Genomic DNA, 112,339 nt, shown 5'->3' on the forward strand with positions numbered 1-112,339 from the left:
CGCGACGCTGAACCACGCCGCGGACTCCGCCGAGGCCGAAAACGCCGTGGTGTCGCTCCGCCAGGACCTGAAGAAGATAGACAGCGGTGTGCTGGTCGGCGGTGTGACGGCCACGGCGCTGGATACCAACACCACTGCCCAGCGCGACCTCGTCACCATCATCCCGGTGGTCCTGGGCGTCATCCTGGTCATCCTCATGCTGCTGCTGCGCTCGGTGCTCGCGCCGGTCCTGCTGGTCGCCTCCGTGGTCCTGTCCTATGCCGCGGCGATGGGCGTCTCCGCCTTCGTGTTCAACAATGTCTTCGGCTTCCCGGGCGCGGACGCGACGGTGCCCCTGTTCGGCTTCGTCTTCCTCGTGGCACTGGGCGTCGACTACAACATCTTCCTGATGAGCCGGGTCCGGGAGGAATCCCTCAAGCACGGCACCCGGGCCGGCATCCTGCGCGGCCTCGTAGTGACAGGCGGGGTCATCACCTCTGCCGGGGTGGTCCTGGCGGCCACCTTCGCGGCCCTCGGCGTCATCCCGATCATGTTCCTGGTCCAGCTCGCCTTCATCGTCGCGTTCGGCGTCCTGCTGGACACGGTGCTGGTCCGCTCCCTGCTGGTGCCCGCGCTGGCCTACGACATCGGCCCGCGGCTTTGGTGGCCCGGCAAGCTCGGCCGGCCCGGGAACGGGGCCGTGGCCCGCGACGGCGCCCGGGCCACGCTGTCCGCCGAAAATCCGAAGGCAGATCCGGCTGAAAACGAGGAGGCCGGGGTCCGCTAGGCGGAACCGAAAACCGCAGCCGCCGTCACTGTCCCTGGTCCCCCCACCAGGCGACGGTGGCGGCGGCTGCCTCGTGCAGCGGGGTCGGTGTCAGCCCCAGCGCGGCCTGGCTCGCCGTGGAATCCATGACGAAGGGGTGCTCGAACTGGTACAGGGTCTCGGCCAGGTCCCGCATATCCGGAGAAAACACTCCCATTGCCCTCACCGCCCACCCGGGAACGCCGGTGACACGCGGTGCCCGGGCGCCGGCCGCCTTGGCGAATGCCCCCGCGATCTCGCGCTGGGTCAGTGCAGGTCCGGTGGGCGCATGCCATACCCGGTTCCACACCTGGGGCCTGCCAGCCGCCGCAATCATGGCGGCCGCGAGGTCCGGGACGTACGTGAAGGAATGCGGCCGGTCCGCCCGCCCGATCACCTGCATTGGCTTGCCGGCAGCGACGGGCCGGACCATGCGCTCGCCGGCGTGCGAGTTGCGGACCCGCGGCCCGAAGAAATCGCCGGCCACCATGCTCACGGTGGCGGTGGGGGAGGCCGCCCGGGCCGCGAGCAGTGCGGTCCGGACTCCGCGCTTGCCGCCCTGCGCCTGCCGGGGGCTGTCCTCGGTCATGATGTTTTCCGGGGTGCTGTAGGAGTACAGGCTTTCCGGGAAGACCACGACGGCGCCCGCCGCGCCCGCCGCGGCGAGCACATTCAGCTCGGCGGCCGGCAGTTCCCTGGCCCACACCTCGGCGTTGTAGCGCGAGCCGTGGATGCAGTGAAAAACGGCCGCGGCGCCCTGGACGGCCTCGCCGAGCCGGGCGGGCTCGGACACGTCGATCGACACTCGTTCCACCAGCGGGTGGGCGGGTCCGCTGCCGGACCTCGTCAGGAGGCGCACCCGGTGGCCCGCCGCTGCCAACTGTTCGGCGACGGTCCAGCCCACCGGGCCGGCCCCTGTGACGACATAGAGCCTGGACGGTTGGTGTCCGGAGGCTGCAGGTTGGGACATTCCGATCTCCTTTTGAAATATCGAGAGCAGTGCTCTCCCATTCAGGATGCGCCGCCGTGGCCGGCAAGTCAAGAGCGGTGCTCACATTTGTTGACAGTGCTCTTGAATGTGGAATGCTGGACTCATGCCAGAGGACAGGATTGCGGGCGCGATAGACGCCGGCGTTGCGGCAGGCCCGGCCGGAGCGGCCGGAGCGGCCCCGGCGGCGGCGCGGCTGCGCACCCCGCGCGAGCGTGCCCGGGCCCAGACGGTGGCCGATATCGTCCGGCTGGGCCGGGAGCATCTGGCGCTGCACGGTGCCGCCGCACTGTCCCTCCGCGCCGTGGCCCGTGATCTCGGGGTCGTCTCTTCGGCGGTCTACCGGTACGTGGAGAGCCGCGAGGAGCTGCTGACCCTTCTGCTGATTGATGCGTACAACGAACTTGGCGATGCGGTGGATGCCGCCGTCGGGGCAGTGCCGGAGGATGACTTCGGCGGGCGCTTCGCGGCGCTGGGCTGCGCGGTGCGGGACTGGGCGCTGCGCGAGCCGTCGCGCTACGCCCTGCTCTTCGGCAGTCCGGTGCCCGGTTACCAGGCCCCGGCGGGGCGGACCACCGGCCCCGGGACGAGGGTGATTACTGCCCTCATGGGAATCCTCGACGGCGCCTTCCGGGCCGGGCGGCTCGCCGCGACCGGCCGGCGGAGTCCTGCCGTGTCCGCCGGGCTGGCGGGGGACCTGGCGAAAATCCGCACCGAGTTCGGCCTGGCGGTGCCGGATGACCTCCTGGCCCGCGGCGCACTGGCCTGGACCTCGCTTTTCGGTGCCGTCAGTTTCGAGGTTTTCGGCCAGTATGGCCCAGACACGTTCACAGCCCGAGAGGAGCTCTTCGGCCACCACCTCGCGGTGCTGGCCGACGTCGCGGGCCTGCCGGCGGCCGGCGCTGCCCGGTAAACCAGGTTCCCCTGTTGCCTTGCCGTGGCGCTCGATAGACTGCCCCTGCGCCCGCACGGGCGCGCCAGATGCGTCCAGGAAGGATCCATCCATGTCTGAAGAGACCAGGCCTGAAGAGAACAGGCCTGCAGAGAACACGCCTGAAGAGAATGTCCCCGGAAAAGCGGCGCCGCGGAACGTCGATGCCGGTCCCGCGGAAGATGAGGCAGAGGCCGCGGCACCTGAGGGGCAATACGTTGAGGGCGACTACGGCTCCGCCGGCACGGCAGGCCAAGTCCCGCCCACCGCCGTCGAGGGGGAGTACGCCGCGGGGGACTACGGCGAGGCCGGCGTGGCCGGAGCCGCCGTCGTCGGCGACGTGGAAGGCGACCATCCCGAGGGCGACTACGGCGAGGGCGGGGTCTCCGGTGAGCCCGCCGGCGTCGCCGAGGAAGGTGAATACCCCGAAGGTGACTACGGGAGCGCCGGTACGTCCCGTCCCGAGCGATCCGCCCGGCCGGCAGCGGGAGAGCCTGCCGACGGCGACGCCGCTCGGGGCGACAACTAACGGGATCAAAGCTGGCGGGACCAGCCGGCGCGGGCGCCGGCTGGTCCCCTGCCCAGGTCTGCGCCCCTGCGCCCAGCGGGCAGGTTCGCGCAGGGCGAAACGCCGCCCGGGACGCGCCGGAAGGGCTGGATTGAGGGGAATTTAGGCGGCGAGGAGCTGCCGCGGGCGAGGCGGGAAAGCAGAGTTGAGTCGACTTCGCTCAACTTTAAATTGACTTATGTCCCCCTCTGGGTAAAGTTGAGTGTAGATCGCTCAATAACGGTCGGACCTATTGCGGTTAGAGCCACAGTCACTGTGGTTGGAGCCACTGCGGGTCCGCGGCCATCTCCGCAAGATTCCAAGGAAGTAAGGAAACAATCCATGTCACGTGCAGTAGGTATTGACCTCGGAACCACTAACTCCGTCGTCTCCGTTCTCGAAGGTGGCGAGCCCACCGTCATTGCCAACGCCGAGGGTGGCCGCACCACGCCGTCGGTTGTTGCCTTCTCCAAGTCCGGCGAGGTCCTGGTCGGCGAGATCGCCAAGCGCCAGGCCGTCAACAACATTGACCGCACCATCGCGTCCGTCAAGCGCCACATGGGCACTGACTGGACCGTCGCCATTGACGACAAGAAGTACACGGCGCAGGAAATTTCCGCCCGTATCCTCATGAAGCTTAAGAACGACGCCGAGTCCTACCTCGGTGAAAAGGTCACGGACGCCGTCGTCACCGTGCCGGCCTACTTCAACGACGCCCAGCGCCAGGCCACCAAGGAGGCCGGAGAAATCGCCGGCCTGAACGTCCTGCGCATCGTCAACGAGCCCACAGCGGCCGCCTTGGCCTACGGCCTGGACAAGGGCAAGGAAGACGAACTCATCCTGGTCTTCGACCTCGGCGGCGGAACCTTCGACGTCTCCCTCCTGGAGGTCGGCAAGGATGAGGACAACTTCTCCACCATCCAGGTCCGCGCCACCGCCGGTGACAACCACCTCGGCGGCGACGACTGGGACCAGCGCGTCGTGGAATACCTGCTGAACCAGCTCAAGGTCAAGGGCATCGACCTCACGAAGGACAAGATTGCCCTGCAGCGTCTCCGTGAAGCCGCGGAGCAGGCCAAGAAGGAACTCTCTTCCTCCTCCAGCACCAACGTTTCCCTCCAGTACCTGTCCGTCACCCCCGACGGCCCGGTCCACCTGGACGAGCAGCTGACCCGCGCCAAGTTCCAGGACCTCACCAAGGACCTGCTGGACCGCACCAAGAAGCCGTTCCAGGATGTCATCAAGGAAGCCGGCATCAAGCTCTCCGAGATCGACCACATCGTGCTCGTCGGCGGCTCCACCCGCATGCCGGCCGTCTACGACCTCGTCAAGGAACTGGCCGGCGGCAAGGAGCCCAACAAGGGCGTCAACCCCGATGAGGTCGTCGCCGTCGGCGCCGCCCTGCAGGCCGGTGTCCTCAAGGGCGAGCGCAAGGACGTGCTCCTGATCGACGTCACCCCGTTGTCCCTTGGCATTGAAACCAAGGGCGGCATCATGACGCACCTGATCGAGCGCAACACCGCCATCCCGACCAAGCGGAGCGAAACCTTCACCACCGCGGATGACAACCAGCCGTCCGTGGCCATCCAGGTCTTCCAGGGCGAGCGTGAGTTCACCCGCGACAACAAGCCGCTGGGCACGTTCGAGCTGACCGGCATCGCGCCGGCCCCCCGCGGCGTTCCGCAGGTCGAGGTCACCTTCGACATCGACGCCAACGGCATCGTGCACGTTTCGGCGAAGGACAAGGGCACCGGCAAGGAACAGTCCATGACCATCACCGGCGGCACCGCGCTGTCCAAGGAAGACATCGACCGCATGGTCCACGACGCCGAAGAGCACGCAGCCGAGGACAAGGCCCGCCGCGAGGCAACCGACACCCGCAACACGGCCGAGCAGCTCGCCTACTCCGTGGACAAGCTGATCGCCGACAACGCCGACAAGCTGCCCGAAGAGGTCAAGACCGAGGTCAAGGCCGACGTCGACGCCCTCAAGAAGGCCCTCGAAGGCACCGATGACGGCGCCGTGAAGACCGCGTTCGAGAAGCTGCAGGCTTCCCAGACCAAGCTCGGCGAAGCCATCTACGCCCAGGCCGGTTCCCCCGACGGCCACGCCGGTGCGCAGAGTGCCCCCGCAGGCGAGCCGGCAGCCGGCTCCGACGAGGACATCGTCGACGCCGAAATCGTTGACGAAGACGAGAAGAAGTAATCATGCCGCATCACGGTAACGAAGAAGAGCACGGTTCTTCCGAGAGCCGGCGCGACGCGGAACAGCAGGAGAACGAGCCGCAGAAGCCGGTGATCCACGACAACCGCAAGGTTGATCCGAAGACCGGCCAGGCCCGCCACCCCGGCCAGGAGCACGCAGCTGCCGCGGCAGACTCCGGGGACGCACTGTCCCAGGCGGAGGACATCCTCAACAGTGTTGAGGTGCCCGCCGCGGAATCTGTGGCCCAGGGCGCGCCCGCTGCCGAGGCGGAGGAGCTCAGGAATGACCTCCGCCGCCTGCAGGCCGAGTACGTCAACTACCGCAAGCGGGTCGAGCGCGACCGGGCCGTGGCGGGCGAGATGGCCGTCATCGGCGTCCTGAACGCGCTGCTGCCGGTACTGGACGACGTCGACGCCGCCCGCCAGCACGGCGACCTCGCGGACGGCCCTTTCGCCGCGATCGCCGCCAAACTGGAGGCTGCGCTGAAGACGTACGGACTGGTCCGCATCGACGAGACCGGCGTGGAGTTCGACCCGACCATCCACGAGGCCCTCATCCAGCAGCCCGGCACGGATATCGAAATCGACACCGTCAGCCAGGTGCTGCGCTCGGGCTACAAGTCCGGCGACCGTGTCCTCCGCGCTGCCCAGGTGATCGTGGCGGTACCGGCGTAGTCACCTATCGCGAAGCGAGACAAGGGGCCCCGCCCCTACGCGTGGCGGCTTAGGGTCCTGCGGACCCAAGCCGCCACGCTCCGATAGGCCCGATGCCACTCCCGGGCCCCTTGTCTCGCTCCGCTCAGCGGTTGTCTCGCCTAAGGTGAGATGAACGCAGCGCAGCTCGATAGGGGGCCGCGGCGTGGCGGGCACCGCGAAGCGGGCACGGCCCCCTATCCAGCGGAGCTCGAACGCAATACAGACTTTGAAAGGAAACGCCATTGGCTAGCCAGGACTGGGTGGACAAGGACTTCTACAAGATCCTTGGTGTCGCCAAGGACGCTTCCGACGCCGACATCAAGAAGGCTTACCGCAAACTTGCCCGGCAGCACCACCCGGACACCAACGCGGGGAACGTCGCGTCGGAGAAGAAGTTCAAGGACATCTCCGAGGCCTATTCCGTGCTCTCGGATCCCGATGAGCGCCAGCAGTACGACGCCATCCGGGCCATGGGCGGCGGCGCACGCTTTGCCCCTGGCGGAAGCGGCGGGGCCGGCGGCGGAGCTGGCTTCGAGGACCTCTTCGGCGGGCTCTTTACCGGCGGCGGAGGCCGCCACTCCGGCGGCTACAGCACGGCCGGCGGCATGCCGCCCGAGTTTGCAGATCTCTTCGGCGGCGGCGGATTCGGCGGCGGGGGCCAGTCCTTCCAGCGGGCTCCGCAGAAGGGCTCGGACCGCACCGCGTCGACCTCGATCTCGTTCGGCGGGTCCATCCGCGGCACCACGATCGGCCTGCGTGAACCGGACGGTGAGGTCATCGACGTCCGCATCCCGGCCGGCATCAAGGACGGACAAAAGGTCCGCGTCCGCGGCAAGGGGCAGTACGCCCCCGCCGGCAACGGCGACCTCATGGTCACCGTCTCGGTAAAGCCGCACGAATTCTACGTCCGCGACGGCGACAACCTCCGGATCCACGTCCCGGTCTCCTTCCCGGAGGCGGCCCTGGGCGCAGACATCGAGGTTCCGACGGTCGACGGCGACACGGTCAAGGTCAGGGTTCCGGCAGGGACGCCCTCGGGCAGGACCCTGCGCGTCAAGGGCCGCGGCGTCAAGCACGCCAAAGCCACCGGCGATCTGCTGGTGACGATCGACGTCGCTGTTCCGCGGAAGCTGAACAAGGAAGCGGAGGAGGCCGTGAAGGCCTTCGCCGCGGCCACCGCCAATGAGGACGTCCGCGCGGGCCTGGCAGCCAAGGCCCGGCTCTAGGAACGGGATCCAGCCATGGCCATCGACTTCGACCAGCCGATCTTCGTCATCTCCGTTGCCGCGGAACTGGCGGACATGCACCCGCAGACGCTGCGCCAGTACGACCGGCTGGGCATCGTCTCGCCCAGCCGTGCCCCGGGCAAGTCGCGGCGTTACTCGCAGCGGGATGTGAATATGCTTCGCGAGGTCCAGCGGCTCTCCCAGGAGGGGGTCTCGCTGGAGGGCATCAAGCGGATCCTCCAGCTGGAGAACCAGGTGGCCGCCCTGCAGCGCCGGGTCGGAGAACTGACTGAGGAACTGGGCCGGCGCCGCCAAGGGGCCGATTCGCGGATCTTCGCCGCAGGAACTGCCGGCGACGTCGTCAGCCTGGCCCGCGGCAAGCGTCCGCAGGCGCGGTCGCAGGCGCTGGTGGTGTGGCGGCCGAGGGGCATGGGCTAGGACTCATCTCGCGGTTTCCCCAGGTTTCCCTGGTGAGCAGGGCGGCGATGACACGGCCACGGGGAATGTGTCAACCATCACGTTTTTCAGTTACGTCGCAATGCCGGGGCAAGTAGCGGCAGGAGTAAACCGAGTACACCGGAACGCAATCAGGTACCCGACCATCCGATAGTCGGGTACCTGATTTGCGTGACTTCATGCCCATTCCGCGCGTTGAATTGGAGTGTCAGAAAAGGCTGGCATGACACGCCTACAGCTCCTACGGGAAGCCCGGGCGCGGAGCCAGCGCAGGAGCAGCGTAGACGCCGGGGGGCATCGCATGCATGATTCAACCGAGTTTGATCCGTCCAGGTGTGATTCGCCCAGGTTTGATTCGCCCCTTCGGGGCGGGTCCCGGCTGCGGCCAGTTGCGTTGACGGGCACGCCGTGAGCCCGGGGCTCCAGGCGGCCGTCCTGTTTGCCGGTTCCCTGCCGGGGCACATCCTGATGTCCCTGGGGCAGGCCCTGGTGGTCGTCTGCCTGTGCTTCGACTTCGTCCGCGCGGTCTCCGTGCCGCGATCCCGCAGCCGGTTCGTCGCCAACACGTGGTTCCGGACACTTGCACTGCCTTCCATCGTGGTCATGGCGTTCAGCGTGCTCCTCGATGCCGCCTCCGGCTCTTGGCCCGAGGTCGCCGCTGGAGTGTTCGTCATGGTCGCCGTGATCTTCAGGTGGCACCATGGCAGCGACGAGGACAGCTGGTGGACGGGCAAAGGCAAGGCCCTGGGCCGTTGGCTCCGGAACCGGGCAGCCTCCGGGTCCCTGGTTGCTCCGGCCACGGCCTGAAAAACTACGGCCTGAAAAAGACCTTGCTGTCCGGGCGTCCCAGGGTGTCCAATCCTTAACACAAGGCCCTGCAGGGCACGAGTGGATGCGACGCCGGGAGGTTCTCATGCCGTCGAAAGGCGCCAAGACGCCGTCAAGAGGACCGGTCCGGGGTACGTCTGACCTCCGGCGGGCAGACGCCAACGGCGTCGCGCCGCCGGAACAGCCGGACAAGGTCCGCAATGTGGCACTCGTGGGGCATTCCGGTTCCGGAAAAACGATGCTCACCGAGGCACTGCTTGCCGCCACCGGAGCCATCACCCGCAAGGGCTCGATCGCCGAGGGCACTACGGTGAGCGACTCGGATCCTTCCGCCATCGCGCAGCAGCGCTCCGTGGCGCTCGCGGTGGTGCCGGTGATGGTGGGGGACATCAAGGTCAACCTGCTGGACACTCCGGGCTATACGGATTTCATCGGCGAGCTGAGGGCAGGGCTCCGGGCGGCGGATGCGGTGCTGTTCGTCGTCTCGGCCACCGACGATGTCGACGCAGCGACCACGGCGCTTTGGAGCGAGTGCCAGCGGCTCGGGATGCCGCGGGCCGTGGTCATCAGCCGCCTGGACCATCCGCGTGCGGACTTCGACGCCGCCATCGCCCGCTGCCGCCTGGCATTCGGCGACTCCATCCTCCCGCTCTACCTGCCGGTCCCCGCGGACGGTCCCGTCACGGGGCTGCTGGGACTGCTGACCGGCACGGTCTCCGACTACAGTGATGCGGAACCGGCGCCGGCCACCCGGGCCGCGACCGGCGTCGAACTCGCCGCCGCGGAGTCCGCACGGGGCGCGCTGATCGAAGGGATCATTGCCGAGAGCGAAGACGAGACGCTCATGGACCGCTATCTCGGAGGCGAGGAAATCGCCCCCGACGTCCTGATCACCGATCTGGAGACGGCCGTGGCCCGCGGGTCCTTCCACCCGGTGCTGCCGGCGTCGGCGGAGTCCGGGCTCGGCCTGGCGGAACTGCTCGAGGTCCTGGTGCGTGCGTTTCCGACGCCGGCGGAGCGCGGCGTCCCCGCAGCGACCGACCTCGACGGGGTGCCCGCCGGCGCGCTCGGCTGCGACCCCGACGGTCCGCTGCTCGGGGAAGTGGTCCGTACGACGATCGACCCGTTCCTTGGCCGCGTCTGCCTGGTGCGCGTTTTCTCCGGCGTGGTGCGGGAAGACGCCGCCATCCATGTGGGCGGCCGCGGAATGGCCGACCGCGGCCACGAGGACCACGACAGCGACGAGCGGGTCACCCACCTGTACTCGCCACTGGGATCAGGACTGCGGCCAGTGCCGTTCTGCGTCGCGGGGGATATCTGCGCGCTGACCAAGCTGGGCACCGCCGAGACCGGCGACACGATTTCGGCCAAGGAACTGCCGCTGCTGGTGGCCGCCTGGGACATGCCGGACCCGCTCATGCCGGTCGCCATCGAAGCCGCCACGCACGGCGACGAGGACGCCCTGGCCAGGAACCTGGGGAAGGTCACTGCCGGGGACCCGACGCTGCGGGTGGAACGCAACTCCGAAACCCACCAGCTGATCCTGTGGTGCATGGGCGAGGCGCACGCCGACGTCGTCCTGGGCAGGCTGCGGGACCAAGGGGTGAACCTGCAGAGCGTCCAGGTCATCACGCCGCTGCGGGAGACGTTTGCCGCGCCGGCCGCCGGACACGGGCGCTATGTCAAACAATCCGGCGGCCACGGCCAGTACGCGGTGTGCGACATCGAGGTGGAACCGCTTGACCGCGGCGGCGGGTTCGAGTTTGTCGACAAGACCGTTGGCGGCGTGATTCCCGGGCCGTTCATTACCTCGGTGGAAAAGGGCGTCCGGGCCCAGATGCAGAAAGGCGTCTCGGCCGGGTTCCCGGTAGTGGATATCAAGGTAACGCTGATCGGCGGCAAGACGCACAGCGTGGATTCCTCCGATGCTGCCTTCCAGGCGGCCGGGGCGCTGGCCCTCCGGGAGGCGGCCGGGGCAACCCGCATCCAGTTCCTGGAGCCGGTCTCGTCCGTGACCATCAGCGTTTCGGAGGACCACGTGGGCGCCGTGATGAGCGACTTGTCCTCCCGGCGGGCACGCCTGACCGGAACCACCTCCGCCGGCGCCGACGGCACCGAGATCAGCGCCGAGGTGCCGGACCAGGAACTGTTGCGGTACGCGGTGGAGTTGCGGGCCCTGACCGCCGGCAGCGGCCGGTTCCGGCGCAGCTACCTGCGGCACGAACCCGTGCCGCAGGCGCTGCGCTGATGGCCCCTGCAAAGCGCAGCGTCAGCCGTTGATGACCTGCGGAACGCCGAGGGCCTTGAGGCCTTCGACACCGAATTCGAGTCCGTAGCCGGATTGCTTCGCGCCACCGAACGGGATGCGGGGGTCCACGGCCCCGTGCTTGTTGATCCAGACGGTGCCAGCCTCGAGCCGGGCCGCCACCTTGCGGGCTTCGGCGGGGTCGGAGGACCAGACCGAGGCGCCGAGTCCGACGTCGACGGCGTTGGCCATGGCGATGGCCTCGTCCACGGTGCCGTAGCGGATGATCGGCAGGGCGGGGCCGAACTGCTCCTCGGCGACCAGCGGGTTGCTGTTGGCGATGTCCGCGACGAGGGTGGTGGGGTAGAAGTTCCCGGGCTGGTCGTTCTCCGGGTTGCCGCCGAGCAGGATCCTGGCGCCGGAGTCGCGGGCTGCCTCGACGAGCCTGGCGACGATATCGAACTGCTGGCGGTTCTGCAGCGGGCCCAGGACGTTGGCCTCGTCGAGTCCGTTGCCCATGGGCATGGCACGGGCCACGCTGGCGAGTTCCTCGCAGACGGCGTCGTAAATGGCGTCGTGGACGTAGAGGCGCTTGAGCGCCGCGCAGGTCTGGCCGGTGTTGATGAAGGCGCCCCAGAACAGGCCCTCGGCTATCCCCTTGGGGTCGGCGTCGGGCAGGACGATGCCGGCGTCGTTGCCGCCGAGCTCCAGGGTGAGGCGCTTGACGGTGTCGGCGGAGGATTTGATGATGGCCTTGCCGGTGGCGGTGGAGCCGGTGAACATGATCTTGCCGACCGCGGGGTGTCCGGCCAGGGCCTCGCCGACGTCGCGGCCGCCGGAGACCGCCGTGAGGAGGCCTTCGGGGAGTTCCTGGTTGAGGATTTCGACGAGGGCAAGAACGGACAGCGGGGTGTATTCGGACGGCTTGACGACGACGGCGTTGCCCATGCGCAGGGCTGGGGCGAGCTGCCAGACGGTGATCATCATGGGCCAGTTCCAGGGGCCGATCGCGCCGACGACGCCGATGGGCCGGTAGTGCAGTTCGGCGCGGGTTTCGCCGTCGTCCACCACGGTTTCGGGGTCCAGGGGCGTGCCGGCGGCGACGCGGAGCCAGGCGGCGCAGGCGCCGACCTCAAAGCGGGCGTTCGGGCCGTTCAGCGGTTTGCCCTGCTCGCGGGAGAGCAGGCGGGCGAGTTCCTCGGCGGAGCGTTCGACGGCGTCGGCGGCCCTGAGCAGCGCGGCGGACCGGGCGTCGTGGCCCCGTGCGGCCCAGGCCGGCTGCGCGGCGGCTGCGGCGGCGATGGCGGCTTCGAGGTCCTGAACGGTGTGGACCGGTGCTTCGCCGACCGGCTGTCCGGTGGCCGGGTCAAAGATCGTGCGGGTTTCCCCGGCCACCGGGGTGATCGAGGCGAGTAGGGCGTCGTAGGTTTCCATGGGGGTACTCCACATCGAGTAGGTCAGAGAACGCGGCCGGTGCGGCCTAAGAGTGCTGTTTCAAGCGTGCTCCGGCGAGGGGCCGAGGGGCTTGTCTATCCGCGAAGAGCTGTTGTGCGGGAGCGAACGGAACACCGAAAGCTATTCCTGAGGCTGCGGACCCGAGGGCGTCCGGCCCGCCGTGCGGCCGGCACAGGGCCTGGTGCTGACTACGCTCAGGAACAACAACCGGTCGCTAATCGACAAAAGCGTGACGGGCGCCACCTGCCATGCTGGATTTCACGGTGCAACGCACCCCATCTCCCAGACTCATGACCGTTAAGAAGGATCCGATGAGTATTTCAAATTCAGATTCCCGGACCGCAGAATCCAGCCCCCGCACGGAGCACTCCACCGCGCTGCGTGCCGGCAGCGTCGGCGTCATGGGCATTCTCTTCTTTGTTTTGTCAGCCCAGGCGCCGTTGACCGGAATCGTCGGGGCATCACCCCTGGCCGCGGCGCTCGGCAACGGCGCCGGCGCCCCCGGCGCGTATCTGGTGGTGGGCATCGTCATCGTGATCTTCGCGGTCGGCTTCGTGGCCATGAGCCGGAAGATCCAGGCCAACGGCGCCTTCTACGCCTATGTCACCGCCGCCTTCGGACGGAAGGTCGGCGCGGGAGCGGCGTGGCTCGCGCTCCTCGCGTACAGCACGGTCCAGGCCGCGATGTATGGGCTGTACGGCGCGGCGTTCTCGGGCCTCCTCGGATCTGCCGGGATCGTGGTCCCTTGGTGGCTTCTGGCCGCCATCACCATGGCGGGCGTGCAGGTGCTGGGCTCCCTCAACATCGAACTCGGGGCGCGGGTCCTGGCGGTGCTCGTGGGCCTGGAGGTCGCCATCCTGCTCATGTTCGGCTTCACCGTGCTGTTGCGGGGCGGCGGGCCGGAGGGGATCAGCCTGGCGGCGTCCTTCTCTCCCGCGGCGATCGGCGCAGGCGCCCCGGGCGTTGCCATCATGTTCGCCGTCGCCTCCATGTTCGGCTTCGAATCAACGGCCATCTACTCGGCCGAGGCCAAGGACGCCCACCGCACCGTCGCCCGGGCCACGTACCTTTCGGTAGTCGTCATCGCGGTCTTCTTCTCCTTCATTTCCTGGATGCTGGTCAGCTACTACGGACCCTCGCATGTCATCGACGCCGCGGGCGCGGCCCTCGAATCGGGCGATTCCACCGCGTTCGTGCTGACGCCGATGGTGGAGCTGTTCGGGCCGTGGGCCGGAACGGTCACCGGCATGCTGCTCGTGACCTCCCTGCTGGCCGGCATCATCGCCTTCCACAACGGCATCAACCGCTACCTCCATTCGCTGGCCCTGCGCGGGTCGATGCCCCGCGGAGTGGCCCGGACCAACCGGCACAAGGCGCCCGCTGTCGCTGCGCGGATCCAGACCGCGGTCGCCTTCCTGCTCGTGGTGCCGTTCGCGGTGCTGTCCCTGGATCCTGTCCTCACCCTCTTTTCCTGGTTCAGCGGGTTGGCCGTGGCCGCGCTCCTGGTGCTGTACATGCTCTGCTCGCTGGCCGTCGTCGCCTACTTCCGGCGGGAAAGGGTGTCCGGCCAGCTCTGGCAGACCGCGGTGGCACCGGTGCTCGCCACCCTGCTGCTTGGCTGGGTCCTGTCCCTCGTCATCATCAACTTCACCGCTCTGATCGGCGGCAGTGCCGAAACGGCCGTGGGACTGCTGCTGACCGTACCCCTTGTGTTTACCGCCGGTGTGCTGGTGGAAATTGCCGTGGAGCGCAGGGCCGCGCGCGCAGGGGTCACTGCCTGACGGCGGGCCCTGCCCAGGGCGCCGTCCTGCTCCGGATGTCTTATTTCGACACGTTTATCCTCATCGCTGTCGCTCCGTCCGTAACATTGAAACTAATAGAGGCTTCGGCTTGCCAAGTTCGCTGTAAAGGACTAGTCCGCATTGTCACTCGAATCATTGCCCGTCCTGGACTTCTCCCGATTGAATGCAGGGCCTGAGGAGGCCTCCCAGTTTCGGGACGAGCTGCGTAACGCCATGCATGAAGTCGGGTTCCTTTATCTGGCGGGCCATGGCATCCCGCAGAAGCTCGTTGACGACATGCTCGACGTCGCACGCCGCTTCTTCGAACTGCCCGAGGAACAGAAGCTCTCCGTCGAGAACGTCCACAGCCCGCAGTTCCGCGGCTACACCCGCGTCGGCGGCGAACTCACGGACGGGGCGGTGGACTGGCGCGAGCAGATCGATATCGGCGTCGAGCGTGACGCTGTGGAGCCGGATGCCGGCGTCGCTGACTACTGGCGCCTGGAGGGGGCCAACCTATGGCCGGACGCACTGCCCGAAATGCGGGCGATTGTCTCTGAGTGGACCGAACGGCTGAGCGCCATTTCCCTCGCTCTCCTGCGGGCGCTTGCCGTGTCCCTGGGAGCGCCCGAGGACACCTTCGACGCGGCTTTTGCCGCACGGGCTTTTCCCCTGCTTAAGGTTGTACGTTATCCGGGGGAGTCCAATCCGGAGCCCAAGCAGGGGGTCGGGTCCCACCGCGACGGCGGCGTCCTGACGCTCCTTCTGGTCGAACCCGGAAAGGGCGGACTCCAGGTCGAGTATCAGGGGAAGTGGATCGACGCACCTCAGGTGCCCGGAACATTCGTGGTCAACATCGGCGAGATGCTCGAACTGGCCACAAATGGCTATCTAAAGGCGACTCTGCACCGCGTGATCTCGCCCCTGCGCGGCACTGACAGGCTCTCTGCCGTTCTTCTACAACCCTGCGCTGGACGCGACCATGCCGAAGCTTGCGGTGAGCCCGGAGTTTCAGTCCAAGGCCCGCGGACTGTCCGTTGACCCGACCAACAGCCCGATCCTGGAAACCTACGGAGACAACGCTCTTCGCTACCGGCTCCGGGCCCACCCGAACGTCGCCGCAGTTCACCACGCGGATCTGATCACGAACTGACGTTGGCGCCGGTGCTGACGACGGCAGGTGCTCTCGGCAGGGGGTGAAGGCCAGGCTCAGGCGCCGCGCCGCCAGTCGCTGGGGGACTCACCGAAGGCATCACGGAAGGAGCGGCTGAAATGGGCCGCATCCAGGAAGCCCCAGCGCGCGGCCACGGCTCCGACCGGCATTCCGGCCAGGAGCGGATCGCGCAGTTCGCGGCGCGCCCCCTCCAGCCGCTGGGTCCGGATCCAGCTCGCCACGGTGGTCCCGGATTCATGGAAGACGTTGTGCAGGTGCCGGGTGGAGATGAAATGGGCCGCCGCGATGGACGCCGGTGACAGCATTGGATCGGCCAGGTGGGCATCGATATACTCGCGGACGGATGCCGCCAACAGGGCCTGGGGCCTCATACGGTCGGGGGACATGTCCAGTTCCGAATGCAGCATCGTGGAGACGAGATCAAGGGCGTTGGTGGCCAGCCGCGATCCGCTGGGGCCGCTCAGCGCCTCCAGGTTCTCCGCGAGATGGGCGATGAAGGGGCCGACGATCGCGGCGAGGCCCCCGTCGGCGGCCATCCGCAGCGCCGAAAGCTGCGCGATGCAGTCCGGCGGCAGGGACAGCGCGTCCCAGGGAAACATCAACACCATGAGCCGGGCGTCGCCCTCGAAGGCAAGCGTGTACGGGCGGCTGGTGTCATAGATGGAGAGATCCCCCGGATGCAGGACTGCCTCGCGGTTGTCCTGGATCAGGAGTCCGGTACCCTGCAGCTGGAGATTGAGCTTGAAATAGCGCTGGTTGGACTGCGCAATCAGCGCCGGCGTGCGGTGGACCTCATGGCTCGAGGAGGAGACCTCGACGAGTGCCACACGGTCCAGCCTGCGGGCCCGCATGCGGCCGCGGAAGTTGTCCGCATCGGCGCTCGAGGCGGCCAGGGGAACGAAGGACTCCGCGACCAGGTGCCTCCAGTGGTCGAAAGATTCTGCTGTGCTGGTGAGGACATGCTGTCCGGCGGGGCTGGCCACTGGGCGGGTTGCAACTGCAGTCATCGAAGATCCTGACGCCGTCATAATTCTTGGAATGTGTCATGGGACACAGTCCTTTCAGGGTAGCGGCGCGGCCCGCCGATGTCATCTTTTTTCGACGCTCGGCGAATAAAGATTGCCTGGGGCCTAGCAGGCCAGCAGGGTCAGGAAGCCCTCCAGCTGCTCGTTCAGCCCGAGTTCCACCTGGCCTTCCGGGGTGAGTGCCGCCGTAATCTGCGCGCCGAGAAGGAGGTTGAGCAGCTGCCCGGCCAGGGCGGCGTCGTCGACGGCGGTGGTGACGGCGCCGGCCTGCCGCGCCTCGGCAAGGTACCGCCGCATCGCCGCAAGCCACTGCTCCATCGAATCCCGGTGGATCCGGGCCTTGCCGGGGTCATTGATGGCCTTCTGCCAGAACGGGATGACAATCCGGGCCTCGTTGATCCGCTCCTCATCCAGCGGCAGCACCTCGACGCAAAACGACCGCAGGGCCGCCAGCCCGGCCTGCCCGGCGGTGACTCCAGCGATGCGCTCGTTGGTGCGGCTGAAGACGTGCCCGAACGCGAAGGTCAGCAGGTCATCCTTGGTAGGGAAGTAGGGCTTGAGGGCGCCGTTCGCGAAACCTGCCTCGAGGGCAATTTCCCGCATGGTGGCACTTTCGATCCCGAGCCGGGCGATGATCCGCCACGTGGCGTCGACGAGTTCAAGCCGCCGCTGGTCGTGGTCGACAATCTTTGGCACCGGACAGCTCCCCAAATATTTTGCGTCGGACTCTTGTGGCACAGCTTACATTTCCGTATTCTCTACAACTATAGAAAATAAAGTTCTGACCCGCCAGGGTCACCGAACGAAGGCCGTCATGATGACCGCACAAACTGACACCCGCACCCCTTACAGCCCCTACAGCCTGGCCACGGGCGCCGAAATCACCGCGGTCCAGGGCATCCTGCGTGCCGCGGGACTGCTGGGCGGGACCCGGCGCATCGCGTACCTCGGTCTGCTGGACCCCGCCCGGAACGCCCCGGCCGAAAGTGAGGACCGCCGGTTCCGGGTCTTCCTGCACGATGCCGCAGGGGGAAGGCCGGCCGATGTGACCGTTTCGGTCTCCAGCGGCACGGTGGTTACCGCCGTCGAGCTGGACACGGCGGCGACCGGCGAGCTCCCGGTGCTCGAGGAGGAATTCGAAGTCGTCGAACAGCTCCTGGCCACGGACGAGCGCTGGCTCAAGGCCCTCGCCAGCCGCGGTCTGGACGTCAGCAAGGTCCGCGTTGCCCCGCTGTCCGCCGGCGTCTTCGAGTACCCGGAGGAAAGGGGCCGCCGGATCCTGCGTGGCCTGGCCTTCGTGCAGGACTTCCCCGAGGACAGCGCCTGGGCGCACCCGGTGGACGGGCTCGTGGCCTATGTCGACGTCGTGAGCCAGGAAGTGACGCAGGTGCTGGACACCGGCGCCGTCCCGATTCCCACGGAGCACGGCAACTACACCGATCCGGAGCTCACCGGCCCGCTGCGCACCACGCAGAAGCCCATCAACATCACGCAGCCGGACGGGCCCAGCTTCACGGTCACCGGCGGCAACCACGTCGAATGGGAAAAATGGAGCCTCGACGTCGGGTTCGACGTCCGCGAGGGGGTGGTGCTGCACAACCTTGCCTTCCAGGACGGCGACCGCCTGCGGCCCATCATCAACCGCGCATCGATCGCCGAAATGGTGGTCCCGTACGGGGACCCGTCGCCGATCCGGTCGTGGCAGAACTACTTCGACACCGGCGAATACCTCGTGGGCCAGTACGCCAACTCCCTGGAACTGGGCTGCGACTGCCTCGGCGAGATCACCTACCTCAGCCCCGTCATCAGCGACGCCTTCGGCAACCCCCGCGAGATCCGCAACGGCATCTGCATGCACGAGGAAGACTGGGGGATCCTGGCCAAGCACAGCGACCTCTGGACGGGCATCAACTACACCCGCCGCAACCGCCGCCTGGTGATCTCGTTCTTCACCACCATCGGCAACTACGACTATGGCTTCTACTGGTACCTCTACCTCGACGGCACCATCGAGTTCGAGGCCAAGGCCACCGGCGTGGTTTTCACCTCCGCCTACCCCGAAGGCGGCTCGGCCAATATCTCCCAACTGGCTCCGGGCCTGGGCGCCCCGTACCACCAGCACCTGTTCAGCGCGCGGCTGGACATGGCGGTCGACGGCCTCACCAACCGGGTCGAGGAAGAGGATGTGGTCCGCCAGGGAATGGGCGAGGGCAACGAACGCGGCAACGCGTTCTCCCGGAAGCGGACTGTCCTGGCGCGCGAGTCGGAAGCCGTCCGGGAAGCCGACGCGCGCAGCGGCCGGACCTGGATCATTTCCAACCCGGAATCACGCAACCGCTTGGGCGATCCCGTGGGCTACAAGCTGCATGCCCAGGGCCAGCCCACTCTCCTGGCGGACCCGGAGTCCTCCATCGCCCGGCGCGCGGCCTTTGCCACGAAGGACCTGTGGGTCACGCGGTTCGCGGAGGAGGAGCGGTACCCCACGGGCGACTTCGTCAACCAGCACGCCGGGGGAGCAGGCCTGCCGGCCTACATTGCCCAGGACCGCGACATCGACGGCCAGGACATCGTGGTGTGGCACACCTTCGGCCTGACCCACTTCCCGCGTCCGGAGGACTGGCCCATCATGCCGGTGGACACGGTCGGCTTCAAGCTCCGGCCCGAGGGCTTCTTCGACCGCAGCCCCGTGCTGGACGTGCCGGCCAACGCTCAACAGTCCTCTGGCTGCCATGGCGATGGCGACGCCGGCGCACACTGCCACAGCTAGGCCGACGCCGTGAGTGTCGCAGCCAGCTTGGGCCGCCGGGCCGGCCCCGCCGGCGTCGTCTTCCATTCCCGGATCTGCGCCGCCGTGACCGCGGCGTCGTGCCTCGCGCATCTGTGGCTGGCCGCCGGGAACCAGCACGGGACCTGGCTGAACGTGCTCATGCTCGCCATGGTGGCAGTGTGCCTGCCGTGCGCCGTGCACATCTGGCGCCACGGCAGGCTCAGGGCCCTTCGCCAGGTGATGGCCGCGGCGCTGGCCATGACTGCGGTGCACGCGGTCCTGCTCCTCGGCACGGGAGCCGGCGGCACGGGCCACAGTCACCATGGAACCGCCGCAGCGGCCGCAGGGGCCGGCGGCGCCGGTGCGGCGCCGTCGGGCTCCGGGGCGCTGCTGGCAGTCATCGCGCTGGAAATGACGACGGCGCTAATCGCCGCGACGCTGCTGGCCCGGCTGCGGGCGGACCCCGGTCGGCCGTATCTTGGTTGAAGCGCAGCTGAAGCGCTGCTTCCGGGTTGGTCAGCGTCAGTCGTTGAACAGGCCCGCCAGGTCCTCCGCCGTCAGGGCGCCGCCGGTGAGTGCGTCGCCTTCCATGACGTCGGCGAAGAGCTGGGATTTTTTCGCCTTGAGCGCCATGACCTTCTCCTCGATCGTGTCCTTGGCGACCAGCCGGTAGACCATGACGTTCCGGGCCTGGCCGATCCGGTGGGTCCGGTCCACGGCCTGGGCCTCCGATGCCGGGTTCCACCACGGGTCCAGCAGGAACACGTAATCGGCCTCGGTGAGGTTCAGGCCGAAGCCGCCGGCCTTGAGGCTGATGAGGAATACCGGTGCGGCGCCGTTCTTGAACTCGTTCACGACGTCGGTGCGGTTGCGTGTGCCGCCGTCGAGGTAGCAGAACTCGATGTTCTCCTCGACCAGGCGCTCCCGGACCTTGCCCAGGAAACCGGTGAACTGGCTGAAGATCAGGGCCCGGTGCCCTTCGGCCACCAGGTCCGCGAGCTGCTCGAACAGGACATCGAGCTTGCTGGAACGCACCCCGGACAGGGAGGGATCGATCAGCGAGGGATCCAGGCTCAGCTGCCGGAGCAGGGTCAGCGACTGGAAGATGGTGAACCTGTTCTTGTTGACGTCCTCAATCAGGCCCAGGATCTTCTGGCGCTCCCGCTGCAGGTGGGTCTGGTAGACCTTCTGGTGCCGCGGGTTCAGCACGACTTCCAGGATCTGTTCCTGCTTGGGCGGCAGGTCACTGATGACCTGTTCCTTGGTGCGCCGCATCATGAGCGGCCGGACACGCCGCCGGAGCTTGTCCAGCTGCCCCTTGTCACCGTTCTTCTCCACCGGCTTCTGGTAATACTCGGCGAACCGTTTGGGGCTGGAAAAGAGCCCGGGAGCCACGATCGAGGTCAGTGCCCAGAACTCCATCAGGTTGTTCTCCAGCGGCGTGCCGGTGATGGCGAGTTTGAAGGCGGCGGGCAGTTTGCGGGCGCACTGGTAGGCCTTGGACTGGTGGTTCTTGACGAACTGCGCCTCGTCCAGGACCAGCCCGGCCCAGGTCTGGGAGGCGTAGGCCTCGTAGTCGATCCGGAACAGGGCGTAGGAGGTGATGATGATGTCCGCTCCGGCCATCGCCTCGGCCGGGTGCGAGCCGCTCTTGGCGAAGGTTTCGCCGATGGCGCGCACGCTGAGCCCGGGCGCGAACCGTGCCGTTTCCGCCTCCCAGTTGCCCACCACGGAAGTGGGGGCGACGACGAGGAACGGGGCGGCCCCGGACCCGGCTTCATCGCCTGCGGCGGCGTCTTTTGCGGCGCAGATCAGTGCGAGGGCCTGGACGGTCTTGCCCAGGCCCATGTCGTCGGCCAGCACGCCGCCGAGGCCGTGGCGGTACAGGAAGCTCAGCCAGTTGAAGCCCTCCAGCTGGTACGGGCGCAGCTCGGCGTTCAGCGACCCGGGCAGCGGAAGGCCCTTGATGCCGCCTTCAAGCAGACCGCCCACGGACTCGCGCCACGCCGCGGCCTGTTCATCCACGATGCCCAAGTGTGCGAGCTCGTCCCACAGCCCGGCCTGGAAGCGGCTGATCTGCAACGGGGCGTCCTTGTCGCCGGGGTTGTCCTGCAGGGAGCGGGCCTCGTCTATCAGGGCCCGCAGCTGGTGCAGCTCCGGCAGGTCCAGCGCGAAGTACGCCCCGCTGGGGAGCAGCATGCGGGTCTGGCCGGCGGCGAGGGCGGAAAACAGTGCTGCGAAGGAAACCGGCTGGCCCTCCAGGGTGATGACGATGCCCAGATCGAACCAGTCGCGGCTGTCCGTCGCCTTTGTGGAGATCGCCACCACCGGGGCCTCGTCGGCTTCGCGGTAGTCCGCAATCTCGCCGGAGGTATCCACGGAGACGTCGGGGAGGTCGCGGAGCCGGGGGAGCACGTCCTCGGTGAAGGCGAGGGTGTCCAGTCCGGCCAGCTCTGCCGTGGCCGCCAGGCGCGGCGTGCCCCAGCCGCCGGTCGCGGATTCGCCCAGGGCAGGCACGACGTCCCAGGGCTGCCCGACCGCCTCGAGGATGCGAGCCTCGGCCGGGTCGTCCCGGTAGCCGTGATCGCCCGGGTGCCGCCACAGCGGCTGCGCCGTGACGAGGTTTCCGGACGTGTAGTGCCATTCCCAATGCAGCCGGACCCGGTGGTCGGCCCCGTAATTGGCCAGCAGGGACAGGGTGGGGACGGCGAGCGTGGGCAGTTCCACCGACTCGTCGGAGGCGGTAACCCGGGCGGTTTGCTTGAGCTTGGGGTAAAACCCGGTCAGGAAGCGGCTTTCGTCCCGTGCGGGGATGTGCAGGGTGGTCCCGCCCGTGACGAAGGTCAGCAGTTCCTCGCTGAGACCGCTTTCCAGCGGGGCAAGGGTGATGACGGGGTCCGCGGGGGCGGTACCGGGCAGGGCGCCGCCGCCGGACGCCAGGAAGATTCCGTGCGCCGGGCGGCCGATGGTCCCGACCGACGCCGGATCCACCACCTCACCTTCGACCGTGATGGTCGGCGCGAGCTCGAGACCGCCGTCGTCCCCGCCTGTGCCGATGCGTGCCAGGTTCAGCCCGACGGCGGCAGGCTGCTCGGCCAGCCGCACCGGCTCCGTGCCGCGGCTGTGCACCAGGGCGACGCCGATTTTCTGGGCCTGGGACAGCAGGCTCCACAGGTTCTTGCCGGCGTAGGTGTTCAGTCCCAGCCACAGTCCGGTGCCGGAGTGCTGGCGGTTTGCCACAGCGGTGTGCGAGGCGAGGAATTCCTGCATCCACTCGACGTGCGCCTCGTTGCATTCGCGCCGGTAGTTCAGGTAGCTCAGCGTGCTCCAGGAGACGTCGCCGCGGATCCACTTGCCCTTGGCGCCCATGATGACGGGGCGTGCCTTGAGCTGGCGGACGCTGCGGAGCGGGTCGCGGCGGCCCGTGTAGGAAAAGTGCGGGGCGGGTTCCTCGACGTCGAACTGGAGCGCCAGCGGGGTGCCGTTGGCGGACGGCGTGATCCCCGGGTGGGCGATCAGGGGGCTAAGGGCCTGCTCCCAGTCGGCCATTTCCGGTGGCGCGCTTTGGCGGGACAGCCGCGTGCCCTCGGCGGGGGCCAGCAGCTGCATCCTGGTGGCGGGGTTGTCTTCGGCCGCGAAGAGCAGGGCCGCCACGTGCTTGCAGTCCTTGCGGACCGGGCAGCTGCAGACGCCCACCGTGCAGCTCCAGCCGCCTGCCTTCCGGACCAGCTTCGCCGTCGTGGAATAGGGCACGTCGGAACCGCCCCGCACCTTGCCCAGCAGCAGGCCTGTGGCGGCGTCGAAGGAGATCCCGGAAACGCGGCTCCCCATGGCGTAGGCGAGCCCGGCCGCGAGGGAGCGGTCGTTGATCGCGGGAGTCTGTATTGCCAGTGCCGCACTCTCGTCCGGATGGGATGGCATGTGCGCGCTACTTTCGGCAGGTGGTCATCTGATCCATCTTACCGAGCCGGCCGGGACCCCGGAACTTCGCCGCCGCCCGCACAAGCGCCGCTCAAACTTCGCCTGACGTTCAACCGGGGCTCGGCCGCCCGCCGTGACGACGGCCCTACCGTGGAGAGGTCCGGAGTATCAGCAGCGCCAGCAGTAAGGATTCCGCATGACCCACAATGAGCCCACCATCCAGTCCGCCCACAGCTACCCCACCGTGCTGACCACCGAAAGCCTCAAAGGCGGAAACGAGGACGTTGTCGACGCGAACGTCAACGTGGTCAACGCCATGTTCGAGGAGTTGCTGGACACGGAAGAGATCTCCCCGGCCGCGCTGCGCAGTTACTACGTGGACTTCTACCTCACGCAGGCGCTGGCCGGCGGCTTCGCGCAGTACGTGTTCACCGCGCCCGAACGCGAGGAAGTCGACCCCTACGTCCGGGAAGGCCTGGAGGCCATGGGTGCCGCCGCGCACCTGGACCTCTTCAACCGCACGGTGGCCGCCTTCGGCGCACTGAGCGACACCGACGTCGACAGCTACCTCGACGGCGGCAGCGGCTGGGCCGCCGGAAGCACAGAGGAAGACGAACCGGGCGACGGGGTCTCCGACGCCGTTCGGCGCATCGAAGAACTGGACGGGGAATTCGAGTCGATCCTCGCAACAGAGGACATCGCTGCGCTGAATGCCGCGTGGCTGCGCGGCCAGGAGGACTTGCTGGTCCTTTCCGACGACGACCTCGACGCCCACATTGCCGGGCGGGTGGCCCGGCTTTCCGACCTCGCGGAGCGCCAGGCGGCAGCCGCCGAGGAGGCGCTCCTGGACGCGCCGGAGTTCGAGCAGATCATCCGCGAGCTGTGCGCCCTCGCGGGCCACAGCCTGGTGCGGATCACCATGGGCGATCCGAATTATGAGCACAACGGGGAAACCACCCTGGCCTGGCACTTCACCACGGAACAGGGCGAATTCCTCATGCTGGAGGACGACGACGAGGCCTTCATGCTCAATCCGCGGACCCAGGAAATCCTCGCGGCTGTGGAGTTCGAAGAGGCTGTTGACTTCGAAGGGGCTGTTGAGTTCGCAGGGTCAGCGGAGTTCGAAAAGGCCCGCCCGTAGGCGGCCTCCGCGACAGTTTTCCGGTACGGCCGGCGTCTGCCCCCAAATGCAGGCGCCGGCCGTGCCGTGTTGAGCAACCCGTGCCGACTAACTCTGGCCCGGCCGTGCCGGGTTTAGTTTTCCTGCCCGGCGGACCGGGCCCGGCGGATCCGCGGCCGGTGAGCCTACCCGGCCGGCGGTGCCGTGATCATTTCCCCGGAGGGTGACACGAGGAACCAGACCCCGCCGACGCCCTGGCCGTTGATGTCCCCCGCGGCCTGGTCCTTGGAGTAGTAGTAGATCGGCATCCCGTTGATGGTCACCTGCATCTTTCCGTCAGCCGTGGGAATGGTTCCGACCTTGCCGGTGACGCCGTTAACTGTGGGAGTCGCCGTCGTCGACGTGACAGCGGGCCACGACGTCAGGCACGCGCCGGTGCAGACGCTGTTCCCGGAATCCTTCGTGTTCTTGGTGAAGAAATAGACGCTCAGTCCCTGGTCGGCCACCACGATCTGGCCCGCCTTGGACTCGCCCACCGAGAGCTCCGCCGCGGTCATGGACGACGGCGCGGAACTCGCCGGCGCGCTGGACCCTGCGGGAGCCGACGTGGCCGGTGCCGCCGACGTCGGCGTCGTGGTCGTTCCGCCGCCGCAGCCGGACAGGAGGGCGGCCAGAGCGAACGCGGACAAGCCAATGCTGAGATGCTTCTTCATTTGCTGCTCCTAGACTCGAGCCAGCCCAACTCGGAGGCCGGCGCTACGAGATACGACGCCATGGAGAGCGGAATGGTTCATGGCGGAACCGACATGTTCGTGTCGGGCTGTCCTGGGGCACACTGAACTATTGGGCCTGCCCGTACGTCGTAGAGGGGCAGAGCACGAATTTCCGGGAGGTGGGCAATGCCGCTGGACGAAGACGTCGTGGCTGCGATTTACCGCGACCACGGAACGGCCCTGAAACGCTTTGTCCTCAGCGTCTCCCGGGATCCTCAGCTCGCCGACGACGTCGTCCAGGAGACGGTGCTGCGGGTCTGGCAGCAGGCGCCGCAGATCACTGGCAGCCTGCGCAGCTACCTGTTCCGGACGGCCCGCAACATCATGATCGACAATTACCGCAAGGCCCAAAGGCGGCCGCAGGAAGCCGGCGACCGCGATGTCCAGGCCCTCCCGGAAGGCGGCGTCGGCGCCGGGCGCATTGACGAGCTGCTCAACAAGGTGCTGATGGAGGAGGCGTTGCTGCGGCTCAGCGCGGAACACCGCGAAGTCCTTGTTGCGCTCCACTACCGCCGCTACACAGTCCAGGAGGCATCCGCCCAATTGAAGATCCCCAGCGGCACGGTGAAGTCCCGGGCGTTCTACGCCGTCCGGGCCCTACGGACGATCCTCGACGAAATGGGGGTGCAGCAGTGAACGGGACCGAGTTGCATCACTTCCTCGGCGCGTACCTGCTCGGCGGGCTGGAGCCGGCCGAAGCTGCGGCCTTCGAGCAGCATCTTGCGGTGTGCGCCCACTGCCGCCAGGAGCTGGACGAACTTGCCAGCCTCCCCGCGCTGCTGGACGCGATCCCGGTGTCCGACGCCGTCGCGCTCACCGCCGCGGCGGCGGCCGCCCGGGACCGCGCGCTGATCCCGCCGGAACCCGAACCTGTCCCAAGCCGGCTCCTGGACGAGCTCGCCGCCCGACGCCGGAAGGTGCGGCGCCGGTGGACGTCGGCGGTGGCCGCGGCGGCCGCCGCATGCCTGGGGCTGGGGATCCTGGCTGGTCCGCTGCTGAACCAACCCGCCAAACCGGACGCGAGCTATTCCGTTGCGGCCAGCAGTGGGTTGGAGGTCACGGTGGGGCTCGTCAAGAAAACCTGGGGCACCGAACTGGCGGTGGACGGCCGCAGCCTGCCCGTCGCCGGGACCCTCTCACTCTGGGTAAAGGACCGTGACGGCGGCGTGGACCGCGCCTGCGCGTGGACGGCGACGCCCACCGGCAGAGTCCGGATCACCGGGGCGACGCCGGTGCAGCTGGCCAGGATCGCCAGTGTCGAGATGCGCGATGAGCAGCAGCAGACCGTAGCTGTCATCGCCGTGCCCCAGGGGTAGCCCACTCGTGGGGCGCGGCGGTCCGTCCGGTCCGGGACATGCTTCCGGTCCGGGACATGGAAACCGACGCGGGCCTACATCTTCGCGAGCTTGGCCCGCATCGCCATGTAGATGCCGTAGCAGATCAGGCCTACGCCCACTGCGGCCAGCAGGTACACGCCGAACGGCTGCTCCCGCAGGGCCTTCAGGCTGCCGTCGAGCCCGGTTGACTCTTCGGGGTGTGCCTTCACCGTGGCGATGATGATGAGCAGGCCCACCAGCAGCAGGGCAAAGCCTTTGGCAACGTAGCCCACCATGCCGATCACCGTCACTGCGGTGCGCGCCTGCGGCTGGGACGGCATCCGCAGGTACTTGATGAAGGACTTCTTGAAGCCGCGGATCGCGTAGACGACCCCGGTGACGGCTACCGCGGCGCCGATAATCACTAGGAGTGCGACGCCGCCCGGTGCCTTCATGAGGTTTACGGTCATATCGGACGTCGACTCGCGGTTGTCGGAGCCGGCCCCGGTAGCGACCGACGCGAGCGTCAGGGCGAACGCGGTGTACACCACGGCCTGCAGGGCAGCCTTGAGTTTCTTGCCGACCTTTTTCTTGGTCGGCAGGTGCCCGAAATCAAAAATGGCGTCGGACGCCTGCCAGATGGCCAGCGCCACGCAGGCGGCAAACGACGTCCAGAGCAGCAACGGCCCCGCTGGCTGCCCGGCGAGCTCTTCCACCGCGCCGCTGACATCGGCCTGGCCCTGGCCGCCCATGGCAAGCCGGATCGCGACCAGCCCGATGAGGAAGTGCAGCAACCCCGACACGGCGAACCCGGCCCGCGCTGCGATTTCGAGGGGCTTCGAATTGGTGACGTCCTCGGCGACGTCAGCAGCGTCGTTCAATTCTCGTTTGATGATCGTTTCCTTAGTACTACCCAGCGTGGTTCGTTCCGTAATCGTGCCACGCGAAGCCGCTCAACAAAAGGTACCCGCGCGCCGTGGTGCCTAAATCCGGCGGTAGCTGAGGTCGAAGATCAGGCGGCCGGCTTCGTGCGCCTTGTTTTCGAAACTGGTCAGAATACGGCCCTCAAACCGCGGCGCCCACCCGCCGGTCCCGTCGACGCCCTCGTTGGGTCCGGTGTGCTCGGTGCTGACCGGCGCCCGGCCTTCCTTGACCGGTGCTCCGCCCACGCGGGACTCGACGCCGGATTCCCACACCTGGGTCAGGGGGCTGTCCGCGCCGGCGCGCTCGCCCTCGTGCAGGTTCTCGAACTCCGCCGAGCCCGCCATGACCTCGCGGACGTGAACGGCGTAGTTGGACCAGTCGGTCGCGATCCGGAAGATGCCGCCGGGCCTGATGGCCCGGGCGGCGAGATCAGCGAACGCCGGTTGAATGAGGCGGCGCTTGTGATGCCGGGACTTGTGCCATGGATCCGGGAAGAACACCCATAGTTCCGTGACGGAGCCAGCCGGGAGCATGGTTGCGAGCACCTCAGGGGCGTTCGCCTCGACCACCCGCACGTTGCTCAGTCCGCGGCTGTTGATTTTGATCAAGGTGTTGGCCAAGCCGGGGGTGTAAACCTCCACGGCCAGGAAGTCCTTGTCCGGGTTTTGCTCCGCGGCGTGGCAAACGGCGTCGCCCAGCCCGGAGCCGATCTCGACAACCAGCGGAGCCGTGCGGCCGAATTCGGCCTCTGCGTCGAACACATAGTCCGGGTGGACGGAGGTGTTGGCGACATGGCGGGGGACCTCAACCGCCCAACGGTCTGCGTGTTCCTCCCAGGCCGCCTGGCGTCGGCCCTGAAGGCGCGTGCCGCGGCGTACAAAGCTCACCGGGCGGCCCCCATAGGTGCCGAACGAGGCCTGGCTGCCGGGGGTCACGGGGCGCGGCAGCTGGCTCTGGTCCGGGACGCCGGACTCCGGGTTTGCCTGCAGGCCGGGGGATTCTGGGGATTCGCTCATCCCTTCCAGAATAGTTGAGTTCGCAGGGCCGGGCCGCCCGGGGATCCCGCGGCCGCCCCGGCGGGCCGGCCGCGGAGGAAGGATTGAAGGGAAGGGGTGAAGACGCGGGCCTGCAAGAATGGGGCGGGTGACCTCAGCTGGGAAAACTGACGAGTTGGACCATTCGGCCGGCGCCGTTCTCCGGGACGGCCCCGTCGGGCCGCCGCGCGCTGCCGGCCGCCGGCAGCTCGCGTATTTGGGGATCTGCCTGGTCCTGATCGGGCTGAACCTCCGCACAGTCTTTTCGAGCTTCGCTGCGGTACTGCCGGAGGTGACGGCCGACGCCGGGCTTCCGGCCTGGGCGGTCATGGTGCTCACCACCGTCCCGGTGACGCTGCTCGGGGTGTTCGCTCCGCTCGCCCCTGGGCTGGCACGCCGGTTCGGGGCCGAACGGGTGCTGCTCAGTGCCATGGCGGTGCTCACCGCCGGGCTGCTGCTGCGGCCCCTGGAGCTGCCGGCGGCCGGCCACCTTCCGGCTCTGCTCGCCGGGACCGCCGCGTGCGGGGCCGCGATTTCACTGTGCAACGTGCTGCTGCCGGGCGTGGTCAAGCGTGACTTCCCGCATCGCCTGGGCCTCATGGGCGGCCTCTACACCACGGCGATCTGTGCCTCGGCCGCGCTCGGTGCCGGCTTCACGTTCCCGGTCTTCCGCGCGAGCGGGGAATGGACGGCGGCGCTCTGGTTCTGGGCGTTGCCGGCCGGCGTCGTCCTTCTGCTGTTCCTGCCGCCGGCGCTCCGGGCCCGTCCCGGCGGGGCGGCGCGGCCGGCCGGCGGCGTCAACGTCTGGCGTTCCGCCGTGGCCTGGCAGGTGACCGGGTTCATGGTCCTGCAGGCCATGATGTCCTTCAGCGTCTTCGCCTGGTTGGCGCCGATCCTGCGCGAACGGGGGGTGGACGGCGGCACGGCCGGCCTGATCGTCTCGGCCTCGATTGCGCTGCAGATGCTGGGCTCGCTGTTCGCGCCGGCGCTGGCCACCAGGTTCCGGGACCAGCGTGCCCTCAACACGGCGGTGGCGCTCATGACCGGCGGTGGCTTCGCGCTGAGCATCTTCGGGCCTGTGGAACTCCTGTGGCTGTGGACCGGGCTGCTCGGCCTGGGGCAGGGAAGCCTGACCGCCGCCGCGCTGACGCTGATCATGGTCCGCACCCGGGACGGGCACACCGCGGCCCACCTTTCCGGGATGATGCAGGGCGTGGGCTACGGGATTGGCTCCAGCGGCACGCTCCTGGTCGGCCAGCTGCACCAGTCCACCGGATCCTTTGCCGCGGCGGGTGTGCTGTTCATGCTGGTGGGCTCTCTCGCAGCGGTGTTCGGGTACCGGGCCGGGCGCGACCGCTACATCGGCGACTGAGGTTTTAAATGCGATGGGCTATCAGTTGTGGCTGTCCGAACCCTCCAGAACAGCCACAACTGATAGCTCAACCGGGCGGGACCGGATCAGAGCGTGAGGTCCTTGCCCTTCGTTTCCGGGATGGTGAAGACGCAGGCCGCGGAGATGGCGAGCAGCAGCACGGCGTACACATTGAACAGCTGCGGCATCTGCACGGTGGTGCCGAGCCACTGCTGCAGATAGGGCGCGGTTCCGCCGAACACGGCCACACAGATCGAGTAGGGCACTCCGACGCCCACGGTGCGGATGCTGGTGGGGAACAGCTCGGCGTAGACGGCCGGGACGATCGCCGCGCTGGCGGCGATGAAGATCAGCATGACGGACATGCTGACGGCCAGCTGCCAGGCGGAATCCTTGAGCAGGGCGGTCATCGGGAAGTGCATGATGCCCGCGCCGATCGCACCGGCCCACAAGACTTTCTTGCGTCCGATCCGGTCCGCCAGCTTGCCCCAGAAGGGCAGCGCCGCGATGAACACGATGTTGCCGATCACGCCGGCCCACAGGGCCTCGCCCCGGTCGATCTTCAGGGCGGTGGTGGCGTAGCTGGGGGCGACGACACCCCAGATGTAGTAGATCACGGTCAGGCCGACCGTCAGGCCGATCACCTGGAGGGCCTGCTTGCGGTGGCGGACAATCTGCGGCCAGATCGGAGCGCGCTTCTCCGTCGCGGCCTCACCCTCGAAGACGTCCGTTTCGTGCAGCCGGGACCGCATGATCAGCGCGTAGAGACCCATGGCCGCGCCGATCAGGAACGGGATGCGCCAGCCCCACGCGTTCATGAGTTCGGTGCTCAGCGTCATGTTCAGTACGGCACCGAGCAGGGTTCCGAACAGGATGCCCACGGTGCCGGAGGTGTAGATCAGGGTGGCCCAGAAGCCGCGGTGTTCCTTCGGCGCCATTTCGGACAGGTACGTCTGCGACGACGGCAGCTCGCCGCCGTGGGCCAGGCCCTGGATCAGGCGCGCCACCAGGAGCGTGAGCGATGCCCAGACGCCGACGGCCGCGAACGTCGGCGCGATGCCGATCATCAGGCTGCCCACCGACGCCAGCCCCACGGCCAGGGTCATGGAAGCCTTCCGGCCGATCCGGTCGCCGATCCAACCGAACAGGAAGCCGCCGAAAGGGCGGGCAACGAAGCCGACGGCGAAAATCGCCAGCGTGGACAGCACCGCGGACGCAGGATCCGACTTGCTGAAAAGCTGGCTGGCGATGAACGGCGTGAACGTGGCGTAGATGGCCCAGTCATACCATTCGACGGCATTGCCGATGCCGGTGCCGACGAGCGTCTTGCGGGTGGATGTTCGGGTTGCCGCCGGCGTGATCGTGGCTGCAGTCATGGTCTTCTCCCTCGGGGGTGCGGGCTAGGAAAGGGCGGAGGCGGCGGCAACCGTGTTGGCCGCGGCAGGAGCGTCGTCGGCCGCGAGTGCGGCCAGCCTTGAGATGGCGAGCTCGGCGTAGAGTGCGGCGCCGTCAGCCAGCACGCCGTCGTCGAACGTGGCGTACGGGGAGTGGTTGAACGCGGAGGTGGCATGGTCGGTGTCCCGGGGGACGGCGCTCAGCCCGATGAACGTGCCGGGGACCTCGGCCAGAACCCTCGAGAAGTCTTCGGAGCCGCTCAGCGGGGTGGCCCAGCGGGAGAGCCGGGAGTCGCCGAACAGGCCCGCAATGACGTTCTCGGCGGTGTGCGTTTCGTCCTCGTCCGTGATGGTCAGCGGATACTCCTGCTGGTAGTCGACGTCGACGTCCAGGCCGTGTGCCGCCGCGATTCCCTTCAGCAGCCGCGGCACGGCGTCCATCATTTTCTGCCGGGCTTCCTCGGAGAAGGTCCTGATGGTGGCCTCGATGCGCGCGGTTTCCGGGATGATGTTGCGCTTGGTGCCGGCCTGGAGGACCCCCACGGAGAGGACCACGGGGTCGAACATGTTGAACTGGCGGGTGATCATGACCTGGAGGGCAGTGACCATCTCGGCGGCCGCCGTGACGGGGTCCTTGGCCGAGTGCGGGGCCGACCCGTGACCGCCGGCGCCGAGCACGGTGACCACCAGGCCGTCGGAGGAACTCAGCATGACGCCGGACTTGGTGCAGAACGTGCCGTGCGGTTCGAGGGCGGAAAACACGTGCATGCCGTAGGCGGCGTCCACACGCCGGCCGGCGGCATCCAGCACGCCTTCGCGGATCATGTGGCTCGCGCCGTCGAAGCCTTCCTCGCCGGGCTGGAACATCAGGACGACGTCGCCGGCCAGCTGGTGCCGGCGTTCGGCCAGGAGGGTGGCGGCCCCTGCCAGCATGGAGGTGTGCAGGTCGTGGCCGCAGGCGTGCATGGCGCCGTCGATCCTGGACGTATAGTCCACGCCCGTCTTCTCCTGCACCGGCAGGCCGTCCATGTCAGCGCGCAGCAGCACCGCCGGGCGGTAGCCCCCTTCGGTCCCGGGCCCCTGGCCCCGCAGTACTGCGGTGACCGACGTCGTCTCCTGGCCCAGGGTGATCTCGTAGGGAAGCCCGTCCAGGGCCTTGAGCACCTTCTCCTGGGTGCGGGGCAGCGCCAGGCCGATCTCGGGTTCCCGGTGCAGTTCGTGGCGGAGCCGGGCAAGGTCCGTCTGCATTTCCCGGGCATCTGCGGTGATCGGCACGTGTTCTCCTTGTTTGTCGTTTGTCGTTTGTCGTTTGTCGAAAATCGCCTGGTTGGCGACTGGCTTGTTTTTCGAAGTTCCTTGGTTCACGTCCGGCGGGGACGTCCCGCGTCTATTCTCAAGTGACACAGTTCACACCCGCCCGAAGGGCAGAAAAAATGCACGAATAGACTGTTGTCGCAGGTTTCGTGCATGGATAAAGGGATAAATGATGGAACTCAGCGAGGACGATCTCGCCCTGATCAACGTCCTGCAGATTGCCCCGCGGCTGAGCTGGGCGGATGCGGCCCAGGTGCTGGGCGTGCACGCCACCACCCTGGCCGCCCGGTGGGAGCGGCTGCTGGACTCTGGCGTGTCCTGGATCACCGCCCACCTGATCGGGGACCCCCAGCAAATGTGCCTGGCATTCGTCGCCGTGGATTGCGAAATGCACCGGCGCGAGGAAGTCACCGCCAGGCTCGCCGAGATGCCGGAAATCGTCACGGTGGAGGAGGCAGCCAGCCACCGGGACCTCATGCTGACCGTCATTACGCCCTCCCTGGACGATTTCAGCCTGAAAGTCATCTCCCGGCTGAAGGAGATTGACGGCCTCCTCAAATATCAGACCGCCCTGTGCACCAGGCTGCACGCGAGCGGCGGCTCCTGGCGGCTGAACGTGTTGAGCCGCGCGCAGCAGGCCGCCGTGCGGGCGTTGGCCGGCCCCGAGGCCACCGGGGTTGCCCAGGTTGCCGCCCGGGAGGCGCTGCCGGACAGCCACCTGGCGCTCCTGCCGTTCCTGGCCAGGGACGGGCGAGCCACGGCGGCGGACATTGCCCGCGGCCTCGGCAGGCACCCGGCCACCGTCCAGCGCCAGCTCAACCGTGTGCTCGCCAGCGGCATCCTGTCATTCCGGTGCGAGGTGGCCCAGAAACTCTCCGCTTTCCCCGTGACCTGCCAATGGTTCGTCAACGTCCCCGCCGGGCGGCACGAGGCAGCCGCCGCCGAGCTGAGGACCATGCGGAACGTCCGGCTCAGCGCCTCCACCACGGGGCCCACGAATTTCGTGATCATAATGTGGCTGCAGTCCCTGGCGGACGTCATGAACATCGAGGTGGCGCTGCAGCAAAAAGTGCCCGGGATCGAGCTCGTGGAAAGCGTCGTCATGCTGAGCACCGTCAAGCGTGTGGGCTGGATGCTGAACCCGGACTCCAGGGCCAGTGGCGCCGTCGTGGTTCCTGCCCAGGGGTTCGACGAGGCGGGCTGACGGCGGCGGACCGGCAGCTGATGGGCCCACCGGCCAGCTGATAGGCCCACAGGCGGGCGGGCTGTGGGGGTCCGGTTGTAAGCTGTGGCACGTGCCCCAGACCGACCCGCCCCATCACCAGGAATCCCGTCCGAAAGCCGTCCCGGAATCGGCCGGCATCTTCCACCGCAGCTACCTGCTGGTGACCCTCGGCGCCTGCGCGCTCGTGTTCCTGGCGGCCTTCGAGTCCCTGGCGGTGACCACCATCATGCCGCTCGTCAGCCGGGAACTGGACGGTGCGGGACTCTACGCCTTGGCCTTCGCCGGGCCGCTTGCCACCGGGGTGATCGGCATGGTGGCCGCGGGCAGCTGGTCGGACCGCAAGGGGCCGGTGGCGCCGCTCCTGGCCGCAGTGGGCATGTTCGTGCTCCGCCTGCTCATCGCCGGTACCGCCGGAACCATGCCGGTCCTCGTGTCCGGACGGCTGGTGCAGGGACTCGGCGGCGGCGGGCTTACCGTGGCCCTATACGTGGTGATTGCCCGGGTCTACCCGCCGGTCCTGCATCCGAAAATTTTCGCCGCCTTCTCCGCGGCCTGGGTCATCCCGTCCCTAGTGGGACCGTTCGCGGCCGGCGCCGTGGCCCAGTTGGCCGGCTGGCAGTGGGTCTTTCTCGGTGTGGTCGGACTGGTGGTGCCGGCCCTGCTCCTGACGGCCCCGGCCCTGCGCGGCCTGAACGGCAGCACGGGCGCCGACGGAGATTCCCCGGCCGCTGAGCCAGGGCCCCGCGGCCGGCCGGGAGGCCTTGCCAAGTTGGCGCTGGCGGCGCTGGCAGCGCTCGCCGTGCTGGGCCTGAACCTGTCCGCCGCGGTACCGGTCGCCGGCGGGGTGCTGGCGGCGGCCGCCGTCGCCGTCGCGCTCCTGGCCGTCCGTCCCCTCATGCCGCGGGGAACGCTGACCGCCCGGCGCGGCCTGCCGAGCGTGATCCTTACCCGCGGCCTGGCATCCGCGGCGTTTTTCGGCGCCGAGGTCTACCTGCCGTACCTGCTCGTGGAACGCTACGCCTTCGCCCCGACGTTTGCTGGCCTCACGCTCACCGGCGGCGCCATCGCCTGGGCTGCTGCGTCGGCCATCCAAGGCCGGCTGGGGACCCGGCTGGAGCACCGGAGGGCGGTGCGGATCGGATCGGCCCTGGTCCTTGGCGCCGTCGTCCTGGCCCTCGTGACCACGGTGCTGGCCTGGCCGGCCGGGGTCGCGATCGCGGGATGGATCTTCGCCGGGGGCGGCATGGGCCTGATGTATCCGCGGCTGAGCGTCATGACCCTGGCACTCTCCACCAAAGACACCGAGGGTTTCAACAGTTCGGCGATGTCCATTTCGGATTCCCTCGGCGGCGCCCTGGCCCTCGCTGGCACCGGGATCGTGTTTGCAGCGTTCGCGACGGCGGCGCCGTCGGCGTCGTTTGCCGGAGTGTTCGCGCTGACGGCGGTGATCGGGACCGCCGCCGTGGCCGTCGCGCCGCGCGTCGCCGTCGCCCCGGCCGCCGTCACCAAACGCGCGTAGCGGCACTGCACCTTAGCGGCGCTGCACCATGACGCGCACTGCACCATAACAAGCACTGCACAGGAGCCCCGGCCGGATGATCCGGCCGGGGCTCCTGTGCGTCAGCGCTCCTTTGTTTCAGCGCTCCTTTGTTTCAGCGCTCCCTTGTTTCAGCGCTCCCTTGTTTCAGCGCGGGGATCAGGCAGACGCGCGGGCTTCCTCCTGCGAGCGGACGGCCTTCCATTCCACAATCCGGGCCTGCTGCAGCGGGGACTTGCGGTTGAAGTGCCAGGCCGCGCCAAGCAGCAGGAACCACACGGGCGCCACGAAGAGTGCCAGCCGGGTGTCGTCGGCCTGCCCCAGGGCCACCAGCATGAACACGAAGAACGCGAGCACGACGTACGGCATGAAGGCGGAGCCGGGCATCTTGAAGGACGAAGCCTCGTGCAGGGCCGGCCGGCGGCGGCGGAAGACGATGTAGCTGACCAGGATCATGGACCACACAAACATGGTCAGCACGGACGCCACGGAAGTGACCACCGTGAACGCGCCGATCACGGAGTCGCCGGAATAGAGCAGGACCAGGCCGGCCAGCAGGAAGATGCAGGAGAACAGCAGCGCGTTCTGCGGTACTTTGCGGACGCTGAGCTTTCCGAACGCTTTGGGCGCGTTCCCGTCCTGGGCGAGGCCGTAGACCATCCGGGAGGTTGAGTAGATTCCGGAGTTGGCGCTGGAGGCGGCGGAGGTCAGGACCACAAGGTTGATGACCACCGCGGCGATCCCCAGCCCGGCGAGGGTGAACATGCCGATGAACGGGCTGCTGGCGGGGTCGATGGTGCGCCACGGATTGACGGCCATGATGACCACCAGGGCGCCCACGTAGAAGAGGAGGACGCGGACCGGGATGGAGTTGATGGCGCGCGGCAGGTTCTTCTCCGGGTCCTTGGTTTCGGCGGCGGCGGTGCCCACCAGTTCGATTCCGGCGAAAGCGAAGATGGCGATCTGGAAGCCGAGGACGAAGCCGAACATGCCGTGCGGGAACATGCCGCCGTCGTTCCACATGTTGGCGAGGTTGGCTTCTGCGCCGTTCGGGGACGTGAAGTGGGTGGCGATCATGACCGCGCCGGTGACGATCAGGGCCACGATGGCGACAACCTTGATGATGGCAAACCAGAACTCCGCTTCACCGAACGCCTTCACGGTGGGGAGGTTCAGGAGGATCAAGACCACGGGCGTGAGCAGCGCGGGGATCCACAGGGGCGTGCCGGGAGCGAGCTTGTCCACGTAGCCGGAAATGGCGACGATGTCCGCCACCCCGGTGACCACCCAGAAGAACCAGTAGGACCATCCGGTGAAGAAGCCGGCCCACGGCCCCAGGAGGTCACCGGCGAAGTCGCTGAAGGACTTGTAGTTCAGGTTGGAGAGCAGGATCTCGCCCATGGCACGCATCACGAAGAACAGCATGAAGCCGATGATCATGTAGACGAAGATGACGGAGGGGCCGGCGAGCGAGATGGTCTTCCCGGACCCCATGAACAGGCCGGTGCCAATCGCGCCGCCGATGGCGAGCAGCTGGATGTGGCGGTTGCCGAGGGCCCGGGCGAGGTGCGGTTCGCGGTTCCCGGAGTCACCATTGGCGGAGGCGGCAGTTCCAGTTTGGGCAATGTCAGATTCTGCAGTGGCCGGAGCGGCCGTGGTGGTGCGTTCAGACATGAGGCTTCTTCCTTGTCACAGGCGGTCGCCGGCGGGGGTTCCACAGTGCGGGCCGCACGGATCCGTCAGAGTGTGACGGAGGTAACAGTTTTGGCGGGTAGATCAAGGTTAGGGCCGGTATTTCGTGGTCCCTGTTGTCACGTCGGTCCGCGTAGGTGGACCGTCTGGTCGGTGGAGAGCCGCCGCTCTCCCGGCGGGACGAAGCTCCCGGAAGGCGCGGGAGCCGGTCCGGGACCCTCATCTTTCGCCGGGCCCTAGGGAAAATTGCGACGCGGGCACACCCGCCCGCTGCGGGGCTCCGAATCGCATTGGCGCAGATCACCCGCCCGTGGGCGGGTTCGACAGCTGTCGATCATCTTAGCTTCAGTTGTCGTCCGCTGTCTTTTGTCATATTTTGCGCGGCGGGGCTTCTGAAACCTGGTCGATGCCGATCTGGACGATGCCAACGTGGACATTCACAGGGTGCGGGCTGAAGTGCCGCCGCACCGCCGCGGCCACGGCCCGGGCCACCTCCGGGGCCGGGTACGCCCCGCTCACGCCGATGCGCGTCCTCACGGTCGAAGGTGTCGCGCCGGCACCGGAATCGATGACGTCAACGGCCGGCGGCGCTTCTCCGGTCACGGCCGACCGGGCCGCGCCCGCGATCGTTTGCCAGAGCGGTCGTGCCGGATACATCGCCGTCACGCCGTGAACGGCCTCGATGACCGCCCGCAGCTCGGCCGGCAGCGCGGCGTCGGGCAGTTCGGCCGGCAGCGCGGCGTCGGGCTGTTCGGCCGGCAGCGCAGCGTCGGGCAGCTCGGCCGGCAGCGCGCCGTCGGGCAGTGCCGCAGGCGTGCCGTGCCCGGGAGGCAAGGGCTGGGTCATGGCGTCTCCTCTGGGTCTGGATTGCCGGGCTCCAAAACGTCGGTGATCGTGACATCGATCGCCGTGATGTTCAGTTCTGTCTGCAGGGCCAGGGTCGTGGCCAACTCCCAGCGAAGCGCGGTGGCGCGCTGTTCCAAGGGATGCCCGTAGACGACGGCGAGGTCGACGCCGATGGTGATGGGGGCCCCCGGCTCGGTGACGTCCCCGTACAGGCGGCATTTTCCGGCAGCGGTGCCGGGCAGGGAATCCGCAACAGAGCGGATCAGCGCCGATATGGCGCCCTCTGTCTCGGTGAGGAGGTCGCCGGGTGTGTCGGCGCGCAGGGGAATGTTCCTGCCCGGCCGCAGTTCCAGGTGCAGGTTGTCCAGAATGGTCTTCATCCAGTCGTCGCTGCCGCTGCCGGCCGCAGCGGTGTCGGCGTCGAGCAGTTCATTGCCGAGGGCCGCGAGCCTGCGCAGCGAGGCCAGCCCGGACTGGCATTCGGGACAGTCCTCAAGGTGGCCGGGATCGCCGATCCGTCCGGTGTCCAGGTATTCGCTCAGGTCTGCCAGGTTGTGCCCGCAGCCGAGAGTCTCGCCAGGGGTGCTCATCGCCAGTCCTCCATTTCGCGGGCCAGAGTGATGCGTGCCCGGGAAAGGCGGCCGCGGACGCTGGCAGTGCTGATGTTCAAGGTTTGCGCAATTTCCTCATAGCTCTGGTCATTGAACGCCTTCAGCACCCAGCAGCGGCGTTGTTCCTCGGGCAGGGCGGCCAGCGCGGTCTTGAGCGCGTCCATCCGGGAACCGCTCAGGGCGGCGTGTTCGGGGTGGTCCCTGTGAGCGGTGCCCGCACCAGCCTCCAGCCCGTGGTGGAGATCGCCGAGGTCCGAATGGTTTCTTCGCCGGCGCAGGTGGTCGATGCTGCGGCTGCCGGTAATACGCAGCAGCCAGCCCTTCACGGCGTCCCCATCGCGCAGGGTGTCGAGCTGCTTCCAGGCCTGCATCAGCGATTCCTGCACTACGTCGTCGGCATCGGCGAGGGAGCCGGTCAGGCGGCGGGCGCAGGCCCGCATAACGGGGCCATGCCGTCGGGCCAGCGCCTCGAAAGCGGCGGTGTCGCCGTCGGTGGCCCGACCCACCAGCAGGGCGTCCGGTACGAGGTCCAGTTGATGCGGCGCCGAAGGTGAACCAGTCACGCGCTTATCTCTGCTTTCATCGCGGGCATATCGGGGTGCGGGCTACTCCTTGCTGAAGCCTTCCTTGAGCTTCCGCGCGGCGTCCTTGATGTTCTCTCCGATATCGGCCGCGGCGTCCTTGACCCGGTCGCCGGCCTCCTGCAGTTTTGCCTGGGCCTGCTCGTGCTGGCCTTCCCGCTTGAGGCCCTGGTCGCCTGTCATGCTGCCGGCGCCTTCTTTGGCCGCACCGATGTGGTGGATGACTGTGTAGTTGACTTTGTCGTCGATTCCCATGATGTTTCCTCTGCTGTCATTACGGCGTGTTGCGGTACGTATCTTCCGGCCGGCTAGCGGGCGCGATCCGGTGCGGCCGCCCACGTTCTGGTGCCGCTGGTGATTCGGACCAGAACCGGGAGCGGATGGCCGAGCAATGTGTCGATCCCCTGGACCAGGACGTCGGCGGTGTCCGCGATCTCCCTTGGAGATGCGCCCTGCCGCGTCTGGAGCCGCAGCCGGAGTCCCGTTGTGCCTCTGTTGTCCCATGCCGATACCGAGGTGCCGAGTACCAGGCGGTTGCCGGCGAGGGCCTGTTTGACGGCCGCCGAGACAAACCCGGTTTCGACGACGGTGGTGCCGCGGCCGCCGTCAGATTCCCGGCCCACGCGAGGTGTCCGGCCGCCACCCTGCGATGCGATCCAGGCGATACTGAGCCCGGCGGCCGTGGCCAGCGCGGCGAGCCCGGCCACGGCCCACCAGCTGCGGGCGGGGCCCGGGAGCGGTGCCGAGGCGAGGAGTGTTCCGGCCTGGTCCAGGAGGGAGGATCCTGTGGCCGCCCATGCGGCCGCAACGTCCGGCAGGATCCCGGCGGCAGCCGTTGCAGCGCCGGCCGCGAGCAGCACGAGCCCGGACAGGGCCAGCAGGATCCGATTCAATGCCCTGTTGGTCCGACTCATTGCCCCAGCGCCCCTTCCCTCATGATGTGGATTGTCGGTGCGATCCGGCGGCCAAGGGAGTACCCGGCCAGCTCGTCGTCGACCGCGGCGCTGATCGCGTCCCGGTCCACGGAAACGCCCGACGTCGGACGGATCTGGACGCGTACAGCCCGCTTGCCCACCGTGGTGATGACCTGCCCGGGTGCCAGCCCCGCGGTGAGGCGCGCCCGCCGGGATACTGCCGAGGCGATCACCTCGCCATCGACCACCACGGCGCTCCGGCCGCTGTGCACGGCGTGCCGGGACCGGCGGCCGGGCATGGTTGCGGCTGCGAGCAGCGCCAGACCGAGAACCGCCAGGCCGGCGCCGGCGGCCACCAACCCGGCCGGGAGCGTGGTGGCCGGCACGCCGGTGAGCCATCGGCCCAGCCGGTCGGGGCTGCCAAGGAGCGGGCTCTCCTGGAGGAGGGCCAGGACGGTCTCGAGGGCAAGCCAGAGGAAGACGGCGGCAAGGACGCTAGCGGTCAGGATGGACGCCGTGGCCCGGGAAGAGTGGGTCTCCCTGCGAACGAGGCGCCGAATGGCTCGATCCTGGCTCATGCGATTTTCCTTTCCTTGTGGTTCCGGTCCTTGTGGTTCCGGCGTGGCGCTCCGGATGGCGCGTCGACCCTGGCAGTGCCGGAGTGCTGTGCGGCCCCGCTGAGCCGGATATCTACGCTGCTTAGCGTCCGGCCGGTGAGGTCCAGGCCGCGGGCAATGATGGCTGTCCGGGTCGCCCGGGAGCGGTCGAAGACGGTGCCGCCGTCGGGCCCCCGGCGCGGGCCGAGGAGCGGCGGGAGCGCCAGCTTCACGGAGACTCTCGCGGCGAGCCGGCCCGAATCGTCATCCAGCACCGCGGCGACGTCGGATCTCGGAACGCTGAAGGCGTGGGCCGCGATCGTCTCGATGGTGTGCCTGAGGGCTGCCGGGGTGATCCGGGTGTGCCCCGCCCGCATCACGAGGAGGAGCGCTTGCCGCGCAGGGCGTCCAGCACTCCGCCAAGATCCAGCCGCCCCTCGGCCGCGCGGCCCAGCACGGCCCCTGCCCCCATGAAGAGCGCGGTGAGCAGGAAACCCCAGAATCCAAACGCCAGGGACGCTGCGGCCAGGACGGCTCCGATGGCCAGGCCGGCCAGCGTGGGGCTCAAGCCACCCTCGGCTCGGTCCGTGCGTCCTCGGTGTCCTCGTCATCGGAGGGCACATGGATGTCCGTGATGGTGATGTTCACTTCCGTCACCTCCATGCCGACGAGGTCCTCGATGGCCGTATAGACAGCGTCGCGGGCCTTGTCCGCGACAAGCTGGAGCGGGTGCGGGTACTCGACCACCAGGGTGATGTCGACGGCTACCTGCGTTTGTCCGACTTCCACGCTGACGCCCTGGGTGAGGTCCTTTTGGCCGACCTTTTCACGCAGGGTTCCCAGCGCACGGGCTGCTCCGCCGCCGAGGGCGTGCACTCCTTCGATTTCCTGGATCGCGATGCCGGCGATCTTTGCCACAACGCCGTCTGCGACAGTGGTCGCACCGCGGCCGTCGATGCCTGCGGCCGGTGCGGGCGCGCCCAGCGTGGGGGACTTCGCGGCGGGCGCCTTCGCTGCGGTTGCCGGGCCGGCCTGTCCCTGGACGTCTGCCGGGGTGTGCGTCTGGGTGGTCTGCGTTTGGGTGGTCAAGGCAATCACTCCTGATCGGTTGAGGAAGACGCTCTGTGGCGCCGTCATAGATAAGACGGGCCGTGAACGGAAATCCTCACGGTCGAATCGGAGTGAGCTGCATCACATGCGGTCCTGGACATCCCGGGGCCGCCTGAGGCAGCGGCCCCGCAGGCCATCCAGACAACGGCCCGACAGGCCGTTGGGCTGTCTACTGGGCGGCCAGGCGCGTGGCCCGCAGCACGGCATCCGTAAGGGACACTGCCTCGCCGTCGGGCCCGACGGCGCTGCGACGCCGGCTGTCCAGGACCTCGGCACGCCACATCGGCTCCTCGATCCGGAGTTCCCGGGCAAGGTCCTCGGCCGTGAAGAACTTCTCCGGAGTATGGTGCGCGCCCCACGGAGGCAGCCCGTCGGGGTGATGGCCGACGATCAGCAGCGTTCCGCCGGTCCGCACCGCGGCCGCGGCGAGCTGCAACGCCTGCTGCCACGGCATCTGGGTGGAATGCAGGAACTGGGCCGTGACGAGGTCGAACAACCGGTCCGGGACCCATGTGGCAAGATCCTGCTGCACCCACTCGATGGTGGCGTTCTGGCCCCGTTCCCGGGCGTGGGCGGCCGCACGCTCCAGGGCGACGGCGGAAACGTCCAGGCCCGTCACGCTCCAACCGCGGGCAGCGAGCCATATCGCGTCCGCGCCCTCGCCGCACCCCAGGTCCAGGGCCTCGCCGGCAGGAAGGTCCGCCACCTCGGCGACGAGTTGCGGATTCGGCTCCCCGCTCCACATCCTGGACCGGCTGCTGTACTTTTCATCCCACAGCCGGGCTGCGGAACCGGGCGCCGCATCCTCGACCGCCGCGTGTTCGGCGGCGACATGCCCGTGGCTGTGGCTGCGTTTTGTCATGGTTTCCCCTCATCATGGCGGTTCGCCGGGTTTCGCTGTTTGTTTTCAGGCACGACGGCGGTGACGAACCCTCCCGGCGCGGACCGCCGTCGGGTCTCCCTGCCGAAATTCCTGTGCTCCTCAAGGACCAGTCCGAAGCACCCAACAAAGTCCGCGGCGCTCTTCCTGGCCGGGGGAGTGTTGTCGATCCCAAAGGTCAGGGGCTCGCCGACGAATCTCGCGGCAGCCCGCGCATACCGCATGTAGGGCGATCCCGAGGTGATCGTTTCCCTGGAAAAGTAGTCGAAGGCCACGATGCTGCCCGGGGCGGTGCCGGCGATCCTGCGCAGCGTCGCCTCGACGGAGGCGCGGTCCAGGTACATGGTCACCGCTTCCCAGAGGAACAGTGCGGGCCGGTTCGGGTCGAAACCGGCTGCGAGCAGCTTCTCCATCCAGTCCTCGGTCTCGAAATCGGCGGGTACGTACGTGGCCAGGCGCGTGGAGAGGCCCGCTTTTTCGAGCATCGCGAGTTTGAAAGCCTGGGTCCGGGGCAGGTCGAGTTCAAAGCAACGCACGCGGTCCCCGGGCGCCAGCCGGAACGCCCGGGTGTCGAATCCCGCCCCGAGGATCACGAGCTGGTCGATGCCCCCGCGATGCCGTTGAACGGCCGCGTCATAGAGGCTGGTCCGTGCTGTCGGCTGGTGGCGCATCGGTGCCGGCCCCGGGTACGGATAGCGGTAGAGCCTGGGCACGTAGCCCGTGATCAGGTGGGCGGCGAGCGTGGGGGCGGTCTCCATCTGGATGCCAGTCGCGGACACGTTCGGCAGAGCGGCCATGAGCCGGGCCGCGGGGACATCCGGCCGTGTCCCCAGGCGGTGCTGCATCCAGCGCGTGTAGAGGGATGCGAGCAGCGTGGCCGACGTGCCGGTGCGCCGGCTGTAGGCGAGCATCCCGGGGACGGACGTGATGTAGCCGGCCGCACTCAAGGGAAACAACGCCAGCTGGATGACCCGAAACAGGCCAGCGGAGACTATTCCCGGCATTGCGTCCGACTCCCCTCACGGGCCGCCCCTCGTGCGGCCCTTCCCGCCCACCATGGTCCTCCCGGACGTAAGGGCGGTCAATACGCCGTCCGGGCTTCCGTCCGGGCGCCGCGCAGGCGGACGGACACGTGGAAATCACGCTCCGGAAACCAACCTGAAACCTGCGTCATGAATGCTGGGCACAAGACATTGAACGCTGGGGAAGGGCAATGACCATGGACGTTGACGAAGCACGGCAGATCCGCAGCTCGGCCGAGTTGAACGTGGGGGACGAGATCGAGGCGTGGCACAACGGGAAGCTCTTCCACCGGGGCCCGGTGACCCAGACCGTCACAGGCGTGGACCTGTTCTGGATCCTCGATGCCCGGACGGGGACCCGCCGCCTCATCGACGCCGAGGCGCTCGTGATCCTGCGGCCAGCCGACCGGGGACCGGCCAAAACGCCGTCACGGGCGGCCGTCAACACATCCGCTCATGCATCCGCCCAGTTGTCCCACATGCCGCTGTTCCAAGCCCCCAGCATGGCGGGCTAGGGGCCGGGCCGGCCGTCACGGATACGGGACCCGGGCCTGCCGGGTGGTAGGCTAGTGGAACTTGATGTGCAGTGATGCCCACTTTTGATTTGGTTGACCGGCTTCGGTCCATCAGCCGGATCCCTGCCGGATTCCTTCGGGAATCCGCACGCAGGCAGTGGGATTTTTTCATGTGAGAGGCACATCCTGCGTCGATGAACGCGTTCCATTTGGTCCCGGCGGCCGCTTGCTGAAGTTTGGCAACAGCCCGGTTGATCACCTGACTTTTCTTCGGCGAACCCTTGAGCCAACCGGCATCGGGGGCCGATATCCGCACGGGTACCGCCTGAAAGACTTTGAAACACATGACTACATTTGCTGCCCTCGGCACGCCCAAAGCACTTGCCGACACCCTGACCGCACAGGGGATCGTGGAGCCCTTCCCGATCCAGGTCAAGACCCTTCCCGACACCCTGTCCGGACGCGACGTCCTGGGCCGCGGCCGCACCGGCTCCGGCAAGACCATCGCATTCGCCATCCCGCTGGTGGCACGACTCGCAGAGCGCGAAGCCAAGCACTTCCGCAAGCCCGGCCGCCCGATGGGCCTGGTCCTGGCTCCCACCCGCGAGCTGGCCACGCAGATCAACGCGACCATCGAGCCGATGGCCAAGGCCATGGGCCTGACCACCACCGTGATCTACGGCGGCATCTCCCAGGCCCGCCAGGAAAAGGCCCTGCGCGCCGGCGTCGACATCGTCATCGCCTGCCCGGGCCGCCTGGAGGACCTGATCCGCCAGCGCATCCTGACCCTCGAAGCAGTCGAGATCACCGTCCTGGACGAGGCCGACCACATGGCCGACCTTGGCTTCCTCCCGGTGGTCAAGAAGCTCATGGACATGACCCCCACCCAGGGCCAGCGCCTGCTGTTCTCCGCCACCTTGGACAACGGCGTGGACAAGATCGTCCAGCGCTACCTGTCCAACCCGCTGACCCACTCCGTGGACGACCCGCAGGCCGCGGTGACCACCATGGAACACCACGTGCTGGTGGTCAACGACCAGACCGTCAAGAAGCAGCTGATCGTCGAGCTCGCCTCCGGCGCCGGCCGCCGCGTGCTCTTCATGCGCACTAAGCACCACGCCCGCAAGCTGGCCAAGACCCTGACCGACGCCGGCATCCCCGCCGTCGATCTGCACGGCAACCTCTCGCAGAACGCCCGTGACCGCAACCTGGCCGAGTTCTCCTCCGGCGATGTCCGCGTCCTGGTGGCCACCGACGTCGCGGCCCGCGGCGTCCACGTCGACGACGTTGAACTGGTCATCCACGTGGATCCGCCCACGGAGCACAAGGCGTACCTGCACCGCTCAGGCCGTACGGCCCGAGCCGGTTCCGACGGCACCGTGGTCACGCTGACCCTGCCCGAGCAGCAGTCCGACGTCAAGAAGCTGATGAAGGCCGCCGGCGTCGAGGTCAACTTCGAGCGCGTCACCGCCAACTCCCCGCTGGTTGCTGAACTGGTCGGCGAAATGGCCGACAAGATCGATCCCCGCACCCGTGCCGCCCTGCTGGCCGCCAAAGCCGCCCAGCACGGCGGCGGCACCTCCACCGGTGCCAACGCCGAGCGCAAGCGCGCCCGCCGCACCACCCAGGCTGCACCCACCGCGGGTGGCCGTGGTGGCCGTGGCGGACGCGGACGGGTGTCCGCCGAGGCGCCGCGGACCGACCTGCCGCGCGCCGAGCGCCGCGCCGTCGCCTACGAAGGCAAGGCTGCTGCCCGCAACGCCGCCGACCGTGTCGCCGAGCAGAACCAGGACCGCGCAGATGCCGAGCGGGCCGAACGCCGGAATGCGCGTGGCCGCGGCCGCACCACCGCCTATGCGCACCACAACGATGTTCCGGCCGCCGGCGGCCGTGCCGCAGCCGGCCGCGGTTCGGACGGACGCGCCGCAGACGGACGCAGCGACGCCCGGGGCGCTTCGGCTCCCCGCAGCGGAGCACCCCGCACAGGTGGCGCTCCCCGCACCGGCGCTTCGACCGGCGGCCAGCGCAGCGGACGCCCGGCAACCGGCCAGCGTGCAGCTGCCGGCGCCAAGTCCGCCGGCAGCAAATCCGGAGGCAGCGCGGCTGTCTGGTCCTCCAACACCGGTGGCACCTCGGGCGGATCCTACGCCGGCGGCGGCAACGGCCGTTCCGGTGAAGGACGTCCGGCCCGCGGCTCCGGCCCCCGCCGCGCGTCGGCTCCGGCCTCGAACGAACGCCGCAGCCGCTAAGGTTCCGGTTCTCAGCTACGCAAACTAGCTGGCGCTGCACAAACGGACGGCCGCTACGGGAATCCCCGTAGCGGCCGTCCGAAAGCGCAGCGGTTGTCCAAGAACGCCGCGAAAAGCTGAAGCTACCAGCCGCGGGCGCGCCACTCTTCCAGGTGCGGCCGTTCCGCGCCGAGGGTGGTGGGCTGGCCGTGTCCCGGGTGCACCACGGTGTCATCCGGATACACATCGAACAGCCGCTCGCTCACATCGGTGATCAGCTGGGCAAAGCGCGCCGGATCCTTCTGTGTGTTGCCTACCCCGCCGGGGAACAGCGAGTCGCCGGAAAAGATGTGGGCCGGGCCTTCGGGGTCCTGGTACACAAGGGCGATCGAACCCGGCGTGTGGCCGCGCAGATGTACAGCCGTCACATCGAAGCCGTCGAAGTTGCCGACGTCCCCGTGATCCAGCAGTACATCCACCGGCACCGGCAGCTCCGGGGCATCCTCTGTCCCGGCCGCCGTTTTTACGCCGGTGGCTTCCACCAGGCCCGGCAGCGCCCGGACATGGTCCCAGTGCTGGTGGGTGGTGGCAACCAGCGCCAGCTTCGGCGTCGCGGAAGTATCCGCGGCGGCGTCCGCGAGCAGCCCCTGGATGGCGGCCAGATCATCGGCCGCATCGATCAGGAGCTGCGCGCCGGAGGCCTTGGCCGTGAGCAGGTAAACATTGTTGTCCATCTCGCCGACCGAAATCCGGCGGATGGAGATGTCACGTAAAGAGCGAATGAGCGAGTCCATGGGCATCAGTCTACGGAGCCGCTATTCACGGCCCTGGGACACCCAGTTGGGGTCCGCGGCGCGGGAACCGACGACGGCGTCCGCGGCGGACTCGAGCGTCCTCAGTTGCGCTGCGGTGAAGTCGAGGGCCAGGGCGCCCAGGTTTTCGTCGATCCGGTCCGCCTTGCGGGTGCCGGGAATGGGGACCACGGGCAGTCCCAGCTGGCGGCCCCGCGCAAGCAGCCAGGCCAGCGCCACCTGGGCAGGAGTTGCAGCCTGCCCGGCAACGCTCAGTTCCGCAGCGACCGCCTGCACGGCCGCCACCACGCCCTGGTTGGCGCTGGCAGCGTCCGCCGCGAAACGCGGGATGTTGCGGCGGAAGTCGTTGCTGCCCAGCGTCGAGGCGTCCACGGTGCCGGTGAGGAATCCCCGGCCCAGCGGCGAATACGGCACAAATCCCACCCCGAGTTCGGCGGCGGCAGGCACCACGTTGCGTTCCACGTCGCGGCTCCAGATGGACCATTCGCTCTGGACCGCGGCGATCGGGTGGATGCGGCTGGCCTCGCGCAGCTCCTCGGCCGTCACCTCTGACAGGCCCAGATGCCGCACCTTGCCGGCCTGTACCAGCCCCGCCATGGCCTCCACGGTTTCCACTATCGGAACGCGGAGGTCACGGCGGTGCAGGTAGTACAGGTCAATGGTGTCGGTGCCCAGCCGTTGCAGGCTGCGGTCCACGGCCTGCCGCACGTAGGCGGCGTCGCCGCGGATGTCCGTGTAGCCGGCCGACGGTGTGCCCACGAGGCCGAATTTGGTGGCCAGCTGGACTTCGCCGCGGCGTTCCTTGAGCAGCCGCGCGATCAGCTCCTCGTTGCTGCCGCCGCCGTAAATGTCCGCCGTGTCGATGAAGCTGACGCCGGCGTCCACCGCGTGATGCAGGGTCCGCAGGGCCTCGGCCGGGTCCACCTCGCCGTAGACAGGGGTCAGGGCCATGCCGCCGAACCCCAGGGGGCTGACCATCAGGCCGTCGCCGAGCCGGACTGTTGCTGCCGTCATCTTGGTCTCCATTCGCGCACTGAATAGTTCCGTAGGACTTCCGTCCCTGCCAAGAACCCCGGGATGCGCGCGGCTATTCCGGCAGCTATTCCGGCCCTGCTATCGGCCGGCAGACGATTCTCCCCACCTTTGACCGTTGCGCGGACGGCACGACGGCGCGCCGCAGGGGACACGCCGTCGTACTGCCCTAAACGTGGGGAATTTCCGCAGGGGAGGCCGGCCGGACAGCGCCTTGTGCCGGTTCCTCTGAGTCCGCCGTTGGCGGGAGGAGCTTCAGGCCCGCCGCGCAGCCGACGATTCCGGCGATGAACAGCAGCTTGAGCGGACTGGCCGGTTCGACGCCGGTGGCCATCGCCCAGCCGACCGTCAGTGCAGCGCCGATCCCCACCCAGATGGCGTAGGCGGTGCCGAGCGGAATGCGCTTCACGGCCAAGCCGAGCCCCACCATGCTGAGGGTGGCCGTCACGGCGAACACGAGGGTCGGCAACGGGCGGGAGAACCCGTCGGACAGGCCCAGTGCCGTGGCCCAGACCGCCTCCAGCACAGCGGAAGCGAGCAGAATCACCCATGACATTGCAGCTGGTTTCATCATGGTCACGCCACCAGCTTCAGGCCGGCGACGCTCGCGGCAATCCCGCCAAGAAGCAGGATCCGTGCCGCCGTCGGGCGCTCAACCTTGGCGGCTATCGCGTAGCCGGACGTCAGGACGACGCCGACCCCCACCCACACGGCGTAGGCCGTTCCGGTAGGGATGGACTGCATGGCGACGGCGAGCCCGCCGGTGCTGGCGAGGACGGAAACGAGGAAAACGAGGGCCGGGACCAGCCGGCGGCGGCCCCTGGCCTGGGCGGTCCGGTGCAGGGCGGCGGCCCAAACGGCCTCCAGCGCCCCGGAAAGAATGAGTATTAGCCACGACATGACAGCTCCTCTGGCCAGTCTTGTCGCGTGCCGGGTACTGAACCGTCGTCCGGAGGCCTGGAAGAGGGGCCTTGGCCTCCAAGTCTAGCAAATCGGCATCAGAGCCCGACGGCGTCGCTGCAAAGAGTGAACGTGCGCCCCACGGGGTACTGCGCGCACGGCTCGTTCGGCGCGGTAAGGTCGCCGGCGTCGATATCGTATGCCGCCGACACGATGGCCCGGCCGTCGGCATTGGCCAGGGTGGCCCGGCCGCCGATCCGCCGCAGCGCCGCCATGGCTCCGCGTTCCAGGCGCTGAACTGTCACGTCGATGCCCACGATTCCCGCGACCGGGCCGTCCGGGCGGGTAAACACCGGGTGCGTGAAGGTCAGGACGTACTCGTCGGTGCAGAGGAAATCCACGTAGGGCCCGGTGACGTGGGCCCGTCCTGTTTCCACGGGGATCCGGAACCACTCGGCCTTGACGTAGCGGCTGATGGAGTTGGGACTGAAGTTGGCCAGCGCGTCGACGTGCTCCAGATCCGGGCCCTGCCACCAGGCGATGTAGCTGCGCCCGGGCCCGAGCAACCCGGCGTTGGCGATGAACCCCGCTCCGGCCGCGTAGCCGCCGGGCAGCTGCACCAGTTCCTCGACCACCGGACGGATGAGCTTGTCCACGGCCGTGCCGGTGACTTTGCCGGACATGGCGGCCAGGGCGGCCCCGGTGTCAGCGGCCCACTCCGTCAGGCAGTGCTCGATGCCGGCGATGGTGGCGTCGAGTTCGGCTGCGGCCAGCTGGGCCGCCTTCTCAACAGCGCCGGGTTCGGCCGGCGCTGCCATGGACGCTGCGGTGGGGCCTGCGGTGGAGGTGGTTTCGGACATCGGTGCTGCCTTAGCTCGAAGGTGCCGGACATTTGCGGTCAAAGATGGCCACGATCGTGGCTCCGGGATGCGGGTGCGGTCAATAGCTCTTGGCCTGCTCGGTCAGCAGCCAGTCGGTGGTGGCGGAGATGAGGGCCTTGACCCCCGTTTCGGCGGCCCCGGGGTCGTGGGTCTCGATGGCGGCCGCCACGTCCCCGAGGATCACGGCGGTGCGTCCGCGGTAGCCGGTGTCGGCGCAGGGCAGCAGCGTGAGGGTGCCGAGATCTGCCTGCAGCCGGATGAGCTCCCGGGCAAGCCGGGCCGAGCGGGCAATGGCCGCGACTTCCAGCAGGAACTCCGAGAGGGCCAGACGCCAGCTCAGGGAGTCATCGTCCGCTGCGGGGATGAATGAGCGCAGCGTGGCGATGTCGGCGGCGTCGGAGCGGCGGGCCGCCACGCCCGCGCAGGCCGCGGCGATCGCCTGGTAATGCAGCGCGAGGTCCCTGATCTGCAGCCGGCTCAGCTCATGCAGTTGCGCCAGGGCCCGTTCCCGGGAGGGCAGCACGTCGTCGGCGATGAAGCTTCCGCCGCTGCGGCCGCGCGCGGTCCGGATGATTCCCGAGGCGCGCAGCTGGGAGAGAGCCTCCCGTGCCGTTACCGCGGACACTCCGAGGGCCGCGGCCAGCTCGGTTTCGTTCGGCAGCCGCTGGCCGCTGGTGAGCAGCCCGGTCTCCACGGCCTGTTCGATCCGGCCGCACACTTCATCCACAAGCCCGCGTGATTTGATCGGCGTGAACACCGCCGCCAGGCTCCGGGAGGCGCCCGTGGGCGACAACACCATTCGGGCCTCCCTTCCCTCCGGCGGTATCCGCCGCGCCCCGGCCGTGCATCCCTGCGGCTTCTGCGGTGCCGCCGCGCGCCGCCCGGGCTGATGACATCCTAATCCGGGCTTTGCCGGAGGGTCTATACACAAAACCTATGGAGTAATAGCATTTGGCCCAGCAGCCCAGTGTGGACTGGATCACATTCGGTTGCGTGGTTCCTGTGGACGATCCGGCAACGGAGTAAGGCGCACCCCATGACCGAAACACTGGCCGCCGGCACCTCGACCGGAAAGGAAGAGGTTCCGGCGATCCGTCTGCGTAAGCTCACCAAGGTCTTCGGGGACACCGTCGCGGTAAATGGCGTGGACCTGGACATCCGCCACGGGGAATTCTTCTCTATGCTTGGCCCGTCCGGCTCCGGCAAGACGACGGTCCTGCGCCTGATCGCCGGCTTCGAGCTGCCGACGTCCGGGAGTATCGAACTTGAGGGCAAGGACGTCACGGCCATGGCGCCCTTCCAGCGGGACGTCAACACCGTATTTCAGGACTACGCGCTGTTCCCGCACATGTCCCTGGTGGACAACGTCGCCTATGGGCTGCGGGTGCGCGGCATGCCCGGGAAGCAGCGGCGGGAGCGGGCCAGGGAAGCCTTGGACCGCGTCCAGCTCGGGAAGTTCCTCGGCCGCAAACCCGCCCAGCTCTCCGGCGGCCAGCGGCAGCGCGTTGCCCTGGCCCGCGCGCTGGTGGTCGAGCCCAAGGTCCTCCTCCTGGACGAGCCGCTCGGTGCCCTGGACCTCAAGCTCCGGCAGCAGATGCAGGTCGAACTCAAGGAACTGCAGCGCTCGCTGGGTATCACCTTCATCTTCGTCACCCACGACCAGGAGGAGGCCCTGACCATGAGCGACAGGATCGGCGTGTTCAACAACGGAGGCATCGAACAGATCGGCACCGCGCACGAAATCTACGAGCGCCCGGGCGGCATCTTCGTGGCCAACTTCGTCGGCACCTCCAACATTTTCGACGCCGGCCAGGCCCAGGCGATCTATGGCCGGCCGGAGCCGCTGTGCATCCGTCCCGAGCGGCTGCGCGTCGCCTGGGCCGGCGAACCGGAGCGCCGTTCCGGCACCACCTCCCGGCCCGGGACAGTGACGTCGTTCGTTTACGTCGGGCACGCTACCCAGGTGCGGGTGCAGCTCGACGGCGGACCCGCCGTCGTCGCGCTCGTTCCGGAAAAGCTGCCCGGCAGCGACACCGATCTGGTAAACGGGCCCGTCACAGTCAGCTGGGACGACGACGCCGTCGTTTGGCTTCCGGTCCCCGGCACTACCTGACGCCGGGCCATGCCGGGCGGGGTTGCCGTCCGTGCCGCGGCGCAGCGTTCCAGTCCAGAGTTTTTCTCCACAGCGAAAGGTACGGATCATGGCACCAAGAACTAAGGCCTCCCTCGTAGTCGGGGTGGTTGCGGCCGCAGCCTTCGCGCTGTCGGCCTGCGGAACCAGCGGCGGATCGGGTTCTGCACAGTCGGCGCAGCCGGTCAAAACCGAGATCGGCACCGGTGAAGGCCAGGTGTCCATCCTCGGATGGCCCGGCTACGTCGAGGATGGCAGCAACGACCCGGCCGTCGACTGGGTGCATCCGTTCGAACAGGAAACCCAGTGCAAGGTCAGCTTCAAGCCGTTCGGCACCTCGGACGAGGCCGTGACGCTCATGCGCACGGGACAGTACGACGTTATCTCGGCCTCCGGGGATGCGTCGCTGCGCCTGATCGCCGGCCAGGACGTGCAACCGGTCAACATGAGCCTGCTGAAGAACTACCCGGACATCTACCCGTTCCTGAAGGACAAAGCCTGGAACACCGTCAACGGCGTCAACTACGGAATGCCCCACGGCTGGGGCGCCAACCTGCTGATGTACTCCACGGACAAGGTCGCCCCGGCGCCCGCCTCCTGGAGCGCTGTGTTTGACGACGCCGCCAAGAACACCGGCAAGGTCACGGCCTACGACTCGCCCATCTACATCGCCGATGCCGCCATGTACCTCATGGCCCATAAGCCGGACCTCGGCATCAAGAACCCCTATGCCCTCGACAAGGACCAGCTGGCCGCGGCCGTCGACCTGCTCAAGCAGCAGCGCACGCACATCGGCGAGTACTGGAGCGACGTCGTCAAGGAGGTCCAGGCGTTTACGTCCGGGAGCACCGTGGTTGGCACCACCTGGCAGGTGGGGGCCAACATCGCGACGGCAGACGGCGCCAAGGTCGCAACCCTGGTCCCGGACGAGGGCGCCACCGGCTGGTCGGACACCTGGATGATCGGCTCCAAGACCAAGAACCCGAACTGCGCCTACAAGTGGCTCGACTACATCGCCAGCCCCAAGCCGAACGCCCAGGTGGCGGAGTACTTTGGCGAATCGCCGGCCAACGCGAAAGCCTGCGAGCTGACCAAGGATCCCAACCACTGCCAGACGTACCATTCAGGTGATGCGGCCTACGCCGACAGGATCTGGTTCTGGACCACACCGGTGGCCGAGTGCATCGATGGCCGCAAGGACGTCAAGTGCACCGACTATTCGGAATGGACCAAGGCCTGGACGGAAATCAAGGGCTGATTCCGGCTCCGCCGCACCAAACCCTTACGAACGAGCCGGCCCCGGGGGCCGGCAGAGATTAAGGCGAGATGGCACTTCATACGCAACAGCTGCCGCCCGGGGCGCCCGGTGATGCCGGGGCCGTGCCACGGGCGAAAACCAACGCCTTTTCGGCGTTGCTGCACCGCTCGCCCCGGCTGAGGCTGGCGGCCCTGCTCACCGCCCCGGCGGGCTGGCTGGTGCTGGTGTACATCGCCGCTTTGGCGGCACTGCTCATCACCGCGTTCTGGACCGTGGATACCTTCACCGGGGAGGTGTCCACGGTCTGGACCACGGAAAACATCGTCACGGTCCTGACCGATCCGGTGTATCAGCGGATCACCCTGCGGACATTGTGGATCGCCGTGGCGGTCACCGTGATTGACATGATCCTGGCACTGCCCATCGCGTTCTTCATCGCCAAGGTCGCTCCCGCCCGCTGGGAGAAACTGCTCGTTGTGGCCGTGCTGATGCCGCTGTGGGCAAGTTACCTGGTCAAGGCCTACGCCTGGCGGAATGTCCTGTCCGAGGGTGGGCTGCTGGAGTGGCTGGGGACCCCGATCGGCCTGTCCTCGCCGGGCTACGGCGAAACCGCCGTCATCCTGACCCTGTCCTACATCTGGCTGCCGTACATGATCCTGCCGATCTACGCGGGCTTTGACCGGGTGCCCGACTCCCTGCTGGAGGCCTCCGGGGACCTGGGCGCGAAGCCGCTCACCACCATGCGCCTGGTCATGCTTCCGCTGCTGGTCCCCTCCATCATCGCGGGCACGATCTTCACGTTCTCCCTGTCGCTGGGCGACTACATCACTGCGCAGATCGTCGGCGGGACCACCCAGATGCTGGGCACCGTGATTTACGCCAACGTCGGAGCGGCCAACAATCTGCCGTTCGCCGCCGCGGTATCGCTGGTGCCGATCGCCATCATCATGTTCTACCTTTTCGTCGTCCGCCGCACCGGCGCCCTGAACAGCCTGTAGTGCGAGGAGCATCATGAGACTTTCCCGTAGCGCCAAGGTGGTCCTGGGCATTGTCACGGCGCTGGTGTTTTTGTTCATCTACACACCGCTGCTGCTGGTGGTGGTGAACTCGTTCAACGCAGACCGGACTTTCGGCTGGCCGCCCAAGGGCTTCACGCTGGAATGGTGGGGCAAGGCCTTTGACTCGCCCGGCGTCAGGGAGGCCGTCGTGTCCTCCCTGTGGGTGGCAGTCGTATCGACCATCATTTCGCTGGTGCTGGGGACGCTGCTGGCGATCTCATTGCAGCGCTATGAGTTCTTCGGCCGTGACGTCATCAACCTCCTGGTCATCCTGCCCATCGCGTTGCCCGGGGTTGTCACGGGCATCGCGCTGAACAACATGTTCACCACGATCCTGGGCGTCCCGCTGAGCCTGTGGACGGTGGTGATCGCCCACGCCACGTTCTGCATGGTGACGGTGTTCAATAACGCCATTGCTCGGCTCCGCCGCACCAGCGCCGGCCTCGAGGAAGCCTCCGCCGACCTCGGCGCCGGTGTTTTCACCACATTTGGCTTGGTGACCTTCCCGCAGCTCCGCTCCGCCCTGCTGGCCGGCGGCCTGCTGGCCTTCGCGCTGAGCTTCGACGAGATCATCGTTACCACGTTCACGATCGGGGCCGGCGAGACCACGCTGCCGATCTGGATCCTGCAGAACCTCTTCCGTCCGAACCAGGCGCCAGTGGTCAATGTCGTGGCGGTCGTGCTGATCGTGGTCTCGATCGTCCCGATCTGGCTCGCGCAGCGGCTGTCGGGGGACTCGGTGCGTGTCGGCGGCGCCCGGGTGTAGGCGGACAGCGCTATACGGTGCCGGGTTCCGCAGGATCGATCGAGATGACAGCCAGGAATCCGCGGCCCACGATTTCCGGTGTCGCGGTATCGGCGCCGAGGACGGCGTCGTAACGGTTCAGTTCGAGTCGCTCCGGCTCGGGGGCGACGGCGGCCGGCCCGGTGGGAGTGCCGCCTGCAGTCCCGGGGCTGACGGTCCCCTGCCCCTGCAGGAGGATGCCGAGTTGGCCTGCGAACACCGGATGGGCACGCTTCTTGGACAGCTCGACGATCGAGGTGTAGCCCTTGAAGGCGCCGTTGCGGGTGATGACGTTCAGATCCCGGATGTCGCCGGTGGGCAGTGCCCCCGCCGAGTCCGCGTCGCCGGAGAACCGGAACGGCCGGTACTTCTCCAGCGGATGTTCGGCCCCGTCCACGCTCAGCAGCAGCAAGTCGCCGTCAATCACTGTCAGTACACGGTCCATCCCGGCGTACGCGGAGAAGGGGCCCGCCTTGGAGACTTCGGCAATGCTGACGCGCCAGTCCCAGGCGTTGTCCTGCCCTGTATCTTGCGGGGCGGTCCGCAGGGACGGGGTCCTTGGATGGCGCGCCACTTCGCGCGTCACCCCGCCGCCGTTGCGCCAGGGGTGGGCTTTGAGCTCGGCATAGCGGATGATCTCCATGGCCTCAGCCTATCGGCCCGTTTCCGGGGACGGCGCTCGCGCCGACGCGCCGGGACGCCGGCGGGGACTGCGCACGCCCGTGCCGACGCAAAGTCGGCGGCCGGGGCCCGGCCTTGCTAACGTCGGAGGCAGGAAGCGCCCAGAAGGAGCCCGAATGTTTGTCAAAGTGTGCGGCCTGAGCACCCCGGATGCGGTCCGCGTCGCGGCAGGCGCCGGCGCGGACGCCGTCGGCTTCGTCCTGACCCGCAGCCCCCGGGAGGTCACGCCGGAACAGGTCAGGAACCTCCTCGCCCACGTCCCGGACGGGGTGCCCGCGGTGGGGGTGTTCCGGCACGAACCGGCCGCCGACGCCGTCGCCCTCGCCCGTGAGGCTGGCCTGGTCTGGGTCCAGCTCCACGGGGACCGCTCACCCGCTGACGTCCGGACAGTGCACGACGCCGGGATGAAACTGATCAGGGCCGTCACCATGGCCGCCGCCGCGGAGGCGCTCGATGACTGGGGCGAGGATTTGCTCCTGATCGACGCCGCCGTGCCAGGCTCAGGCGAGGCCTGGGACTACGGTTCGGTCCGGGCCAAGGCCCTGACCGGACGCAAGTGGCTGCTCGCCGGCGGTCTCGATCCCGCCAACGTGGCCCGGGCAGCGGCGGAGGCCGGGGCGTGGGGTGTCGATGTGTCCTCCGGCGTCGAGTCGGCGCGCGGCATCAAGGACTTGGCCAAGATCGGGGATTTCGTGCGGGCGGCCAAGGCGCCTGAATGAGGCTGGACCGCCCGCGGACCATCTGAGGGGGCTAGGAGCGTTTGATGATCACGTCATCGATGTATTCGTCGCCCTTTTGCCGGTTGTGCTCCGCCCCGAGCTGAACCTTGCTCAAGGTGCTGCCGAGCATGCTGACGCTCGAGCTGCTGTACTTCTGCACGCCGTCGAACCACACCTGGATTGTTGACTTGCTGCCGTTGGCGGTCACCCGCATGGACACATGGTGCCAGGCGCTCAGGGAGATGCTGCTGGAGATCAGCTTCGTGTAGACAAAGCTGCCACTCGGTGACGTGACCCGGAGCCACAACTGCCCGTTGCTGTTGTAGCGGTAGATGTCCGCGACACGGGTGGATCCGGAGAAGAAACGGAAGTATGGGACGTCATTGCCGGAAACGCCGGCAACAGTGATATTGAACCAGCCGTCTGCGTACGAGGTCTTGGTCCCCGAGGAAAACGTCGGGGAGGAGAGGTTTGCGAGCGAGCCGGAATCGGTGGTCACGTGCAGCTTGGCCGCCTGCGTCCCGGTATGCGGCCGTGAGCTGGATATCGTTGCGGTGCCGGTGCCGGACACCTTGGGGACGAGGGTGCAAAACCCGCCCTTCTCGAAACTGGTGGCGACTACAGCGGTGCCCGGATAGGAATTTGTCGGGATGGTACCGCAGACTGGGTCCGTTGCGGCCGTAGCCGCCGGGGCGGAACCGAAGACGAGGGAACCGGCTACGAGCATTCCGAGCGTCCCAACCATGCTGAGTGTTCTAAGTTTTCTCATTGAAATTACTTTCCGTGATTGGTTCGACTTGTTGGTGTCCGCCCGGTGCCGCGGCACCGGGCGGACGGTTTCTGTCATGCCAGCTGCGCCAGATGCACCAATTGCATGACCACCGCGACGCCGACTATGGCCAGCAGGGCTGCCGTGGTGATCACCACGGCGCGCGGGAGTGCCTTGTCCGGCTGCAACACGCGAAGCACATCGCAGCTCACGAGGGCCGTCATGGTGGCCAGTCCCGTCAGGAAGATGATCATTTCGCACGCACCAGGGCACGCTTTGGCCGATTGAGCTCAATGCCCAGGAATACGAGGGTCAGGGCCGACAGTAGGCAGACAGCCGCCGGCGGTGACCAGAGACGTGCGTAGATCATCGCCGTCGCCACGAGGGTGGACATCGCGAGGCTGAAGGCGATTGCGATGGCGATGCTCAGGGGAAGCGCGCCAGTGGCCTGGGCCGAGCGCGGGGGGTCGAAGCGGAGGAGCAGCACCAGCGCCGTTCCAGGCCCGGCCAGCATCAGCAGGCCTATCACCGCCAGGCGCAGGCCCTCGGGGCCGACAAACGAGAGCGGTATGGCTGCTACGGCGACGGCTGCCGTCGCATAGCTCACGTAGCTGCGTTCAGTTGCCATTGCTAACTCCTTCGATGTGAAAAATCACGCCGCCTGCGTTTTCAAAAACCTTTGTCCAGCCCGGACTCGTGGCGCATGTGGCGGTAAAACGTTGAAGGTCGCCGGTGGGAGTCGAACCGCGAAGTTCGGCTGCCTCCTGCTGGCTTTCGGTAACGATGAGGTACGCGCCCGCTTTGTGGGCGATCTGGTTGGCCGCGTCACAGCTGAGCGGCGCGGCGTTGGGAATGGGCTCGGCAGCAACGAGCGCCCGGTAGTCGTAGTCCGCGTAGTGCTGGTATCTCCACGGGGTGTTGCGAACTGCCTCAATGAGGACGGAACCGGTGGGCGCTGTCGCATAGAGGTGGTTCACTAAGGCGATTTCGTCGTCGTTGAAGCTTTCCATGCCGTCATTTCCGTAACGGGAGACGACAGTGGCTGTAGCGAGCACCGCGCCCATCAGCAGTAGCGCAAGGGCCCGGCGCAGGCTCAGCCCTGCGGCACTGTCTGACATCAGTGGCAGCACCGCCAGGCAGACGGCGAACGGAAGACTGAAGAGATACAGGCGCAGAAGCAGTTCACCGCCATAGGGCTGGAGGGGAATCAGGACCAGCGGCGCCAGCGCCGCGGTCGCGGCCGCCAGCCACGGTGCCTTCCGCCGGTAGCCCACTATGGCGCCGGCAACGGCGAGCACCCAGACCAGCGCAACCTCGGCCATGCGCGTGTAGACCACGAACATGTGGGCGTCGCTGCCTGAGACCCTGCTGCTCAGCGCGCCGAGGCTGTTCGCACCGATGTCACCGAGCGAGCCGAGCAGCTGGCCGAAATGCCCCTCCACGAATGTGGAAGCCGCAAAGAGCAGCCAGCCGACGGGCAGGACCACGGCCAGGACCGGCAAGAAGCGCAGCCGGAGACGTCCGGTCAGCAGGAGCGCGGCCAGGATGGGGATCGCGGCGAAGGGGCTGAGCTGGTGTGAAGCCGTCATGGCAAGCAGGATCAGCGCGCAGACCACCACGAGAATCGCCGTGTCCGCCCGGTGCGGTTCCGCGGCGCCATACCGCGGGACCGAGCTGTCCAGTTTGCTGACACTGCGGGCAAGCCACCGGGAGAAGCGGGTGCGCTCCGTGGGCCAGGCCCAACCGCCGAAGACGCTGAGCAGGCAGGCAATCAGTGTGAGCAGGAGGAGGAACGAATAGGCCTGTGGTGACAGGTAGTCCTGTCCAATCCAGCTGGCCACGTAAAAGATCCAGACAGCCGCCCAGGCCTGGCGCGGATTTGCCGTCAACCGCCGGGCCAGGGCCAGCAGTGGTGCGAGCAGGAGGATGTTGATGCCCACCGGCGCCCACGTTGCGATCCCGAAAAGATCCTTGGCGCCCGTCGCCCCGGAGAGCATTCCCAGCACGTTGAAGAATCCTGGCCAGTTGAAGTAGGCGTCCAGGGTCGGATCCAGCTGGCCCGATTGGCTAATGGTGTCCGCAATGCCCAGATGCCGGAAGCTGGCCTCGAGCCGGGGCAGGCCATGAATGATCGGGTCAGCACCGTCGAGGAGAACCACTGTGACCAGGAGCTGCCAGGTCAGAAGCGCCGGAACCAGACGGCGGAGGCTCAGCGAGGCGACAAATCCGGCGAGGCTGAGCGCGAGCGCAACGAAATAGGCCGGCGGAAGGGCATCAATCAGCCCGGCCCCGCCGATCTGAAAAGGATTGACCTGGTTCATGCTCCACACGCCGAGGGCGAGCGCGGCCGCGGCTGCCGCGGCCAGGGCACCGATGTGCCACGACGGGGTGAGTCCGAGGTTGCGGTGGGTGGGCGGCTTAGCACCGCCGACGTGCGCATGCGCCTCATGCCGGTGGGCGGTGCCCACAGGGAGGCTTGTTGCCGTTTCGTGTGTCATCATTTCTCGATTCAGGTCGGCTGGTGGCGCGCCGCTGAAGGAATCTCGCCTGCGGTGGAGGCGGGCTTCATCCGGGTCAGGGTGATCAGGCGCCAGGTGGCCATCAGGCAAGCAGCCGCTTGGGCAACGGCCCATAGGACTGAGACCCCGGTGAGGCCATATTGCTGCGCCACTGCCGCGGCGGGTGCCACGACCAGGATGGCGGCCAGAGTGGCGACTATCGTGGATTCGAAAAGCCGCCCTTGGGCCCGGCACAGCCCGTAGTAGACCTGGGTCACGCAACTCAGGAGGAGTGCCGGGACGAGTACAGGAATGAGGACCCACGCGGACGCGTAATCCGGTCCGAGGAAGCCCAGAAGCAGGGGGCCGGCCAGCAGCAGTATCAGCCCGGCCACGAGAGTCAGCATAAAGCTGGCCCGTAACGCTGAGGCGAGGAGGCCCGGCCGCGCCCGTGAACCCGCGAGGGCCGTTTGCAGGGTAAACCCGGCGGACTGCGGCACGAAGAACACTGCCGAGGCCATCATCCAGACCACATACCAGGCGGCAGTCGACGCCGGGCCCAGGGTAGCTGCAACGATGAGCGGGAGCAGGTAGCCGGGCGCGCGGTCGGCGAGCGTGAGGGCGTGGTTGGGAAGCCCCGGCTTCAGGAGATTGAGGGCCGGCCGAGGCCGGAAGCCGTGCTTCCAGTCCGGGGACACGTGGGCACGGGCGAGCTGGCGCAGCCCTACGAGGACACTGGCCAGGGCGCCGGCGGCGACGGCGCCCACAATCACCGCCAGGTCACGGAGCCCGGCGGCCAGCGCGGCGGCCAGGAAGAGGAGCTGGACGAGGGACTGTGCGAGGCTTCTGACCAGCGTGCGGTCGGCCCGTTCCTGGGCTACGCCCACGTGGTCCAGCTGGTAGGCGGTGGCGGCGAGCAGTGCCGTGGCCAGGAAAAGAATGGTGACCAGGGGGTCGGCCCAGGCCTCGCCCACGCCTGTGCCGAGCCACGAGGTGACGGCAACCAGCAGGCCAGCGCCCAGCAGGGAGCAGGTTGCCACGGTAAGCAGGCCGGTGGCGATGAGCCGCCGGCCGCCGTCAGTTTCCGCGGGCAGCAGCGTCAGCGTGGCAGGCCCGACGCCGAGCATCCCCAGCTGCACGGTCAGGAGCGCGGCTGCGACCACCGCGGACCCCAGGCCTATTTGCTCCGGCGGGAGCACGAGGGCCGCGAGTGCCCAGAACAGGAAGCCCGTCACCATGGGGGCAATCCTCGCGGCGGCCAGCCAGGCCGCGTTCCCGCCGACCGAGATCGGTTTGTGGGCCGGCCGCAGGAGCTCGCCGGCCATGGCGCGGTAGTTGTAGAGCAGGAAGCCCATCCAGTACGGCAGGAAGCGGGGTGCCCGGACCAGGGACATGCCGACCCCCCGCACGGTGGCCAGCAGTGGCAGCATCACGAGCCAGCCGGCGCGGCCCGTGTGCTTGCGGACGGTCCGGGCCATCCCGGCCCCGTCCTGGAGCCATTGGTCGCGGGCGTAGTCGAACGTGTCGTCAAACCGGTGCCTGACCACCACGGAGTCGGAGACGCCGAGCTTGAACCCGGCCTGCTCCAGCCGGATTCTCAGCTCCACATCCTCCCCGGAGCGGAAGTCGTCGTCGAACCCGACGTCGAGCAGCACGTCGCGGCGCATCAGCGTGGCGCTGACGCCAAACCACTTGCGCACCCGGCTGTGGTTGTGGTGCCAGGCCAGCGCAGCCCCCCAATAGCCGGGGCCGTCGGCTTCGCTGGCCAGCCCGAATTGCAGGCCGTCGTAGCCGCCGGCCTCGAATTCGCTCAGCAGCCGGGACAGGCTCTTCGGCGGAAGGACGACGTCGGCGTCGATCAGGGCGACAACGTCGCCGGTGGCACTGCGGGCGCCGAGCATCCGTGCGGCAGGCAGGCCGCGTCCTTCATCGGAGATGACAGTCGCCCCGCAGTCGCGGGCGATTTCGACAGTGTCATCCGTCGAGCAGCCATCGACCACGATCATTTCGTACGGGTGTTGGCTGCGGATCGACTCCAGGCACTCGCCCAGCCAGGCTGCGGCATTGCGCGCCGGAACAACAACCGACACCTTCAGATCGCTCACGTGGCCTCGCCTCACTCATCCAGTTTTGAACGAACCAGATTCGCGATGAAGTCAGAGGCCTGGTCCGCTGACCAAGCGGCGGGAAGCCGGAGCAGCCAGCAGGGAACGTCCTCCAGGGCCCGGCGCACCACGGCCGCCTTCTGGCCAAAATGCTCCTCCAGCGGGACCAGGCTGGTGGCGCCGAGGGCCTCGACAAGGCGCCGCGAGACCATGGGCAGTTCCGAATGGAAGTTGCCGACGACCCGGGAGGTCATCCACTCGGCGCTGCGTGCTTCCAGCCGCGCGTCCGCGCCGTCGAAGCGCTCGAGGAAGATGGCCAGCTGTGCCGGCGCCGCGGACGAGATCCGTTGCGCCCCGAAAACATGCTCCGGCTGCACCATGCGGTGTTCGGGGGACCAGCGCCGGGTGAATGCGGCTGTTTTCGGATAGCGGACAATGACCGGATGGACCGCCGTGGCCAGATGGGCGACAGGAGTCGTCAGCCATCCGGGGGCCAGGGGCTTGCGGGTTCCCCGGAACATGTCCGGGTAGATGGCGCGGTGGTGGGGTTTGATGAACATCGGTTTGGCGTAGCCCATGAGCATTCCGCCGGCGCCCATGAAGGCCCAGTCGTCGGCCATGAACCGCACGTCGGGCATGGCCACCAGCTTCGCCACCGTACTGGTCTTTCCAACACCTCCCCAGGCCGGCAGGAGAACCCCGGAGCCGCGGAAGTCCACCACGGCAGCATGGATCATGGCCGTCTCCTCCTGGACACACAGCCGGTCCAGCAGCGGAATCACAGAGGTCAGGAGCTCACCGGCGCCTTCGATCCGGTACCCGTCCTTTGTTTCGATGATCTGGACGCGGTCCGCCGGAATATAGAGGGACTCCCCGGTGAACCGGTAGGCATCCTCCGCGTGCGACTGGCTGGAAACCGGCGATATCTTGGCGCCGATGGTGATCCGCCGCGGCGCGGTGGAATTCCCCAGGAACGGGGCGAGCATATCCCGCAGTTGCGGTTCCCCTGGTGTGCCCGCCTCCACGTCGATGCCCACGATCCCGTGGACATCGAAGGAGGCTCCGGCAGAGGCGCCAATGGGCTGTTTCACGTCGCGCTCAGGTTGGCTCATGATCCAAGCTTTCTGGGGTCGGGTTCCTGCGGTCAGGTGGTTCCGGGTGCAGGGCCTGCACCCGGCGCTCTACGGGGAAGGGCGCAGCGCGGTTCATTTGACTTCCCGCCACGGCTCTTCCGGCGTCACAACAGCCGCTTTGACCGGCGACGGCGCCGCAGGCAGCCGGCGGCCGCGCACATAGCCGGTCGCGGTGGCCGCGAGCACGGCGATGATGGCCGCTGCCCGGCCGAGCCCGGCACGGTCCCCGCCGCCGAGCCCGCCGCGGATTCCGGCGAATACTGCACGAGGCAGGACCTGCCGGACATAGCGCCGTTCGGGACCAAGTGCCCGTTTGTGGCCGACCACCCTGCTGACCTGCGCCTTGGAAATCCCTTCGCCCCAGGAACGGGCCAGCATGTAGCGCAAGGTGCCGCGCTCGGCCGGAACGTGGTGGTGCACCAGGGCCGCGGGCTCATAGACCACCCGGGATCCGGGAGCTCCGATCACCGCGCGGATGCACAGTTCGGTCTCTTCGCAGCCCAGCGGGACGGCGTCCTGACGGCCCAGGGTTGTGTTGAAACCGCCGACCCGTTCCAGGACGCTGGCGCGGAAGGACATGTTCGCGCCAATGACGTTGCGGACTTCGGCGGCGACTTTGGGCATTCCCCGGTACGTGCAGCCGACAATCCAGTCGAGCTCGTTGGCGAAGTAGCCCGGCCGTCCGGCTTCCCAGAGCGGTTCCACCCGGCCGCCGACCGCCAGAACGTCGGGATCGTCGTACATCGCCGCGAGCCGTTCGAGCCAGTCCGGCTCGGCTTCGGCGTCGTCATCGAGGAAGGCCACGATCTCGGCCTTAGCGATGCCTGCTCCGGTGTTGCGGGCGCCCGAGAGACCCTTGGGTCCGGCGTTCTCGATAATTACGGCATCCGGGACGGTAAAGATCAGGCGCTTGTACAAGTCCACGTTGTAGTCCACGACGACGATCGTCTGCTTGGGTGGGAAGGTCTGGGTGCGGACGGAGTCCAGGGCGCCGATCAGCTGGTCCCACCGGTCCTCCGAATAGGAGCAAATGACCACGGATACTTCCGGAAGGCTGGAGTTCTCGGACATCCTATTCGCCTGCCCGTACGCCCAGGACGCTGCTGGGATCGGTGGGAACGTGCGGGAAGACCTCGTTGGGGTACTTGTACTTGACCCGACGCAGGGCCTCGGGGCGGGCGCCGGCGGTCGGGGCTTCCCAGCTCACGCGCTCGCGGGCCAGGGTGCGGAGGACCCGCCAGCCGTCCCGGAAGGTATGCAGGTTTGACTGCCCGGAGATGCGGGACAGTTCGTGGCTGGGCACCTCGGCAATGCGCAGGCCGGCCCTCGAGGCCCGCACAATCAGTTCAGTTTCGATCTCGAACCCGTCCGACTCCAGCTCCAGAATGTCAACGCATTCCCTGCGCAGGGCGATGTAGCCGTAGCAAAGGTCCGAGTAGTCGCTGTGGAGGACCGTGTTGGCGAGCCGGGTGAGCATCTTGTTTCCGCCGCTGCGCAGCCATGTGAGATCGTCTGAGCCGCCGCCCGTCACATAGCGGGAGCCTTTGACGAAGTCGTATTCGTGCTGGAGCGGAGTCACCAGCCAGCCGATCTCCTGGGGGTCCATACTGCCGTCGCCGTCGAGCATGACGATGATGTCGCCGGAGGCTGCGGCGAATCCGGCCCGCACGGCGTTTCCTTTGCCGGGGCGGGGCTCTGCCACCACCACGACGTCCAGGCGCAAGGCCCGGGCCACCTCCACTGTGCCGTCCAGGGAACGGCCGTCAACAATTACCACCTCATCCACATAGGACGGCATTCGCCGCAGCACCCACGGCAGGTTCATTGCCTCGTTCAAAGTGGGGATCACCACGCTGACCGAGGGGTTTGCCGGCGGGGGCGTCGTTTGGGGGCGCACGTTCGGCTTGAGATTCGGGATGGACACTGGCCTCACCACTCAATGACGTATTCTGCTCGTCGCAACTACAGCGCTTTCCGACTCCTCCGACCGGAAAATAGACCCAATGCTTACGCTGTTCGGTTGTCGACAACTTAGTGATATACCCCAGGGTTAAAGTTTGGTTTCGCCACCTTGCATTAACCTTGGATTAACTAGAACCTTCAACCAAATTTGAGGCAAAACTGTTGATGGGCGGTTGCCTCCATGCGACACTGGCCGGATGCGGACACCCGTTTATTGGGGGCGCGTGCCGGCAGGACGCCGGCGTCTCCTGACCTGCAGGACCATGGCGGTTCCCGCCATGGTCCTGGTCATGGCCCTGGCGGCGTGCGGCACGGATGCCGCTCCACAGGGCGAGCGGCCGCTGTTCACGTCCATTTCGGCGTCGCCGGCGGCTCCGCCGACCGACGCCGGAACAGGAGGGGCACAGCCCGGGCTCCAGTCGGTGGCGCCGACCGAGCCGCCGGCAGGTGGCACCGCGACTGCCGCCCCTGCGACTGGGGGCGCGCCGGCGTCCCGGCCTGCCCGGACATCGGCACCGCCTCCGGACCGGACCACTGACACGGCTATGTCGGGGGATCTGCCCGGATGGAGGAACGTCTTTGTGGAGGACTTCTCCGGCGGTGACGTCCCCCTGGGCTCCTTTCCCGGGCCGCTTTACCGGGACCGGTGGAGTGCCGGATACAAAGACGGAACACCGGATACGGACGGGCAGGTCAGCGGCGGAAAATCGGGCTACTATCCCTCGAAAGTCCTGAGCGTCAAAAACGGCGTTCTGGACTGGTTCATGCATTCGGAAAACGGTGTCTTCATGGGTGCCGCGCCCACGCCCAAATTTCCGAATGCCAGCAAGAATCCCCCGAGGGCCAACAGCATGCTGTACGGCCGCTACTCAGTCCGGTACAGGGGGGATGCCATGCCTGGCTTCAAGACGGCGTGGCTCCTGTGGCCGGATAGTGGCATCTGGCCGCGGGACGGGGAGATAGATTTCCCCGAAGGCGACCTCGGAGCAATCCTGACGGCAGCTGCCCATTTCATGTCCTTGGATCCAAAGCGCTTTGAACAGTTCTTTTCCAATAAAGTTTCCACAGACTGGCATGTTGCCACGACAGAGTGGACCCCCGGTCGCGTTGAGTTCTTCATTGACGGACGATCCATCGGCGCGAGCACAACGGACGTGCCCTCGACGCCCATGCATTTCATCCTGCAGACCGAATCCTGCCTGCCTCTGTGTCCGGCTCCGGAAACCCAGGGCCACGTCTACCTGGACTGGGTCAGCATCTGGGTGCCGGCCTGAGCCCTCTCGGGGCGCGTCCGACGGCTTACCGGCGGCCTACCCGCCGCCGCACACCTGAGCCCTAATGCCGCAGCAGATTACCGGCGGAGGGTGAAGGAGTCCGAGAAGCTGTAGCCGTCGGCGGGAATGAACCGGGCGGCAAGTTCATCCGCCGTCGCCATGACGTCCAGGGTCCCAAAGGCCGGGTCCTGGTTCTTTCCGGATGTGCTGGCGAAGTAGCGCATCTCCGGGTCCTCGGATCGGACGTTGTAGAGTCCGACGCCGCCAACGCCGACGGTGGCGAACACGGTCCCCGAGCCCTGGGCCATGGCGTCATCGGTATCGGCCAGGCATGCGGAGGCGAAGGTCGCGGGAACGAGTTCCGCGCAGCCTCCGCCCGTGGCCAGTTGATGCGTCCGCTGATAGACGTGGTCGTGGCCGGACAGGACCAGGTCCACCTGCTTTTCGATCAGCATGTTCGTAAAGTCCTGCCCCGCCTGGCAGTCGTAGTTGCCGACGCTCAGGCACGGGGTATGCATGCCCACCACCGTCCAGGGGATGTTCTGCGATTTGGCCTCGTCGATGGCGTCCGCGGTCCAGCGCCAGCGTTCGCTGTCCCTTGAGTAGTCCAGCGGCTCCCCGCCCCGGAAATCGATGCCGGGGGAAACCATGATGAAGCGGACAACCGGATTCTGCTCGGGGACATCGAGGCGCCATTGGACGCCGTATTCGCCCTGGAGGCCGGGCATCCTGTTGGGCAGGCACTGGACATACTTCTCGATGTCGCCATCCCGGCCGTCACTCTCGTGGTTTCCGGTCACCAACTGGTACGGGAAGTTCTCGCCGAGACGGGCGGTGACCATGTCGCAGAACTCCTGTTCGAGCCCGGCCTTGTATGCGAAGTCGCCCAGAGCCAGGTTCAGGTGGGGCTTGAGGCCGGCAACGGCGTCGAGCACTTTCTTGGCGCCCGAGCCTACGCCGATGTCACCCTGGGCGGTGAAATGCACGGGCTCGCCGGCCGACGGCGCGGCAGACGACGACGGCGGTGCGGTGGACGGCGATGGGGGCGACGGCGCGGGGGACGACGGCGTGCCGGGGCTCGGGCGCGGTGCGGGTTCCGGCGGCCCGGGCTGGCAGGCGGAAAGCAACAGACCCAGGCTCAGCAAGCAAGCGCCGATACCCGCCTTGCCATGTTTCCCCAGGGACCTGGCCACGATTCCTCACATCATTTGGTTGATCAGGACTGTGTAAATAGTTCTGCGAAATTCGGTGATTGGCCGGCATTTATAGGCCAGAGTAACCCGGCCGTGGAGCGAAGGCCAGAGAACGCGTCCGGCCCCGGATCGCTGGACCCGCCGTCGGAAATCCCGCCGCCGCCGCGCGACGCCGCCGCCGGGGTGGCCGCTGGCGTGTCGCGTGCCGCGTGTCCCGCGTCAGGGCCGGTGGGACCTAGCCCGGGACGGGCTTCCTCGTTAGCATGCAGAGTGGGGAATACCCCGACCGCCCCGGCGGGACAGGCCCGCCACCGCTCGAAGGAGACCGTTGTGACTCTGCCCGAAGGTTTGACCCCCGGAGTGTGGACATTGGACATGTCCCACAGCGAAATCGGTTTCAGCGTCCGCCACGCGGGCATCAGCAAGGTCCGCGGCCGGTTCAACGAGGCCTCCGCCGAGGCAAGGGTGCGCGAGTCGCTGGCGGACGCAAGCCTGCACGCCACGGTCAAGACCGCCAGCTTCGATTCGGGCGACGCCAACCGCGACGGCCACGTCCGCGGCCCGGACTTCTTCGACGTTGAGCAGTTCCCCGACATGACTTTTCGGGCCACCGGGATCCGGGGCGAGGGGGAAGACTATGTGCTGACCGGCGAGCTCACAATCCGTGGAGTCACCAAGCCGGTGGAGCTCGAAGTCGAGTACACCGGTGTGGCGGTGGACCCCTTCGGCGCCACCCGGGCCGGATTCAGTGCCGAGGCGGACATCAGCCGGAAGGAATTCGGCCTGACGTGGAACGCCGCCCTTGAAGCGGGCGGCCTGCTGGTCAGCGACAAGGTTAAGATCAACGTTGAGGCCGCCATGGTCAAACAGGCCGATACCTAAGCACCGACGAGGCGGGCCCAACCCGGACGGGCACCCGTGGACCGGGCTCGTGGAAACCTGTCCGGGGTTGGGCGCGAAAGTCAGGGATCTTTCCGGGTAAACCACTGATCCGAATGTCACTCCTACGGGCGAGAATTAATCCATGAAGACACTCCTTAACATCATCTGGCTGCTCTTCGGCGGCCTGTGGCTTGCCCTGGGATATTTCCTGGCCGGCGTCGTCTGCTGCCTGCTGATCGTCACCATTCCGTGGGGCCTGGCCTCGTTCCGCATCGCGTCCTATGCCTTGTGGCCGTTCGGCCGCATGGTGGTGGACAAGCCCGGCGGCAACGGCATATTCACCCTGGTGGGAAATGTCATCTGGCTGCTTGTGGCCGGGATCTGGATCGCGATCGCGCACGTCGTTACGGCCTTCGCCATGGCCATCACGATTATCGGCATTCCGCTGGCGATCGCCAATCTCAAGCTCATACCCATCTCGCTGATGCCGCTCGGCAAACAAATCATCCCGAGCAACACCCCGTATGTGACCGCCTACAGCCCCGGCCGGCGCTAGGCGGCGGCAGCGCAGCCAGCAGGCCGGGGGCACTTCGCCTGTCAGTTCAAGCAATCCGAGGGAGAGGACCATGAGCCAAACGGCAAATGGCGACACGGACCTCATGCTGGTCATTGTCCGCGAGTTCAGGGCGCCGATCCAGGGTGTGTGGTCGGCTTTGACGGACCCGGACCAGGCTCCGCAGTGGTGGGGTCCGCGCGGCTTCCACGTCCCGCGTGAGAGCGTCGACGCGGACCTCGAAGTCGGCGGCCTGTACCGCGCCTGCATGATCCAGGACAGTACCGGGCAGCAATTCTGGTGGAGCGGGGTGCATACCGATGTCGAGCCGCCGCACCTGTTCGTGTTCACCCATGCCTGGGACAAGCCGGACGGAACCCGCGGCTTCGAGACCGAGGTGACGATCCGGTTGGAGGAGATCGACGGCGGCACGCAGATGACCTTCGCCCAGGGGCCGTTCGACTCCGCGGAAAGCCGCGACCGCCATGGCGAAGGGTGGCGCGAGTCGTTCGACCGGCTGGCGAATCACCTCAGCGTGGCTGCCTGAGCCGCCGGCCGCCGGTGGGAGGCCGGCACACGGCTCACGCGAGTTCGCCCTTCAGGTTCCGGCGGGCCGCGTCCAGCCACAGTGTCCGGCCGCGGTCGGTATGGAAGAGCGGATCGAGCTGCAGCAGCTGGCGGACGACGGCGGCGCGGCCGGCGGCGAAGTCGGCGTCGCCGATGTGGGCGAAATCTTCCCTGACGGCGGCGAGGTAGCGGGCGTAGGCCTCCGGTTCCCCGCCGAGGACGGAGAGGTCGGCGTCGCTGAGCAGGGCGCCGTCGTCGTCTCCGGGCTCCGGACAGTGGTCGGCCGTCAGCAGCACCAGGCGCACCACTTCGTCCACCTCGGCGGCCGGTAGACCGGCATGTCGGAGCCGGTCGTCGGCCAGCCGTGCCGACTCTTCCTCGTCCTGGCCTGCCACGCCGCGGTAGACGGCGTCGTGGAACCAGGCGGCCAGCAGCACGGTGCGGGGCGGATCGGCGGGATCGCACAGCAGGTCCAGGGCTTCCAGCACCGCCAGCAGATGGGTGCGGCCGTGGTACTTCCGGTGTTCCTCGCCCCAGCGGTCCAGCAGGTCCAGGAAGAGGGCGTCGTGGCCCGGCAACGCCTCGTTCCAGCGGTTCAGGAGCGGGACCCGGAGGGCCTTGCCGCGCCGTCGGGCCGGGATCCGCAACCCGCTGGCGATCAACTTTCGGACGAGGACCCGGCCCTCCACAGGAATGGCGCCGGCCGCCACCAGGGCCTCGTACCGGGCCTCGGCGACGTCGTAGTGGTCGCCGTCGAACGCTCGCCCGGGGATGCCGGCGGCTGCGGCGAAGGCGTGCAGTTCCGCGAGCGACGTGTCCGAGACCAGATGGGAAAAGTGGGTTCCGTGGGCAGGCCAGAGCGGCGGATCGACGTAGACGGCCATGGTGGCAGTCTAGTCCCGACCGCGGACACGCGCGGCCCGGACTGCGCGCACCGGTGCGGGCACCGGGAGGGCGCCGCCGTCGGGGTCATGCCGCGACGGCGGGGCCACCGCCGTTGTGGTCACACCGCGACGGCGGGTCGGATGTTCTGGTTCCCGCGGAACACGTTCCCGGGATCAAACTCGCGTTTCACTTCTGCCAGCCGGTTGTAGTTTTCGTCGCCGTAGGCCGCGCGGATCCGGGCCTGGCCTTCGTCGCCGATGAAGTTCAGCCAGACGCCCCCGGTCGCGTAGGGGGAGATGTCCTGGCGGAAGCGTTTGACCCATGCCTTCGCGTCCTGCCCGCCCTGCGGGGTGTCGCCCAGGCCGAACGGGTGGCTCACCCAGTTGGCGGTCCGGTTCAGCAGCGGGGTGGCCGCGGCGGCCGGCCCGCTCACCGCCCCGCCCCAATGGGCGATCAGTTGCTGGGAGCTTGGTCCCGGGAGGTTCCGGGCCGAGTCGATGATGACGTCCAGGGCGTCGTCGGAGAGTTCGTCGTGGTAGTCGGCGCTCCAGTAGTTGTACTTGCCCGGCGGGTCGTCCAGGGAGCACTGGAAGTCTGCGTAGCCCGTGTCTTCCACCAGGTCCACAACAGGGCCCAGTTCCCGGTATGCCTTGGCATGTTCTTTGCCTTCCTCGGCATCCCCGGCGAAGACATACACGACGTACACCGCCATCTTGCCCACCATGGCCGCGGGCACGAAGGGTTCCGCCGGTGCAATCCCGTAGATGAGGGTGGCGGACTCTTCGTTGGGAGCCGCGGAGGCCAGGTCCCGGTATCCGCGGCTGAGTTCCGGGGCCGCGTCCCCCGGCCACATCAGCACCCCGGCATGCACGCGTGGCCCCAGCTGATGCAGGCCGAACGTAAACGAGGTGGCGACGCCGAAGTTCCCGCCGCCGCCGTGCAGGGCCCAGAAGAGTTCGGGATTCTCCTGGGCGCTGGCCCTCACCTGCTCGCCGGTGGCCGTGACCAGATCCACGGAGACGAGGTCGTCGCAGGCGAAGCCGAAGGCGCGCTCGAGCCAGCCGGACCCGCCCCCGAGCGTGAAACCCGCGAGCCCGGTCGTGGAGACCCGCCCGCCTGTGATGGCGAGGCCGTATTCCTGGGTGGCGCGGTCGAACTCGCCGCAGGTGAGGCCCGCGCCCACCGTGGCAGTGCGGGCCTCCGGGTCCACCCGCACGGATTTCATCGGACGAACGTCGACCACGAGGCCGCCGTCGTTCATGGACATGCCGGCCACGGAATGGCCGCCGGCCCGGACGGCGACTTCGAAGCCGTGTGTCCGCGCGTATGCCAGCGCCTCGGCCACCCCTACCGGGTCGGCGCACGGGGCAATGACGGCCGGATGGCGGTCGATCATCGCGTTGAAGAGTCTTCGTGTTTCGTCGTACTCCGGGTGACCCGGCCTGACCCACCTCATGGCAGTGCTCCCTCGGTGACCGCGGCTCCGCCCCACTTTTCGAGCTTACGACTGCACGCCAGTTGTGGCTACGGCCCATTGCTTAGCCAGCCGCGCACCGCCGGCGCCTTAGTCGCGGACACCTGTCCGCCGACCGGGTGTTCTGGTGCGGGCGGCTGGCGGGAGTAGGCGGTGGTTTAGCCGCGGGCGTCGCGGACCGGGTGCTGGCTGACGATGGAAACCCGGTTGAACGCGTTCATCGTAATCGCCAGCCAGCTGACGGCGGAAAATTCTTCGGCCGTCAGGTGCCGCCTGGCCTGTGCGCCTTCATGGTCGCGGGTATGGGCGTCAGAGATGGTGGTGATGGCCTCGGCCAGCGTCAGGGCTGCACGTTCCTTTTCGGAGAACAGGGTGGTGTCGCGCCATGCGGGGAGGACGGCCAGGCGCTGGGCCGACTCGCCGTTCTTGACGGCGTCGCCCACGTGCATGTCCAGGCAAAAGGCGCAGCCGTTGATCTGCGAAATGCGGACATTGAGCAACTCGATGAGGGTGTCGTCCAGCCCGGCCTCGGTGGCGGCTTCCTTGGCTTTCAGGCCCAGCCCGTTGAGTGCGCGCCAGGCAGCGGGGTGCGCCTTGTCAAGGAATATGCTCCGGTGCCCGGGATCCTGCGGTGCCGTCGTGTCATTCATGAATTCCACAATACCGACGGGCCTCGGCACGGCCCGGAGCGGCGTGTGACAATTTTGTCAAACCTGTGACAAGCTTTGGAGGTGGGAGTGTTTGGTTCGGCGGCCGGCTCCTTGGGGGACCCGGCCGCCGGACCGCTCCTTCAGAGCCGGGCCTCCCGGGCAGCTACTTTCGAGCCGGGCCAGACTTCGCACCGCCGAGCTCCGCTAGGCCGGGCTTCACGAGCCGGGCCGCATTAACCGGGCCACATTAACCCGACGACTCCTTCTGAGCCGCTCCTTCCGAGTCGCGCCCTCCTAGCGGTGCCTTCCGGGCCGGGCCAGGCTTCGCGCCGCCGAGCTCCGCCAGGCCGGGCTTCACGAGTTGATTTTCGCCAGTTCCCGCTGGGGGGACATGTCCAGTTTTCAGCCAATCGTGCGGCCGCGGGAGGACATGTCCAGTGGCCACGTCCGGCAGCGGGGCACATGTCCACTCTTAAGGTCCGGGTATGGGCACAAAGGGCGTATGTCCACTGGCACGGGGCGGCGGAGGGCACGTCCGGTGGTCACACGTGGCAGCGATGGGCATGTCCATTTTTTGGGCAATTTTGCGGAGCGGGGGAGGGCATGTCCCTTGGTCACGCCGGGCAGCGGAGGACATGTCCAGTCTTCAGGCCCGGGGATGGGCACAAAGGGAGTATGTCCACTGGCGCGGGCCAAGGAGGACATGTCCCGCGGACTCACAGGTGAGCAGGAGCAGCGCCAGCAGCAGGGGAAGCCGCCGAAGCCGCGCGGGCCAGTTCCGCCCCCGCCGCCTGCATGGCTGCCGGATCTCCGGCCACGATGATGCGGGCAAAGCTGTCTGCGTAGTCGCCAAGGTCCGGATCCACCGATCCCACCACCGCGTACACCGGCGTGGTGCCGGCACGGGCCAGGATGGCACCGATGATCTTCCCCTGGCCGGTCTGGGAATCCAGCCGGCCCTCGCCGACCACCACCGCGCTGCTGGCCGCCAGTTGCGCGTCGAAGCCCAGCAGATCCAGGACATAGTCCGCCCCTGACACCAGGCGGGCGCCGTAACGGGCCCACATTCCGCCGGAGAAGCCACCCGCCGCGCCGGTCCGGGCCACCAGACGGGGATCGCGGCCGTAGTCCCGGGCGAACTCCGCCGCGAGCAGTTCGAGTCTGTGTGTCAGCAGCTCAACCGCGGCCGGCCCGGCTCCCTTCTGCGGCCCGAACACGCGTGCGGCGTCGGAAAAACGCGTCGTGACATCACTCAGGATCACCAGCTCGGCACCGCGGAGCCCGCCGCGTTCCTCGATCGCGGCGATGGCGCCGGCCCCGCCGTCGGTGGTGGCCGAGCCCCCTGCCGCCACCACGATGCGGCGTGCGCCGTGCCGGGCGGCCTCCGCGATCAGGACGCCGGTGCCGTACGTGCTCGCCGTCAGCGGGTCCCGGCCGCCGGCGGACGGCAGGTTGAGGCCGCTCGCGACGGCCAGTTCGACGACGGCGGTCCCGTCGGCGGTGAGCTCGACCGCCGCCTCGAGGGGTTCGCCCCACGGCCCGACCGTGGTGACAAGGACGGGCCGGGCGTCCAGACCGCGGGCGAGGGCCTCGGTGGTGCCCTCGCCGCCGTCGGCCACGGGCAGCTCTCGGGCCGCCGCGCCGGCCGTGCGGATGCCGGCCGCGATGTGCCCGGCCACCTCGGAAGCCGTGAAGGTGCCCTTGAAACTGTCCGGGGCCACCAGGATGCTCATCGGCTCAGAACCCTACGTTTTCCCGGCCCTTGAGCTGCAGCATCTGCCGCGCCTCGTCGGGGGTGGCGACCTCAAAGTTGAGGGCTTCCAGGATGGTGCGGATCCGGGTGACCTGTTCGGCGTTGGACGCGGCGAGCTGCCCGGGACCGATCCACAGGGAATCCTCCAGGCCCACCCGGACGTGGGAGCCCATGGCGGCGCCGATCGTGGCGAGCGGCATCTGGTTCCTGCCGGCGCCCAGGATGGACCACTCATAGTCCTCGCCGAGCAGGCGGTCCGCCGTGCGGCGCATGTGCATGAGGTCCTCGGGGTGCGCGCCGATGCCGCCGAGCAGGCCGAAGACCGACTGGACGAACAGCGGTCCCCTGGCCAGCCCGCGGCCGTGGAAGTGCGCGAGGTTGTTCAGGTGCGAGATGTCGTAGCACTCGAACTCGAAGCGGGTGCCGTTCTGGTTGCCGATGCCCAGGATGGTCTCGATGTCCTGGAAGGTGTTCTTGAAGACGAGGTCGCGGCTCTTTTCGAGCCCCTCGCGCTCCCAGTCGTGGCCGAACTCGGTGAAGCGGTCCAGCATCGGGTACAGCCCGAAGTTCATCGAGCCCATGTTGAGTGAGGCAAGCTCCGGCTTGAACAGCGCCGCCGGCTGCATCCGCTCCTCGACGCTCATGTGCGGCGAGCCGCCCGTGGTGATGTTGATGACGGCGTCGGTGTTGCGCTTGAGCTTGTCCAGGATCGGGGCGAAGTGCTCGGGGTCCTGGGAGGGACGGCCGTCCCTGGGGTCGCGGGCGTGCATGTGCACGATCGCGGCGCCTGCCTCGGCGGCGCCGATCGCGGCGTCGGCGATCTCGTCGGGGGAGACGGGCAGGTGCGGGGACATGGACGGGGTGTGGATGGCGCCGGTGACGGCGCTGGTGATGATGACTTTGCGGGCAGCAGCCATGGGAATGTCTCCTTGGTGGGGCGGGCGGCGGCCTGGGGCGGACCGGCTCCCCAGGCAGTTCAGTTCAGGTCAGTAGAGCTTTTCGGTGTTGCCGTCCACGGCGAGTGCCTGGCCGTTGACGTTGCGGGCCATGTCGCTGGCCACGAAGGCGGCCATGTTGGCGATGTCCTCGGCCTCGATCAGCCGGCCCAGCGAGGACTGGTTGTGGTACAGCGCGGACACCTCGTCCGCCGGCAGCTCGAGCATCCGGGCTTTGGCGGCGATCACGGAGTCGATGCGTGGGCCGTTGACGGCGCCGGGGCAGATGGCGTTGACGCGGATGCCGTCCGGGCCAAGTTCGATCGCGAGGGTTTTGGTCAGCCCGACGACGGCCCACTTCGACGCCGAATAGGCGCTGCGGCCGGCCATGCCCAGCCGCCCGGCGGCCGAGGACAGGTTCACGATAGAGGCGCCGCTGCCCTCGCGCAGCAGGGGCAGGGCATGCTTGATGCAGAAGAACTGGCCATGGATGTTGACGTCGAAGGTTGCCTTCCACGCCGCGGCGTCGAGGGATTCGAGGGGCCCGGTGGGACCGGCGATGCCGGCGTTGTTGACGAGGACGTCGAGGCCGCCCATTTCGTCCCGGACGGTGTCCATGAGTTCGCGGACCTGGCCCTCGTCCGAGACGTCGCTGACCGCGGCGAGGAGCCCGTTGACGCGGGCCTTGTCGACGGCGTCGGGGTCGATGTCGGTGACGAAGACGGTGGCGCCGAGTTCCCGGAACTTGCTGGCGATGGCCAGGCCGATGCCGTTCGCTCCGGCGGTGACGAGAATGCGCTTGGCGGTGAAATCCATGAGTAGTCCTTGCAGTGAGATGGCTTGCGGACCCGCTCCGAACGCGCGGCGGGGCGCATCCGGAACGGGCGGTGGGAGCAGTGCGTCAGTGGGCGGCCGGAACAATCGCGGGCTTCTCCGTGCCGCGCTTGAGCAGCAGGGACAGCAGCGCGCCGATGACGCACATGCCCACGATGAACCACAGGCCGGAGAGCTTGGAGCCGGTGGCGTCCTGCATGAAGCCCATGACGTAGGGGCCCAGGAAGCCGCCGCAGAGGCCGATGGTGTTGACGAAGGCGATGCCGCCGGCGAGGGCGGCGCCGCTGAGCCGGGTGGCCGGGTAGGTGAAGAGAATCGGCTGCAGGGCGAAGAAATTGAAGGCGGCGAGGCAGAAGCCGATCATGCCCAGCAGCGGCCCGCCGACGGCGCCGAGGGCGAAGCCGGCGACGATGCCGGTCATGGTGCCGGTGACCAGCATCCGGGAGCGGCGGCCGTCGGTGGCGAAGCGGGGGACCAGCAGGGCGCCCGCCGCGGAGAAGATCCACGGGATGGCCGTCAGCAGGCCGATCTGCAGCGGGCTGAGCTTGCCGTACGTGCCGATGATGGAGGGCAGGAAGTAGGACAGGGCGTAGACGGCGATCTGGTGGGTGAAGTAGACGCCGACAACGAGGAGGATCTGCTTGTCCTTCAGGACATCGCGGAGCAGGTGGTTGCCGGAGGCCGCGGCGCCGGCGGTCTCCTCGGCGGCGATGCGGGCCTCGAGATCGGCGGCTTCCTCGGCGGTGAGGAACGTCGCCATGCTGGGGCGGTCCGGGAGCTTCTTCCAGACGACGTAGGCGAGGACGCAGGCCGGGAGTCCTTCGACGAGGAACATCCACTGCCAGCCGTGCAGGCCGCCGAGCCCATCAAAGGTCAGCAGCAGCCCGCCCAGCGGGGCCCCGACAATGTTGGCGATGGAGACGCCGAGCAGGAACATTCCGTTGGCCTTGGCGCGGTCCTTGACCACGAACCACTGCGTCAGGAAGTACATGACGCCCGGGAAGAGTCCGGCCTCGGCCACGCCGAGCAGCATCCGCATGATGTAGAAGGACCATTCGCCCTGGACGAAGGCCATGCCGGCGGAGATGATGCCCCAGGTGATCATGATCCGCATGATCCAGAACCGGGCGCCGACCTTGTGCATGATCAGGTTGGACGGGATTTCGGACAAGGCGTAGGTCAGGAAGAACAGCCCGGCGCCGATGCCGTACGCGGTGGCCGAGATGCCGAGGTCGATCTCCAGCCGGTCCTTGGCCATACCGATGTTGGTGCGGTCCAGGAAGGCCATGATGTAGGCGCCGATCAGCAGCGGCATGACGCGGCGTAAGATCACGCCGTTGATTTCCTGTGGCGTGCGCATCTTCTTTGTTGCGGATACAACTGACATGGGTCGGGGTCCTTGGCTCGTGGGCGGGATAGGTGGTCAGAGCGGGCATGCGGAAAGGGCAAACGGGAGGCAGACGGCCGCGGCAGTGCGCGCGGCGCGTGGTTCGTCAGGGTCGCGGGAACGGGTAGGGCTGGCCGCGGACGGGCCGGCCCGCGTGTAGCGCGGCCTCAGCTGTCAGGAGGCGTGCAGCCGCACGTCCGCCCGACGTGCAGGCGGTGCCGGCACACTTTCGAGGTATAGGTGGCGGACGGGGAATCGATGCGTTTGAGCAGCATGGCGAACGCCTCGTTGGCCATTTCCTGCTGCGGTTGGACAATGCTGGTCAGGTTGATCAGCCCGGAGCGGCTGTGCGGCAGCCCGTCACAGCCGGCGACGGCGACGTCGTCCGGGATGCGCAGGCCGCGCGACAACGCGTATTCCATGACGCCGATGGCAAGCTCGTCGCTGCCGCAGACCACGGCCTGCGGCGGCGTTCCGGCCGAGAAGAGCCGCTCCGCCGCCAGCCGGCCGCCCTCGTTGTTCACCCTGGTGCTGATCTTCCGGTCGCCGCTGATCGTGATGCCCGCCGCGGCGGCTGTGCGGACAAACGCCTGTTCGCGGGCCAGGGAGGCCGTTGAGAACCGGGGGCCGATCACGGTGGCGATTTCGGTGAAGCCGTGGCTGAGCATGTGCTGCATCAGCGTGGTGGCTGCGGCGTCGTCGTCGATCCCGACGAAATCCGAGTCGAGGAAGTCCGCCCGGCGGGACAGGCACACGTAGGGGATGCGGGCCGCCCTCAGGGTGCGGAGCGCGGTGGCGTCGTCCCGGAGCGAGGCGGCCAGGATGATGCCATCGACGTTGCGGTGCGCGAGCGTCGAGGTGACCTGGGCGAGCACCTCCGGATCGTCCTGGGTGGTGGCGACGAACACTTCGTAGCCGGACTCCGCCGCGGCCGTAATGACGCCCTGCGCCCAGCGCGGAAACATCGGATTGATGATGTTCGGCAGGATCAGCCCGATGACCCGGGTCCGCTGCGGGTCGGTTGACTGCGACGGCTTACGGGGCCTGAAGCCGAGCTCGTTCGCCACGTGGATGATGTGGCGCCGGGTCTCGGGCGAGACGCCGCCCTTGCCGTTGAGGACGTAGGAAACCGCAGCCGAGGAAACCCCCGCGGCGCGGGCCACAGCAGCGGCCGAAACCGGCGGTACGGGGCCGTCGACGGTGGCGCTTACGGCGTGTTCGTGCATGTCCGGCCCTCCTTCGCGTCGGTTCGTTTTGCTGTGACCCCAGTTACAGTAAGGAGCCCGTCGATCGTTAAGCAACGTTAAGTCATTCACGCGGGCCGTGCAGACCGACTGCTGCCGGACATGCTCATTGTTCGCGCCCGGGCCGAGGGGACATGCCCATTGTTCGTGCCCGGGCCGGGGGGACATGTCCATTGTTTGTGCCCGGGCCGGGGGACACGTCCATTGTTTGTGCCCGGGCCGGGGGACATGTCCAGCCGTGGGCCCGGGTGCTGGGCATGGTGGCACTATGTCCACTCTTCGGGCGCGGGGGAGGGCATGTCCCACGGCGGGCGGGGTGCCCAGGGGAGGGCATGTCCAGCGGCGGGGGTGCCCAGGGGAGGGCATGTCCCGCGGCCGGGGTGCGCGGCCGGGGTGCGCGGCAGGGGTGCGCGGCCGCGGGGCGCACGGTGGCCGCGGGCGGTCGGCCCTGGACAGGCGTTTCGCTGTCGGCAAACATGGAGCCAGCCCCCCTCTTATCAAAGTTGAGCGATGTAGACTCAACTTTGATATCAGAACCATTCCGGAAGGAGCCCTCGTTGGACGCCAAATTCACCACCAAGAGCCAGGAGGCCCTCGCTGCGGCCGCCATGAACGCCTCGACCGCGGGCAACCCGCAGCTCGAGCCCGCTCACTTGCTCAAGGCCCTCATGGACCAGCGGGAGGGCGTCGCCGTCGCGCTGCTCCGCGCCACCGGCGCCGACCCGGACGCCGTCAGTGTCCAGGCGAGCACCGCCATCAAGGCCCTTCCGTCGACTTCCGGGAGCAGCGTGCAGCAGGCGCAGTTGTCCCGGGCAGGGCTGCAGGCGATCAAGAATGCCCAGAACGAGGCGGAGCGGCTCGGGGACGCCTTTGTTTCCACCGAACACCTGCTGCTGGGCCTTGCCGCCGGGAGCGACGGCGTCGGGAAGCTCCTGCGCGAGGCCGGCGCCTCCCACGAGGCACTGCTGGCCGCCCTCCCGGGCGTCCGCGGCGACCGCAAAGTGGACAACGCGGACCCGGAAAACTCGTTCCAGGCGCTGGAGAAGTACGGCACGGACCTCACTGCGGTCGCCCGCTCGGGCAAGCTGGACCCTGTGATTGGCCGCGATGCCGAGATCCGGCGGATCATCCAGGTCCTGAGCCGCCGCACCAAGAACAACCCCGTCATCATCGGCGAGCCCGGCGTCGGCAAGACCGCCGTCGTCGAGGGGCTCGCCCAGCGGATCGTGGAAGGCGACGTGCCCGAAAGCCTGCGCGGCAAGACGCTGATCGCCCTGGACCTCGCCTCGATGGTGGCCGGGGCGAAATACCGCGGCGAATTCGAGGAGCGGCTCAAGGCTGTCCTGGAGGAAATCAAGAACTCTGAGGGGCAGATCGTCACGTTCATCGACGAGCTCCACACGGTGGTGGGTGCCGGCGCCACCGGGGACAGCTCCATGGATGCCGGCAACATGCTCAAGCCCATGCTGGCCCGCGGCGAGTTGCGCCTCATCGGTGCGACCACGCTGGACGAGTACCGCGAGAACATCGAAAAGGACCCCGCCCTGGAGCGCCGGTTCCAGCAGGTCTACGTGGGCGAGCCCAGCGTGGAGGACACCATCGGCATTCTGCGCGGCCTCAAGGAACGCTACGAGGCCCACCACAAAGTCTCCATCTCCGACTCCGCCCTCGTGGCGGCCGCGACGCTCTCCAACCGGTACATCTCCGGCCGGCAGCTGCCGGACAAGGCGATCGACCTCGTGGACGAGGCCGCGTCCCGGCTGCGCATGGAAATCGATTCCGCCCCGGAGGAGATCGACCAGCTGCGCCGCCAGGTGGACCGACTGACCATGGAGGAACTGGCCCTGGCCAGCGAGACCGATCCCGCCTCGGTGGAACGGCTCGCGGCCCTGCGGGCGGACATGGCGGACAAGAAGGAGGAACTCGCGGGCCTGAACGCCCGGTGGGAAGCCGAGAAGGCGGGCCTGAACCGGGTGGGCGACCTGCGGGCCAAGCTTGACGAGCTCCGCTCCGCCGCGGACAAGGCCCAGCGCGAGGGGGACCTGGAGACCGCATCCAGGATCCTCTACGGCGAGATCCCCGCCCTGGAACGGGAACTGAACGCCGCCGCCGAGGCCGAAGCGGCCGTGCCGGACAAGTCCGGGCAGATGGTGGCCGACCAGGTTACCGCCGACGACATCGCCGAGGTGATTTCGGCCTGGACCGGCATCCCCGCGGGGCGCATGCTCCAGGGCGAGAGCCAGAAGCTGCTGAACATGGAGCACGTGCTGGGCGAGCGGCTGATCGGCCAGAAGCAGGCCGTCGCCGCGGTCTCCGACGCCGTGCGCCGCGCCCGCGCCGGGATCAGCGACCCCAACCGGCCCACCGGCTCGTTCCTGTTCCTCGGCCCCACCGGCGTCGGCAAGACCGAACTCGCCAAGTCCCTCGCGGACTTCCTGTTCGACGACGAGCGCGCGATGGTGCGGATCGACATGTCCGAATATTCGGAGAAGCACTCCGTGGCCCGGCTCGTCGGGGCGCCTCCCGGGTACGTCGGCTATGAGGAGGGCGGCCAGCTTACCGAGGCCGTGCGGCGGCGCCCGTACTCCGTGCTGCTGCTCGACGAAGTGGAAAAGGCCCACCCGGAGGTCTTCGACATCCTCCTGCAGGTGCTCGACGACGGCCGGCTCACCGACGGGCAGGGCCGCACCGTAGACTTCCGCAACGTGATCCTGGTGCTCACCTCGAACCTGGGCAGCCAGTTCCTCGTGGACCCCAACCTCGACGCGGCGGCCAAGAAGAACGCCGTCATGGCCACGGTGAACGCCTCCTTCAAGCCGGAGTTCCTTAACCGGCTCGATGAAGTGGTGCTGTTCGATCCGCTGAGCGTGGAGGAGCTCTCCCGGATCGTGGAACTGCAGGTCAAGGAGCTGGGCGAGCGGCTCAAGGGCCGCCGGCTGAACCTCGAAGTTACCGAGGGTGCCCGCGCCTGGCTGGCCGTATCCGGCTTCGATCCCGCGTACGGCGCGCGGCCGCTGCGCCGCCTGGTGCAGCGCGAGATCGGCGACCGGCTGGCAAAGGCCATCCTGGCCGGCGAAATCGCCGACGGCGACACCGTCCTGGTGGACACCGCGCCGGACCTGATGGAACTCACCATGGGCGGGCTGGGGGACGGGGAGCTGACCAGCGGCGGCGCGGCCACGGGCACCGGGCTCTCGGTCCGGCGCAAGGAGTAGGCGCCGCCGGGCAAGCCTAGGGCAGCAGGGACTCCTTGATGACGTTTCCGCCGTTCGTCGCGGCGTAGCAGTCGACCCGCCGGTCGCCCATCTCCCAGCTGCGCGGGCTCGGGTAGGCCAGCTTGTAGCTCAGGTCGTAGTCGCCGGCCTTTGCCGTGAGCGGAGCCGCCTTGCAGGCATCGCGTGCCTTCTGCTTGAGCTGGTCCCGGCCGGGGTACGAGTCATCTGGCCCGTATTTTTCCACGGCGACCAGCTGCGCCGAGTGGCCGGTGGCGCAATCCACGACGGTGGACTGTTGCGCATCCGGGTCGAAGTCCTTGAAGCAGTCCCGCAGCTGGAAGTCCAGGGGGCTGACGCCCTCCAGCGGCAACGCCCCGCGGCTGGCGGGGGCGGACGCCGACGAAGCGGCGGGGGCCGTTCTGTCGTTTTCTGCGGAGGCCTGGCCGCTGCCGGCAAATGCGGCCACAGCCCACCAGACCAGAAGCGCAAGCACCACGAGGACGGCCGCGGCCACGCCGAGCCGCTTTGGCCCCTGCCGGCGGATCCGGCGGACCAGGGGGCGTGCCCGCCGTGAGAGAGCCTTCTTGGTGCGTGAGAGCGCTTTCCTGGCGCCGGCGAACGCGGTGCCGGCAAGGGCCGGGCGCGCGGGTTTCGCCGCTGCGGGTGCCGCCGCAGGATTCGTGGGCCGCGCACGGTCGGCTGTAATGACGGGCAGGGCGGACGTCGGCGGCCTCGAGGGCGGCGGCGGGATGGCCCCGGCGTCGTTCCTTGGATTCTCTTCGGTCACTGAGAAATTCACCACTTCCGTGCGTCTTTGCCGGGGCTGGAGGCCCGGCGTAGCGGCCCTTTTCTGGGCGCACATCACGAAACTCTATCGAAGATGCGCGGCACCGCGCATGCGCCGGTGGCTCCGGCCACCGTTGCGGGAGGCGCCACACTGTCCACAGGGGGCGGGCCGGCGAGCAGTTGGCGCCGAAAGCATGTAATCTAGGTGTACGACAAATTGACCAAACATTCCGGGGCCTCACCTATCGCCAAAAGGTGACCACCTCCGGTCCAAGTACAAAAGGGGGTCACGCCATGGGGCGCGGCCGTCAAAAGGCAAAAGCTACCAAGCAGGCTCGGGACATCAAGTACTACTCCCCGAACACTGACTATTCGGCCCTCCAGCGCGAGCTCACGGGCCCGGGAAGTCGTGCCACGAGCCACTTCGCGGATGACCCGGTTGAACCGGATTATTCAGCGTATGTGGATAAGTACGCGGACGATGTGGAAGACGACGACGACGAGGTTGATTCCCGTCGCATAGGTTAGTCGACGCTTCCTTCCGGCAGTTTTCTCCGGGGGATCCATCCGGCACCGCGGTGCCAGCCAAAGATTTTCAGGCCGCCGGCCACACCTGTAACAGGCGTGGCCGGCGGCCTTTCTTGTGCCCGCAGCCTTCCGTATCCGGGCCGGCCGGCTGGCCCGCGCTGCGCCGCGGATGAGCCGGCGCAGTTGTCACCAGCGGGGCACCGGGCTACGTTGTTCGTGCCGGATTTTCCCGGACGCCACACCGATGCCCCGGAAGGACTGCCATGACCATGCGCAAAGGATTCGCCGAGGGCGAGCTCTGCTGGACAGACCTCCAGACCCCCGACGTGGAGACAGCGAAGGTCTTTTACACGGAGGTTTTCGGCTGGCGGTACGAAGACCTGCCCACTCCCGACGGACGCAGCTACGCGAAAGCCTTCCTGGGCGACGACCTGGTTACCGTGCTCGCTCCGCAGAACGCCCGGCAGGAAGCCGCGGCCGAACCGGGCCGGTGGAACGTGTATTTCGCGGTCGACGACGCCCGGGACCTGGCCGCCGAACTGGCGCATTCCCCCGGGCACCTTGAATTCGGCCCCGAGGAGATCGGTGACACCGGCGTCATGGTCTTCTTCGCCCCGCCCGGCGGCGGAACCACCGGGGCCTGGCAGGCCGGCAGCCACATCGGAGCCGGCCGGAGCCAGGAGGCGGGCACCTTGGCCTGGGCTGAACTGCTCACGCCGGAACCGCAGGCCGCCGTCGGCTTCTTCCAGCAGCTCTTCGGGCACGACGTCACCGAATACCCCCAGGACGACGGCGGCACCTACACCACGCTCATGGTGGGCGGCGCCGAGGTGGCCGGCATCGCCCGGGTCCCCGGCGACGCGCAGGACACCCTCGAGCCGGGGTGGCAGGTCTACTTCGGCGTCTCCGACGTCGCAGCGGCGGTGCAGGCTGCGGTGGCCGCCGGCGGCGTCGTGCTGATCGAACCGGACGAGGTCGAGGAAGCCGGAACCATCGCCACCCTCAAGGATCCGCAGGGCGGCGTCTTCAGCCTGCTGGAGGTTTAGGACCGCGGCTTAATCGGATCGAGTGCTTCCCACCGGCCCCCTCGCCTCGCAAGCTCGGCCAGGCAACCCTGCCGGCGTGGGCCCAGCTGCCGTTTTGAGACCTCAAAACGGCTGGGGAGCACTCGACGTGGGTCGGGCCCGTTTAGGCGTAGGCGTTGACCAGCCGGACGGCGCCGCCGTCGACGCCCTTGGCGCCCTGGACGTAATCCGGGCCGGTCTTGAGGACCGCATCCGAGTTCTGCTCGACGGTGCCCATGATCCAGGACGGCAGGCCGCGGTCGTTGAGCCGGTTCACGGCGGCGTCGGCCGCTTCCGGCGAAACAATGGCGACCATGCCCACGCCCAGGTTCAGGGTGCGCTCGAGGTCGGCCAGCGGGACGTTGCCGAGCTCGGAAACCAGCTTGAAGATGGCCGGGAGCTCCCAGGTGGAGCGGTCGACGGTGGCCAGCAGGCCCTGCGGGAGGACGCGGGCGAGGTTGGCTGCGAGGCCGCCGCCGGTCACGTGGCTGAAGCCGTGGACGGCCTTGCCGCCCGCGGAGCCGTTCACCGGGAAGGTGCGGGCGAGGTCCAGGCAGTCCGCGGCGTAGACGCGGGTGGGCTCGAGGAGCTCCTCGCCCAGGGTGCGGCCTAGCTCGGAGACCTGGCGGTCCAGGGCCCAGCCGGCGTGGTTGATGACGCGGCGGACCAGTGAGTAGCCGTTGGAGTGCAGGCCGGAGGAGGCCATGCCGATCACCACGTCGCCGGCGCGGACGCGGTCCGGGCCGAGCAGCTGGTCGGCCTCGACAACGCCGGTGGCGGCACCGGCGACGTCGTACTCGTGTTCCCCGAGCAGGCCGGGGTGTTCGGCGGTTTCGCCGCCCACCAGGGCGGTGCCGGCGACCGAGCAGGCGGCCGCGATGCCACGGACGATGTCGGCGATGCGCTCCGGGACCACCTTGCCGCAGGCGATGTAGTCGGTCATGTACAGCGGCTCGGCGCCCACGACGACGATGTCGTCCACCACCATGCCGACGAGGTCGTAGCCGATGGTGTCGTGGATGTCCATGGCCTGGGCGATTGCCACTTTGGTGCCGACGCCGTCGGTGGAGGTGGCCAGCAGCGGGCGCCTGTAGGTAAGCAGCCGGGAGACGTCGTATAGGCCAGCGAACCCGCCGACGCCGCCGATCACCGAGGCGTTGTGGGTGGCCTTGACGGCGTCCTTCATGAGTTCGACGGCGCGGTCTCCCGCTTCGACGTCGACGCCGGCGGAGGCGTAGGTGATGCCGGCGTTCTGGGCGGCGTTCATGTCAGCGGCCGGGGAGGCGGAAGTCATACTGGCTCTTTCTTGTCGGCTGTGGTGACGCGGTCGGCATCGGTGAGCAGTTCTTCGAATTCGGAGTCCGGCCCCGGATCGCAGCCGGTGGCGCCGGCCTTCTCGGCCGGATCGTCGGCGATGGAGGTGCCGGGTTCGGCGTCGGAGGCGGCACCGGAGGGCGCCGCGGCGGAATCAGCCGCGCCGGCGGCGGTTGGGAGGCCGCCGAGGTCGGTGCGCTCGAGCAGGTTCTTGCCGAGCTTGTCAGCGCCGGGCAGCTCAATCGGGTACTTGCCGGTGAAGCAGGCGGTGCAGAGACGCTCGCGCGGCTGGCGGGTGGCGTCGATCATGCCGTCTTCGGAAATGTATGCGAGCGAGTCGGCGCCGATGGCCTGGGTGATCTCGTCGATGGTGGCGCCGTTGGCGATCAGTTCCGCCCGGGAGGCGAAGTCGATGCCGTAGAAGCAGGGCCACTTGACCGGCGGGGAGGAAATCTTGATGTGGACGCTTGCGGCGCCCGCCTCCCGGAGCATCCGCACGATGGCGCGCTGGGTGTTGCCGCGGACGATCGAGTCGTCCACCACCACGACACGCTTGCCGCGGATCACGGATTCGAGGGCGTTGAGCTTGAGCCGGATGCCGAGCTGGCGCAGCGTCTGCGAGGGCTGGATGAACGTGCGGCCCACGTAGGAGTTCTTGACGAAGCCGTGCGCGAAGGGGATGCCGGATTCTTCGGCGTAGCCCACCGCCGCGGGGGTGCCGGATTCGGGCACGGGAATGACGATGTCCGCTTCCTGGGTGTTTTCGCGGGCCAGCTGGCGGCCCATTTCGACGCGGGATTCGTACACCGAGCGGCCCGCAATGGAGGCGTCCGGGCGGGCGAGGTAGACGTATTCGAAAACGCAGCCGGCCGGCGTCGCCTCGGCGAAGCGCTGCGAGCGGACGCCGTCCTCGTCGATCGCGATGAATTCGCCGGGTTCGATTTCGCGGATGAAGCTGGCGCCGACGGTGGCGAGGGCGGACTGCTCGGAGGCAACCACCCAGCCGCGTTCAAGCCGGCCCAGGCACAGCGGGCGGATCCCGTAGGTGTCGCGGGCCGCGTAGAGGGTGCCCTCATCCATGAAGACGAAGCAGAAACCGCCCTTGATCATGGGCAGCAGCTCCATGGCCGTCTGCTCCAGGGACTTGCCCTCTTCGCCCTCCAGGAGCGCGGTCACCAGCGCGGTGTCGGACGTGTTGCCCTGCTTCATCTCGCCGCTGAGGTTTCCGCCGTTGCGGTCCTCGATCATCGCCTTGAGCTCGGCCGTGTTGGTCAGGTTGCCGTTGTGGGCCAGGGCCACGGTGCCCGTGGACGTCGCGCCCAGGGTGGGCTGGGCGTTGGCCCAGTGGCTCGCACCGGTAGTGGAATAGCGGCAGTGGCCGACGGCCAGGTGCCCGGTCAGGGTGTTCAGCGTGGTCTCGTCGAAGACCTGGGAAACGAGGCCCATGTCCTTGTAGACGTTGATCCGCTTGCCGTCGCTGGTTGCTATGCCAGCCGACTCCTGACCGCGGTGCTGCAGTGCATACAGCCCGTAGTAGGTGAGTTTTGCTACTTCTTCACCGGGTGCCCAGACCCCAAAGACGCCGCATGCGTCCTGAGGGCCTTTTTCGCCTGGGAGAAGATCATGAGAAAGTTTTCCATCGCCGCGTGCCACTGGTCGATTATCTCACGATGTGCGCTAAGACTTTTCCGGCGGCCGGTTTATGACCTGACGCCCTTCAGCGGAGGTTCCCGTCGCGGCCCTCGTCGTCGGCGTCCGGTGCGGATTCGACGACGGCGTGCTCGGCGCGGCGGACGCTCCGCCGGTCCAGGACCAGGGCGATCGCGGCACCCACGATGACGCCGCCGGCCGCGCAGAGGACCATGAAGAAGCCGAAGACCGAGGAACGGTCGAAGCTCGGGTCACCGGGCAGGGCATAGGCGATGATGGCCGCGACGGCCACGCCCAGGAGCCCGCCCAGGATCAGGAAGGGCACATATTTCGGGGCCCGGCGGACGGTGACCTCGCGGCGCTCCGGAACGCCGCCCTGAACGTTGCCCTGTGCCGGTTCCCGCTGGGGGTCGTTGCCTGGTGTGCCGGGGGTTTCGTGGGGAGACATGCCGTTAAGCCTACTGCCCTTCGACACATTGCCGCGGACCGCATCCCAGAGCAGACTAGGGCTAGGTACAGACGAGCTAAGGATCCGCCATGTTAGCCTCAGCCGACCGTGTTCGTGAGGAGCAGCGCTTGCTCTGGGATGAGTTCTCGGCGGGCTGGAAGAAATGGGACGCGGAACTGCTCGGCTGGCAGGCCCCGTTTGGCGACGCCCTCCGCCAGGAGCTCCGGCTCCGCCCCGACTCAGTGGTGCTGGACGTCGCGGCAGGCACGGGGGAGCCCGGCCTTAACGTGGCCGCCCAGGTGCCGGAAGGCCGTGTGGTCCTGACTGACATTTCGGCCGGAATGCTTCGGGTGGCCGAAGAGAAGGCATTGGCCCGGCGCCTGAACAACCTGGACTTTCAAGTGTGCGATTCTGCCGCCCTGCCGTTCCGCAACAACACGTTCGACGCCGTGTACAGCCACTTCGGTTTGATGTTCTTCCCGGTGATGTCCGCGGCCATGGCAGAGATGGCGCGCACCGCGAGGCCGGGCGCCCGGGTGGGCGCCGTCGTCTGGGGACGCGCGGCCGCAAACCCCTGGGCCAGCCTGATCCTGGGCACAATTGCCCGGCACCGGGAACTGCCCATTCCGGTCGCCGGGACTCCCGGGCTGTTCCGCTGCGCACCAGCCGGTTTCATGACCCGCATGTTCAAGGAGGCCGGGCTGGCCGAGGTGGCCGAGCACCAGGTCAGCACCGACCTGGTGCACGAATCCCCGGAGAGCTACTGGGAGTTCATGACCGACATCGCGACCACCGTGGCGATGGGCCTGGCCAAGGCGGACGCGGAGTCGCGGGCCCTGATCCGTTCGGATGTGTTCGCTCTGCTGGGCCGCTACGAGCACGACGGCGCGATCCGGCTCCGGTCCACCGCCACCGTGGTGGCGGGGACCAAGGTCTAGCCAGGCGGGCGGGCCCGGACTGTTTTTTGCGCCGTTTTCGGACAGGGGCTGCGGTTTCGGACGGGCGCGCCGGGGATCCGCGCTGCACGGGTCCGATTTCGTAGCGAATTCCCGGGAACGTGGCGGGATCAGCGCCGGCAGGACGGGAGCGGCCGCCGGGGAACGCCAGCCGCCGCCAGAAATGTGCCGAATGTTCCGGGATTGGCCAGCTCCGACCACGTCCAACGGATCACCCGGCGGCCGGTGGCACGAATCCGGTCCTCCCGGCGTTTCTCGTCGGTGAGGGCCTCTGCTGGCGTCCGGCCCTGGAGATACTCCGCCTTGCGGTACTTCACGAGGCCGTCGAACTCTCCGCAAAGCTGATCATCGGGCCAGTCAAAGTCAGTGAACGCCACTAGCCCGCGGGCATCACGAATTTCGACCTGAAGGAGGGGGACCCGGAAGCCGAGCCGATGCATCAGGGCGCGGCTCACCGATTCTCCAGGGGAGCCGGACGCAGGATCAGCAAACTGCAGGGCGGTCCGGATCCGCCGGGCCGCTGCTGCCGTGTAGTTGCCGCCGATGCCGGCGTCGAGTTCCCTGCGGCTGAGCGGTGCCAGGTTGCCAGGCCGCGGCCCCAGGACATGGTCGAATACCGTGACGCCCTGCTCAAACGATTCGAAGGCGGCCAGGTCCAGTGCTGTCCGGACACGGTCTGTGACCAGGAGCCCGTGACGTTCCTCGATCTGCACCGAGCCCAAATCGACCAGATGCCGGCGGACCCCGGCGCGCGAGCGCCCGCCGCCGCCGTCGGACGTGCAGGCATGTACCAGATGGCTGTGGCCCAGAACCGGCATGTCCCACAGCACAGCGGAGGACTGGCGGCAGAAGACGGTCCGGCTCCGCAATGTGGAAGCAGCCGCCCGGATGAGGACCCGATTCCTGTCCCACGGCGGCAGCGCCTCCCACTCGTGGGCCCGGACGTACACTCCCTGCCTGATGCGCCGGAGCTGCCCGGCTTTCGCCTGCCGTGCAAGGCCCCGTGCGTCCTGGCCGAGGCGCGCGAGGTCGCTGCTGAGAATCAGTCGGGGTAGGTCCATGCCCCGATGGTGGCCCGCGCTGCGGGGCCGGACAATCACCGGCGGAGCGGATGTGGAAAACTACTCCGCTGCGGCTTCGGACCGGCGCGCAGCTATGGGAACCGCGCGCCGCGGATCCGCGCTGCATCTGTCCGATTCCGCCGCGGTGGTCCGAATCCGCCGCGAGAACGCCGCGAGAACGCCGCGGGAGCGGTGCAGCGTTAGACGCCCAGTGCTTCCTTCAGCGACGCCACGTGGCCCTGGGCCTTGACCTGGTACTGCGCCAGTTTGACCTTGCCCTCGGGGTCCAGCACCACGGTGGAGCGGACGATGCCCTCCGTGACCTCGCCGTGGACCAGCTTCTCGCCCCACGCGCCGTAGGCGAGGGCCACGGCATGGTCCTCGTCGGCCAGGAGCGGGAAGGTCAGGGCGAAGTCGCCGGTGAAATGGGCCAGGGCCTCGGGGGCGTCGGGGGAGATGCCCAGGACCTCGTAGCCGGAGCCCTGCAGGGACGCGAGGTTGTCGCGGAAATCGCACGCCTCGGTGGTGCAGCCGGGGGTTGCCGCCTGCGGGTAGAAGTACACAATGACGTTCTTGCCGCGGTAGTCGGCCAGGGCAACCGGCTTGCCTTCGGCGTCAGGCAGGGTGAAATCCGGGGCCGGGGTGCCCGGCTGAAGCTTGACGGTCATGTTTGCGCTCATGATGATCCTTCGGGGGTGGACAACGGGTCTGTGATGCACAACATCGTGGACCGAGGCTGTATTCCGCCGCCTGGGTCTGGCAAGGACCCGTCCGGGGCGGCTTTGGCAGGCTTGGGGCCGACAGCTTTTTCATAGCTCCGGCATAGCTGCCGTAGCTAGATTGAAGTCATTATGGAACAGCGAAATCCACAGCAGCGACGATTTGGATTCGGGCGCACTTCCGGCCGCGGGCGCGTCGAGTGACCGTCCGGCCACGGGCCTTGATGGGTGCGGTCTGTGCAGCAGTGCTCGCGGTCGTCCTGGCCGCAGGTATCTATTCCTTTGCGCAAGCCCGCTTGACGGCGGCGAATCCCACGGCGGTGAATCCCACGACGGCGTCTGCCACGCCGTCTGCCGCGCCGACGGCGGAGGCCAGCGCGTCGCCGTCGGCCAGCCCCGATCCGGCGGTCCCGGCGGTCCCGGCGTCGAGCGCGGTGGACGCTGCCCTGGACGCGCGCATCCAGGCCATTCTCGCTGCCAACAGCCAGTACCAGATCGGCGTGGCGCTGGTCGGCCTCTCCCAGGGCGCCGGTACCGCGGACGTCCACGAATACGGTGTCCGGGAGAAATTCGTGGCCGCGAGCACAGCCAAAGTCCTGGCCGCGGCGGCCTACTACCACTTGGTCGAAACCGGGGCGGCCAGCCTCGATGGCCCTTTGGGGAGCTACACCGCCGGATTCCAGCTCCGGGAGATGATCCAGCAGAGCGACAATGACTCGTGGTCGCTGATCATGGACGCAGTGGGCCACGAGGAACTGACAGAGTACGCGGCGTCGCTGGGTGTGAGCTATGACCCGGAAACCAACACGCTGACACCGGCGGAAATGGCGACGATCCTGGCGGGGGTCTACTCCGGGACGCTCCTGAACGCCGGGGACACCGCCGAGCTGTTGTCCTATATGCAGGACACCAACTACGAAACGCTCATTCCCGCCGCCGTTCCGGAAGGGATCACGGTCTTCCACAAGTACGGGCTCCTGGGCGGTGAGCTGCACGACGCCGGCATCCTCGCCCGGGACGGCACCGCATACGCGCTGGTCATCTACACCAAGGGCCAGGACCTGAGCGACGTCCCGGAACGCACCGAAGTGATCCATCAGCTGACGCAGGCGGTGGCGGGCGCCCTCTTCTAGGCCGTTTCCAGCCCGCGCACGTCCGGGTCCGCCCGCATGGCGTCCGAGCCCCTAGATGCCAAGCTCCTCCCGCAGCGCCCGCACGTGGCCCTGCGGACTGACGTGGTATTGCGCCAAGAGCACGTTGCCATCGGGACCGACAACCACGGTGGACCGGACCGTGCCTTCGCGGACCTCGCCGTCCATCAGCTTCTCGCCCCAGGCGCCGTACGCGAGGGCCACAGCGTGGTCTTCGTCCGCGAGAAGGGGGAACGTGAGCGCATGCTCCGCGGCAAAGGCGGACAGGGCCTCCCGGGCGTCGGGTGAGATGCCAAGGACCTCGAAGCCTGCGCCGTGGAGGGCAGCGAGGCTGTCTCGGAAGTCGCAAGCCTCGGTGGTGCACCCGGGAGTGGCTGCGCGGGGGTAGAAGTAGATGATGACGCTTTTGCCGCGATAATCGGCCAGGGAGATCCGGCGGCCCGCAGCATCTGGCAGCGTGAACCCGGGTGCTGGATCTTCGCTGTGCAGCTTAGTGATGGCGTGCAGCTTGGTGGTCACGGTGGATTGCATGCAGTTCCTTCGATCGAGGGTCGGGATGGTTGTGGCAGCGGAGCTCAGATGCTGTATTCCGCTGGTCCGCGGACCGTCGCCCGCGGACCGGGGACGAAGCGGTAGCCGCCGCTGCGGACGGTGACGACGGCGTGCCGGCAGCCCTTGAGTTTCCGGCGCAACCGGCCGACGTACACGTCGATGGACCGGGTTGCCGCGCCCGGGGTGTCGAACGCGTCGAGGCAAAGCTGCAGCTCCTGCCGGCTTACCGTGCGGGAGCAGTTCTGCACGAGACATCTCAGAAGCGTGAACTCCAGATCCGTCAGGGGCACCCGCTCTCCATCCAGCCTGGCGTCTCCGGCCGCGAGGTCGACGGCGAGCCGGCTGATGCTGCCGGGGACGGGCTCCAGGCCCGCCCCGCCGGTGTCCCCGGCGGGATCTGCTGTTCCCGCCGGGGTGCCGTCGTCTCCGGGGGACCGGACGACGGCGGATGTTGCGGCTCCGGCGGCGGGCCTAAAGTGGACTTCCGCCTCCGGGGCACATCTGAGGGCGCGGCCGAGCACGAGTTCGGCCGCGCGGGCCAGGCACACCGGGTCAACGTCGGAGTCGTCCGGCACCGTGACCCAGACCGCCAGTCCCTTCGCGGTGAGGCCGGCCTGCCGTGCCTGCCCGTTATGCCGGGCCCGTCCGTGAACGGCGGGCGGGGTGCCGGCCACGGCCGCCTGGCTCACACGCCGCCGCGGCGGATCAGCTTGCCGGCCGGGGTCCGGCCGTCGATCAGGGTGCCGCGGAGGTAGGTCTGCCGGACGACGCCGGAAAGCGCCTTGCCGTCATACGGGGTGATGGGGTTCTTGTGCTTGAGCTTGGAGACATCCACAACGAAAGCCTCGTCCGGGGCAAATACGGCGAGGTCGGCGTCGTATCCCAGCGCCAGTTGGCCTTTGTTGCCCAGGCCGGCGAGTTGGGCCGGCTTTGCCGCCATCCACGAGAGAACCTGCTCGAGCGGGATGCCGCGGTGCCGGGCCTCGGTCCAGATCAGCGACAGGCCCAGCTGCAGCGAGGAGACGCCGCCCCAGGCCACGGCGAAGTCACCGTTTTCCAGGTCCTTCAGGTCCAGGGTGGACGGGGAGTGGTCCGAGACGATGCAGTCGATGGTGCCGTCCCGCAGGCCGGCCCACAGCAGTTCGCGGTTGGAGGCTTCGCGGATCGGCGGGCAGCACTTGTAGGCTGTGGCGCCGTTCGGGATTTCCTCGGCCGTCAGCGTCAGGTAGTGCGGGCACGTTTCCACGGTGAGGCGAACGCCGTCGCGCTTGGCGGTGGCGATCATGGGGAGCGCGTCGGAGGAGGAAAGGTGCAGGATGTGGGCGCGGGCTCCGGTCCAGCGGGCCCGTTCGATGACCTCGGCGACGGCCTTGTTCTCGGCCCCGCGCGGGCGGGAGGCCAGGAACGTGGAGTAGTGGTCGCCGCCGGGGTGGGGCGCGTGGTCGATCGCGTGGGAGTCCTCGGCGTGGACGATCATGAGCGAGTCGAAGGACTTGAGCTCGGCCATGTCCTGTTCCATTTCGTCCGCTTCCAAGTGCGGGAACTCGTCCACGCCGGAGTGCAGCAGGAAGCATTTGAAGCCGAAAACGCCCTCGTCGTGCAGCGGCCGCAGTTCGTTCTTGTTGCCCGGGACGGCTCCGCCCCAGAAGCCGACGTCCACGAACACCTGGTCCCCGGCCACCTCCCGCTTCAGTTTCAGGGCCTCCACGGTAGTGGTGGGCGGGATGCTGTTCAACGGCATGTCAATGAGGGTGGTGACGCCGCCGGCCGCTGCCGCCCGGGTGGCGGACGCGAATCCCTCCCACTCGGTCCGGCCGGGCTCATTGACGTGCACGTGGGTGTCCACGAGGCCCGGCAGGAGGGTCTCGTCGTCGGCGAGTTCAATGACTTCACGGCCGGAGAGGCCGTTGCCCAGCGGCTCGATCGCGACAATCACGCCGCCGCGGATGCCGACTTCCCGGGCGGCGATGCCGGCGGTGGTCAGCACCCGCTGCCCGCGGAAGACGACGTCGTAGGTTTCTTCAGACACTGAGGGTCTCCTTTCCCGGAGCACTGTCCAGGGCGCGGGCGCCCTGCGCGGAGTGCGCCACGTTGGCCAATTGCTCGCCGAGTTGCCGTCCGAGGCGCTCCAGCAGCGCCGCGGCGTCGGTTATACATGTGTCTACATTGCTTTCCAGCTCCGTCAAAGCGTGGACTGCGAGGAACCCGGAACTGCTGATCTGCTCCGGGGTCAGGACGGACCGGCCGCACACCGCGACCACCGGAACCTTGGCGCGGCGCGCCGCCCGGGCAACGCCCACCGGAGTCTTGCCCAGCAGGGTCTGTTCGTCGAGGCTGCCTTCGCCGGTGATCACCAGATCCGCGCCGGCCAGCCGCTCGGCCAGCCCGGTGAATTCGAGGACGACGTCGATGCCGGGCCGGCGGGTCGCGGCCAGTACCGCGATGGCTGCGTAGCCCACGCCGCCGGCAGCTCCGGCACCCGGAGCGTCCGCAGCCTTCCGCGCGCGGGGCCCGATTTCGGCGCAGAGCACGTCCACAAAGCGGGCTAGGGCGGCGTCGAGGGCTGCTACGTCCTCGGGGTCGGCGCCCTTCTGCGGACCGAAGATCGCAGCGGCGCCTTGGGCACCAAGCAACGGGTTGTCGACGTCGCTGGCGAGTACGAAGCGTGCGCCGTCCAGGCGGGAATCGAAGCCGGAGAAGTCGATCCAGTCCAGCCGGGCCAGGGCCGCACCGCCGGGCGGAAGTTCGTTGCCGTCGGCATCGAGGAGCTTGGCACCGAGTCCCTGCAGGACCCCCGCGCCCCCGTCGGTGTTGGCGCTGCCGCCGACGCCCAGGATGATCTGCCGGCACCCGGCGTCGAGCGCGGCCCGGATCAGTTCGCCGGTTCCCTTGCTGCTGGCGCCATTGGCGGAGGCGGAATCAGGGCGGCCGCCCCTGCCGCCGGGCAGGACGGCGAGGCCGGACGCGGCGGCCATCTCGATGACCGCCTCGCGTCCGCGGACCGCGAACTCCGCCCGGATCGGCGCGCCGGTGGGGCCGCTGACGACGGCGCTGCGGCGGGTGAAGCCGGAGCCGACGGCGGCATCGAGGGTGCCCTCGCCGCCGTCGGCCACGGGAATCCGCAGTACCTCCAGATTGCCACCGCAAGCCCTCTGCAGCCCTGCTTCGAGGTGCCGGGCGACGTCCGGGGCCGAGAGCGATCCCTTGAACTTGTCCGGCGCTATGACGACGCGCATCTCAGGCCTGCAGGGCCAGAATGGCGGTGGGGGCGTCCTCGGCGGTCTCGGCCAGGGCCTCGAACTCGTTGACGGCGTTGATTTCGGTGCCCATGGAGATGTTCGTGATCTTCTCCAGGATGACTTCCACCACCACCGGAACCCTGAACTCGCCCAGGAGCGCCTTGGCCTTGTCGAACGCGGCAGGCAGGTCCTCCGGGTTTTCCACCCGGATCGCCTTGCAGCCCAGGCCCTCGGCCACCTTAATGTGGTCCACGCCGTAGCCGCTTGCGGTTGCAGAGAGATCCGTGGAGTTGATGTTCTCGAACGCCAGGGACACGTTCTGTTCCATGTTGAAGCCGCGCTGGGACTGCCGGATCAGGCCGAGGTAGGAGTTGTTGACCACAACGTGGATGTACGGCAGGTTGAATTGCGCGCCCACGGCCAGTTCCTCGATCATGAACTGGAAGTCGTAGTCGCCGGAGAGGGCAACCACGGTCTGGTCCGGCTTGCCCCGGACCACGCCCAGCGCGGCGGGGGCGGTCCAGCCCAGCGGGCCTGCCTGTCCGGCGTTGATCCATTTGCGCGGGCCGAACACGTGCAGCATCTGGGCGCCGGCGATCTGCGACAGTCCGATGGTGGACACGTACGTGGTGTCCTTGCCGAATGCTTTGTTCATTTCCTCGTACACGCGCTGCGGCTTGATCGGCACGTTGTCGAAGTGGGTCTTGCGGTGCAGTGTGGCTTTGCGCCCGGAACATTCGTCAACCCAGGCGGTGTAGTCCGGCAGGGACCCGGCGTCCCGGCGTTCCCGGGCCAGCTCCAGCAGCCCATCCAGGGCGGCGCCGGCGTCGGAGGCGATGCCGAAGTCCGGGGAGAACACGCGGCCGATCTGGGTCGGCTCGATGTCGATGTGCACGAACGTGCGGCCGGCGGTGTAGGTGTCCAGGCCGCCGGTGTGGCGGTTGGCCCAGCGGTTGCCGATGCCGATCACGGAGTCGCTGCGCAGGAAGTTCTCGTTGCCGTACCGGTGGCTGGTCTGCAGGCCCACCATGCCGGCCATGAGTTCGTGGTCATCCGGGATCGCGCCCCAGCCCATCAGGGTGGGGATCACGGGGACGCCCAGCAGCTCGGCCAGTTCCACGAGCTGGGCCGAGGCTCCGGCATTGATGATGCCGCCGCCGGCCACGATCAGCGGGCGCTCGCCTGCGGTGAGCATGTCCAGTGCCTTTTCCAGCTGCTTCCGGCTGGCCCTGGGCTTCTCCACGGGCAGGGGCTCATAGGTGTCGATATCGAATTCGATCTCGGCCATCTGCACGTCGATCGGCAGGTCCAGCAGTACCGGGCCCGGGCGGCCTGAGCGCATCAGCTGGAAAGCTTTCTGGAAGGCTCCGGGAACCTGGCCGGGTTCAAGGATGGTCATGGCCAACTTGGTGACCGGCTTGGCGATGGACTCGATGTCCACGGCCTGGAAGTCCTCCTTGTGCAGCTTGGCCACGGGTGCCTGGCCGGTGATGCAGAGCATCGGGATGGAATCGGCCCACGCCGCGTACAGGCCGGTGATCATGTCCGTGCCCGCGGGGCCCGAGGTGCCGATGCAGATGCCGATGTTGCCGTCCTTGGCCCGGCTGTAGCCGTCGGCCATGTGGCTGGCGCCTTCAACGTGGCGGGCCAGGGTGTGGCGGATGCCGCCGTGGGCCCTCATGGCCGAATAGAACGGGTTGATCGCCGCGCCTGGCAGGCCGAACGCCTCGGTGGCGCCCTCCTTTTCCAGGATGGCGACGGCTGCGTCTACAGTGCGCATCTTCGTCATGGTGTGCTCCTTGAAAGTCTGTTTTTGGGTGTGCTGAAGGGAAGCCCGGCGAATCGTCGCGGGCACCTCTTGTTGGGGGGAGGGCGGGCCGCCGTCGTAAATCTCGACGCCGGCCGGTGCGTTCGTGTCGAAGTGCCCCTTGACGGGGCGGCAGCGCCGCTTAGTTGCGGCCGCTGAGCTTCAGGACCTGCTTGAAAAGGCCCGAGTGGTCCAGTCCGCCGTCGCCCTGGTTGACGGTGGCGGCGACGAGCTGCGCGACGATGGCGCCGAGGGGGACGGCGACATTGGCCTCGCGGGCCGCGGAGGTGACGATGCCGAGGTCCTTGTGGTGCAGGGCCAGGCGGAAACCGGGGTCGAAGTTGCGGTCCAGCATCTTCTGGCCCTTCTGCTCCAGGACCTTGGAGCCGGCCAGGCCGCCGCCGAGGACCTTGAGGGCGGCGTCCGTGTCCACGCCGTAGGCCTCGAGGAAGGCGATCGCCTCGCCAAGGACTTCAATGTTGACGGCCACGATCAGCTGGTTGGCTGCCTTGACGGTCTGGCCGGCGCCGGAGGGCCCCACGTGGACGATGGTCTTGCCGACGGCGGCCAGGACATCCCGTGCCGCCTCGAAGTCGGCGGCGTCACCGCCCACCATGATGGAGAGCGCGGCGTCGATGGCGCCTTGTTCGCCGCCGGAGACCGGGGCGTCGAGGGGACGGATCCCGGCGGCCCGGGCGTCGTCGGCGAGGCGTTTGGCGACGTCGGGGCGGATGCTGCTGGCATCAACCCACAGGGCGCCCGGCTTGGCGTTGTCGAACACGCCGTCGGGACCGCTGACCACGCCTTCGACGTCGGGGGAGTCCGGCACCATGGTGATGACCACGTCGGCGTCCCTGACGGCCTCCGCGATGCTCGCGGCACCCTTGCCGCCTTCGGAGACGAGCTTGTCGGTCTTGTCCTGGCTGCGGTTGAAGCCCGTGACCGCGTGGCCGGCCTTGACGAGGTTGATGGCCATGGGAAGGCCCATGATACCGAGGCCGATGACTGCGATGTTGCTCATTGTGGTTCTCTTTCTGAAGTCTTTGTGTTCGATGTAGCGCGGGTGTGCTTCTTTGCCACGGCGGGCGGTGGGCCCACGCCCGCCGGGTTCCCTGGCCGAGCTTGCGAGGTTAGGGAGCGGGTGGGGATTACTGCGGGACGCGCTGGCGGATGGCCCAGCTGAATGCGGTCCCCGCGGGTTCCTTGTATTCGAGGCCGATGTAGCCCTCGTAGCCGAGTGCGCGGCTGCGGGCGATCCATTCGCCGAGGGGAAGCTGCCCGGTTCCGGGAGCCCCGCGGCCGGGGTTGTCGGCGATCTGGATGTGGCCGAAGTCCTTGGCGTGCTTTTCGATGACGGCGGCGACGTCGTCACCGTTCACGGCCAGGTGGTAGAAGTCCGCGAGGAGCTTGACGTTCCCGGCGCCGGATTCCTGCTTGACCCGGGCGATCACATCGAGGGCATCCTGTGCCTTGAGCAGGGGGTACCGGGGGGCGCCGCTGACGGGTTCCAGGAGGACCGTACCGCCGATGCGGGCCACGCCGGCAGCCGCCGTCGCCAGGTTTTCGGCGCCAATGGCGTCCTGCTGCTCAGCGGATTCGCCGTCAATGCGGTTGCCGTAGAGGGCGTTGAAGGCCTTGCAGCCGAGGCGCTCACCGATGCCGGCAACGACGTCGATGTTGTCCTGGAATTCGGTGGAGCGCGCGGGCCAGGAGACCAGGCCGCGGTCGCCGCCGGGCATGTCGCCCGCGTTGAAGTTCAGGCCCGTCAGCTGCACGCCGGCGTCGGTAATGGCGTTCTCAAACCGGGCAACCTCGACGTCGGTGGGGACGGAGGTCTCGAAGGGCCACCAGAATTCTACGGCGTCAAAACCGGCGGCCTTCGCGGCGGCCGGGCGTTCCCAGAGGGGGATCTCCGTCAGGAGGATGGAGCAGTTCACGGTGTACGTCATTGTGGGTTCCTTCCGGTGTGGGCGGGAGCTGGATCCCGGGCACCTTTGCCTTGCAGATCCTTGCTTGTTTTCCGCTTTGTGGAATTAAGATTCTGCTTTATGAAAAGTGTAGGGAAGGTTGGGCCGGGGAGTCAAGGGGTGAGCTAATGGGGGTGTGGCTGCGGGGTGAGGCGCGAGGGACCCCGATATTCTTGCCCCGGCACCTCGGAGCGCGGGAGCCTACGGTATTTCAGGTTCCGGCAGTTCAGGGCGCGCGGGCAGCAGATGCGGCGAAATTCCCTACCGCTTCGTTGGGTCCTTGCGGATGCCCAGGCCCACGAGTGCGCCGACCCCGAGGCCGATCAGCAGGCCCGTGAATGGCTTGTCGACGGTGGTGACTCCGATGGCGAAGCCGAGGGCCGCGCCAAGGAGCATTCCGATCCACAGGGATTCGTACTTCACAGCCTCAGGCTAGCAAGCATCGCCCGGGCCGCAAGGGCTCCGGGCTGGGTGACCAGATTTGGTGCCGAGGCGCGGCCGGCGGAACCACGGAGGAGTCCGCCCCGTCAGACGGGGCGGACTCCACTACGTGGATCGGTATTGGTGGATCGGTATTGGTGGATCGGTATTGGTGGATCGGTCTTAGGTCAGGCGGATCTGGCGGTTGACATCCTTGTACAGCAGGTACCGGAAGTTGCCCGGACCGCCGGCGTAGCACGCCTGGGGGCAGAAGGCACGCAGCCACATGAAGTCGCCGGCCTCCACCTCCACCCAGTCGTCATTGAGCCGGTAGACGGCTTTGCCTTCCAGCACGAAGAGGCCGTGCTCCATGACGTGGGTTTCCGCGAAGGGGATGGAGGCGCCGGGCTTGAGGGTGACGATGTTGACGTGCATGTCGTGGGCGAGGTCCTCCGGGTCCACGAAACGCGTGGTGGCCCAGGCCCCGTCGGTGTCCGGCATCGCCCGCGGTGCGACGTCCTGGTCGCGGGTTACAAAGGATTTCGCCGTGTAGCCGTCCAGCGGCTCGTAGGCCTTCCGGATCCACTGGAAACTGGCGATCTCCCCGGACTCGTTCGCCACGGACCATTGGGCCCCCGCGGCGAGGTAGGCGTAGCCGCCCTCGCCCAGCCTGTGGATTTCCCCCTCAAGGGTCAGTGCCAGGGCGCCCTTGGTCAGGAAGATAACGCCTTCGACGCCGGCCTCCGGCTCGGGCTTTTCCGAACCTCCGCCCGGTCCCACCTCGACGATCAGCTGCGAGAACGTCGTGGCAAAACCGGCGATGGGCCGGGCCAGGATCCAGGAACGGGTGTTGGTCCAGCCGGGCAGTTTGCTCGTGACGATGTCCCGGAGCACGCCCTTCGGAATGACGGTGTAGGCCTCCTTGACCACGGCCCGGTCCGAGAGGATCTGGGTCTGCGGCGGAAGCCCGCCTTCGGGGTAGAAATAGTTGCTCATGGGTGCGTTCCTTTTGCTGAGGGAGTGGAGGTGTTGGCCAGCCGGGGGTGGGCCAGCGCGGTGAGTTCGGGGAGCCCGACGCCGGCCAGCGCCAGGACTTCTTCGGTGCCGACGGCGCCGCACTGGACGCCGCGAAGCACGAAGGCTGCCAGAGCCCGTGCGGTGGCGGGTTCATCCAGAACGCCGCCGGCGGTTTGGTCCACGTAATTGCGGAGCCGGGCAGCGGCGGCCGGGAGCCCTTGCCGGTAGAAGGCGTAGGTCGCGGCGAACCGGCTGGGCAGCTGGGCGGGGTGGAGGTCCCAGCCCTGGTAGTAGCCGCGTTCCAGCGAGCGGCGGACCAGCCGGCCGTGGAGCTGCCAGGCCTGCTCCACGTTCCCGCCCACCGGGATGATGTTGGTGGAGCCGTCGGAGAGCCGGATCCCGGTGCCGGCCGCGGCAAGCTGCATGACTTCCTTGGCAAAGTCCGCCACGGGATGTTCCATGGACTGGTATTCGGCGGAGATCTGCAGCGATGCCGAGTAGTCGTAGGTGCCGTAGTGCAGCCCGCTGATCCGGCCGGGCACCGCGTGCGGCAGGCGCGCCACCGGCGAGGTTCCGTCCGGGCCCAGGATGAGCTGCGGCGTTTCCACCTGAACCTCAAAGCGGAGCCGGCCCGCGGGGAGCGAGTGGACTTCCTCGAGCCGGGACACGGCGAAGGCCATGGCCTCCACCTGCGCCACCGTGGTGACCTTGGGCAGGGTGAGGACGAGCCCGTCCGGCAGTTCGCCGGCGGTGGCCAGCTGCGAGACGAAGAGATCCAGGGTCCGCAGACCCCGGGCGCGGGTGGCAGCCTCGAAGCACTTGAAGCGGATCCCGATGAACGGCGGCGCGGTACCGGCGGCGACGGCGGCGGCCACGGCGGATGCCGCGGCGACAGCGGCGGCGTCCTCGGCGTCGTCACCCCGGTCCCCGAACCCGTCCTCAAAGTCCAGGCGGAGGTCCTCGATCGGCTCGCGTGAGAGCTTGGCCCGGACCCGCGGCGCGACGGCGGCGGCCAGTTCGGCTTCCTGGCCCTGCAGCGCGCACAGGCTTTCGACGCCGCCGCGGGCGTCCACCGCGGCGAGGCCCTGGGCGCCCCAGTCCGCGGCGAACTCCGGGCTGAAGCGGTCGGCCGGAACGTAGACGGTGTGCACCGGCTGGCGGGAGCCGTCGTCGCCCGGGTAGCTGCGCTCCAGCAGCCGGTCGGTGTCGGCGAGCTGCGCATCGATCCGGGCGAGGTCGGCCCCGGAGAGGGCCGGCGTCACCGGACCCTGACGCTGCAGATGGCTGCGTGGTTGCGGCCTGGCGCTGGCGGAGGTGGCTGCCATGCCTCAGCCCACCAGCTCGTACGCCGGCGTGGTGAGGAAGTCCGTGTAGTCCTCGGACAGGCAGATGTCGCCGATGAGCTTGCTGGCGGGCAGGTAGTGCTTCACGAAAGCGTCCTCGCCCACCTCGCCCCGGAGCTTCTCGGTTTCCTCGGCCAGGATCCCGGATACCAGCTCGCGGGTGACGGTCCGGCCAGTGTCGGCGAGCACAGAGTGGTTGCGGATCTGCTGCCAGACCTGGGACCGCGAGATTTCCGCCGTCGCCGCGTCCTCCATCAGGTTGTGGATGGCGACCGCGCCGTTGCCCGAAATCCACACCGCTGTGTAGGCGACGGCAACGTAGAGGTTCAGGCGCATGCCTGCCTCGGTGACCGTGCCACGGGCGGAGGCGACGTCCAGGAGCTGGTCCGCGGTGACCGAGACTTCCGGGCGCTGCCTGTCCAGCTGGTTCGGCCGCTCGCCCAGGACGGCGTCGAAGACGTCCCGGCAGACCGGCACCAGGTCCGGGTGGGCCACCCAGGAACCGTCAAAGCCGTCGTTCGCCTCACGGGTCTTGTCCGCGCGCACTTTCTCGAACGCCTGGGCTGTCACCTCGGGTTCGCGGCGGTTGGGAATGACGGCCGCCATGCCGCCCATGGCGAAGGCGCCGCGGTGGTGGCAGGTCTTGACCAGCAGTTCGGTGTAGGCACGCATAAACGGCGCGGTCATAGCCACGGTGGCGCGGTCCGGCAGCACAAAGCGCGAGCCGGCGTCACGGAAGTACTTGATGATGCTGAACAGGTAGTCCCAGCGGCCGGCGTTCAGGCCAGAGGCGTGGTCGCGGAGTTCGTAGAGGATCTCGTCCATTTCGAACGCTGCGGGGATGGTCTCGATCAGGACGGTCGCGCGGATGGTGCCTTGCGGAATGCCGAGGTAGTCCTGGGCGAAGACGAAGACCTCGTTCCACAGCCGGGCCTCGAGGTGGCTCTCCATCTTGGGCAGGTAATAGTACGGGCCATGGCCATTCTTCAGCAGCTGCCTGGCGGTGTGGAAGAAGTGCAGGCCGAAGTCCACCAGGGCGCCCACGGTGTGTTCGCCGTCGATCAGCAGGTGGCGCTCTGCCATGTGCCAGCCGCGCGGGCGGGCGACAACGACGGCCAGCGGGGCATCGGTCCGGAGCGTATATTCCTTGCCCTCGGGGGACGTGTAGGCCAGGGTTCCCGCCGCGGCGTCGCGGAGGTTCACGATTGATTCGACCACGTTGGACCAGGTGGGAGTGCTGGCGTCCTCGAGGTCCGCGAGCCAGACCTTGGCCCCGGAGTTCAGGGCATTAATGGCCATCTTGGCCGGTGCGGCCGGACCCGTCATTTCCACCCGGCGGTCCTGCAGGGCTGTCGGGGCCGGGGCCACCGTCCAGTCGCCTTCACGGATATCACGGGTTTCCGGCAGGAAATCGAGCCGGCCGGTGCGGGCCACCTCGTCGCGTTTGACCGCGCGGGCCTTGAGCAAATCCGCGCGGGTGGCGGCGAAACGCTGGTGCAATTGCTCAATGAAGGCCAGCGCCTCGGGTGTGAGGATCTCCTCCGCGCGGTCAACGGGGCGGCGGGCTGAAATGGTGAGGGCCATTGTGGTCCTTCCTGGTCGGTGAAGCAGGCGGCGAATCAGGCGTGGGTCAGCGCGGCGGCCGGGACCGTCGCGTGGGCAGCCGCGACAACCGCCGCGGCGACGTCGGCGGCAACGTGGGGGTCGAAGACGCTGGGAATGATGTAGCTGGCATTGAGCTCGTCGTCGGCGACCCGGTTGGCGATCGCCGCGGCGGCGGCCACCAGCATCTCGGGGGTGATGTCCGCCGCCCCCGCGTCCAGCAGCCCGCGGAAGAACCCTGGGAAGGCCAGGACGTTGTTGATCTGGTTGGGGAAGTCGCTGCGGCCGGTCGCCACCACAGCGGCGTGCCGTGATGCGACCACCGGGTCGATTTCCGGCGTGGGGTTGGCCATGGCGAACACAATAGCGTCGTTGGCCATGGATGCCACCTGTTCTTCGCCGATCACGTGCGGTGCGCTGACGCCGATGAAGACGTCGGCTCCCTTGAGCGCTTCGTGCAGGGTGCCCGAGAAGCCCCGTTCATTGGTGTTCTCGGCAATCCACGTGCGGTGCTCGTCGTTGTACTGTTCGCCGAAGTGGATCGCTCCCGAGCGGCCGGCGGCGACGATGTTGCGGGCCCCCTGTGCCTTGAGCAGCGCGATGATGGCGGAGCCGGCGGCGCCGACGCCCGAAACGACAATCCGGACCTCGGAGAGTTTCTTGTCCACGACGCGCAGGGCGTTGGTCAGGGCTGCCAGCGTGACGATTGCGGTTCCGTGCTGGTCGTCGTGGAAGACCGGGATGTCGAGTTCCTCGCGGAGCCGGGTTTCGATCTCGAAGCAGCGCGGAGCGGCGATGTCCTCAAGGTTGACCCCGCCGTAGACCGGGGCGAGCGCCTTGACGATCCGGATGATTTCCTCCGTGTCCTGGGTGTCCAGGCAGACCGGCCAGGCGTCGACGTTGGCGAACTGCTTGAAGAGCGCGGCCTTGCCTTCCATGACCGGCAGTGCGGCGGCCGGGCCGATGTTGCCGAGGCCCAGGACGGCGGAGCCGTCGGTCACGACGGCGATGGTGTTGCGTTTGATGGTCAGGTTCCGGGCGGCCTCAGGGTTTTCCGCGATCGCCAGGCAGACGCGGGCGACGCCGGGGGTGTAGGCGCGGGAGAGGTCGTCCCGGTTGCGCAGGGCGACCTTCGGCACAACCTCCAGCTTGCCGCCGAGGTGCATCAGGAAAGTTCGGTCCGAGACGTTCCGGACCGTGACGCCGTCGAGCGCGTTGAGCGCGTCCTTGACGCGTGCGGCGTGGTCGTCGTCCGTGGTGTTGCAGGTGACGTCGACTACCAGGGTCTCGTGGTGGGACTCGGTGACGTCCAGGGCCGTGATCGCGGCGCCGGCCGCACCGACGGCGGCGGCCAGTTCGCTGGTGGCACTGAAGCTGGACGGCGCCTCCACACGCAGGGTGATCGAATTTCCGGGGCTCGGATTCGCCATTGAATTTCCTCCTAGTCGGCCCGCGGACGGGCTCTTGCTGCACTTATTTATTTCGTATGATGGATATTATTATCTACTTTGTGGAATTACAAGCCCCGAGGGTCCGTCGACGGCGGGCCGGCGGTACTGTATCTTGGGTCTACTAAGCACTTTTTTCACGATGTGGATAAAATTTGTCGGAAGCAACCTCTCAGGAGAGCAAAGTTATGGCGGAAAAAGCCCCCGGAGGCGTGCAGTCCGTTGAACGCGTTTTCGAACTTCTGGAACTGATCACTGATGCCGGCGGCGACGTCACACTCAGCGAACTCTCGTCCTCCACCGACCTGCCGCTTCCCACCATCCACCGGCTGCTGCGCACCCTCGTCACCCTGGGCTACATCCGGCAGCTGCCGAACCGGCGCTATGCCCTGGGCCCGCGCCTGATCCGTCTGGGCGAGGCGGCGAACAAGCAGCTCGGCGCGCTTGCCCGGCCGCAGCTCCAGTCCCTCGTGGAACGGCTCGGGGAAACCGCCAACATGGCCGTGCTGGACTCTGACATGGTGATGTACGTGGCCCAGGTCCCGTCCCTGCATTCCATGCGGATGATCACCGAAGTGGGCCGCCGCGGTTACATGCATGCCACCGGCATGGGCAAAGCGATCCTGGCCCAGCTGGACGATGAGACGGTGCGTGGCATCGTGACCCGGAAGGGCATGCCCACCCCCACTCCGAAGAGCATCGGCGACGTCGAGTCCCTGTTCGCCGACTTGAAGCTGATCCGCGGCCGCGGCTATTCGATCGATGAGGAAGAGCAAGAGATCGGCGTCCGCTGCTTCGCGATTGCCATCCCCAATGCGCCGACCCCCGCGGCGATTTCCGTCTCCGGGCCTGTTTCCCGGGTGGACGAGACTTTCGCGGACCGGGCTGTGCCATTGCTGCGCGAGGCAGCCCTGGCGATCTCCCAGGACCTCAACAAGAGCTGACCTCCAGCGGCTGTGCCGCCGTCTGCCAGGCCACGTTGCGGCCCCTTTACCTTCACAGGGAGGGGCCGCAACGCTCATGCCGGTGGTGTCTTAGGGGGCTAGTGTTCGGATGTCGCGGCGGACTCCACCGGGACTTCCTTGCCGTCGCAGTCGATCAGTTTGCCGTTCTCGTAACGGTCGCCCTCGGCCAGGCATTGAAGGTCTTCCTCGCGGATGACGCGGCCCGTTCCGGCCACGAAGACCGACTGGTTCTCCGAGTTGCCCTTCTTCAGGTGGTTGAAGAGCAGGTTCAGCGCGATGGCCATGACCGCTGCGGAGCTGATGCCGGAATGGAAAATCGTTGCGAACCAGCTGGGGAACTTGTCGTAGAACGTGGGGGCGGCGATCGGGATCATCCCGAAGCCGATGGAGGCGGCGACGATGATCAGGTTCATGTTGTTCCGGTACTCCACCTTGGCCAGGGTCCGGATGCCGCTCGCGGCCACCGTGCCGAAGAGCACAATCCCGGCACCTCCCAGGACGGCTGTGGGGACCGCCGCGACCACGCGGCCGAGCACCGGCAGCAGGCCCAGCAGCACCAGGATGACGCCGCCGGCCGCCACCACATAGCGGCTCTTGATCTTGGTGACGGCGACCAAACCAACGTTCTGGGCGAACGCGCTTTGCGTGAAGGAGCCGAAGACCGGCGCCACGAGGCTGGAAACCATATCTGCCCGCAGGCCCGCTGCGATCCGCTTCGAATCAACCCGGGTGCCCACGATTTCGCCGACGGCCAGGATGTCGGCCATGGTCTCGGTCAGGATGACCAGGACCACGATCAGCATGGAGATGATGGCGGCAGCCTCGAAGGTGGGTGCGCCGAGGTGGAACGGTGCGGGGAAGGCAACGATCGGGCCGTCGCCGACGTTCGAGAAGTCCGCCATGCCGGTGACGACGGCGACCCCCGTTCCGGCCAGCATGGCCAGCAGGATGGACAGGCGGGAAATAGTGGCGCTGCCGACCTTGCTCAGCAGGAGCACGAGGGCCAGGGTAATAGCCGCCAGCCCGATGTTGGCCACGCTCCCGTAGTCCTCGGCCTTCCTGTTTCCGCCCATGGCCCAGTTGGCCGCCACGGGCATCAGTGTGAGGCCGATGATGGTGATGACTGTGCCGGTGACCACCGGCGGGAAGAACCGGACAATCTTGGAGAACACCGGGGCGATCAGCAGCCCGATGGCTGCAGAGGCAATGACAGCGCCGAAGACGGCAGGGAGGCCGCCTCCGCCGGTGACGATGGCGACCATCGTCGCCACGCTGGCGAACGAGACGCCCTGAACCAGGGGGAGCTGGGAGCCGAAGAACGGCAAGCCCAGGGTCTGGAGCAGCGTGGCCAGGCCGCCCATGAAGAGGGCCGCGGCGATCAGAACCCCGACGTCGGCCGGAGCCAGGCCGGCGGCCTGGCCGACGATCAGGGGGACGGCGATGATGCCGCCGTACATAGTCAGGACGTGCTGGAAGCCGTAGGCGAAACTGCTTCCGATGGAGAGTCGTTGGTCCTCGGGGCGGGGGGTGCCGCCGGAGCCGCCGGTGCCGCGGGTGCGTGGCAGCCGGGCGGTCAATTTTTTGCGTGCGTTCATGGCAGACCTTCTTGGTTCATGGCGGACTTCTTCGTCCGGCTAACAATGTCTGGCTAACGGGTGCTGGAATGCCGGCGCCGGAGCTCCGGGCCGGCCCGCTCGGGAGTCCTAGCAGAAGCCGGCGATCCCGGACCAGGCGATTTCCGCGGGGCTGGCGTCTTCACGCTGGACGGTGGCCTCGATCAGGCCGTAGGGGCGGTCGGCGGCGAAGAAGACCTCGTTGGGGTTGTCGAGGCCAAAGGGCGAGAGGTCAACGAGGAAGTGGTGCTTGTTGGGCATGGAGAACTTGATCTCGTCGATCTCGGTGTGAGCTTCGAGGACCTTGGCGCCCATGTCAAAGAGGGTCTGCTGCAGGGCGTGCGAGTACTTTTCGGTGAAGCCCTCCAGCAGCAGGCTCTTGACGTCCTCGTAGCTCTTGTTGAAGTCGAAGGTGCCGAAGTCGGTGCCGGTCCTGAAGCGCCAGCGGGCCGATACGTCCGTGGCGAGGATGCGGTCGGACGTTTCCGGGAGGGTGGTGTACTTGTCCCGCGGGAAGCCGCTGAATCCAGACTGGGTGGACTTCAGCACGGTGAGGTCCTTGAGCCCGGCGATGAGGTGCTCGGTACCGCCGTTGCGGACAAGGACCGCGGTGCGGACTTCCTGGCCGCTGCGGACGAAGGAGTGGTCGTGCCCGGTCCCGTGGGCCTGGATCCGGTCCCATTTGTAGGATTCGGCTGCCCAGCGGCCGCCGGTGACCCAGTCGAAGTTCGAGGTGAAGTGCTTGCCTAGCCGCAGCAGGAAGGCTTCCGGGGAGCCGATGCCGTCCCGGGCGAAGGCATAGATGGTGTTCTTTTGGGTGTCCGTGGCCACCACATGGCTGTTGTCGCCTTCGAGGTGGGCAGCCGCGAAGTCCCCGCGCAACTGCGAGGTGACATTCAGGTCTTCGATTTCATGGCGGTCGGTGTCCCTGGTGATCTTGACGACCCGGACTTCGGCTTTTCCGTACTGGTTGTGGCCGAGGACGATCTTGTTGCTCATGGTCTGATTCCCAACTTCAGGTATGTGACACCAAAGTCCCACATAGAAATTAAGCGCGTGTTTCCCGCGCGTTTCTCATTCCGTCGGCCCACAAAAAAGAGCCGACATCAGTTGATGCCAGCTCATTACGACCCTGCCTGCTGCTCCCAGGTTACGTGACCTGCGCCACGAATTGGGATTAAGCGTAGCCCGGTCCGGGCGTGGTGTACATCACTTTTCGAAAAAACGGTTTGTGACCGCGGCGGCCAGGGCTCTTGACCGCAGGCTTCCGTCGCCCTAGTCTTTTCCATATAGCAATAAATTATTTCCAAAATGTGGAATTCAGCCGCATGATTCGGTTCGGTGCGAGGAAGCAGCCACACAATGCATGAGGAGGAATCCATGAACTCGCAGGAGAAGGGCAGTGCCGTTGAATTTCCGGCGCCCGGCCAGGAGCTGTACCTGCCGTTCAGCGCCGCGGACTTCGGTGCCACAGACCCGGACTTCTACATTCCGGCCGACTGCGAACGGAGGGACCGCGGCTTTTCCCGATGGCTCCGTGCGCTGCCGCTCTTTGGCCGGTAGACGTTTTGTTTGGGCGGTAGGGCGGCGTTGGCGTGAAGACCCGGAAATAGAGATTTCACATAACGAAACTGGGCTTCCCTCAAATAGGGCGCGCCGCGCGGACATCCCGGTGCTACTGTCGATCTTGCCAACGGCGGGCAGCCCGGGACGCGGGAAGCTATCTACCAGGCGCAACCTTCAAGGCACATGCTGAAGACTGGTCACCGTCGCATACGGCCCTTGCGTACCCGTCACGGTGTACAGGCTTCCGCAGGTAGGGAGTGGCGGCATGACTACAACCGGTACGGCCCAGAAGTTCCTGGCGAGATCCATCGAGTTGGCCAAGGCTAACGTCCTGAACAGCGGCGGCCCGTTCGGCGCAGTGGTGGTCACTGCGGACGGGCTTGCGTTCGAAGGCGTCAACCGCGTCACCGCCACCAACGATCCCACGGCGCACGCCGAGGTGACGGCCATCCGGCGGGCCTGTAGCGAACTGGGCACCTTCGATCTCAGCGGTGCCACGCTCTACTGCAGCTGCGAGCCGTGCCCCATGTGCCTGGCGTCCGCACTGTGGGCGCGGGTGTCACGCGTGGTGTTCGCCGCGGACCGGCACGATGCCGCGTCCGCGGGGTTCGATGACGCCGTCTTCTACGAATACTTCGAAAACGATCAGCGCGACGCGCTCATGCCGGTGGGCAGGCTGGAACTCACAGACCCGCAAGCGCCCGCGGCACTGGATCCCTTCAAGGCCTGGAACTCGCTTGAGTCCCGGACCGACTACTAGCGCCGGGGACTGCGGCCATGTTGGATCTGCTCCCGCACCTGAGCACATGGCGGCCGGCCGCGTCCGGGCAGCTCTGCGCGGTGGCCACCGTCGTGGGCACTGCCGGATCAGTGCCGAGGCCCGTGGGCACCTCCATGCTGGTCTCGGAGACCGGCGAGGTGCTGGGCAGCCTGTCCGGTGGATGCGTTGAAGGGGCCGTTGTGGAAGCGGCCCTGGAGGCAATGCGCGACGGCAGGACGCGCCGGGAGTTCTTCGGATACAGCGCCGAGGACGCGTTTGCGGCCGGGCTGACCTGCGGCGGCAGGCTGGAAATCCACATCGAACCCGTGGATACGGGGCCCGGCCGGCTGCGGCTGGACGGCCTGCTGGCCCTGGCAGGGAGGCATCCGGCCGGCGGCGCTGCGCTGATCCGCAGGGTAGACGCCGGCGGAGGCGGCGCCGTCGTGGTTCCAGACCCGGCGGCCTTCCAGGTACTGCAGTCGGCCGAACTCGCCGCGATGCTCGGTGCGGGCGGTTCCGGTGGTGCCGGGCTCGCGATGCGGGCGGCAGCAGCCCAGTTGGAACCGCTGCTGAGGGGAGGCCGTACAGGGCTGGTCCGGATCGCGTCCGCGGGGGAGCGCCAGCAGGAACCCGTGAGCCTGCTGGTGGAGAGCCGGCTACCGGCGCCGCGCCTGCTGATCTTCGGCGCCAATGACTTCGGTGCGGCACTCGTGCCGGCCGCGAAACTCCTGGGCTTCCATGTCACGGTGTGCGATGCGCGCCCGGCGTTCGCACAGCAGGACAGGTTCGGCGCCGCGGACGAGGTGGCCACGGCCTGGCCGCACCGGTACTTGGCGGACCAAGTGCTGGCCGGCCGCACCGACGCCCGGACGGCCATCTGCGTGCTCACACACGATCCGAAATTCGATGTCCCGCTCCTGCAGGCCGCGCTCGGCCTGGACGTGGACTATGTCGGCGCCATGGGGTCCAGACGAAGCCACCGCGGGCGGATCGATGCTCTGCGGCAGGCCGGCGTGGCCGACGGCGACCTGGCCCGGCTGCATTCGCCCATCGGCCTGGACCTCGGGGCCGTCACGCCGGAAGAGGTCGCGGTCTCCATCACGGCAGAACTCGTGGCCAACCGGAGCAAGGCCGCCGGGCTGGCCCAGGGCAGCGTGTCCCTGAAGGATGCCAGCGGCCCCATTCACCACTACTCCCGAAATCATCAGGACAGCAGTCATCACGGCCGCAACCATCACGGCCGCAACCATCACGACAGCAGCGCCGGCATGCCGGAACCTGAGGAGGCCCAGTGGACATGAACACCATCGAGGCCGTGGTCCGCACCGCGGATCCGGCGCAGTGGCGCGAAGGGGACGCCTGGCTCGCGGGGGGCACCGTGCTTTTCTCCTCCGGGAGCCCCGCCGCCGGACAGGAACCGCTCCGGCGCCTCCTGGACCTCGGCTCCACGGACTGGACACCCATAGCGGTGTCGGCGGCCGGCATCGAGCTGGCGGCGACCTGCACCATCGCGCAACTGTATGCATTCCCGGATGCGGATGCGGATGCGGATACGGATGCCGGCTCGGCCGCCGGCCGGGGGCTGGCCGGGAACTGGCCCGGCGTGGAGCTCGTCCGCCCCTGCTGCGAGTCTTTTGTGGCCTCCTTCAAGGTCTGGTACATGTCCACGGTGGGCGGCAACCTGTGCACTTCCCTGCCGGCCGGGCCCATGATCTCGCTCTGCGCGGCGCTCGACGCCACGGCCACCATTCTGGGCCCCGGCGGCGCCCGCCGCACGCTCCCGGTGCTGGACTTCGTTACGGGCGACGGGACGAACTGCCTCGCTCCCGGCGAGCTCCTGCGCAGCGTGAGCCTGCCGGCGGCGGCACTGTCCTCCCGGGTGGCCTTCCGCCGGCTGTCGCTGAGCAACCTGGGCAGGTCAGCGGTGCTGCTGATTGGAAGGCTCGACGCCGGCGGCACCCTGGTCCTGACCGTCACCGCAGCCACCAAGCGCCCCGTGCAGCTGCGCCTGGAGTCCTCCGCGGCGGCGCTCGCCGGCGCCCTCACTGATGCTCTCTCCGAGGCCTTGGATGCCGCCATCCCCGATGAGCTGTACCACGACGACGTCCACGGCCTGCCCGCCTGGCGCAAGGACATGACGTACCGGCTGGCCCATGAAATCCAGGCCGAACTCACCGCCCCGGCAGGCCGCGACCCGTTACGCATATCCGGTGACTTCTGGCCGCCGCGGGGCGGGACCCTGAACGGTGGACTCCGGACGGAAGGTGCCTGAGCATGAGAATCGAGATCAACGGTGTCCCGGCGCAGGCCGAACCCCGTCCCGGCCAGTGCCTGCGGACGTTCCTTCGCGAGCAGGGGAACCTGGGCGTCAAGAAGGGCTGCGACGCCGGCGACTGCGGCGCCTGCACGGTGCACGTGGACGGGGTCCCGGTGCACAGCTGCATTTATCCCGCGGTCCGCGCGGAAGGCCGGGCGGTCACCACGGTGGAAGGACTGGCCGCCGCCAGCGCCTCCGGCGGACCCGGTGACCCCAACAGCACCGCGCTTCATCCGATGCAGCAGCAGTTCCTGGACCGGCAGGGCTTCCAATGCGGCTTTTGCACGGCCGGCATGGTGATGACGGCAGCGACGTTCGATGAGGAGCAGAGGGCGGACCTGCCGCGGAACCTGAAGGGCAACCTGTGCCGGTGCACCGGGTACACGGCCATCGAGGACGCCGTCTGCGGGAGGGGGAGCCGCCCGGTCACCCCTTCTGAGGGGCC

At 67.9% G+C, this 112,339-nt stretch carries 107 protein-coding genes, 1 pseudogene and 1 riboswitch (2 of these 109 only partly in view); of the genes and pseudogenes, 41 read left to right on the top strand and 67 right to left on the bottom strand.

Annotated elements, in window-relative coordinates; genetic code table 11:
- Positions 1-766, top strand: the final stretch of a protein-coding gene (locus AC1DBX_RS08925) for an MMPL family transporter (protein ID WP_476931568.1). 1,469 nt of this gene lie to the left of the window's left edge; only the last 766 of its 2,235 coding nucleotides appear in the window; its start codon lies beyond the left edge, outside the window; the stop codon is at positions 764-766.
- Positions 767-791: 25 nt separating this feature from the next.
- Here the strand turns inward: AC1DBX_RS08925 and AC1DBX_RS08930 are convergent, their stop codons facing one another.
- Positions 792-1,754 (bottom strand): NAD-dependent epimerase/dehydratase family protein, encoded by a 963-nt coding sequence (locus AC1DBX_RS08930; protein WP_476857029.1) that lies wholly within the window; start codon positions 1,752-1,754, stop codon positions 792-794.
- A gap of 124 nt (positions 1,755-1,878) precedes the next feature.
- Between AC1DBX_RS08930 and AC1DBX_RS08935 the strand changes: the two genes are divergently transcribed.
- The 8 genes from AC1DBX_RS08935 (at position 1,879) to AC1DBX_RS08970 (ending at position 10,908) form a co-directional block, all read left to right on the top strand.
- The gene (locus tag AC1DBX_RS08935; RefSeq protein ID WP_476931569.1) at positions 1,879-2,685 is read left to right on the top strand and encodes a TetR/AcrR family transcriptional regulator; all 807 of its coding nucleotides are present in this window, start codon (positions 1,879-1,881) and stop codon (positions 2,683-2,685) included.
- 91 nt (positions 2,686-2,776) lie between these two features.
- Complete coding sequence (locus tag AC1DBX_RS08940; protein ID WP_476931570.1) at positions 2,777-3,232, top strand: hypothetical protein; 456 nt, start codon at positions 2,777-2,779, stop codon at positions 3,230-3,232.
- 360 nt (positions 3,233-3,592) lie between these two features.
- Positions 3,593-5,455, top strand: coding sequence for a molecular chaperone DnaK (dnaK, locus tag AC1DBX_RS08945; protein ID WP_476931571.1), 1,863 nt, complete (start codon positions 3,593-3,595; stop codon positions 5,453-5,455).
- 2 nt (positions 5,456-5,457) lie between these two features.
- Positions 5,458-6,129, top strand: a complete 672-nt coding sequence (locus AC1DBX_RS08950) for a nucleotide exchange factor GrpE (protein WP_230009328.1) — start codon at positions 5,458-5,460, stop codon at positions 6,127-6,129.
- A gap of 263 nt (positions 6,130-6,392) precedes the next feature.
- Complete coding sequence (locus tag AC1DBX_RS08955; RefSeq protein WP_476850743.1) at positions 6,393-7,376, top strand: DnaJ C-terminal domain-containing protein; 984 nt, start codon at positions 6,393-6,395, stop codon at positions 7,374-7,376.
- Positions 7,377-7,391: 15 nt separating this feature from the next.
- Entirely contained in the window at positions 7,392-7,814 is a 423-nt protein-coding gene (locus AC1DBX_RS08960; RefSeq protein ID WP_028275425.1) for a heat shock protein transcriptional repressor HspR, read from the top strand.
- A 426-nt stretch (positions 7,815-8,240) separates the two neighbouring features.
- Entirely contained in the window at positions 8,241-8,639 is a 399-nt protein-coding gene (locus tag AC1DBX_RS08965; protein WP_476850742.1) for a hypothetical protein, read from the top strand.
- Positions 8,640-8,745: 106 nt separating this feature from the next.
- The gene (locus AC1DBX_RS08970) at positions 8,746-10,908 is read left to right on the top strand and encodes an elongation factor G-like protein EF-G2 (RefSeq protein WP_476931572.1); all 2,163 of its coding nucleotides are present in this window, start codon (positions 8,746-8,748) and stop codon (positions 10,906-10,908) included.
- A gap of 21 nt (positions 10,909-10,929) precedes the next feature.
- Here the strand turns inward: AC1DBX_RS08970 and AC1DBX_RS08975 are convergent, their stop codons facing one another.
- Positions 10,930-12,339, bottom strand: coding sequence for an aldehyde dehydrogenase family protein (locus tag AC1DBX_RS08975; RefSeq protein ID WP_476931573.1), 1,410 nt, complete (start codon positions 12,337-12,339; stop codon positions 10,930-10,932).
- Between the two features lie 332 nt (positions 12,340-12,671).
- On the opposite strand from AC1DBX_RS08975, the gene AC1DBX_RS08980 reads away from it, so the two are divergent.
- Both AC1DBX_RS08980 and AC1DBX_RS08985 read left to right on the top strand, forming a co-directional pair.
- Positions 12,672-14,141: an APC family permease gene (locus tag AC1DBX_RS08980; protein WP_476931574.1), complete on the top strand. Its 1,470-nt coding sequence runs from the start codon at positions 12,672-12,674 to the stop codon at positions 14,139-14,141.
- Positions 14,142-14,282: 141 nt separating this feature from the next.
- Positions 14,283-15,294, top strand: a pseudogene (locus AC1DBX_RS08985) (isopenicillin N synthase family dioxygenase).
- 56 nt (positions 15,295-15,350) lie between these two features.
- Here AC1DBX_RS08985 and AC1DBX_RS08990 read toward each other — a convergent pair.
- The gene (locus tag AC1DBX_RS08990; protein WP_476871795.1) at positions 15,351-16,322 is read right to left on the bottom strand and encodes an AraC-like ligand-binding domain-containing protein; all 972 of its coding nucleotides are present in this window, start codon (positions 16,320-16,322) and stop codon (positions 15,351-15,353) included.
- Positions 16,323-16,445: 123 nt separating this feature from the next.
- Positions 16,446-17,036 carry a TetR/AcrR family transcriptional regulator gene (locus tag AC1DBX_RS08995; protein ID WP_476931575.1) on the bottom strand — a complete coding sequence of 197 codons (591 nt, stop codon included), beginning with the start codon at positions 17,034-17,036 and terminating at the stop codon, positions 16,446-16,448.
- Between the two features lie 118 nt (positions 17,037-17,154).
- Between AC1DBX_RS08995 and AC1DBX_RS09000 the strand changes: the two genes are divergently transcribed.
- Together AC1DBX_RS09000 and AC1DBX_RS09005 are read left to right on the top strand one after the other, a co-directional pair.
- Positions 17,155-19,107 carry a primary-amine oxidase gene (locus AC1DBX_RS09000; protein ID WP_476931576.1) on the top strand — a complete coding sequence of 651 codons (1,953 nt, stop codon included), beginning with the start codon at positions 17,155-17,157 and terminating at the stop codon, positions 19,105-19,107.
- 9 nt (positions 19,108-19,116) lie between these two features.
- A complete protein-coding gene (locus tag AC1DBX_RS09005) occupies positions 19,117-19,593 on the top strand; it encodes a hypothetical protein (RefSeq protein ID WP_476860226.1) in 477 nt (158 codons plus the stop codon).
- 36 nt (positions 19,594-19,629) lie between these two features.
- Here the strand turns inward: AC1DBX_RS09005 and AC1DBX_RS09010 are convergent, their stop codons facing one another.
- Positions 19,630-23,028 carry a DEAD/DEAH box helicase gene (locus AC1DBX_RS09010; RefSeq protein ID WP_476931577.1) on the bottom strand — a complete coding sequence of 1,133 codons (3,399 nt, stop codon included), beginning with the start codon at positions 23,026-23,028 and terminating at the stop codon, positions 19,630-19,632.
- A gap of 196 nt (positions 23,029-23,224) precedes the next feature.
- On the opposite strand from AC1DBX_RS09010, the gene AC1DBX_RS09015 reads away from it, so the two are divergent.
- A complete protein-coding gene (locus AC1DBX_RS09015) occupies positions 23,225-24,169 on the top strand; it encodes a DMP19 family protein (RefSeq protein WP_476931578.1) in 945 nt (314 codons plus the stop codon).
- Between the two features lie 164 nt (positions 24,170-24,333).
- On the opposite strand, the gene AC1DBX_RS09020 is transcribed toward AC1DBX_RS09015, so the two are convergent.
- Positions 24,334-24,861: a COG4315 family predicted lipoprotein gene (locus tag AC1DBX_RS09020; RefSeq protein ID WP_230010865.1), complete on the bottom strand. Its 528-nt coding sequence runs from the start codon at positions 24,859-24,861 to the stop codon at positions 24,334-24,336.
- 186 nt (positions 24,862-25,047) lie between these two features.
- Between AC1DBX_RS09020 and AC1DBX_RS09025 the strand changes: the two genes are divergently transcribed.
- Both AC1DBX_RS09025 and AC1DBX_RS09030 read left to right on the top strand, forming a co-directional pair.
- Positions 25,048-25,557 (top strand): sigma-70 family RNA polymerase sigma factor, encoded by a 510-nt coding sequence (locus AC1DBX_RS09025; RefSeq protein WP_026538160.1) that lies wholly within the window; start codon positions 25,048-25,050, stop codon positions 25,555-25,557.
- Positions 25,554-26,237 (top strand): anti-sigma factor family protein, encoded by a 684-nt coding sequence (locus AC1DBX_RS09030; RefSeq protein WP_476931579.1) that lies wholly within the window; start codon positions 25,554-25,556, stop codon positions 26,235-26,237. Before AC1DBX_RS09025 ends, AC1DBX_RS09030 begins: the two co-directional genes overlap by 4 nt.
- A gap of 74 nt (positions 26,238-26,311) precedes the next feature.
- Here AC1DBX_RS09030 and AC1DBX_RS09035 read toward each other — a convergent pair whose 3' ends face one another.
- Positions 26,312-27,118: a DUF1206 domain-containing protein gene (locus tag AC1DBX_RS09035; protein ID WP_476850730.1), complete on the bottom strand. Its 807-nt coding sequence runs from the start codon at positions 27,116-27,118 to the stop codon at positions 26,312-26,314.
- Between the two features lie 102 nt (positions 27,119-27,220).
- Positions 27,221-28,177 (bottom strand): tRNA (guanosine(46)-N7)-methyltransferase TrmB, encoded by a 957-nt coding sequence (trmB, locus tag AC1DBX_RS09040; RefSeq protein WP_476857012.1) that lies wholly within the window; start codon positions 28,175-28,177, stop codon positions 27,221-27,223.
- 154 nt (positions 28,178-28,331) lie between these two features.
- Here trmB and AC1DBX_RS09045 point away from each other — a divergent pair, with 154 nt between their 5' ends.
- Entirely contained in the window at positions 28,332-29,567 is a 1,236-nt protein-coding gene (locus AC1DBX_RS09045) for an MFS transporter (protein ID WP_476850798.1), read from the top strand.
- Positions 29,568-29,653: 86 nt separating this feature from the next.
- On the opposite strand, the gene AC1DBX_RS09050 is transcribed toward AC1DBX_RS09045, so the two are convergent.
- A complete protein-coding gene (locus AC1DBX_RS09050) occupies positions 29,654-30,943 on the bottom strand; it encodes an MFS transporter (RefSeq protein ID WP_079550797.1) in 1,290 nt (429 codons plus the stop codon).
- 24 nt (positions 30,944-30,967) lie between these two features.
- Positions 30,968-32,236, bottom strand: a complete 1,269-nt coding sequence (locus AC1DBX_RS09055) for a M20 metallopeptidase family protein (RefSeq protein WP_476931580.1) — start codon at positions 32,234-32,236, stop codon at positions 30,968-30,970.
- A 211-nt stretch (positions 32,237-32,447) separates the two neighbouring features.
- Between AC1DBX_RS09055 and AC1DBX_RS09060 the strand changes: the two genes are divergently transcribed.
- On the top strand, positions 32,448-33,479 hold the full coding sequence (locus tag AC1DBX_RS09060; RefSeq protein ID WP_476931617.1) for an Lrp/AsnC family transcriptional regulator: 1,032 nt from the start codon (positions 32,448-32,450) through the stop codon (positions 33,477-33,479).
- 91 nt (positions 33,480-33,570) lie between these two features.
- Positions 33,571-35,019 carry an MFS transporter gene (locus AC1DBX_RS09065; protein WP_476931581.1) on the top strand — a complete coding sequence of 483 codons (1,449 nt, stop codon included), beginning with the start codon at positions 33,571-33,573 and terminating at the stop codon, positions 35,017-35,019.
- A 177-nt stretch (positions 35,020-35,196) separates the two neighbouring features.
- Here the strand turns inward: AC1DBX_RS09065 and cycA are convergent, their stop codons facing one another.
- The 12 genes from cycA to AC1DBX_RS09125 form a co-directional block, all read right to left on the bottom strand.
- Positions 35,197-36,711, bottom strand: coding sequence for a D-serine/D-alanine/glycine transporter (gene cycA, locus AC1DBX_RS09070; RefSeq protein WP_028275441.1), 1,515 nt, complete (start codon positions 36,709-36,711; stop codon positions 35,197-35,199).
- A 387-nt stretch (positions 36,712-37,098) separates the two neighbouring features.
- Complete coding sequence (locus AC1DBX_RS09075; RefSeq protein ID WP_476931582.1) at positions 37,099-37,575, bottom strand: hypothetical protein; 477 nt, start codon at positions 37,573-37,575, stop codon at positions 37,099-37,101.
- Positions 37,572-38,165, bottom strand: a complete 594-nt coding sequence (locus AC1DBX_RS09080; RefSeq protein WP_476871805.1) for an Asp23/Gls24 family envelope stress response protein — start codon at positions 38,163-38,165, stop codon at positions 37,572-37,574. Before AC1DBX_RS09080 ends, AC1DBX_RS09075 begins: the two co-directional genes overlap by 4 nt.
- Entirely contained in the window at positions 38,162-38,749 is a 588-nt protein-coding gene (locus AC1DBX_RS09085; protein ID WP_476849807.1) for an RNA polymerase sigma factor, read from the bottom strand. Before AC1DBX_RS09085 ends, AC1DBX_RS09080 begins: the two co-directional genes overlap by 4 nt.
- Positions 38,750-38,791: 42 nt before the next feature.
- On the bottom strand, positions 38,792-39,022 hold the full coding sequence (locus AC1DBX_RS09090; protein WP_476871807.1) for a CsbD family protein: 231 nt from the start codon (positions 39,020-39,022) through the stop codon (positions 38,792-38,794).
- Between the two features lie 53 nt (positions 39,023-39,075).
- On the bottom strand, positions 39,076-39,681 hold the full coding sequence (locus AC1DBX_RS09095; RefSeq protein ID WP_476931583.1) for a hypothetical protein: 606 nt from the start codon (positions 39,679-39,681) through the stop codon (positions 39,076-39,078).
- Entirely contained in the window at positions 39,678-40,259 is a 582-nt protein-coding gene (locus tag AC1DBX_RS09100; protein ID WP_476931584.1) for a hypothetical protein, read from the bottom strand. The genes AC1DBX_RS09095 and AC1DBX_RS09100 overlap by 4 nt, the downstream gene beginning before the upstream one ends.
- Positions 40,256-40,654 (bottom strand): hypothetical protein, encoded by a 399-nt coding sequence (locus tag AC1DBX_RS09105; RefSeq protein WP_476931618.1) that lies wholly within the window; start codon positions 40,652-40,654, stop codon positions 40,256-40,258. The genes AC1DBX_RS09100 and AC1DBX_RS09105 overlap by 4 nt, the downstream gene beginning before the upstream one ends.
- A complete protein-coding gene (locus AC1DBX_RS09110) occupies positions 40,654-40,845 on the bottom strand; it encodes a hypothetical protein (protein WP_223917174.1) in 192 nt (63 codons plus the stop codon). Before AC1DBX_RS09110 ends, AC1DBX_RS09105 begins: the two co-directional genes overlap by 1 nt.
- Positions 40,842-41,366: an Asp23/Gls24 family envelope stress response protein gene (locus AC1DBX_RS09115; RefSeq protein WP_476931585.1), complete on the bottom strand. Its 525-nt coding sequence runs from the start codon at positions 41,364-41,366 to the stop codon at positions 40,842-40,844. The genes AC1DBX_RS09110 and AC1DBX_RS09115 overlap by 4 nt, the downstream gene beginning before the upstream one ends.
- Before the next feature lie 190 nt (positions 41,367-41,556).
- Positions 41,557-42,249: an SAM-dependent methyltransferase gene (locus AC1DBX_RS09120; protein WP_476931586.1), complete on the bottom strand. Its 693-nt coding sequence runs from the start codon at positions 42,247-42,249 to the stop codon at positions 41,557-41,559.
- Complete coding sequence (locus tag AC1DBX_RS09125; protein ID WP_476873653.1) at positions 42,246-43,271, bottom strand: class I SAM-dependent methyltransferase; 1,026 nt, start codon at positions 43,269-43,271, stop codon at positions 42,246-42,248. The genes AC1DBX_RS09120 and AC1DBX_RS09125 overlap by 4 nt, the downstream gene beginning before the upstream one ends.
- Positions 43,272-43,486: 215 nt before the next feature.
- On the opposite strand from AC1DBX_RS09125, the gene AC1DBX_RS09130 reads away from it, so the two are divergent.
- Together AC1DBX_RS09130 and AC1DBX_RS09135 are read left to right on the top strand one after the other, a co-directional pair.
- Complete coding sequence (locus AC1DBX_RS09130; RefSeq protein WP_476857000.1) at positions 43,487-43,804, top strand: hypothetical protein; 318 nt, start codon at positions 43,487-43,489, stop codon at positions 43,802-43,804.
- A gap of 344 nt (positions 43,805-44,148) precedes the next feature.
- Positions 44,149-46,053, top strand: coding sequence for a DEAD/DEAH box helicase (locus tag AC1DBX_RS09135; RefSeq protein ID WP_079550811.1), 1,905 nt, complete (start codon positions 44,149-44,151; stop codon positions 46,051-46,053).
- A gap of 122 nt (positions 46,054-46,175) precedes the next feature.
- On the opposite strand, the gene AC1DBX_RS09140 is transcribed toward AC1DBX_RS09135, so the two are convergent.
- From AC1DBX_RS09140 to AC1DBX_RS09165, 6 genes are all read right to left on the bottom strand, one after another.
- The gene (locus AC1DBX_RS09140) at positions 46,176-46,826 is read right to left on the bottom strand and encodes an MBL fold metallo-hydrolase (protein WP_476931587.1); all 651 of its coding nucleotides are present in this window, start codon (positions 46,824-46,826) and stop codon (positions 46,176-46,178) included.
- Between the two features lie 21 nt (positions 46,827-46,847).
- Positions 46,848-47,858, bottom strand: a complete 1,011-nt coding sequence (locus tag AC1DBX_RS09145; RefSeq protein WP_476849798.1) for an aldo/keto reductase — start codon at positions 47,856-47,858, stop codon at positions 46,848-46,850.
- A gap of 187 nt (positions 47,859-48,045) precedes the next feature.
- Positions 48,046-48,432 carry a DMT family transporter gene (locus AC1DBX_RS09150; protein ID WP_476849797.1) on the bottom strand — a complete coding sequence of 129 codons (387 nt, stop codon included), beginning with the start codon at positions 48,430-48,432 and terminating at the stop codon, positions 48,046-48,048.
- A gap of 20 nt (positions 48,433-48,452) precedes the next feature.
- Positions 48,453-48,776 carry a DMT family transporter gene (locus AC1DBX_RS09155; protein ID WP_028275448.1) on the bottom strand — a complete coding sequence of 108 codons (324 nt, stop codon included), beginning with the start codon at positions 48,774-48,776 and terminating at the stop codon, positions 48,453-48,455.
- A gap of 9 nt (positions 48,777-48,785) precedes the next feature.
- A riboswitch (guanidine-III (ykkC-III) riboswitch) is annotated at positions 48,786-48,852 on the bottom strand.
- 22 nt (positions 48,853-48,874) lie between these two features.
- On the bottom strand, positions 48,875-49,636 hold the full coding sequence (locus tag AC1DBX_RS09160) for a cache domain-containing protein (protein ID WP_476860209.1): 762 nt from the start codon (positions 49,634-49,636) through the stop codon (positions 48,875-48,877).
- 79 nt (positions 49,637-49,715) lie between these two features.
- On the bottom strand, positions 49,716-50,456 hold the full coding sequence (locus AC1DBX_RS09165) for a FadR/GntR family transcriptional regulator (protein WP_230009582.1): 741 nt from the start codon (positions 50,454-50,456) through the stop codon (positions 49,716-49,718).
- A gap of 237 nt (positions 50,457-50,693) precedes the next feature.
- On the opposite strand from AC1DBX_RS09165, the gene AC1DBX_RS09170 reads away from it, so the two are divergent.
- From AC1DBX_RS09170 to AC1DBX_RS09185, 4 genes are all read left to right on the top strand, one after another.
- The gene (locus tag AC1DBX_RS09170; protein ID WP_476873662.1) at positions 50,694-51,770 is read left to right on the top strand and encodes an ABC transporter ATP-binding protein; all 1,077 of its coding nucleotides are present in this window, start codon (positions 50,694-50,696) and stop codon (positions 51,768-51,770) included.
- A gap of 88 nt (positions 51,771-51,858) precedes the next feature.
- Complete coding sequence (locus AC1DBX_RS09175) at positions 51,859-53,046, top strand: ABC transporter substrate-binding protein (protein ID WP_476931588.1); 1,188 nt, start codon at positions 51,859-51,861, stop codon at positions 53,044-53,046.
- A gap of 68 nt (positions 53,047-53,114) precedes the next feature.
- The gene (locus AC1DBX_RS09180; protein ID WP_223917155.1) at positions 53,115-54,044 is read left to right on the top strand and encodes an ABC transporter permease; all 930 of its coding nucleotides are present in this window, start codon (positions 53,115-53,117) and stop codon (positions 54,042-54,044) included.
- Between the two features lie 13 nt (positions 54,045-54,057).
- Positions 54,058-54,870: an ABC transporter permease gene (locus AC1DBX_RS09185; protein ID WP_476849794.1), complete on the top strand. Its 813-nt coding sequence runs from the start codon at positions 54,058-54,060 to the stop codon at positions 54,868-54,870.
- A 10-nt stretch (positions 54,871-54,880) separates the two neighbouring features.
- Here the strand turns inward: AC1DBX_RS09185 and AC1DBX_RS09190 are convergent, their stop codons facing one another.
- Positions 54,881-55,531 carry a HutD/Ves family protein gene (locus tag AC1DBX_RS09190; RefSeq protein WP_476849793.1) on the bottom strand — a complete coding sequence of 217 codons (651 nt, stop codon included), beginning with the start codon at positions 55,529-55,531 and terminating at the stop codon, positions 54,881-54,883.
- A gap of 154 nt (positions 55,532-55,685) precedes the next feature.
- Between AC1DBX_RS09190 and AC1DBX_RS09195 the strand changes: the two genes are divergently transcribed.
- Positions 55,686-56,288, top strand: coding sequence for a phosphoribosylanthranilate isomerase (locus tag AC1DBX_RS09195; protein ID WP_476931589.1), 603 nt, complete (start codon positions 55,686-55,688; stop codon positions 56,286-56,288).
- A gap of 31 nt (positions 56,289-56,319) precedes the next feature.
- Here AC1DBX_RS09195 and AC1DBX_RS09200 read toward each other — a convergent pair whose 3' ends face one another.
- From AC1DBX_RS09200 to AC1DBX_RS09235, 8 genes are all read right to left on the bottom strand, one after another.
- Positions 56,320-57,033 (bottom strand): hypothetical protein, encoded by a 714-nt coding sequence (locus AC1DBX_RS09200; protein ID WP_476931590.1) that lies wholly within the window; start codon positions 57,031-57,033, stop codon positions 56,320-56,322.
- Between the two features lie 98 nt (positions 57,034-57,131).
- Positions 57,132-57,311: a hypothetical protein gene (locus AC1DBX_RS09205; RefSeq protein WP_026538140.1), complete on the bottom strand. Its 180-nt coding sequence runs from the start codon at positions 57,309-57,311 to the stop codon at positions 57,132-57,134.
- On the bottom strand, positions 57,308-57,685 hold the full coding sequence (locus tag AC1DBX_RS09210) for a hypothetical protein (RefSeq protein WP_476931591.1): 378 nt from the start codon (positions 57,683-57,685) through the stop codon (positions 57,308-57,310). The genes AC1DBX_RS09205 and AC1DBX_RS09210 overlap by 4 nt, the downstream gene beginning before the upstream one ends.
- The gene (locus AC1DBX_RS09215) at positions 57,675-59,558 is read right to left on the bottom strand and encodes a hypothetical protein (RefSeq protein WP_476931592.1); all 1,884 of its coding nucleotides are present in this window, start codon (positions 59,556-59,558) and stop codon (positions 57,675-57,677) included. Before AC1DBX_RS09215 ends, AC1DBX_RS09210 begins: the two co-directional genes overlap by 11 nt.
- 8 nt (positions 59,559-59,566) lie before the next feature.
- Positions 59,567-61,660 carry a glycosyltransferase gene (locus AC1DBX_RS09220; protein ID WP_476931593.1) on the bottom strand — a complete coding sequence of 698 codons (2,094 nt, stop codon included), beginning with the start codon at positions 61,658-61,660 and terminating at the stop codon, positions 59,567-59,569.
- An 11-nt stretch (positions 61,661-61,671) separates the two neighbouring features.
- Positions 61,672-62,772, bottom strand: a complete 1,101-nt coding sequence (locus tag AC1DBX_RS09225) for a hypothetical protein (RefSeq protein ID WP_223917141.1) — start codon at positions 62,770-62,772, stop codon at positions 61,672-61,674.
- 93 nt (positions 62,773-62,865) lie between these two features.
- On the bottom strand, positions 62,866-63,864 hold the full coding sequence (locus tag AC1DBX_RS09230) for a glycosyltransferase family 2 protein (RefSeq protein ID WP_476931594.1): 999 nt from the start codon (positions 63,862-63,864) through the stop codon (positions 62,866-62,868).
- Between the two features lies 1 nt (position 63,865).
- Entirely contained in the window at positions 63,866-64,717 is an 852-nt protein-coding gene (locus AC1DBX_RS09235; RefSeq protein ID WP_243180637.1) for a glycosyltransferase family 2 protein, read from the bottom strand.
- A 301-nt stretch (positions 64,718-65,018) separates the two neighbouring features.
- Here AC1DBX_RS09235 and AC1DBX_RS09240 point away from each other — a divergent pair, with 301 nt between their 5' ends.
- Positions 65,019-66,029 (top strand): glycoside hydrolase family 16 protein, encoded by a 1,011-nt coding sequence (locus AC1DBX_RS09240; protein WP_476887131.1) that lies wholly within the window; start codon positions 65,019-65,021, stop codon positions 66,027-66,029.
- A 77-nt stretch (positions 66,030-66,106) separates the two neighbouring features.
- On the opposite strand, the gene AC1DBX_RS09245 is transcribed toward AC1DBX_RS09240, so the two are convergent.
- Positions 66,107-67,156: a metallophosphoesterase gene (locus AC1DBX_RS09245; protein WP_476856988.1), complete on the bottom strand. Its 1,050-nt coding sequence runs from the start codon at positions 67,154-67,156 to the stop codon at positions 66,107-66,109.
- A 396-nt stretch (positions 67,157-67,552) separates the two neighbouring features.
- On the opposite strand from AC1DBX_RS09245, the gene AC1DBX_RS09250 reads away from it, so the two are divergent.
- From AC1DBX_RS09250 to AC1DBX_RS09260, 3 genes are all read left to right on the top strand, one after another.
- A complete protein-coding gene (locus AC1DBX_RS09250) occupies positions 67,553-68,104 on the top strand; it encodes a YceI family protein (protein WP_028275465.1) in 552 nt (183 codons plus the stop codon).
- Between the two features lie 142 nt (positions 68,105-68,246).
- A complete protein-coding gene (locus AC1DBX_RS09255) occupies positions 68,247-68,660 on the top strand; it encodes a YccF domain-containing protein (protein WP_476856986.1) in 414 nt (137 codons plus the stop codon).
- Positions 68,661-68,730: 70 nt separating this feature from the next.
- The gene (locus AC1DBX_RS09260) at positions 68,731-69,204 is read left to right on the top strand and encodes an SRPBCC family protein (RefSeq protein ID WP_476856985.1); all 474 of its coding nucleotides are present in this window, start codon (positions 68,731-68,733) and stop codon (positions 69,202-69,204) included.
- Positions 69,205-69,238: 34 nt separating this feature from the next.
- On the opposite strand, the gene AC1DBX_RS09265 is transcribed toward AC1DBX_RS09260, so the two are convergent.
- From AC1DBX_RS09265 to AC1DBX_RS09300, 8 genes are all read right to left on the bottom strand, one after another.
- A complete protein-coding gene (locus tag AC1DBX_RS09265) occupies positions 69,239-70,108 on the bottom strand; it encodes a DUF4031 domain-containing protein (protein ID WP_476931595.1) in 870 nt (289 codons plus the stop codon).
- A 119-nt stretch (positions 70,109-70,227) separates the two neighbouring features.
- Positions 70,228-71,565 carry an FAD-binding oxidoreductase gene (locus AC1DBX_RS09270; protein WP_476931596.1) on the bottom strand — a complete coding sequence of 446 codons (1,338 nt, stop codon included), beginning with the start codon at positions 71,563-71,565 and terminating at the stop codon, positions 70,228-70,230.
- 176 nt (positions 71,566-71,741) lie between these two features.
- The gene (locus tag AC1DBX_RS09275) at positions 71,742-72,233 is read right to left on the bottom strand and encodes a carboxymuconolactone decarboxylase family protein (RefSeq protein ID WP_476873673.1); all 492 of its coding nucleotides are present in this window, start codon (positions 72,231-72,233) and stop codon (positions 71,742-71,744) included.
- A 716-nt stretch (positions 72,234-72,949) separates the two neighbouring features.
- The gene (locus AC1DBX_RS09280) at positions 72,950-73,966 is read right to left on the bottom strand and encodes a glycerate kinase (protein ID WP_476931597.1); all 1,017 of its coding nucleotides are present in this window, start codon (positions 73,964-73,966) and stop codon (positions 72,950-72,952) included.
- Between the two features lie 4 nt (positions 73,967-73,970).
- Positions 73,971-74,903 carry a 3,5-dioxohexanoate:acetyl-CoA acetone transferase gene (gene kce / locus AC1DBX_RS09285; RefSeq protein ID WP_028275471.1) on the bottom strand — a complete coding sequence of 311 codons (933 nt, stop codon included), beginning with the start codon at positions 74,901-74,903 and terminating at the stop codon, positions 73,971-73,973.
- 69 nt (positions 74,904-74,972) lie between these two features.
- Entirely contained in the window at positions 74,973-75,737 is a 765-nt protein-coding gene (locus AC1DBX_RS09290) for an SDR family oxidoreductase (protein ID WP_476856980.1), read from the bottom strand.
- A gap of 85 nt (positions 75,738-75,822) precedes the next feature.
- Positions 75,823-77,142, bottom strand: coding sequence for an MFS transporter (locus AC1DBX_RS09295; protein ID WP_476849780.1), 1,320 nt, complete (start codon positions 77,140-77,142; stop codon positions 75,823-75,825).
- Between the two features lie 167 nt (positions 77,143-77,309).
- On the bottom strand, positions 77,310-78,368 hold the full coding sequence (locus tag AC1DBX_RS09300) for a LacI family DNA-binding transcriptional regulator (protein WP_230008957.1): 1,059 nt from the start codon (positions 78,366-78,368) through the stop codon (positions 77,310-77,312).
- 575 nt (positions 78,369-78,943) lie between these two features.
- Here AC1DBX_RS09300 and clpB point away from each other — a divergent pair.
- A complete protein-coding gene (gene clpB, locus AC1DBX_RS09305; protein ID WP_476931598.1) occupies positions 78,944-81,601 on the top strand; it encodes an ATP-dependent chaperone ClpB in 2,658 nt (885 codons plus the stop codon).
- Positions 81,602-81,617: 16 nt separating this feature from the next.
- Here the strand turns inward: clpB and AC1DBX_RS09310 are convergent, their stop codons facing one another.
- Complete coding sequence (locus tag AC1DBX_RS09310; RefSeq protein WP_476931599.1) at positions 81,618-82,388, bottom strand: septum formation family protein; 771 nt, start codon at positions 82,386-82,388, stop codon at positions 81,618-81,620.
- A 293-nt stretch (positions 82,389-82,681) separates the two neighbouring features.
- Between AC1DBX_RS09310 and AC1DBX_RS09315 the strand changes: the two genes are divergently transcribed.
- Both AC1DBX_RS09315 and AC1DBX_RS09320 read left to right on the top strand, forming a co-directional pair.
- Positions 82,682-82,915 carry a DUF3073 domain-containing protein gene (locus AC1DBX_RS09315; protein ID WP_018774150.1) on the top strand — a complete coding sequence of 78 codons (234 nt, stop codon included), beginning with the start codon at positions 82,682-82,684 and terminating at the stop codon, positions 82,913-82,915.
- Between the two features lie 263 nt (positions 82,916-83,178).
- Complete coding sequence (locus AC1DBX_RS09320; protein ID WP_230009603.1) at positions 83,179-83,961, top strand: VOC family protein; 783 nt, start codon at positions 83,179-83,181, stop codon at positions 83,959-83,961.
- A 142-nt stretch (positions 83,962-84,103) separates the two neighbouring features.
- On the opposite strand, the gene purM is transcribed toward AC1DBX_RS09320, so the two are convergent.
- The 3 genes from purM to AC1DBX_RS09335 all read right to left on the bottom strand — a co-directional run bounded on the left by purM (position 84,104) and on the right by AC1DBX_RS09335 (position 87,391).
- Positions 84,104-85,273: a phosphoribosylformylglycinamidine cyclo-ligase gene (purM, locus tag AC1DBX_RS09325; RefSeq protein ID WP_223913416.1), complete on the bottom strand. Its 1,170-nt coding sequence runs from the start codon at positions 85,271-85,273 to the stop codon at positions 84,104-84,106.
- Positions 85,270-86,946, bottom strand: a complete 1,677-nt coding sequence (purF, locus tag AC1DBX_RS09330) for an amidophosphoribosyltransferase (protein WP_476871832.1) — start codon at positions 86,944-86,946, stop codon at positions 85,270-85,272. The genes purM and purF overlap by 4 nt, the downstream gene beginning before the upstream one ends.
- 64 nt (positions 86,947-87,010) lie before the next feature.
- A complete protein-coding gene (locus AC1DBX_RS09335) occupies positions 87,011-87,391 on the bottom strand; it encodes a hypothetical protein (protein WP_476931600.1) in 381 nt (126 codons plus the stop codon).
- An 89-nt stretch (positions 87,392-87,480) separates the two neighbouring features.
- Between AC1DBX_RS09335 and AC1DBX_RS09340 the strand changes: the two genes are divergently transcribed.
- Entirely contained in the window at positions 87,481-88,329 is an 849-nt protein-coding gene (locus AC1DBX_RS09340) for a class I SAM-dependent methyltransferase (RefSeq protein ID WP_476931601.1), read from the top strand.
- A gap of 128 nt (positions 88,330-88,457) precedes the next feature.
- Here AC1DBX_RS09340 and AC1DBX_RS09345 read toward each other — a convergent pair whose 3' ends face one another.
- The 3 genes from AC1DBX_RS09345 to AC1DBX_RS09355 form a co-directional block, all read right to left on the bottom strand.
- Entirely contained in the window at positions 88,458-89,408 is a 951-nt protein-coding gene (locus AC1DBX_RS09345) for a hypothetical protein (RefSeq protein ID WP_476931602.1), read from the bottom strand.
- Positions 89,409-89,608: 200 nt separating this feature from the next.
- Positions 89,609-90,088 (bottom strand): thioredoxin-dependent thiol peroxidase, encoded by a 480-nt coding sequence (bcp, locus tag AC1DBX_RS09350; protein ID WP_028275479.1) that lies wholly within the window; start codon positions 90,086-90,088, stop codon positions 89,609-89,611.
- Between the two features lie 313 nt (positions 90,089-90,401).
- Positions 90,402-90,587, bottom strand: coding sequence for a hypothetical protein (locus AC1DBX_RS09355; RefSeq protein WP_476931603.1), 186 nt, complete (start codon positions 90,585-90,587; stop codon positions 90,402-90,404).
- Between AC1DBX_RS09355 and AC1DBX_RS09360 the strand changes: the two genes are divergently transcribed.
- Complete coding sequence (locus tag AC1DBX_RS09360; RefSeq protein WP_476931604.1) at positions 90,562-91,260, top strand: serine hydrolase; 699 nt, start codon at positions 90,562-90,564, stop codon at positions 91,258-91,260. The genes AC1DBX_RS09355 and AC1DBX_RS09360 overlap by 26 nt on opposite strands.
- Before the next feature lie 51 nt (positions 91,261-91,311).
- On the opposite strand, the gene AC1DBX_RS09365 is transcribed toward AC1DBX_RS09360, so the two are convergent.
- From AC1DBX_RS09365 to AC1DBX_RS09420, 12 genes are all read right to left on the bottom strand, one after another.
- Complete coding sequence (locus AC1DBX_RS09365; RefSeq protein ID WP_476931605.1) at positions 91,312-91,809, bottom strand: peroxiredoxin; 498 nt, start codon at positions 91,807-91,809, stop codon at positions 91,312-91,314.
- Between the two features lie 44 nt (positions 91,810-91,853).
- On the bottom strand, positions 91,854-92,504 hold the full coding sequence (locus AC1DBX_RS09370) for a winged helix-turn-helix domain-containing protein (protein WP_476887145.1): 651 nt from the start codon (positions 92,502-92,504) through the stop codon (positions 91,854-91,856).
- An 11-nt stretch (positions 92,505-92,515) separates the two neighbouring features.
- Positions 92,516-93,859 (bottom strand): allantoinase AllB, encoded by a 1,344-nt coding sequence (allB, locus tag AC1DBX_RS09375; RefSeq protein ID WP_476931606.1) that lies wholly within the window; start codon positions 93,857-93,859, stop codon positions 92,516-92,518.
- Positions 93,852-95,066, bottom strand: coding sequence for a glycerate kinase (locus AC1DBX_RS09380; protein ID WP_476931607.1), 1,215 nt, complete (start codon positions 95,064-95,066; stop codon positions 93,852-93,854). Before AC1DBX_RS09380 ends, allB begins: the two co-directional genes overlap by 8 nt.
- 1 nt (position 95,067) lies before the next feature.
- Complete coding sequence (gene gcl, locus AC1DBX_RS09385; protein WP_476856967.1) at positions 95,068-96,858, bottom strand: glyoxylate carboligase; 1,791 nt, start codon at positions 96,856-96,858, stop codon at positions 95,068-95,070.
- 160 nt (positions 96,859-97,018) lie between these two features.
- Positions 97,019-97,930, bottom strand: coding sequence for a 2-hydroxy-3-oxopropionate reductase (locus AC1DBX_RS09390; protein WP_290370298.1), 912 nt, complete (start codon positions 97,928-97,930; stop codon positions 97,019-97,021).
- A 94-nt stretch (positions 97,931-98,024) separates the two neighbouring features.
- Positions 98,025-98,825: a hydroxypyruvate isomerase family protein gene (locus AC1DBX_RS09395; RefSeq protein ID WP_476931608.1), complete on the bottom strand. Its 801-nt coding sequence runs from the start codon at positions 98,823-98,825 to the stop codon at positions 98,025-98,027.
- A gap of 279 nt (positions 98,826-99,104) precedes the next feature.
- The gene (locus tag AC1DBX_RS09400) at positions 99,105-99,266 is read right to left on the bottom strand and encodes a glycine zipper domain-containing protein (RefSeq protein ID WP_162159054.1); all 162 of its coding nucleotides are present in this window, start codon (positions 99,264-99,266) and stop codon (positions 99,105-99,107) included.
- A 180-nt stretch (positions 99,267-99,446) separates the two neighbouring features.
- Positions 99,447-100,259, bottom strand: coding sequence for a bifunctional allantoicase/(S)-ureidoglycine aminohydrolase (locus AC1DBX_RS09405; protein WP_028275486.1), 813 nt, complete (start codon positions 100,257-100,259; stop codon positions 99,447-99,449).
- Entirely contained in the window at positions 100,256-101,542 is a 1,287-nt protein-coding gene (locus AC1DBX_RS09410; protein WP_476931619.1) for a DUF6986 family protein, read from the bottom strand. The genes AC1DBX_RS09405 and AC1DBX_RS09410 overlap by 4 nt, the downstream gene beginning before the upstream one ends.
- A 66-nt stretch (positions 101,543-101,608) precedes the next feature.
- The gene (gene aceB, locus AC1DBX_RS09415; protein WP_476887148.1) at positions 101,609-103,207 is read right to left on the bottom strand and encodes a malate synthase A; all 1,599 of its coding nucleotides are present in this window, start codon (positions 103,205-103,207) and stop codon (positions 101,609-101,611) included.
- Positions 103,208-103,242: 35 nt separating this feature from the next.
- Positions 103,243-104,655 carry an NAD-dependent malic enzyme gene (locus AC1DBX_RS09420; RefSeq protein ID WP_476931609.1) on the bottom strand — a complete coding sequence of 471 codons (1,413 nt, stop codon included), beginning with the start codon at positions 104,653-104,655 and terminating at the stop codon, positions 103,243-103,245.
- A gap of 206 nt (positions 104,656-104,861) precedes the next feature.
- On the opposite strand from AC1DBX_RS09420, the gene AC1DBX_RS09425 reads away from it, so the two are divergent.
- Positions 104,862-105,617: an IclR family transcriptional regulator gene (locus tag AC1DBX_RS09425; protein WP_476860186.1), complete on the top strand. Its 756-nt coding sequence runs from the start codon at positions 104,862-104,864 to the stop codon at positions 105,615-105,617.
- 98 nt (positions 105,618-105,715) lie between these two features.
- Here the strand turns inward: AC1DBX_RS09425 and AC1DBX_RS09430 are convergent, their stop codons facing one another.
- Together AC1DBX_RS09430 and pucL are read right to left on the bottom strand one after the other, a co-directional pair.
- Positions 105,716-107,233 carry a nucleobase:cation symporter-2 family protein gene (locus AC1DBX_RS09430; protein WP_476871847.1) on the bottom strand — a complete coding sequence of 506 codons (1,518 nt, stop codon included), beginning with the start codon at positions 107,231-107,233 and terminating at the stop codon, positions 105,716-105,718.
- A 108-nt stretch (positions 107,234-107,341) separates the two neighbouring features.
- A complete protein-coding gene (gene pucL / locus AC1DBX_RS09435) occupies positions 107,342-108,250 on the bottom strand; it encodes a factor-independent urate hydroxylase (RefSeq protein WP_476931610.1) in 909 nt (302 codons plus the stop codon).
- A gap of 381 nt (positions 108,251-108,631) precedes the next feature.
- On the opposite strand from pucL, the gene AC1DBX_RS09440 reads away from it, so the two are divergent.
- From AC1DBX_RS09440 to AC1DBX_RS09460, 5 genes are all read left to right on the top strand, one after another.
- On the top strand, positions 108,632-108,814 hold the full coding sequence (locus tag AC1DBX_RS09440; protein WP_476860183.1) for a hypothetical protein: 183 nt from the start codon (positions 108,632-108,634) through the stop codon (positions 108,812-108,814).
- A 268-nt stretch (positions 108,815-109,082) separates the two neighbouring features.
- Positions 109,083-109,577 carry a nucleoside deaminase gene (locus AC1DBX_RS09445; protein WP_476860182.1) on the top strand — a complete coding sequence of 165 codons (495 nt, stop codon included), beginning with the start codon at positions 109,083-109,085 and terminating at the stop codon, positions 109,575-109,577.
- A gap of 17 nt (positions 109,578-109,594) precedes the next feature.
- Positions 109,595-110,878: an XdhC family protein gene (locus tag AC1DBX_RS09450; RefSeq protein WP_476860181.1), complete on the top strand. Its 1,284-nt coding sequence runs from the start codon at positions 109,595-109,597 to the stop codon at positions 110,876-110,878.
- Entirely contained in the window at positions 110,869-111,849 is a 981-nt protein-coding gene (locus AC1DBX_RS09455; RefSeq protein ID WP_476873694.1) for an FAD binding domain-containing protein, read from the top strand. Before AC1DBX_RS09450 ends, AC1DBX_RS09455 begins: the two co-directional genes overlap by 10 nt.
- Positions 111,850-111,851: 2 nt before the next feature.
- Positions 111,852-112,339 carry the beginning of a molybdopterin-dependent oxidoreductase gene (locus AC1DBX_RS09460; protein ID WP_476931611.1) on the top strand. 2,335 nt of this gene lie beyond the right edge of the window, so 488 of the gene's 2,823 nt are visible here — the first part of the coding sequence; it begins with the start codon at positions 111,852-111,854; its stop codon lies off the right edge, out of view.

Source organism: Arthrobacter sp. 10N44_2 (genome assembly GCF_056394385.1).

What these genes read in the sequence shown, in the direction of transcription:
- AC1DBX_RS09450 (WP_476860181.1), top strand. Translation starts at nt 109,595, where the DNA reads ATGTTGGATCTGCTCCCGCACCTGAGCACATGGCGGCCGGCCGCGTCC.
- AC1DBX_RS09155 (WP_028275448.1), bottom strand. Translation starts at nt 48,776, where the DNA reads ATGTCGTGGCTAATACTCATTCTTTCCGGGGCGCTGGAGGCCGTTTGG.
- purM (WP_223913416.1), bottom strand. Translation starts at nt 85,273, where the DNA reads ATGACTTCCGCCTCCCCGGCCGCTGACATGAACGCCGCCCAGAACGCC.
- AC1DBX_RS09010 (WP_476931577.1), bottom strand. Translation starts at nt 23,028, where the DNA reads ATGCCATCCCATCCGGACGAGAGTGCGGCACTGGCAATACAGACTCCC.
- AC1DBX_RS09170 (WP_476873662.1), top strand. Translation starts at nt 50,694, where the DNA reads ATGACCGAAACACTGGCCGCCGGCACCTCGACCGGAAAGGAAGAGGTT.
- AC1DBX_RS09270 (WP_476931596.1), bottom strand. Translation starts at nt 71,565, where the DNA reads ATGAGGTGGGTCAGGCCGGGTCACCCGGAGTACGACGAAACACGAAGA.
- AC1DBX_RS09025 (WP_026538160.1), top strand. Translation starts at nt 25,048, where the DNA reads ATGCCGCTGGACGAAGACGTCGTGGCTGCGATTTACCGCGACCACGGA.
- AC1DBX_RS09105 (WP_476931618.1), bottom strand. Translation starts at nt 40,654, where the DNA reads ATGCGGGCGGGGCACACCCGGATCACCCCGGCAGCCCTCAGGCACACC.
- AC1DBX_RS09180 (WP_223917155.1), top strand. Translation starts at nt 53,115, where the DNA reads ATGGCACTTCATACGCAACAGCTGCCGCCCGGGGCGCCCGGTGATGCC.
- AC1DBX_RS09050 (WP_079550797.1), bottom strand. Translation starts at nt 30,943, where the DNA reads ATGACTGCAGCCACGATCACGCCGGCGGCAACCCGAACATCCACCCGC.
- AC1DBX_RS09150 (WP_476849797.1), bottom strand. Translation starts at nt 48,432, where the DNA reads ATGTCATGGGTGATTCTGCTCGCTTCCGCTGTGCTGGAGGCGGTCTGG.
- AC1DBX_RS08970 (WP_476931572.1), top strand. Translation starts at nt 8,746, where the DNA reads ATGCCGTCGAAAGGCGCCAAGACGCCGTCAAGAGGACCGGTCCGGGGT.
- bcp (WP_028275479.1), bottom strand. Translation starts at nt 90,088, where the DNA reads ATGAGCGCAAACATGACCGTCAAGCTTCAGCCGGGCACCCCGGCCCCG.
- AC1DBX_RS09090 (WP_476871807.1), bottom strand. Translation starts at nt 39,022, where the DNA reads ATGGGAATCGACGACAAAGTCAACTACACAGTCATCCACCACATCGGT.
- AC1DBX_RS09320 (WP_230009603.1), top strand. Translation starts at nt 83,179, where the DNA reads ATGACCATGCGCAAAGGATTCGCCGAGGGCGAGCTCTGCTGGACAGAC.
- AC1DBX_RS09240 (WP_476887131.1), top strand. Translation starts at nt 65,019, where the DNA reads ATGGCGGTTCCCGCCATGGTCCTGGTCATGGCCCTGGCGGCGTGCGGC.
- kce (WP_028275471.1), bottom strand. Translation starts at nt 74,903, where the DNA reads ATGGCTGCTGCCCGCAAAGTCATCATCACCAGCGCCGTCACCGGCGCC.
- cycA (WP_028275441.1), bottom strand. Translation starts at nt 36,711, where the DNA reads ATGTCTGAACGCACCACCACGGCCGCTCCGGCCACTGCAGAATCTGAC.
- AC1DBX_RS09205 (WP_026538140.1), bottom strand. Translation starts at nt 57,311, where the DNA reads ATGATCATCTTCCTGACGGGACTGGCCACCATGACGGCCCTCGTGAGC.
- AC1DBX_RS09430 (WP_476871847.1), bottom strand. Translation starts at nt 107,233, where the DNA reads ATGAACGCACGCAAAAAATTGACCGCCCGGCTGCCACGCACCCGCGGC.
- AC1DBX_RS09345 (WP_476931602.1), bottom strand. Translation starts at nt 89,408, where the DNA reads ATGGACCTACCCCGACTGATTCTCAGCAGCGACCTCGCGCGCCTCGGC.
- AC1DBX_RS09395 (WP_476931608.1), bottom strand. Translation starts at nt 98,825, where the DNA reads ATGACGTACACCGTGAACTGCTCCATCCTCCTGACGGAGATCCCCCTC.
- AC1DBX_RS09335 (WP_476931600.1), bottom strand. Translation starts at nt 87,391, where the DNA reads ATGTCTCCCCACGAAACCCCCGGCACACCAGGCAACGACCCCCAGCGG.
- AC1DBX_RS09425 (WP_476860186.1), top strand. Translation starts at nt 104,862, where the DNA reads ATGGCGGAAAAAGCCCCCGGAGGCGTGCAGTCCGTTGAACGCGTTTTC.
- AC1DBX_RS09140 (WP_476931587.1), bottom strand. Translation starts at nt 46,826, where the DNA reads ATGGACTCGCTCATTCGCTCTTTACGTGACATCTCCATCCGCCGGATT.
- AC1DBX_RS09175 (WP_476931588.1), top strand. Translation starts at nt 51,859, where the DNA reads ATGGCACCAAGAACTAAGGCCTCCCTCGTAGTCGGGGTGGTTGCGGCC.
- AC1DBX_RS09420 (WP_476931609.1), bottom strand. Translation starts at nt 104,655, where the DNA reads ATGGCGAATCCGAGCCCCGGAAATTCGATCACCCTGCGTGTGGAGGCG.
- AC1DBX_RS09445 (WP_476860182.1), top strand. Translation starts at nt 109,083, where the DNA reads ATGACTACAACCGGTACGGCCCAGAAGTTCCTGGCGAGATCCATCGAG.
- AC1DBX_RS09215 (WP_476931592.1), bottom strand. Translation starts at nt 59,558, where the DNA reads ATGATGACACACGAAACGGCAACAAGCCTCCCTGTGGGCACCGCCCAC.
- AC1DBX_RS09355 (WP_476931603.1), bottom strand. Translation starts at nt 90,587, where the DNA reads ATGCGCGCGTCCAGGGCAGCGTCCACCGCGCTCGACGCCGGGACCGCC.
- gcl (WP_476856967.1), bottom strand. Translation starts at nt 96,858, where the DNA reads ATGACGAAGATGCGCACTGTAGACGCAGCCGTCGCCATCCTGGAAAAG.
- AC1DBX_RS09275 (WP_476873673.1), bottom strand. Translation starts at nt 72,233, where the DNA reads ATGAATGACACGACGGCACCGCAGGATCCCGGGCACCGGAGCATATTC.
- AC1DBX_RS09075 (WP_476931582.1), bottom strand. Translation starts at nt 37,575, where the DNA reads ATGACCCAGCCCTTGCCTCCCGGGCACGGCACGCCTGCGGCACTGCCC.
- aceB (WP_476887148.1), bottom strand. Translation starts at nt 103,207, where the DNA reads ATGGCCCTCACCATTTCAGCCCGCCGCCCCGTTGACCGCGCGGAGGAG.
- AC1DBX_RS09100 (WP_476931584.1), bottom strand. Translation starts at nt 40,259, where the DNA reads ATGAGCCAGGATCGAGCCATTCGGCGCCTCGTTCGCAGGGAGACCCAC.
- pucL (WP_476931610.1), bottom strand. Translation starts at nt 108,250, where the DNA reads ATGAGCAACAAGATCGTCCTCGGCCACAACCAGTACGGAAAAGCCGAA.
- AC1DBX_RS09160 (WP_476860209.1), bottom strand. Translation starts at nt 49,636, where the DNA reads ATGTCCGAAACCACCTCCACCGCAGGCCCCACCGCAGCGTCCATGGCA.
- AC1DBX_RS09255 (WP_476856986.1), top strand. Translation starts at nt 68,247, where the DNA reads ATGAAGACACTCCTTAACATCATCTGGCTGCTCTTCGGCGGCCTGTGG.
- AC1DBX_RS08980 (WP_476931574.1), top strand. Translation starts at nt 12,672, where the DNA reads ATGAGTATTTCAAATTCAGATTCCCGGACCGCAGAATCCAGCCCCCGC.
- AC1DBX_RS08940 (WP_476931570.1), top strand. Translation starts at nt 2,777, where the DNA reads ATGTCTGAAGAGACCAGGCCTGAAGAGAACAGGCCTGCAGAGAACACG.
- AC1DBX_RS09020 (WP_230010865.1), bottom strand. Translation starts at nt 24,861, where the DNA reads ATGAAGAAGCATCTCAGCATTGGCTTGTCCGCGTTCGCTCTGGCCGCC.
- AC1DBX_RS09405 (WP_028275486.1), bottom strand. Translation starts at nt 100,259, where the DNA reads ATGAGCAACTATTTCTACCCCGAAGGCGGGCTTCCGCCGCAGACCCAG.
- AC1DBX_RS09265 (WP_476931595.1), bottom strand. Translation starts at nt 70,108, where the DNA reads ATGGCCGTCTACGTCGATCCGCCGCTCTGGCCTGCCCACGGAACCCAC.
- AC1DBX_RS09280 (WP_476931597.1), bottom strand. Translation starts at nt 73,966, where the DNA reads ATGAGCATCCTGGTGGCCCCGGACAGTTTCAAGGGCACCTTCACGGCT.
- AC1DBX_RS09095 (WP_476931583.1), bottom strand. Translation starts at nt 39,681, where the DNA reads ATGAGTCGGACCAACAGGGCATTGAATCGGATCCTGCTGGCCCTGTCC.
- AC1DBX_RS09185 (WP_476849794.1), top strand. Translation starts at nt 54,058, where the DNA reads ATGAGACTTTCCCGTAGCGCCAAGGTGGTCCTGGGCATTGTCACGGCG.
- AC1DBX_RS09225 (WP_223917141.1), bottom strand. Translation starts at nt 62,772, where the DNA reads ATGAGCCAACCTGAGCGCGACGTGAAACAGCCCATTGGCGCCTCTGCC.
- AC1DBX_RS09440 (WP_476860183.1), top strand. Translation starts at nt 108,632, where the DNA reads ATGAACTCGCAGGAGAAGGGCAGTGCCGTTGAATTTCCGGCGCCCGGC.
- AC1DBX_RS09295 (WP_476849780.1), bottom strand. Translation starts at nt 77,142, where the DNA reads ATGTCAGTTGTATCCGCAACAAAGAAGATGCGCACGCCACAGGAAATC.
- AC1DBX_RS09210 (WP_476931591.1), bottom strand. Translation starts at nt 57,685, where the DNA reads ATGGCAACTGAACGCAGCTACGTGAGCTATGCGACGGCAGCCGTCGCC.
- AC1DBX_RS09340 (WP_476931601.1), top strand. Translation starts at nt 87,481, where the DNA reads ATGTTAGCCTCAGCCGACCGTGTTCGTGAGGAGCAGCGCTTGCTCTGG.
- AC1DBX_RS09190 (WP_476849793.1), bottom strand. Translation starts at nt 55,531, where the DNA reads ATGGAGATCATCCGCTATGCCGAGCTCAAAGCCCACCCCTGGCGCAAC.
- AC1DBX_RS09080 (WP_476871805.1), bottom strand. Translation starts at nt 38,165, where the DNA reads ATGAGCACCCCTGGCGAGACTCTCGGCTGCGGGCACAACCTGGCAGAC.
- AC1DBX_RS09120 (WP_476931586.1), bottom strand. Translation starts at nt 42,249, where the DNA reads ATGACAAAACGCAGCCACAGCCACGGGCATGTCGCCGCCGAACACGCG.
- AC1DBX_RS09130 (WP_476857000.1), top strand. Translation starts at nt 43,487, where the DNA reads ATGGACGTTGACGAAGCACGGCAGATCCGCAGCTCGGCCGAGTTGAAC.
- AC1DBX_RS09000 (WP_476931576.1), top strand. Translation starts at nt 17,155, where the DNA reads ATGATGACCGCACAAACTGACACCCGCACCCCTTACAGCCCCTACAGC.
- AC1DBX_RS09260 (WP_476856985.1), top strand. Translation starts at nt 68,731, where the DNA reads ATGAGCCAAACGGCAAATGGCGACACGGACCTCATGCTGGTCATTGTC.
- AC1DBX_RS09365 (WP_476931605.1), bottom strand. Translation starts at nt 91,809, where the DNA reads ATGCAATCCACCGTGACCACCAAGCTGCACGCCATCACTAAGCTGCAC.
- AC1DBX_RS09125 (WP_476873653.1), bottom strand. Translation starts at nt 43,271, where the DNA reads ATGCCGGGAATAGTCTCCGCTGGCCTGTTTCGGGTCATCCAGCTGGCG.
- AC1DBX_RS08950 (WP_230009328.1), top strand. Translation starts at nt 5,458, where the DNA reads ATGCCGCATCACGGTAACGAAGAAGAGCACGGTTCTTCCGAGAGCCGG.
- AC1DBX_RS08990 (WP_476871795.1), bottom strand. Translation starts at nt 16,322, where the DNA reads ATGACTGCAGTTGCAACCCGCCCAGTGGCCAGCCCCGCCGGACAGCAT.
- AC1DBX_RS09015 (WP_476931578.1), top strand. Translation starts at nt 23,225, where the DNA reads ATGACCCACAATGAGCCCACCATCCAGTCCGCCCACAGCTACCCCACC.
- AC1DBX_RS09060 (WP_476931617.1), top strand. Translation starts at nt 32,448, where the DNA reads ATGGAACTCAGCGAGGACGATCTCGCCCTGATCAACGTCCTGCAGATT.
- AC1DBX_RS09230 (WP_476931594.1), bottom strand. Translation starts at nt 63,864, where the DNA reads ATGTCCGAGAACTCCAGCCTTCCGGAAGTATCCGTGGTCATTTGCTCC.
- AC1DBX_RS09290 (WP_476856980.1), bottom strand. Translation starts at nt 75,737, where the DNA reads ATGGATTTCACCGCCAAGCGCATTCTCGTCACCGCCGGAGCGAACGGC.
- AC1DBX_RS09135 (WP_079550811.1), top strand. Translation starts at nt 44,149, where the DNA reads ATGACTACATTTGCTGCCCTCGGCACGCCCAAAGCACTTGCCGACACC.
- AC1DBX_RS08930 (WP_476857029.1), bottom strand. Translation starts at nt 1,754, where the DNA reads ATGTCCCAACCTGCAGCCTCCGGACACCAACCGTCCAGGCTCTATGTC.
- AC1DBX_RS08960 (WP_028275425.1), top strand. Translation starts at nt 7,392, where the DNA reads ATGGCCATCGACTTCGACCAGCCGATCTTCGTCATCTCCGTTGCCGCG.
- AC1DBX_RS09200 (WP_476931590.1), bottom strand. Translation starts at nt 57,033, where the DNA reads ATGGTTGGGACGCTCGGAATGCTCGTAGCCGGTTCCCTCGTCTTCGGT.
- AC1DBX_RS09380 (WP_476931607.1), bottom strand. Translation starts at nt 95,066, where the DNA reads ATGCGCGTCGTCATAGCGCCGGACAAGTTCAAGGGATCGCTCTCGGCC.
- trmB (WP_476857012.1), bottom strand. Translation starts at nt 28,177, where the DNA reads ATGAGCGAATCCCCAGAATCCCCCGGCCTGCAGGCAAACCCGGAGTCC.
- AC1DBX_RS08935 (WP_476931569.1), top strand. Translation starts at nt 1,879, where the DNA reads ATGCCAGAGGACAGGATTGCGGGCGCGATAGACGCCGGCGTTGCGGCA.
- dnaK (WP_476931571.1), top strand. Translation starts at nt 3,593, where the DNA reads ATGTCACGTGCAGTAGGTATTGACCTCGGAACCACTAACTCCGTCGTC.
- AC1DBX_RS09195 (WP_476931589.1), top strand. Translation starts at nt 55,686, where the DNA reads ATGTTTGTCAAAGTGTGCGGCCTGAGCACCCCGGATGCGGTCCGCGTC.
- AC1DBX_RS09315 (WP_018774150.1), top strand. Translation starts at nt 82,682, where the DNA reads ATGGGGCGCGGCCGTCAAAAGGCAAAAGCTACCAAGCAGGCTCGGGAC.
- AC1DBX_RS09300 (WP_230008957.1), bottom strand. Translation starts at nt 78,368, where the DNA reads ATGCACGAACACGCCGTAAGCGCCACCGTCGACGGCCCCGTACCGCCG.
- AC1DBX_RS09145 (WP_476849798.1), bottom strand. Translation starts at nt 47,858, where the DNA reads ATGACGGCAGCAACAGTCCGGCTCGGCGACGGCCTGATGGTCAGCCCC.
- AC1DBX_RS08975 (WP_476931573.1), bottom strand. Translation starts at nt 12,339, where the DNA reads ATGGAAACCTACGACGCCCTACTCGCCTCGATCACCCCGGTGGCCGGG.
- AC1DBX_RS09165 (WP_230009582.1), bottom strand. Translation starts at nt 50,456, where the DNA reads ATGGTGTTGTCGCCCACGGGCGCCTCCCGGAGCCTGGCGGCGGTGTTC.